This window comes from Klebsiella sp. 7-CIP_Kleb. (assembly GCF_050378655.1).
GTDB lineage: Bacteria > Pseudomonadota > Gammaproteobacteria > Enterobacterales > Enterobacteriaceae > Klebsiella > Klebsiella quasipneumoniae.
Genome location: NZ_JBNRLJ010000007.1, coordinates 1 through 114,036, shown reverse-complemented (window position 1 = coordinate 114,036; position 114,036 = coordinate 1). Strand labels below are relative to the sequence as shown.

101 protein-coding genes, 1 rRNA gene, 1 pseudogene and 1 riboswitch (1 of these 104 only partly in view) are annotated in these 114,036 nt (G+C 57.8%); of the genes and pseudogenes, 48 read left to right on the top strand and 55 right to left on the bottom strand.

Annotated features, from left to right (window positions below):
• From yjdN to phnP, 11 genes are all read left to right on the top strand, one after another.
• Positions 1-345, top strand: the 3' portion of a protein-coding gene (yjdN, locus tag ACQUTI_RS20950; RefSeq protein ID WP_004206380.1) for a VOC family metalloprotein YjdN. Its footprint begins 90 nt before the window's first position; 345 of the gene's 435 nt are visible here — the last part of the coding sequence; the start codon falls outside the window, past its left edge; the stop codon is at positions 343-345.
• A gap of 155 nt (positions 346-500) precedes the next feature.
• Complete coding sequence (gene phnF, locus ACQUTI_RS20945; protein ID WP_004206378.1) at positions 501-1,226, top strand: phosphonate metabolism transcriptional regulator PhnF; 726 nt, start codon at positions 501-503, stop codon at positions 1,224-1,226.
• Positions 1,227-1,679 carry a phosphonate C-P lyase system protein PhnG gene (gene phnG / locus ACQUTI_RS20940; RefSeq protein ID WP_004206376.1) on the top strand — a complete coding sequence of 151 codons (453 nt, stop codon included), beginning with the start codon at positions 1,227-1,229 and terminating at the stop codon, positions 1,677-1,679.
• On the top strand, positions 1,676-2,260 hold the full coding sequence (gene phnH / locus ACQUTI_RS20935) for a phosphonate C-P lyase system protein PhnH (protein WP_004206375.1): 585 nt from the start codon (positions 1,676-1,678) through the stop codon (positions 2,258-2,260). Before phnG ends, phnH begins: the two co-directional genes overlap by 4 nt.
• Entirely contained in the window at positions 2,261-3,325 is a 1,065-nt protein-coding gene (locus ACQUTI_RS20930) for a carbon-phosphorus lyase complex subunit PhnI (protein ID WP_017900090.1), read from the top strand. It begins immediately after the preceding gene.
• The gene (locus ACQUTI_RS20925) at positions 3,318-4,166 is read left to right on the top strand and encodes an alpha-D-ribose 1-methylphosphonate 5-phosphate C-P-lyase PhnJ (RefSeq protein WP_002885202.1); all 849 of its coding nucleotides are present in this window, start codon (positions 3,318-3,320) and stop codon (positions 4,164-4,166) included. Before ACQUTI_RS20930 ends, ACQUTI_RS20925 begins: the two co-directional genes overlap by 8 nt.
• Entirely contained in the window at positions 4,163-4,921 is a 759-nt protein-coding gene (phnK, locus tag ACQUTI_RS20920) for a phosphonate C-P lyase system protein PhnK (RefSeq protein ID WP_004206373.1), read from the top strand. Before ACQUTI_RS20925 ends, phnK begins: the two co-directional genes overlap by 4 nt.
• A 107-nt stretch (positions 4,922-5,028) precedes the next feature.
• Entirely contained in the window at positions 5,029-5,709 is a 681-nt protein-coding gene (gene phnL, locus ACQUTI_RS20915; RefSeq protein WP_004206372.1) for a phosphonate C-P lyase system protein PhnL, read from the top strand.
• Entirely contained in the window at positions 5,706-6,842 is a 1,137-nt protein-coding gene (phnM, locus tag ACQUTI_RS20910; protein ID WP_004206370.1) for an alpha-D-ribose 1-methylphosphonate 5-triphosphate diphosphatase, read from the top strand. The genes phnL and phnM overlap by 4 nt, the downstream gene beginning before the upstream one ends.
• Complete coding sequence (gene phnN / locus ACQUTI_RS20905; protein ID WP_004206368.1) at positions 6,842-7,405, top strand: ribose 1,5-bisphosphokinase; 564 nt, start codon at positions 6,842-6,844, stop codon at positions 7,403-7,405. Before phnM ends, phnN begins: the two co-directional genes overlap by 1 nt.
• A 15-nt stretch (positions 7,406-7,420) precedes the next feature.
• Positions 7,421-8,179 (top strand): phosphonate metabolism protein PhnP, encoded by a 759-nt coding sequence (phnP, locus tag ACQUTI_RS20900; RefSeq protein WP_048294028.1) that lies wholly within the window; start codon positions 7,421-7,423, stop codon positions 8,177-8,179.
• 22 nt (positions 8,180-8,201) lie between these two features.
• Here phnP and yjdP read toward each other — a convergent pair whose 3' ends face one another.
• Positions 8,202-8,555 (bottom strand): DDRRRQL repeat protein YjdP, encoded by a 354-nt coding sequence (yjdP, locus tag ACQUTI_RS20895; protein WP_004206366.1) that lies wholly within the window; start codon positions 8,553-8,555, stop codon positions 8,202-8,204.
• 70 nt (positions 8,556-8,625) lie between these two features.
• Positions 8,626-10,911 (bottom strand): ATP-binding protein, encoded by a 2,286-nt coding sequence (locus tag ACQUTI_RS20890; protein ID WP_032456861.1) that lies wholly within the window; start codon positions 10,909-10,911, stop codon positions 8,626-8,628.
• A gap of 179 nt (positions 10,912-11,090) precedes the next feature.
• On the opposite strand from ACQUTI_RS20890, the gene ACQUTI_RS20885 reads away from it, so the two are divergent.
• From ACQUTI_RS20885 to ACQUTI_RS20870, 4 genes are all read left to right on the top strand, one after another.
• Positions 11,091-12,611 carry a sugar ABC transporter ATP-binding protein gene (locus ACQUTI_RS20885; RefSeq protein WP_064151103.1) on the top strand — a complete coding sequence of 507 codons (1,521 nt, stop codon included), beginning with the start codon at positions 11,091-11,093 and terminating at the stop codon, positions 12,609-12,611.
• Entirely contained in the window at positions 12,608-13,606 is a 999-nt protein-coding gene (locus ACQUTI_RS20880) for an ABC transporter permease subunit (protein ID WP_004206363.1), read from the top strand. The genes ACQUTI_RS20885 and ACQUTI_RS20880 overlap by 4 nt, the downstream gene beginning before the upstream one ends.
• A gap of 30 nt (positions 13,607-13,636) precedes the next feature.
• Positions 13,637-14,578 carry an ABC transporter substrate-binding protein gene (locus ACQUTI_RS20875; protein WP_004206362.1) on the top strand — a complete coding sequence of 314 codons (942 nt, stop codon included), beginning with the start codon at positions 13,637-13,639 and terminating at the stop codon, positions 14,576-14,578.
• A gap of 74 nt (positions 14,579-14,652) precedes the next feature.
• Positions 14,653-15,660 (top strand): carbohydrate kinase family protein, encoded by a 1,008-nt coding sequence (locus tag ACQUTI_RS20870; protein ID WP_017900095.1) that lies wholly within the window; start codon positions 14,653-14,655, stop codon positions 15,658-15,660.
• A 50-nt stretch (positions 15,661-15,710) separates the two neighbouring features.
• Here the strand turns inward: ACQUTI_RS20870 and ACQUTI_RS20865 are convergent, their stop codons facing one another.
• A complete protein-coding gene (locus ACQUTI_RS20865) occupies positions 15,711-16,439 on the bottom strand; it encodes a response regulator transcription factor (RefSeq protein ID WP_218802542.1) in 729 nt (242 codons plus the stop codon).
• Between the two features lie 272 nt (positions 16,440-16,711).
• On the opposite strand from ACQUTI_RS20865, the gene fdhF reads away from it, so the two are divergent.
• Together fdhF and ACQUTI_RS20855 are read left to right on the top strand one after the other, a co-directional pair.
• Complete coding sequence (gene fdhF, locus ACQUTI_RS20860; protein ID WP_077598907.1) at positions 16,712-18,859, top strand: formate dehydrogenase subunit alpha; 2,148 nt, start codon at positions 16,712-16,714, stop codon at positions 18,857-18,859.
• Positions 18,860-19,063: 204 nt separating this feature from the next.
• Positions 19,064-19,750 carry a tetratricopeptide repeat protein gene (locus ACQUTI_RS20855; RefSeq protein WP_004206356.1) on the top strand — a complete coding sequence of 229 codons (687 nt, stop codon included), beginning with the start codon at positions 19,064-19,066 and terminating at the stop codon, positions 19,748-19,750.
• Positions 19,751-19,784: 34 nt separating this feature from the next.
• Here the strand turns inward: ACQUTI_RS20855 and gltP are convergent, their stop codons facing one another.
• On the bottom strand, positions 19,785-21,098 hold the full coding sequence (gene gltP, locus ACQUTI_RS20850; RefSeq protein ID WP_004206354.1) for a glutamate/aspartate:proton symporter GltP: 1,314 nt from the start codon (positions 21,096-21,098) through the stop codon (positions 19,785-19,787).
• A 111-nt stretch (positions 21,099-21,209) separates the two neighbouring features.
• A pseudogene (locus ACQUTI_RS20845) lies at positions 21,210-21,410 on the bottom strand (hypothetical protein).
• Positions 21,411-21,510: 100 nt separating this feature from the next.
• On the opposite strand from ACQUTI_RS20845, the gene acs reads away from it, so the two are divergent.
• The 3 genes from acs to actP all read left to right on the top strand — a co-directional run bounded on the left by acs (position 21,511) and on the right by actP (position 25,617).
• Positions 21,511-23,469, top strand: a complete 1,959-nt coding sequence (gene acs / locus ACQUTI_RS20840; protein ID WP_004206352.1) for an acetate--CoA ligase — start codon at positions 21,511-21,513, stop codon at positions 23,467-23,469.
• A 184-nt stretch (positions 23,470-23,653) separates the two neighbouring features.
• Positions 23,654-23,965, top strand: coding sequence for a DUF485 domain-containing protein (locus ACQUTI_RS20835; RefSeq protein WP_004206350.1), 312 nt, complete (start codon positions 23,654-23,656; stop codon positions 23,963-23,965).
• Complete coding sequence (actP, locus tag ACQUTI_RS20830) at positions 23,965-25,617, top strand: cation/acetate symporter ActP (RefSeq protein WP_064178494.1); 1,653 nt, start codon at positions 23,965-23,967, stop codon at positions 25,615-25,617. The genes ACQUTI_RS20835 and actP overlap by 1 nt, the downstream gene beginning before the upstream one ends.
• 47 nt (positions 25,618-25,664) lie before the next feature.
• Here actP and ACQUTI_RS20825 read toward each other — a convergent pair whose 3' ends face one another.
• The 7 genes from ACQUTI_RS20825 to ACQUTI_RS20795 all read right to left on the bottom strand — a co-directional run bounded on the left by ACQUTI_RS20825 (position 25,665) and on the right by ACQUTI_RS20795 (position 32,810).
• Entirely contained in the window at positions 25,665-26,762 is a 1,098-nt protein-coding gene (locus tag ACQUTI_RS20825) for a type 1 fimbrial protein (RefSeq protein ID WP_428923358.1), read from the bottom strand.
• Positions 26,763-26,781: 19 nt separating this feature from the next.
• Positions 26,782-27,330 carry a fimbrial protein gene (locus ACQUTI_RS20820; RefSeq protein ID WP_004151734.1) on the bottom strand — a complete coding sequence of 183 codons (549 nt, stop codon included), beginning with the start codon at positions 27,328-27,330 and terminating at the stop codon, positions 26,782-26,784.
• A 35-nt stretch (positions 27,331-27,365) separates the two neighbouring features.
• Positions 27,366-29,945, bottom strand: coding sequence for a fimbria/pilus outer membrane usher protein (locus ACQUTI_RS20815; protein ID WP_428923357.1), 2,580 nt, complete (start codon positions 29,943-29,945; stop codon positions 27,366-27,368).
• Positions 29,899-30,588: a fimbrial assembly chaperone gene (locus tag ACQUTI_RS20810; RefSeq protein ID WP_004186536.1), complete on the bottom strand. Its 690-nt coding sequence runs from the start codon at positions 30,586-30,588 to the stop codon at positions 29,899-29,901. The genes ACQUTI_RS20815 and ACQUTI_RS20810 overlap by 47 nt, the downstream gene beginning before the upstream one ends.
• Positions 30,589-30,648: 60 nt before the next feature.
• A complete protein-coding gene (locus tag ACQUTI_RS20805) occupies positions 30,649-31,206 on the bottom strand; it encodes a fimbrial protein (RefSeq protein WP_254465645.1) in 558 nt (185 codons plus the stop codon).
• 510 nt (positions 31,207-31,716) lie between these two features.
• Positions 31,717-32,406, bottom strand: a complete 690-nt coding sequence (locus tag ACQUTI_RS20800; protein ID WP_064178437.1) for an LrgB family protein — start codon at positions 32,404-32,406, stop codon at positions 31,717-31,719.
• Positions 32,403-32,810 (bottom strand): CidA/LrgA family protein, encoded by a 408-nt coding sequence (locus tag ACQUTI_RS20795; RefSeq protein WP_032456851.1) that lies wholly within the window; start codon positions 32,808-32,810, stop codon positions 32,403-32,405. The genes ACQUTI_RS20800 and ACQUTI_RS20795 overlap by 4 nt, the downstream gene beginning before the upstream one ends.
• A 105-nt stretch (positions 32,811-32,915) precedes the next feature.
• Between ACQUTI_RS20795 and ACQUTI_RS20790 the strand changes: the two genes are divergently transcribed.
• Positions 32,916-33,797: a LysR family transcriptional regulator gene (locus ACQUTI_RS20790; RefSeq protein WP_017900105.1), complete on the top strand. Its 882-nt coding sequence runs from the start codon at positions 32,916-32,918 to the stop codon at positions 33,795-33,797.
• Positions 33,798-33,958: 161 nt separating this feature from the next.
• On the opposite strand, the gene ACQUTI_RS20785 is transcribed toward ACQUTI_RS20790, so the two are convergent.
• The 4 genes from ACQUTI_RS20785 to soxR form a co-directional block, all read right to left on the bottom strand.
• Positions 33,959-35,605 (bottom strand): Na+/H+ antiporter, encoded by a 1,647-nt coding sequence (locus ACQUTI_RS20785; RefSeq protein ID WP_004206334.1) that lies wholly within the window; start codon positions 35,603-35,605, stop codon positions 33,959-33,961.
• Between the two features lie 147 nt (positions 35,606-35,752).
• On the bottom strand, positions 35,753-37,102 hold the full coding sequence (locus ACQUTI_RS20780) for an NCS2 family permease (protein WP_122542255.1): 1,350 nt from the start codon (positions 37,100-37,102) through the stop codon (positions 35,753-35,755).
• A 390-nt stretch (positions 37,103-37,492) separates the two neighbouring features.
• On the bottom strand, positions 37,493-38,161 hold the full coding sequence (locus ACQUTI_RS20775; protein WP_017900107.1) for a glutathione S-transferase family protein: 669 nt from the start codon (positions 38,159-38,161) through the stop codon (positions 37,493-37,495).
• A gap of 259 nt (positions 38,162-38,420) precedes the next feature.
• Positions 38,421-38,879 carry a redox-sensitive transcriptional activator SoxR gene (gene soxR / locus ACQUTI_RS20770; protein ID WP_004109476.1) on the bottom strand — a complete coding sequence of 153 codons (459 nt, stop codon included), beginning with the start codon at positions 38,877-38,879 and terminating at the stop codon, positions 38,421-38,423.
• 84 nt (positions 38,880-38,963) lie between these two features.
• Here soxR and soxS point away from each other — a divergent pair, with 84 nt between their 5' ends.
• Complete coding sequence (soxS, locus tag ACQUTI_RS20765; RefSeq protein ID WP_023291646.1) at positions 38,964-39,293, top strand: superoxide response transcriptional regulator SoxS; 330 nt, start codon at positions 38,964-38,966, stop codon at positions 39,291-39,293.
• Here the strand turns inward: soxS and ACQUTI_RS20760 are convergent.
• The gene (locus ACQUTI_RS20760) at positions 39,278-40,882 is read right to left on the bottom strand and encodes an EAL domain-containing protein (RefSeq protein ID WP_109938622.1); all 1,605 of its coding nucleotides are present in this window, start codon (positions 40,880-40,882) and stop codon (positions 39,278-39,280) included. The genes soxS and ACQUTI_RS20760 overlap by 16 nt on opposite strands.
• Before the next feature lie 509 nt (positions 40,883-41,391).
• On the opposite strand from ACQUTI_RS20760, the gene ACQUTI_RS20755 reads away from it, so the two are divergent.
• On the top strand, positions 41,392-41,673 hold the full coding sequence (locus ACQUTI_RS20755; protein ID WP_002885064.1) for a YjcB family protein: 282 nt from the start codon (positions 41,392-41,394) through the stop codon (positions 41,671-41,673).
• 46 nt (positions 41,674-41,719) lie between these two features.
• Here the strand turns inward: ACQUTI_RS20755 and ACQUTI_RS20750 are convergent, their stop codons facing one another.
• The 4 genes from ACQUTI_RS20750 to ACQUTI_RS20735 are packed head-to-tail and all read right to left on the bottom strand — an operon-like array spanning position 41,720 to position 45,668.
• A complete protein-coding gene (locus ACQUTI_RS20750) occupies positions 41,720-42,577 on the bottom strand; it encodes an ABC transporter permease (protein WP_065697383.1) in 858 nt (285 codons plus the stop codon).
• Positions 42,577-43,407 (bottom strand): ABC transporter permease, encoded by an 831-nt coding sequence (locus ACQUTI_RS20745; protein ID WP_065697384.1) that lies wholly within the window; start codon positions 43,405-43,407, stop codon positions 42,577-42,579. The genes ACQUTI_RS20750 and ACQUTI_RS20745 overlap by 1 nt, the downstream gene beginning before the upstream one ends.
• Positions 43,408-43,467: 60 nt before the next feature.
• Complete coding sequence (locus ACQUTI_RS20740; protein ID WP_043519229.1) at positions 43,468-44,607, bottom strand: extracellular solute-binding protein; 1,140 nt, start codon at positions 44,605-44,607, stop codon at positions 43,468-43,470.
• Between the two features lie 29 nt (positions 44,608-44,636).
• Positions 44,637-45,668 (bottom strand): ABC transporter ATP-binding protein, encoded by a 1,032-nt coding sequence (locus ACQUTI_RS20735; RefSeq protein ID WP_004206321.1) that lies wholly within the window; start codon positions 45,666-45,668, stop codon positions 44,637-44,639.
• Positions 45,669-45,830: 162 nt separating this feature from the next.
• On the opposite strand from ACQUTI_RS20735, the gene ACQUTI_RS20730 reads away from it, so the two are divergent.
• The 3 genes from ACQUTI_RS20730 to ACQUTI_RS20720 are packed head-to-tail and all read left to right on the top strand — an operon-like array spanning position 45,831 to position 48,389.
• Positions 45,831-46,601, top strand: a complete 771-nt coding sequence (locus ACQUTI_RS20730) for an MBL fold metallo-hydrolase (protein ID WP_004206319.1) — start codon at positions 45,831-45,833, stop codon at positions 46,599-46,601.
• On the top strand, positions 46,598-47,617 hold the full coding sequence (locus ACQUTI_RS20725; RefSeq protein WP_043519228.1) for a LacI family DNA-binding transcriptional regulator: 1,020 nt from the start codon (positions 46,598-46,600) through the stop codon (positions 47,615-47,617). The genes ACQUTI_RS20730 and ACQUTI_RS20725 overlap by 4 nt, the downstream gene beginning before the upstream one ends.
• A gap of 10 nt (positions 47,618-47,627) precedes the next feature.
• Positions 47,628-48,389, top strand: coding sequence for an inositol monophosphatase family protein (locus ACQUTI_RS20720; RefSeq protein WP_049004460.1), 762 nt, complete (start codon positions 47,628-47,630; stop codon positions 48,387-48,389).
• A gap of 38 nt (positions 48,390-48,427) precedes the next feature.
• Here the strand turns inward: ACQUTI_RS20720 and iraM are convergent, their stop codons facing one another.
• Positions 48,428-48,781: an anti-adapter protein IraM gene (iraM, locus tag ACQUTI_RS20715; protein ID WP_004206315.1), complete on the bottom strand. Its 354-nt coding sequence runs from the start codon at positions 48,779-48,781 to the stop codon at positions 48,428-48,430.
• Between the two features lie 550 nt (positions 48,782-49,331).
• Positions 49,332-51,755, bottom strand: coding sequence for an outer membrane protein assembly factor BamA (gene bamA, locus ACQUTI_RS20710; protein ID WP_053810873.1), 2,424 nt, complete (start codon positions 51,753-51,755; stop codon positions 49,332-49,334).
• Positions 51,756-52,379: 624 nt separating this feature from the next.
• Between bamA and ACQUTI_RS20705 the strand changes: the two genes are divergently transcribed.
• The gene (locus ACQUTI_RS20705) at positions 52,380-54,140 is read left to right on the top strand and encodes a tannase/feruloyl esterase family alpha/beta hydrolase (RefSeq protein WP_017900111.1); all 1,761 of its coding nucleotides are present in this window, start codon (positions 52,380-52,382) and stop codon (positions 54,138-54,140) included.
• A 33-nt stretch (positions 54,141-54,173) separates the two neighbouring features.
• Complete coding sequence (locus ACQUTI_RS20700) at positions 54,174-54,542, top strand: helix-turn-helix transcriptional regulator (protein WP_094311165.1); 369 nt, start codon at positions 54,174-54,176, stop codon at positions 54,540-54,542.
• A gap of 264 nt (positions 54,543-54,806) precedes the next feature.
• Here the strand turns inward: ACQUTI_RS20700 and ACQUTI_RS20695 are convergent, their stop codons facing one another.
• The gene (locus ACQUTI_RS20695) at positions 54,807-57,065 is read right to left on the bottom strand and encodes a TonB-dependent siderophore receptor (RefSeq protein WP_254465647.1); all 2,259 of its coding nucleotides are present in this window, start codon (positions 57,063-57,065) and stop codon (positions 54,807-54,809) included.
• Positions 57,066-57,653: 588 nt separating this feature from the next.
• On the opposite strand from ACQUTI_RS20695, the gene ACQUTI_RS20690 reads away from it, so the two are divergent.
• Complete coding sequence (locus tag ACQUTI_RS20690; RefSeq protein WP_053810875.1) at positions 57,654-59,234, top strand: lytic transglycosylase F; 1,581 nt, start codon at positions 57,654-57,656, stop codon at positions 59,232-59,234.
• A 121-nt stretch (positions 59,235-59,355) separates the two neighbouring features.
• Here the strand turns inward: ACQUTI_RS20690 and ssb1 are convergent, their stop codons facing one another.
• Positions 59,356-59,880, bottom strand: a complete 525-nt coding sequence (gene ssb1, locus ACQUTI_RS20685) for a single-stranded DNA-binding protein SSB1 (RefSeq protein ID WP_004151744.1) — start codon at positions 59,878-59,880, stop codon at positions 59,356-59,358.
• Between the two features lie 251 nt (positions 59,881-60,131).
• Between ssb1 and uvrA the strand changes: the two genes are divergently transcribed.
• Positions 60,132-62,957 (top strand): excinuclease ABC subunit UvrA, encoded by a 2,826-nt coding sequence (gene uvrA, locus ACQUTI_RS20680; protein WP_023291635.1) that lies wholly within the window; start codon positions 60,132-60,134, stop codon positions 62,955-62,957.
• Here uvrA and ACQUTI_RS20675 read toward each other — a convergent pair whose 3' ends face one another.
• The 6 genes from ACQUTI_RS20675 to dnaB all read right to left on the bottom strand — a co-directional run bounded on the left by ACQUTI_RS20675 (position 62,958) and on the right by dnaB (position 68,668).
• Positions 62,958-63,314 carry an MmcQ/YjbR family DNA-binding protein gene (locus ACQUTI_RS20675; protein ID WP_004206305.1) on the bottom strand — a complete coding sequence of 119 codons (357 nt, stop codon included), beginning with the start codon at positions 63,312-63,314 and terminating at the stop codon, positions 62,958-62,960. It abuts the gene before it with no gap.
• 3 nt (positions 63,315-63,317) lie between these two features.
• Positions 63,318-63,734 carry a secondary thiamine-phosphate synthase enzyme YjbQ gene (locus tag ACQUTI_RS20670; protein WP_004206303.1) on the bottom strand — a complete coding sequence of 139 codons (417 nt, stop codon included), beginning with the start codon at positions 63,732-63,734 and terminating at the stop codon, positions 63,318-63,320.
• A gap of 131 nt (positions 63,735-63,865) precedes the next feature.
• Entirely contained in the window at positions 63,866-64,579 is a 714-nt protein-coding gene (gene aphA, locus ACQUTI_RS20665) for an acid phosphatase AphA (protein WP_004206302.1), read from the bottom strand.
• 191 nt (positions 64,580-64,770) lie between these two features.
• Entirely contained in the window at positions 64,771-65,964 is a 1,194-nt protein-coding gene (gene tyrB / locus ACQUTI_RS20660) for an aromatic amino acid transaminase (protein ID WP_043519217.1), read from the bottom strand.
• A gap of 177 nt (positions 65,965-66,141) precedes the next feature.
• Positions 66,142-67,221: an alanine racemase gene (alr, locus tag ACQUTI_RS20655; protein WP_428923356.1), complete on the bottom strand. Its 1,080-nt coding sequence runs from the start codon at positions 67,219-67,221 to the stop codon at positions 66,142-66,144.
• A 31-nt stretch (positions 67,222-67,252) separates the two neighbouring features.
• Positions 67,253-68,668 (bottom strand): replicative DNA helicase, encoded by a 1,416-nt coding sequence (gene dnaB / locus ACQUTI_RS20650; protein ID WP_002884942.1) that lies wholly within the window; start codon positions 68,666-68,668, stop codon positions 67,253-67,255.
• 169 nt (positions 68,669-68,837) lie between these two features.
• Between dnaB and ACQUTI_RS20645 the strand changes: the two genes are divergently transcribed.
• Positions 68,838-69,821: a quinone oxidoreductase gene (locus ACQUTI_RS20645; protein ID WP_004177848.1), complete on the top strand. Its 984-nt coding sequence runs from the start codon at positions 68,838-68,840 to the stop codon at positions 69,819-69,821.
• A gap of 188 nt (positions 69,822-70,009) precedes the next feature.
• Here the strand turns inward: ACQUTI_RS20645 and pspG are convergent, their stop codons facing one another.
• The 3 genes from pspG to ACQUTI_RS20630 form a co-directional block, all read right to left on the bottom strand.
• On the bottom strand, positions 70,010-70,252 hold the full coding sequence (gene pspG / locus ACQUTI_RS20640) for an envelope stress response protein PspG (RefSeq protein ID WP_049093098.1): 243 nt from the start codon (positions 70,250-70,252) through the stop codon (positions 70,010-70,012).
• Between the two features lie 140 nt (positions 70,253-70,392).
• Positions 70,393-71,391: a tRNA dihydrouridine(20/20a) synthase DusA gene (dusA, locus tag ACQUTI_RS20635; RefSeq protein ID WP_428923355.1), complete on the bottom strand. Its 999-nt coding sequence runs from the start codon at positions 71,389-71,391 to the stop codon at positions 70,393-70,395.
• Between the two features lie 100 nt (positions 71,392-71,491).
• Complete coding sequence (locus ACQUTI_RS20630; RefSeq protein WP_004206295.1) at positions 71,492-71,980, bottom strand: cupin domain-containing protein; 489 nt, start codon at positions 71,978-71,980, stop codon at positions 71,492-71,494.
• Positions 71,981-72,228: 248 nt separating this feature from the next.
• On the opposite strand from ACQUTI_RS20630, the gene zur reads away from it, so the two are divergent.
• The gene (zur, locus tag ACQUTI_RS20625; protein WP_004206294.1) at positions 72,229-72,744 is read left to right on the top strand and encodes a zinc uptake transcriptional repressor Zur; all 516 of its coding nucleotides are present in this window, start codon (positions 72,229-72,231) and stop codon (positions 72,742-72,744) included.
• 95 nt (positions 72,745-72,839) lie between these two features.
• Here the strand turns inward: zur and ACQUTI_RS20620 are convergent, their stop codons facing one another.
• The 4 genes from ACQUTI_RS20620 to ACQUTI_RS20605 form a co-directional block, all read right to left on the bottom strand.
• Positions 72,840-73,049 (bottom strand): CsbD family protein, encoded by a 210-nt coding sequence (locus ACQUTI_RS20620; RefSeq protein WP_004206293.1) that lies wholly within the window; start codon positions 73,047-73,049, stop codon positions 72,840-72,842.
• Between the two features lie 235 nt (positions 73,050-73,284).
• Positions 73,285-74,601, bottom strand: a complete 1,317-nt coding sequence (gene dinF / locus ACQUTI_RS20615; RefSeq protein WP_254465650.1) for an MATE family efflux transporter DinF — start codon at positions 74,599-74,601, stop codon at positions 73,285-73,287.
• Between the two features lie 69 nt (positions 74,602-74,670).
• Positions 74,671-75,279: a transcriptional repressor LexA gene (gene lexA, locus ACQUTI_RS20610; protein WP_004206291.1), complete on the bottom strand. Its 609-nt coding sequence runs from the start codon at positions 75,277-75,279 to the stop codon at positions 74,671-74,673.
• 122 nt (positions 75,280-75,401) lie between these two features.
• Positions 75,402-75,770: a diacylglycerol kinase gene (locus tag ACQUTI_RS20605; RefSeq protein ID WP_004206290.1), complete on the bottom strand. Its 369-nt coding sequence runs from the start codon at positions 75,768-75,770 to the stop codon at positions 75,402-75,404.
• A 129-nt stretch (positions 75,771-75,899) separates the two neighbouring features.
• Here ACQUTI_RS20605 and plsB point away from each other — a divergent pair, with 129 nt between their 5' ends.
• Positions 75,900-78,323 carry a glycerol-3-phosphate 1-O-acyltransferase PlsB gene (plsB, locus tag ACQUTI_RS20600; RefSeq protein ID WP_004206289.1) on the top strand — a complete coding sequence of 808 codons (2,424 nt, stop codon included), beginning with the start codon at positions 75,900-75,902 and terminating at the stop codon, positions 78,321-78,323.
• A 58-nt stretch (positions 78,324-78,381) separates the two neighbouring features.
• Here plsB and ubiA read toward each other — a convergent pair whose 3' ends face one another.
• From ubiA to malK, 5 genes are all read right to left on the bottom strand, one after another.
• Positions 78,382-79,248, bottom strand: a complete 867-nt coding sequence (gene ubiA / locus ACQUTI_RS20595) for a 4-hydroxybenzoate octaprenyltransferase (protein WP_002884808.1) — start codon at positions 79,246-79,248, stop codon at positions 78,382-78,384.
• 12 nt (positions 79,249-79,260) lie between these two features.
• Positions 79,261-79,758 (bottom strand): chorismate lyase, encoded by a 498-nt coding sequence (gene ubiC / locus ACQUTI_RS20590; RefSeq protein ID WP_017900123.1) that lies wholly within the window; start codon positions 79,756-79,758, stop codon positions 79,261-79,263.
• Between the two features lie 187 nt (positions 79,759-79,945).
• Positions 79,946-80,875: a maltose operon protein MalM gene (malM, locus tag ACQUTI_RS20585; protein ID WP_004206287.1), complete on the bottom strand. Its 930-nt coding sequence runs from the start codon at positions 80,873-80,875 to the stop codon at positions 79,946-79,948.
• Between the two features lie 114 nt (positions 80,876-80,989).
• Positions 80,990-82,279, bottom strand: a complete 1,290-nt coding sequence (locus tag ACQUTI_RS20580) for a maltoporin (protein WP_002884747.1) — start codon at positions 82,277-82,279, stop codon at positions 80,990-80,992.
• Between the two features lie 85 nt (positions 82,280-82,364).
• On the bottom strand, positions 82,365-83,474 hold the full coding sequence (gene malK, locus ACQUTI_RS20575; RefSeq protein WP_002884743.1) for a maltose/maltodextrin ABC transporter ATP-binding protein MalK: 1,110 nt from the start codon (positions 83,472-83,474) through the stop codon (positions 82,365-82,367).
• Between the two features lie 370 nt (positions 83,475-83,844).
• Between malK and malE the strand changes: the two genes are divergently transcribed.
• From malE to malG, 3 genes are all read left to right on the top strand, one after another.
• Complete coding sequence (malE, locus tag ACQUTI_RS20570) at positions 83,845-85,035, top strand: maltose/maltodextrin ABC transporter substrate-binding protein MalE (RefSeq protein ID WP_004206285.1); 1,191 nt, start codon at positions 83,845-83,847, stop codon at positions 85,033-85,035.
• A gap of 117 nt (positions 85,036-85,152) precedes the next feature.
• Positions 85,153-86,697, top strand: a complete 1,545-nt coding sequence (malF, locus tag ACQUTI_RS20565) for a maltose ABC transporter permease MalF (protein WP_017900124.1) — start codon at positions 85,153-85,155, stop codon at positions 86,695-86,697.
• A 156-nt stretch (positions 86,698-86,853) separates the two neighbouring features.
• A complete protein-coding gene (gene malG, locus ACQUTI_RS20560) occupies positions 86,854-87,744 on the top strand; it encodes a maltose ABC transporter permease MalG (protein ID WP_002884725.1) in 891 nt (296 codons plus the stop codon).
• 191 nt (positions 87,745-87,935) lie between these two features.
• Here malG and psiE read toward each other — a convergent pair whose 3' ends face one another.
• Positions 87,936-88,346 carry a phosphate-starvation-inducible protein PsiE gene (gene psiE / locus ACQUTI_RS20555; RefSeq protein ID WP_004206282.1) on the bottom strand — a complete coding sequence of 137 codons (411 nt, stop codon included), beginning with the start codon at positions 88,344-88,346 and terminating at the stop codon, positions 87,936-87,938.
• Positions 88,347-88,716: 370 nt separating this feature from the next.
• Between psiE and ACQUTI_RS20550 the strand changes: the two genes are divergently transcribed.
• The 6 genes from ACQUTI_RS20550 (at position 88,717) to ACQUTI_RS20525 (ending at position 92,592) form a co-directional block, all read left to right on the top strand.
• Positions 88,717-89,994 carry a serine dehydratase subunit alpha family protein gene (locus tag ACQUTI_RS20550; RefSeq protein WP_100098483.1) on the top strand — a complete coding sequence of 426 codons (1,278 nt, stop codon included), beginning with the start codon at positions 88,717-88,719 and terminating at the stop codon, positions 89,992-89,994.
• 62 nt (positions 89,995-90,056) lie between these two features.
• On the top strand, positions 90,057-90,797 hold the full coding sequence (locus tag ACQUTI_RS20545) for an AzlC family ABC transporter permease (RefSeq protein ID WP_004206277.1): 741 nt from the start codon (positions 90,057-90,059) through the stop codon (positions 90,795-90,797).
• Complete coding sequence (locus tag ACQUTI_RS20540; RefSeq protein WP_004206276.1) at positions 90,790-91,110, top strand: AzlD domain-containing protein; 321 nt, start codon at positions 90,790-90,792, stop codon at positions 91,108-91,110. Before ACQUTI_RS20545 ends, ACQUTI_RS20540 begins: the two co-directional genes overlap by 8 nt.
• A 19-nt stretch (positions 91,111-91,129) precedes the next feature.
• The gene (locus tag ACQUTI_RS20535) at positions 91,130-91,510 is read left to right on the top strand and encodes a RidA family protein (protein WP_043519204.1); all 381 of its coding nucleotides are present in this window, start codon (positions 91,130-91,132) and stop codon (positions 91,508-91,510) included.
• Between the two features lie 108 nt (positions 91,511-91,618).
• Positions 91,619-92,128 carry a GNAT family N-acetyltransferase gene (locus ACQUTI_RS20530; RefSeq protein ID WP_407265105.1) on the top strand — a complete coding sequence of 170 codons (510 nt, stop codon included), beginning with the start codon at positions 91,619-91,621 and terminating at the stop codon, positions 92,126-92,128.
• An 8-nt stretch (positions 92,129-92,136) separates the two neighbouring features.
• Positions 92,137-92,592, top strand: a complete 456-nt coding sequence (locus tag ACQUTI_RS20525) for an acyltransferase (RefSeq protein ID WP_062913530.1) — start codon at positions 92,137-92,139, stop codon at positions 92,590-92,592.
• Positions 92,593-92,640: 48 nt separating this feature from the next.
• On the opposite strand, the gene pgi is transcribed toward ACQUTI_RS20525, so the two are convergent.
• Complete coding sequence (pgi, locus tag ACQUTI_RS20520; protein WP_004206271.1) at positions 92,641-94,290, bottom strand: glucose-6-phosphate isomerase; 1,650 nt, start codon at positions 94,288-94,290, stop codon at positions 92,641-92,643.
• A 348-nt stretch (positions 94,291-94,638) separates the two neighbouring features.
• Positions 94,639-94,874, top strand: a riboswitch (Lysine riboswitch).
• 179 nt (positions 94,875-95,053) lie between these two features.
• Between pgi and lysC the strand changes: the two genes are divergently transcribed.
• Positions 95,054-96,403, top strand: a complete 1,350-nt coding sequence (gene lysC, locus ACQUTI_RS20515; RefSeq protein WP_017900129.1) for a lysine-sensitive aspartokinase 3 — start codon at positions 95,054-95,056, stop codon at positions 96,401-96,403.
• 138 nt (positions 96,404-96,541) lie between these two features.
• Positions 96,542-97,471 (top strand): ketopantoate/pantoate/pantothenate transporter PanS, encoded by a 930-nt coding sequence (gene panS / locus ACQUTI_RS20510; protein ID WP_017900130.1) that lies wholly within the window; start codon positions 96,542-96,544, stop codon positions 97,469-97,471.
• A gap of 36 nt (positions 97,472-97,507) precedes the next feature.
• Here panS and ACQUTI_RS20505 read toward each other — a convergent pair whose 3' ends face one another.
• Together ACQUTI_RS20505 and ACQUTI_RS20500 are read right to left on the bottom strand one after the other, a co-directional pair.
• The gene (locus ACQUTI_RS20505) at positions 97,508-97,846 is read right to left on the bottom strand and encodes a helix-turn-helix domain-containing protein (protein WP_004206819.1); all 339 of its coding nucleotides are present in this window, start codon (positions 97,844-97,846) and stop codon (positions 97,508-97,510) included.
• Positions 97,843-98,199 carry a type II toxin-antitoxin system RelE/ParE family toxin gene (locus ACQUTI_RS20500; RefSeq protein WP_004206820.1) on the bottom strand — a complete coding sequence of 119 codons (357 nt, stop codon included), beginning with the start codon at positions 98,197-98,199 and terminating at the stop codon, positions 97,843-97,845. Before ACQUTI_RS20500 ends, ACQUTI_RS20505 begins: the two co-directional genes overlap by 4 nt.
• Positions 98,200-98,399: 200 nt before the next feature.
• On the opposite strand from ACQUTI_RS20500, the gene ACQUTI_RS20495 reads away from it, so the two are divergent.
• On the top strand, positions 98,400-98,672 hold the full coding sequence (locus tag ACQUTI_RS20495; RefSeq protein ID WP_004177859.1) for a DUF3811 domain-containing protein: 273 nt from the start codon (positions 98,400-98,402) through the stop codon (positions 98,670-98,672).
• On the opposite strand, the gene rluF is transcribed toward ACQUTI_RS20495, so the two are convergent.
• Positions 98,669-99,544 carry a 23S rRNA pseudouridine(2604) synthase RluF gene (gene rluF / locus ACQUTI_RS20490; RefSeq protein WP_017900131.1) on the bottom strand — a complete coding sequence of 292 codons (876 nt, stop codon included), beginning with the start codon at positions 99,542-99,544 and terminating at the stop codon, positions 98,669-98,671. The two genes, ACQUTI_RS20495 and rluF, sit on opposite strands and share 4 nt — an antisense overlap.
• Positions 99,545-99,742: 198 nt before the next feature.
• Here rluF and pepE point away from each other — a divergent pair, with 198 nt between their 5' ends.
• A complete protein-coding gene (gene pepE / locus ACQUTI_RS20485; protein ID WP_004206823.1) occupies positions 99,743-100,432 on the top strand; it encodes a dipeptidase PepE in 690 nt (229 codons plus the stop codon).
• A 112-nt stretch (positions 100,433-100,544) separates the two neighbouring features.
• Here the strand turns inward: pepE and ACQUTI_RS20480 are convergent, their stop codons facing one another.
• Both ACQUTI_RS20480 and metH read right to left on the bottom strand, forming a co-directional pair.
• Entirely contained in the window at positions 100,545-102,176 is a 1,632-nt protein-coding gene (locus ACQUTI_RS20480) for a Na/Pi cotransporter family protein (RefSeq protein ID WP_023319475.1), read from the bottom strand.
• Between the two features lie 129 nt (positions 102,177-102,305).
• Positions 102,306-105,989 (bottom strand): methionine synthase, encoded by a 3,684-nt coding sequence (gene metH / locus ACQUTI_RS20475; RefSeq protein ID WP_117263614.1) that lies wholly within the window; start codon positions 105,987-105,989, stop codon positions 102,306-102,308.
• A gap of 194 nt (positions 105,990-106,183) precedes the next feature.
• Here metH and iclR point away from each other — a divergent pair, with 194 nt between their 5' ends.
• Positions 106,184-107,014: a glyoxylate bypass operon transcriptional repressor IclR gene (iclR, locus tag ACQUTI_RS20470; RefSeq protein ID WP_004206826.1), complete on the top strand. Its 831-nt coding sequence runs from the start codon at positions 106,184-106,186 to the stop codon at positions 107,012-107,014.
• 52 nt (positions 107,015-107,066) lie between these two features.
• Here iclR and aceK read toward each other — a convergent pair whose 3' ends face one another.
• The 4 genes from aceK to metA form a co-directional block, all read right to left on the bottom strand.
• Positions 107,067-108,851: a bifunctional isocitrate dehydrogenase kinase/phosphatase gene (aceK, locus tag ACQUTI_RS20465; protein WP_004206827.1), complete on the bottom strand. Its 1,785-nt coding sequence runs from the start codon at positions 108,849-108,851 to the stop codon at positions 107,067-107,069.
• A 103-nt stretch (positions 108,852-108,954) separates the two neighbouring features.
• Positions 108,955-110,259 (bottom strand): isocitrate lyase, encoded by a 1,305-nt coding sequence (gene aceA / locus ACQUTI_RS20460; RefSeq protein WP_004206828.1) that lies wholly within the window; start codon positions 110,257-110,259, stop codon positions 108,955-108,957.
• Between the two features lie 79 nt (positions 110,260-110,338).
• Positions 110,339-111,940 carry a malate synthase A gene (gene aceB / locus ACQUTI_RS20455; RefSeq protein ID WP_032456808.1) on the bottom strand — a complete coding sequence of 534 codons (1,602 nt, stop codon included), beginning with the start codon at positions 111,938-111,940 and terminating at the stop codon, positions 110,339-110,341.
• 260 nt (positions 111,941-112,200) lie between these two features.
• Positions 112,201-113,130, bottom strand: a complete 930-nt coding sequence (metA, locus tag ACQUTI_RS20450; protein ID WP_004206830.1) for a homoserine O-acetyltransferase MetA — start codon at positions 113,128-113,130, stop codon at positions 112,201-112,203.
• A gap of 156 nt (positions 113,131-113,286) precedes the next feature.
• Here metA and ACQUTI_RS20445 point away from each other — a divergent pair, with 156 nt between their 5' ends.
• Positions 113,287-113,742, top strand: coding sequence for an acetyltransferase (locus ACQUTI_RS20445; RefSeq protein ID WP_004206832.1), 456 nt, complete (start codon positions 113,287-113,289; stop codon positions 113,740-113,742).
• A 190-nt stretch (positions 113,743-113,932) separates the two neighbouring features.
• Here ACQUTI_RS20445 and rrf read toward each other — a convergent pair.
• Positions 113,933-114,036, bottom strand: a 5S ribosomal RNA gene (rrf, locus tag ACQUTI_RS20440); the annotation flags it as partial.

Sequence of the window (114,036 nt, the reverse complement as noted above, 5' to 3'; positions counted from 1 at the left end):
AAAATGACCTTTGGCGAAATGCCGCCTTCGGCGCAGGAAGCCTCTGACGGCTGCCCGTCTGGCCAGAAGATGGCGAATGACGCCATCGCCCACGCCAGCCTGCGCATCGGCAACGGCGAGCTGATGCTAAGCGACAGCGCCTTCGGGCCCGATGTACACTACGCCGGCTTCACCCTCGTCCTCGATCCCAGGGATGTCGCTGAAGGTCAGCGCTGGTTCGAAGCGCTGGCGGTCGGCGGACGCATTGAGATGGCCTGGCAGGAAACCTTCTGGGCCCACGGCTTCGGCAAAGTCGTGGATCGCTTTGGCGTTCCCTGGATGATCAACGTGGTCAAACAAGGCTGACCCCGCCAGGGCGGCCTGGCCGCCCTGTCATCCGTCTGGCATTAACTCTTCATCCTTTAGTCATCATCACTTAACCGAACTGCAACATAAACCGGTCAGGATCGGCTCACAACGCGAGGAAGCTCCTCGCCTATGCTGTGTGAGGCTTGATGACCATGCACCTGTCCAGACATCCGACCAGTTATCCCACGCGCTATCAGGAAATCGCCGCCCGGCTTGAGCAGGAGTTGCGCCACCACTATCGCTGCGGTGACTATCTGCCCGCCGAGCAGCAGCTGGCGACGCGCTTCGACGTTAACCGCCACACCCTGCGCCGGGCGATCGACCAGCTGGTTGAGCGCGGCTGGGTACAACGCCGTCAGGGCGTGGGCGTGCTGGTGCTGATGCGGCCGATCGATTACCCGCTCAACGCCCAGGCGCGTTTCAGCCAAAACCTGCTGGAACAAGGCAGCGATCCCACCAGCGAAAAACTGCTGTCGGTACTGCGCCCCGCCAGCGCGCACGTTGCCGAAGCCTTTGGTATTAGCGAGGGCGAGAACGTCATTCATCTGCGCACCCTGCGCCGGGTCAATGGCGTCGCCCTGTGCCTGATTGACCACTACTTCGCCGACCTGCGCTTCTGGCCGGTGTTACAGACCTTCAGCCACGGCTCGCTGCACGACCTGCTGCGCGATCGGCTTGACGTCGAACTGACCCGGGTGCGCACCAAAATCAGCGCCCGTCGCGCACAGGCGAAAGAGAGCAAACTGCTGGAGATCCCCAATATGGCGCCGCTGCTCTGCGTCCGCACCCTCAACAGCCGCCAGGGCGAGCAGGCCGCCACCGAATACTCCGTCAGCCTCACCCGCGCCGACATGATTGAATTCACCATGGAGCACTGAATGCACTTCGATACCGCCACCCGCCAGCGCTGGATGTCCGTGCTGGCCCACAGTGAACCGCAAGATCTTCTGGCGCGCATGCACTCCCTGCAGCTGGCGCCGGAGTATGAACTGATCCGCACTCCCGAGACTGGCCTGGTGCAGCTTCAGGCCCGGATGGGCGGTATCGGCGACCGTTTCTTCGCCGGCGACGCCACGCTCACCCGCGCCGCGGTACGTCTGGCCGACGGAACGCTCGGCTACAGCTGGATCTTAGGCCGCGACCGCCCGCACGCCGAACGCTGCGCGGCCATCGACGCCCTGCTGCAGTCACCCCGCCATTTTCACAATTTAATGGAAACCCTGATAACCCCGCTGGAAGCGCTACGCAGCGCGCGCATTGAAGCCCGACGCGCCGAAGTCAACGCCAGCCGGGTCGACTTCTTTACCCTGGTTCGCGGAGATAACGCATGACCTTACAACCCGCTTTTTCCCTGGCTGTGCAGGATGCCCAACACAGTTTTCGTCGCCTGCTGAAAGCGATGAGCGAGCCGGGGGTGATTGTCTCCCTGCAGCAGTTACAGCACGGCTGGCAGCCGCTGAACGTCGCTTCCACCAGCCTGCTATTGACCCTTGCCGATCACGAAACGCCGGTCTGGCTCGCCAGCGCTCTGCATAACGATCTGGTGGGACAGAATCTGCGCTTTCATACCGGCGCGCCGCTGGTGGACCAGCCGCAGCAGGCGGTCTTTGCCGTCGCCAATGACGGCATCAGCGCCGAGCAGCTCAACGTCCTCTCCGCTGGCACCGTCACCGCCCCGGAGACCGGCGTCACGCTGATCGTTCAGCTCGCCAGCCTTAGCGGCGGACGCATGCTGCGCCTGACCGGGGCGGGCATTGCCGAAGAGCGAATGATCGCCCCTCAGCTGCCGGACTGCATCATTGACGAACTGACGGAGCGCCCACACCCGTTCCCGCTGGGCATTGATCTGATCCTCACCTGCGGCGAGCGCCTGCTGGCGATCCCGCGCACCACTCACGTGGAGGTTTGCTAAATGTACGTTGCCGTCAAGGGCGGCGAGAAGGCGATCCGCGCCGCTCACGCCTTACAGGAACAGAAACGACGGGGCGATGGACGGCTTCCCGAACTGAGCGTTGACCAGATAGGCGAACAGCTCAATCTGGCGGTGGACCGGGTGATGACCGAGGGCGGCATCGCCGACCGCGAACTGGCGGCGCTGGCGCTCAAACAGGCCAGCGGCGATAACGTCGAAGCGATCTTCCTGCTGCGCGCCTACCGCACCACCCTGCCGCGGCTGGCGGTTAGCGAACCGATCGACACCGCCAAAATGCGTCTCGAACGCCGCATCTCGGCAGTGTACAAAGATATCCCCGGCGGCCAGCTGCTGGGCCCCACTTACGACTACACCCACCGCCTGCTCGATTTTACCCTGCTGGCAAACGGCGAAGCGCCTTCTGTGCAGCAAGCCGAGTGCGACACGCAGCCGACGCCGCACGTCTTTAGCCTGCTCACGCAGCAGGGTCTGGCGAAGGCCGAGGAAGATCGCGGCACACCGCCCGACGATATCACCCGCACCCCGCCGGTCTACCCCTGCTCACGTTCTTCGCGCCTGCAGCAGCTAATGCGCGGCGATGAAGGCTACCTGCTGGCGCTGGCCTATTCGACTCAGCGCGGCTATGGCCGCAACCATCCGTTTGCCGGCGAGATCCGCAGCGGCTACGTGCAGGTGGAGATTGTCCCGGAAGAGCTGGGCTTTAGCGTCAATATTGGCGAGCTGCTGCTCACCGAATGCGAAATGGTCAACGGCTTCGTCGCCCCGCAGGATGAGCCGCCGCACTTCACCCGCGGCTACGGTCTGACCTTCGGCATGAGCGAGCGCAAAGCGATGGCCATGGCCCTCGTCGACCGCGCCCTGCAGGCGGCGGACTATGACGAAGAGATTGCCGGTCCCGCCCAGGATGAAGAGTTTGTGCTGGCCCACGCCGATAACGTTGAAGCCGCCGGCTTCGTCTCGCATCTGAAGCTGCCGCACTATGTCGATTTCCAGGCCGAACTGGCGCTGCTGAAACGCCTGCAACGGGAGAACGAACGTGGCTAACCCACTGACTGGCTATAACTTTGCTTATCTCGACGAGCAAACCAAGCGCATGATCCGCCGGGCTATTCTCAAAGCGGTAGCCATTCCCGGCTACCAGGTGCCGTTCGGCGGTCGCGAAATGCCGATGCCCTACGGCTGGGGCACTGGCGGCATCCAGTTGACCGCCAGCGTCATCGGCGAGAACGACGTGCTGAAGGTGATTGACCAGGGCGCCGATGACACCACCAACGCGGTGTCGATTCGTCAGTTCTTTAAGCGTGTTACCGGCGTCGCCACCACCGAGCGTACCGAAGACGCCACCCTGATCCAGACCCGCCATCGCATCCCGGAGACGCCGCTGGTGGAGGATCAGATCCTGATCTACCAGGTGCCGATCCCGGAGCCGCTGCGCTTTATCGAGCCGCGTGAAACCGAAACCCGCACCATGCACGCCCTGGAAGAGTACGGCGTGATGCAGGTGAAACTGTATGAAGATATTGCCCGCTTCGGCCATATCGCCACCACCTACGCCTACCCGGTGAAGGTCAATGGCCGCTACGTGATGGATCCCTCGCCGATCCCGAAATTCGATAACCCGAAAATGCATATGATGCCGGCGCTGCAGCTGTTCGGCGCCGGGCGCGAAAAGCGGATCTACGCCGTGCCGCCCTATACCCCGGTGGAGAGTCTCGATTTCGACGACCACCCATTTACCGTCCAGGAGTGGGATGAACCCTGCGCCATCTGCGGCTCGCGCCACAGCTACCTCGACGAAGTGGTGCTGGATGACAGCGGCCAGCGGATGTTTGTCTGCTCCGATACCGACTATTGCCGCCAGCAGAGCGAGGGGCAGAAAAAATGAACCAGCCATTACTTGCTGTGAATAACCTGACCCATCTCTACGCCCCGGATAAAGGTTTTCGCGATGTCTCCTTCGAGCTGTGGCCGGGAGAAGTGCTCGGCATCGTCGGCGAGTCCGGCTCCGGTAAAACCACCCTGCTGAAGGCAATCTCCGCCCGCCTGACGCCGCAGCGGGGCGAGGTGCTGTACCAGCAGCGCTCGCTGTACGCCATGAGCGAAGCCGAACGCCGCCGCCTGCTGCGCACCGAATGGGGGGTGGTGCATCAGCACCCAATGGACGGTCTGCGTCGCCAGGTCTCCGCCGGGGGCAACATCGGCGAACGGCTGATGGCCACCGGCGCCCGCCACTACGGCAACATTCGCGCCACCGCTGAAAAGTGGCTGCAGGAGGTGGAGATCCCGCCCTCGCGCATCGACGACCTGCCCACCACCTTCTCCGGCGGCATGCAGCAGCGTCTGCAGATTGCCCGCAATCTGGTCACCCAGCCGAAGCTGGTGTTTATGGATGAACCCACCGGCGGGCTGGATGTGTCCGTGCAGGCGCGGCTGCTTGATCTGCTGCGTGGCCTGGCGGTGGAGCTGAATCTGGCGGTAGTGATTGTTACCCACGATCTCGGCGTCGCCCGCCTGCTGGCGAACCGACTGCTGGTAATGAAGCAGGGCCAGGTGGTGGAAAGTGGCTTAACCGACCGGGTGCTCGACGATCCGCACCATCCTTATACCCAGCTGCTGGTGTCGTCGGTGTTGCAGAATTAATGCTGTTTTGCCGGGTGGCGGCTGCGCCTTACCCGGCCCACAGGTGCGTTATTCGTAGGCCGGGTAAGCGAAGCGCCACCCGGCAACCCAACCTCGTGAGAGCTAACATGATCCGCGTTGAAAACGTCCATAAAACCTTTGTTCTGCACCAGCAGCACGGCGTGCGTCTGCCGGTGCTGGCCGACGCCTCGCTGACCGTTAACGCCGGGGAGTGCGTGGTGCTCCACGGTCACTCCGGCAGCGGCAAATCGACCCTGCTGCGTTCGCTGTACGCCAACTATCTGCCGGACAGCGGCCATATTCATATCCGCCACGGCGACGAATGGGTGGACCTGGTCACCGCCACGCCGCGCAAGGTGCTGGAAGTGCGCAAAACCACCATCGGCTGGGTCAGCCAGTTTCTACGGGTGATCCCGCGTATTTCGGCGCTGGAGGTGGTGATGCAGCCGCTGCTCGATCTCGGGACGCCGCGTGAAGCGAGCGCCGCCAAAGCCGCCCAGCTGCTGACCCGCCTCAACGTTCCGCAACGTCTGTGGCACCTTGCGCCGTCGACCTTTTCCGGCGGCGAACAGCAACGGGTCAATATCGCCCGCGGTTTTGCGGTCGACTATCCGATCCTGCTCCTCGATGAACCCACCGCCTCACTGGATGGCAAAAACAGTGCTGCCGTGGTCGACCTGATCCACGATGCCAAAGCGCGCGGCGCGGCCATCGTCGGGATTTTCCATGACGAAGGGGTACGCCGTCAGGTCGCCGACCGGCTGCACCCCATGGGAATAACAGCATGATTATCAATAACGTAAAACTGGTTCTCGACGATGACGTGGTCCACGGTTCGCTGGAAGTCCAGGACGGTCGCATTCTCGCCTTCGCTGAAAGCCAGAGCCGGCTGCCGCAGGCGCTGGATGGGGAAGGCGGCTGGCTGCTGCCGGGCCTTATCGAGCTGCATACCGATAACCTCGACAAGTTCTTTACCCCGCGGCCGAAGGTAGACTGGCCGGCCCACTCGGCGATGAGCAGCCACGACGCAATGATGGTCGCCAGCGGCATCACCACCGTGCTGGACGCCGTGGCGATTGGCGACGTGCGCGATGGCGGCGATCGTCTTGAGAATCTGGAGAAGATGGTCAATGCGGTGGAAGAGACGCAAAAGCGCGGTCTTAACCGCGCAGAGCACCGTCTGCACCTGCGCTGCGAGCTGCCGCATCACACCACGCTGCCGCTGTTTGAAAAGCTGATCGACCGCGAGTCGGTGAGCATGGTCTCTCTGATGGACCACTCGCCCGGCCAGCGTCAGTACGCCGATCGCAGCAAGTACCGCGATTACTATCAGGGAAAATATCATCTGACGCATGACGAAATGGACCGTTTTGAAGCCGAGCAGATGGCTCTGGCCGCCACCTGGTCGCAGCCCAATCGCCAGACCATCGCCGCCATGTGCCGCGCCCGCCGTATCGCCCTCGCCAGCCACGACGACGCCACCGAGGCGCATGTGGCTGAATCCCACCAGCTGGGTAGCGTCATCGCCGAGTTTCCCACCACCCTGGCCGCGGCGCAGGCTTCACGTCAGCACGGGATGCACGTCCTGATGGGGGCGCCGAATATCGTGCGCGGCGGTTCCCACTCCGGCAACGTCGCCGCCCACCTGCTGGCGAACCACGGTTTGCTCGACATTCTCTCTTCCGACTACTATCCCGCCAGCCTGCTGGATGCCGCATTCCGCATCGCCGACGCCGAGGATAACGCCTTCACCCTGGCGCAGGCGATCCGTCTGGTCAGCAAACATCCGGCGCAGGCGCTGGGCCTTGACGATCGCGGCGTCATCGCCGAGGGGAAACGCGCCGACCTGGTGCTGGCGCACCGTCGCGGCGAGCATGTCCACATCGACCATGTCTGGCGCCAGGGAAGGAGGGTCTTTTAATGCCGGGAAAACTGATCTGGCTGGTGGGCCCCTCCGGCTCCGGGAAAGACAGCCTGCTGGCGGCGCTGCGCCAGCGCGAGCACCCGCAGCTGCTGGTGGCGCATCGTTACATTACCCGGCCCTTTAACGCCGGTAACGAAAACCATATCGCCCTCAGCGAACATGAATTTTTTACCCGCGCCGAGCAGCATCTCTTTGCCCTCAGCTGGCACGCCAACCATACTTACTATGGCATTGGCGTGGAGATCGACCTGTGGCTGCACGCCGGCTTCGACGTGGTGGCCAATGGCTCCCGCGCCCATCTGGCGCTGGCGCGGGAACGCTACGGCGAGGTGCTGGTGCCGATCTGTCTCGCCGTCTCGCCGCCGGTGCTGCGCCAGCGGCTGGAGCAGCGCGGCCGGGAAAATGCGGTGGATATCGCCCAGCGTCTGGACCGCGCCGCGCGCTATAAGCCGGACGATTGCCTGACGCTGAATAACGACGGCAGTCTCCGACAATCGGTCGATGAATTTTTCCGCCTGCTGCGCAGCCACGCGGTGCGCGAAGCGGATCCGCTGGTATAAACCAAAGGTGACACGATGAGCCTGACCCTCCGCTTAACCGGCACCGGCGGCGCTCAGCTGGTGCCGGCCTTTGGCTGCGATTGCGCGGCCTGCCGCCGCGCCCGCCGCGAGGAAAGCCATCGCCGACGCCCCTGTAGCGGGGTGGTGACGTTCAACAGCGCAGTGACGCTGCTGGACGCCGGCAGACCGGATCTGATGGAACATCATCCCGGCGGCAGCTTTCAGCAGGTGCTGCTAACCCACTATCACCTGGATCATGTGCAGGGGCTGTTTCCGCTGCGCTGGGGCGTGGGCGCGCCGATCCCGGTCTACGGCCCGCCGGACGACGCCGGCTGCGACGATCTGCTCAAGCACCCCGGCCTGCTCGACTTCAGCCATACCGTCACGCCGTTTGTGGTGTTTGAGCTGCAGGGCCTGCGGGTAACGCCCCTGCCGCTCAACCATTCGAAGCTCACCTTCGGTTATCTGCTGGAGTCGGCCCACAGTCGGGTAGCCTGGCTCTCGGATACCGCCGGGCTGCCGGACAAGACGCTGAAGTTTTTACTCAGCAACCGCCCGCAGGCGATGATCATCGACTGCAGCCATGAGCCGCGGGCGCAGACCCCGCGTAACCATAACGATTTCAATACCGTTCGCGCCCTTAACCAGGCGATAGGCTGTCCGCGGGTGATCCTCACCCATATCAGCCATCAGTTTGACGTCTGGATGATGGATAACCCGCTACCGGAAGGTTTCGAAGCGGGTTATGACGGGATGGAAATCGTGCTGGATTAGGCGTCGGTCTGCTGCGGGGCGATCAATAGTCATCGTCCAGACGACGCTGATCGCTTTCTAACTGGCGGCGATCGCGATCGAGCTGGCGCTGGCGTTCATCCAGCTGACGGCGGCGATCGTCCAGCTGGCGTTGCCGATCGTCATGCTGACGCTGGCTGTCACGGCTCTGCTGGCGACTTCCCTGATAGCGCCCGTCATCATACCGGCCATCGTCATCGTATCTGTCGTCGTCATCAGAGCGACTGCTACCCGGGTTATAGGCGTCGTTAATGGCTTGCTGAATATTGCCGATCGCGTCATCGATAATATCGGCGCGGGCGGCCAGGCTGGTCAGCGACAGAGTGCAAAAGAGCAGTGCGATTGCGTAACGTTTCATCGGGGCCAATCTCATCAGAGTCCTGCCGCTACCTTAATCATCGGCATGCCGCCCGGGTAGCGGAGGAATCTCAAATCCTCGCGTACGCTGCACTCAGCGCCTGCGCCAGCTGAGCGCGGGTGAAGGGCTTACGCAGCCACTCCACCTCCGGCAGGGCCGGGTTCTGCGCCGGGCGCAAATCCTGACCGCTGATCAGCAGCACCGGCAGCGCCGGAAAGCGGCGGCGCGCGGTATGGATCACATCGGCGCCGCTCAGCCCGCCGGGCAGCATCAGATCGCTAATCAACAGGGCAATATCCGGCGAGGCCTCCAGCAGCTGCAGCGCCTCTTCCCCGCTGGCGGTTTCCAGCGTCAGCCAGCCCAGCTGATGCAGCTGTTCGCACAGCGTCTGGCGAACATCCTCTTCATCTTCCAGCACCAGCGCCAGCCGTTCTCCCGCCGGGATTGGTTCGTCTTCCACCGGCACCGCCGCCTTCTCTACCTCGGTCATCGCCCGCGGCAGCTGCAGCCGCACCGTCGTCCCCTGCCCCGGCGCGCTCTCCAGCGCCACCCGGCCGCCCGACTGGCGCACAAAGCCATACACCATCGACAGCCCCAGGCCGCTGCCGCTGCCGGTGGCTTTAGTGGTAAAGAAGGGTTCAAACACCCGGGCTTTCACCGCCTGCGACATGCCGCAGCCGTGATCGATCACCTCCAGAGCCACCATATCCTGCCGCTGGCCGCTGCTGCGGGTGACCCGCTGATTCCAGGTACGAATTTTAATGACGCCCGCGCGCCCGGCCATGGCGTCGCGGGCGTTCATCACCAGGTTAATCAGGGCGTTTTCCAGCTGGCCGACGTCTATCCATGCCGGCCACGCCGGCGACTGCGCCTCAATCTCCAGGCTCAAGGTCGCCGGCAGGGAGTGACGCATTAGCTCGCTGAGGTTCTCCAGCAACGGCGCCATCGCCACCGCCTGGGGATGCAGCGCCTGCTTACGCGAAAAGGCCAGCAGCCGCTGGGTCAGAAGCGCCCCGCGTTCCGCCGCCTTCAGCGCCCTGGTGAGGCGTGGCGCATCCTGCGCATTCGGCTCCACCAGCTCAAGGCTGCCGATGATCACCGCGAGCAGGTTGTTAAAATCATGCGCCAGGCCTCCGGTCAGTTGGCCGACGGCCTTCATCTTCTGGCTGTGCAACAGCGCCTCCTCCAGCTCCTGACGCTTAATCCTATCGATCTCCATCTGGGTGGTCTTCTCTTTCAGCAGCCGGGTGGTGTGCTCCAGCGACGCCGTATTGCGCGCGAAAACGTTAAAGGCGCGCGCCAGTTCGCCCAGCTCGTCGCGCCGCTGCAGGGCCGGCACCGAGACGTTCGGCTCTCCCTGAGCCAGCCGCGACATCGCCCGCGAGATAGCGGTCAGGTTAGAGCCCAGGTTACGGTAGATGTACCACCCGGCGCAGCCGGTGATCGCCAGCGCCAGCAGCGCGGAAAGCAGAATAAACATGCTGATGGAGCGCAGCTCCCGATGGCTCTGCGCCGCCCGCTGTTCGGAGGCTTCCGCCACCCGGGTCACGTACTGATTGATGTCGTCGTTAAGCAGCGCGACCAGCGCTTTGATGTGGTACATGTACCAGCTGATCGTCAGGTCGCTCTCCTCCAGCTGGGCCGACAGCGGGGCCAGCTTCGCCAGCTCCCGGGTGACGTCGGGGAGAACAAACGCCAGCGCGGGATCGGCGCTTTGAGCCGGCAGGTCGCCGCGCAGCTGGTCGAGCTGCAGAACGATCGACCGCGGCGTGACGGTATGGATCGCGGCGGCGATCAGCCGGTCCATCTCGGCTAGCCGACGAGGATCGATCGCCCGGTCCCCGCCGCGATCGTTAAGATCGGCGAGATGGCGCAGGTTGCTCTGATTCTGGTAAAGCGAACTCAGCAGCGCATTGCGCTGCAGATGACGACGCTGGCCGCGCTCCAGCATCTCCGCCACGCTCCGCTGCAGCGCGTTGCTGCGGCGAATAATACTGGCCACCAGCGCCTCCTCCTGCTGCGCCAGCGGAGCCGCTGCCAGCTGAGCCAGCGAGTGCTTCAGCGCCTGCTGCGTCGCCAGCAGCCGTTCCGCTTCGCTTTTATACTCCAGCGCGCCCACCACCTGCGACAGGCGCACCGCGGCCGTGGCGACATTCGCCGTGTCCCGCGCCAGATCCATACTGCCGCGCATATCGTTGAGGGTCTGGCGCTGCACCTGCTCCTGCAGCTGGCTGGCGTGGTGAAAGCCGAACACCGCCACGCCGCTCACCAGCAGGGTGACGACCACCATCAGCAGATTAAAGGAGAGCAGGCGGCCACGGGCGCTGGTGAAAAACGGGTGTCGGCGAGCGGTCATAGCAACTCCGGTGAAGGAACGGTCGGCATATAGGCGTGACGGTGCAGAAAATGACGCCGCGTAACTGTGATCGCGGTTAACTATTTATCACTATGACAAATATGAATGGATTCTGACATCCTGCATTTATTTTCCGGTGGTGGACTGCTGCTATTGTTCTCGCAGACAGGAGCGCCGTGATGACCGCCACCCCGGTACTGGAAATGCGCCATATCGCCAAAGCTTTTGGCAAATTCTACGCGCTAAAGGGCGTCGACCTGACGGTCTGGCCCGGCGAGATCCACGCCCTGATGGGGGAGAACGGCGCCGGAAAAAGCACGCTGATGAAGATCCTCGCCGGCGCCTATACCGCCACCAGCGGCGAGATCCTGATCGACGGAAAACCGCAAACGATCCGCGGCCCCAAGGACGCGCTGGCCGCCGGGATCACGTTGATCTACCAGGAGATGCAGCTGGCGCCGAACCTGACCGTCGCGGAAAACATTTTCCTCGGCAGCGAGCTGGCACGTGGTGGCCTGGTGCAGCGCAAAGCCATGCTCAGCCAGGCGCAGGCGGTGATCGACCGTCTCGGCGCCCAGTTCAGGGCCAGCGACCGGGTGATGACCCTGACCATCGCCGAGCAGCAGCAAGTGGAGATCGCCCGCGCCCTGCACCGTCAAAGCCGCATTCTGGTGATGGATGAACCCACCGCCGCCCTCTCCTCGCGGGAAACCCAGCGCCTGTTCGACCTCATCCTGCGCCTGCGCGATGAGGGGATGGCGATTATCTATATCAGCCACCGCATGGCGGAAGTGTATGAGCTCTCCGACCGGGTCAGCGTCCTGCGCGACGGGCAGTATGTCGGCAGCCTGGTGCGCGACAAGCTCAACGCACCGGAGCTGGTGCGCATGATGGTCGGCCGTCCGCTCAGCGATCTGTTCAATAAAGAGCGCGATATTCCCCGCGGCCAGCCGCGCCTGCGGGTCGAGGATCTGACCGATGGCGGTAAGGTTAAGCCCAGCAGCCTGGTGGTGCATGCCGGCGAAATCGTCGGCCTCGCCGGGCTGGTCGGCGCCGGACGCTCCGAACTGGCGCAGCTGATCTTTGGCGTGCGCAAAGCCACCGGCGGGATGATCGAGATCGACGGCGAGCCGGTGGTGATCCACTCGCCGCGCGAAGCCATCGACCATGGCATCGGCTTTCTGACCGAAAACCGCAAAGAGCAGGGCCTGTTTCTCGAACTGGCGGCCCAGGAAAACATCACCATGGCGACGCTGGAGCGCGACGCGACCTGGGGAATGCTCAACCGCCGGAAGGCGCAAACCATCTCCGATGATGCCATCCAGCTGCTGAACATCCGCGTACCGCACGCCCAGGTGCGCGCCGGCGGGCTGTCCGGCGGCAACCAGCAGAAATTATTGATTTCACGCTGGGTGGCGATTGGCCCGCGCATTCTGATCCTTGATGAACCCACCCGCGGCGTCGACGTCGGCGCGAAAAGCGAGATTTACCGCATCATGAACGACATGGCGCGCCAGGGCGTCGCCATTCTGATGATCTCCAGCGAACTGCCCGAAGTGGTGGGCATGAGCGACCGGGTCTATGTGATGCGCGAAGGGACTATCGCCGGCGAGCTGCAGTCCGGCGATATCAGCCAGGAACAGATCATGACGCTGGCCACCGGCGTGAACGATTCTCACCTTAAGGCAGGGCAACTATGAGCATACCGAAAGAGACCTCCGCGCCGGTCGCGAAATCCGCTTCGGCGAAAAAAATGCTGATGGGCGACCTGATGCAGACCGTCGGCATTCTGCCGATCCTCATCCTGATCGTCGCCGTCTTCGGCTTTATCGCCCCCAACTTCTTCACGGAAAGCAATCTGCTGAATATCACCCGCCAGGCCTCGATCAACATTGTGCTGGCGGCGGGAATGACCTTCATCATCCTCACCGGCGGCATTGACCTTTCCGTCGGCTCCATTCTCGGCACCACCGCGGTGGCGGCAATGGTGGTCTCGCTGATCCCGGAGCTGGCGTTGCTGTCGATTCCGGCGGCGCTGATGCTCGGCCTGCTGCTCGGCCTGTTCAACGGCGCGCTGGTGGCCTTCGCCGGGCTACCGCCGTTTATTGTCACTCTCGGCACCTATACGGCGCTGCGCGGCGCCGCCTATCTGCTGGCCGACGGCACCACGGTGATCAACTCCGATATCAGCTTCGAGTGGATCGGCAATGACTACCTCGGCCCGGTGCCGTGGCTGGTGGTCATCGCCCTGGCGGTTATCGCGGTGTGCTGGTTTATCCTGCGCCGAACCACCCTTGGGGTGCATATCTACGCGGTGGGCGGCAACATGCAGGCGGCGCGGCTGACCGGCATTAAAGTCTGGCTGGTGCTGTTGTTTGTCTATGGCATGAGCGGCCTGCTCTCCGGCCTTGGCGGAGTGATGAGCGCCTCCCGGCTGTACAGCGCCAACGGTAACCTCGGGGTCGGCTACGAGCTGGACGCCATCGCCGCGGTCATTCTTGGCGGCACCAGCTTCGTCGGCGGGATCGGCACCATCACCGGTACGCTGGTGGGGGCGCTGATTATCGCCACCCTCAATAACGGTATGACCCTGATGGGGGTCTCCTACTTCTGGCAACTGGTGATCAAAGGGGCGGTGATCATCATTGCGGTGCTGATCGACAAATACCGTACCCGACATCATCAAAGTGCATAACAACACCATCTTACCTGCGAGGAAAAGCGAATGCGTTTAAAACCGATAGTCACCGCGCTGTGTGCTGGCGCGCTGCTGGCCGCCTCCCCTTTTGCGTCGGCCAAAGAGCTGAAAGCGATTGGCGTGACGGTGGGCGACCTTGCCAACCCGTTCTTTGTGCAGATCACCAAGGGCGCGGAGCTGGAGGCCCGCAAGCTGGCGGGGGATAACGTCAAAGTGACGCTGGTCTCCAGCGGCTACGATCTGGGCCAGCAGGTGGCGCAGATCGATAACTTTATCGCCGCCAAAGTCGATATGATTATCCTCAACGCCGCCGATTCGAAAGGCATTGGCCCGGCGGTGAAACGGGCCAAAGAGGCCGGGATCGTGGTGGTGGCGGTTGACGTTGCCGCCGAAGGGGCCGACGCCACCATCACCTCCGATAACACCCAGGCGGGCGAGCTGGCCTGTAAATACATTAGCGATCGTCTGAACAACAAAGGCAACGTGGTGATCATCAACGGGCCGCCGGTCTCCGCCGTACAAAACCGCGTCGAAGGCTGCGAAACGGAGTTCAAAAAACACCCGGATATAAAAATTCTGTCCTCCAACCAGAACGCCAAAGGCAGCCGGGAAGGCGGACTGGAGGTGATGACCTCCTTGCTGGCGGCCAATCCGAAGATTGACGGCGTGTTCGCGATCAACGATCCGACAGCGATTGGCGCCGATCTGGCAGCGAAACAGGCGCAGCGCAGCGAGTTCTTCATCGTCGGCGTCGACGGCAGCCCGGACGGCGAAGAGGCACTGAAGCGTAAGAACTCCTTGTTTGTCGCAACGCCGGCGCAGGATCCCCAGGTGATGGCGGCGAAGGCGGTGGAAATTGGCTACAACATCCTGCAGGGCAAACCGGCCCCAACCGCGCCGGTGCTGATCCCGGTGACCATGATCGACAAAAACAACGTCAGCTCTTACAAAGGCTGGACCGTGAAATAAGCGCAACCGGGCGCACGATCGTTCCGCCGATTGTGCGCTACGCTTAACAAGTATGACGGCGCGGAGTAGCGATCATGGAACGTAAAGGCATTATTGCCGCAGGCAACATGCTGGTCGATCATGTCCACCAGATCAGACAGTGGCCGGAGCGCGGCTGGCTGGTGGAGATTATGCATAGCGAACGCGCCACCGGCGGCGCGCCGCTGAACGTCCTGCTGACCCTGGCCAAAATGCACGCCGGCCTGCCGCTGCAGGCGGTCGGCCTGATTGGCGAGGATAACGATGGCGACTACATTACCGCCATGCTCGATCAGTACCATATCAATCGCCAGCTCGTGCAGCGCACCAGCTCTGCCCCCACCTCGATGACTCAGGTGATGACCGACGCTGACGGTCAGCGTACCTTTTTTCACTCCCCCGGCGCCAACCGCCTGCTTGACCTTCCGGCCTTTGAGCCGCTGGATGCGCCGCTGAAAATTTTCCATCTCGGCTATCTGCTGCTGCTTGAGAGTCTCGATCGCCCCGACGAAGTGTACGGCACCCGCAGCGCGCGACTGCTGGCGCAGATGCGCGAGCGAGGCTATGAGGTTTCCCTCGATCTGGTGTCGCGCAAGGGCGACCCGCGCTACCGCCCGCTGGTCCTGCCGGCGCTGGCGCATCTTGACTACCTGACCATCAATGAACTGGAAGCCAGCGAGTTTAGCGGGCTGGAGATTCGGCTACCCAACGGCGAGCCGCACGTCGCCAATATCGCCAGCGCCGCCAGCGCATTGCTTGACGCCGGCGTGCGCCAACGGGTGGTGATCCACTGCCCGGAGGGGGCATGGGGCGTCTCACGTACCGAAGCCGGGCGCTGGGTACCGTCATGGCGGCTGCCGCCGGAGGAGATTGTCGGCAGCGTCGGCGCCGGGGATGCCTTCTGCGCCGGCCTGCTGTACGGCAGCCACGAACGCTGGCCGTTAACCGACAGTCTGCAGCTGGCCCACGCCTGCGCCCGCGCCAGCCTGCAGGCTGCCAATGCGATCGACGGCGCCAAAACGCTCACTGAGCTACAGACGTTTATTCAGTTGCAAAATAATTAGAAGGGTTGACTCCCCCAGCAATGGCCAGGCCGGTTAGACAGCTTCCCGCCCTATGCCGCCTTCTCGCTGTGGGTCACGTCGGCGGAAAAGACATAGCCCAGGCCGCGCAGCGTTTTAATCAGCGTCGGCTGATGCGGGTTCAGCTCGATTTTGCGCCGCAGGCGCATGATCAGCACATCGATGGTGCGGTCGAACACCTCGGCGCTTTCGGTATGGGTCAGCGCCAGCAACTGTTCGCGGTTCAGTACCCGGCGGGCGTTCTGCGCCAGCGCCAGCAGCAAACCGTATTCTCCCTGGGTCAGCGGGATCGCCTGCTGCTGCGGGTTATACAGCTCACAGCGGGTGGTATCCAGCCGCCAGCCGTTGAACGTCAGGCCGGCGGCGACGCCCAGCGCCTCGCTGGCCAGCGCCCCGCTGCGCCGCAGCACCGCCTTCACCCGGGCGACCACCACCCGCGAACTGAACGGTTTGGCGATGTAATCATCGGCGCCCATCTCCAGGCCCACCACCACATCGGACTCACTGCCCAGGCCGGAGAGCATCACCACCGGCAGCTCCGGCCGGGTGCGCTGCAGCTGCTGAAGCACCTGCAGGCCATTGGTATCCGGCAGGATCATATCCAGCAAAACCAGCGCGATGTCCGCCCGCTGCGCCACCGTCGCCAGCGCGTCGCCGCCGGTCTGGCAGACCAGCACCTCAAACGCGTGCGCGCCGAGCACATCTCTGAGCAGCTCGCCCATCGCTATGTCGTCATCGACCACTAAAATGACCGGTTTCATCTTTGCCTCTGCCCGCGGGGAGTTAGTGTCAGTCTGATCGATTCTGCAAGGCTGCGCCGACAAATTCCTCTCCCGGTGACATTTTTTCAAGCGCCGTCACATCTCCAGGGTATCGACACGTCAAATCTGTCGACAGGCTGTTTTTCGTCAGCATTTCGCCCAAAAAAGCCGCGTATCATCAAGGAATACCCACAATGAAAATATGGCATAGAAGATGCATAGTGACGGCGCGATAGCGCAAACGCGCCCATTGAATAACTGGAGCAAGACCGATGAAAAAAGTCGTCACGGTTTGCCCGTATTGCGCATCAGGTTGCAAAATCAATCTGGTGGTCGATAACGGCAAAATCGTTCGGGCTGAAGCGGCGCAGGGGAAAACCAACCAGGGAACCCTGTGCCTGAAAGGCTATTATGGCTGGGACTTTATTAACGATACCCAGATCCTGACGCCGCGCCTGAAAACCCCCATGATCCGTCGTCAACGCGGCGGCAAGCTGGAAGCTGTCTCCTGGGATGAGGCGCTGGATTACGTCGCCACTCGCCTCAGCGCCATTAAAGCCAAATATGGCCCGGATGCGATCCAAACCACCGGCTCCTCCCGCGGCACCGGTAATGAAACCAACTATGTGATGCAAAAATTCGCGCGCGCCGTTATTGGTACCAATAACGTCGACTGCTGCGCTCGCGTCTGACACGGCCCTTCGGTTGCAGGTCTGCACCAGTCGGTCGGTAACGGCGCCATGAGTAATGCCATCACAGAGATTGATAACACCGATCTGGTGTTTATCTTCGGCTACAACCCGGCGGATTCCCACCCTATCGTGGCGAATCACGTCATTAACGCTAAACGCAACGGGGCGAAAATTATCGTCTGCGACCCGCGCAAAATTGAAACCGCGCGCATCGCCGATATGCACATTGCGCTGAAGAACGGCTCGAATATCGCGCTGCTCAACGCGATTGGCCACGTGATTATTGAAGAGGATCTGTACGATAAATCCTTCGTCGCCAGCCGTTCCGAAGGCTTCGAGGAGTATCGCAAAATCGTTGAAGGCTACACGCCGGAGTCGGTGGAGGAGATCACCGGGGTCAGCGCCCAGGAGATCCGCGCCTGCGCCCGGATGTACGCCAGCGCCAAATCCGCCGCCATTCTGTGGGGCATGGGCGTTACCCAGTTCTACCAGGGCGTGGAGACCGTGCGTTCCCTGACCAGCCTGGCGATCCTCACCGGCAACCTCGGCAAACCGAGCGTCGGCGTCAACCCGGTGCGTGGCCAGAACAACGTCCAGGGCGCCTGCGATATGGGTGCGCTGCCGGATACCTATCCAGGCTACCAGTACGTTAAGTTCCCGGAAAACCGCGAGAAGTTCGCCAAAGCCTGGGGCGTCGACAGCCTGCCGGCGCATACCGGCTATCGCATCAGCGAGCTGCCGCACCGCGCGGCGCACGGTGAAGTGCGGGCGGCGTACATTATGGGTGAAGATCCGCTGCAGACCGATGCTGAACTGTCAGCGGTGCGCAAAGCGTTCGACGATCTGGAACTGGTGATCGTCCAGGACATTTTCATGACCAAAACCGCCTCCGCGGCCGACGTCATCCTGCCGTCCACGTCGTGGGGCGAGCACGAAGGCGTGTACACCGCAGCGGACCGCGGCTTCCAGCGCTTCTTTAAAGCCGTGGAGCCGAAGTGGGATCTGAAAACCGACTGGCAGATCATCAGCGAAATCGCTACCCGGATGGGTTATCCGATGCACTACAACAACACCCAGGAGATCTGGGACGAGTTGCGGCATTTGTGCCCGGACTTCTACGGCGCCACCTACGAGAAAATGGGTGAGCTCGGCTATGTGATGTGGCCGTGCCGCGATGAGTCCGACGCCGATCAGGGGACGTCGTATCTGTTTAAAGAGAAGTTCGATACCCCGAACGGGCTGGCGCAGTTCTTCACCTGCGACTGGGTCGCGCCGATCGATAAGCTCACCGACGAGTACCCGATGGTGCTGTCGACGGTGCGCGAAGTCGGCCACTACTCGTGCCGTTCAATGACCGGTAACTGCGCGGCGCTGGCGGCGCTGGCGGATGAGCCTGGCTATGCGCAAATCAACACCGCCGACGCCGAACGGTTAGGCATTGAGGATGAAGCGCTGGTGTGGGTGAATTCGCGCAAGGGTCGGATCATCACCCGCGCGCAGGTCAGCGACCGGCCGAACAAAGGGGCGGTGTATATGACCTACCAGTGGTGGATTGGCGCCTGTAACGAGCTGGTGTCGGAGAACCTGAGCCCAATAACCAAAACGCCGGAGTACAAGTACTGCGCGGTCAACGTTGAGCGGATTGCCGATCAGCGCGCGGCGGAACAGTACGTGATCGACGAGTACAACAAGCTGAAATCCCGCCTGCGCGAAAGCGCGATGGGTTAAGGTTCGACGGCCATACCCGATATCCGGGAACCCTCCCCGGTGGCGCTTACGCTTACCGGGGCTACCAACCGAATACCGAACCGTAGCCCGGATAAGGCGCTACGCGCCGCTATCCGGGTATTCACCCCGCTAATTCCCGCCATTTTCTTCTTTTTCGCCTCCCTTTATACTGCGCGCTATGTTCCTTGCTGATAATAAATACAAATGAAATACCTCTTTTTATTTTTACTGGTTTTCACCAGCGGCGCAGCGGTGGCCACCGAACCCGGCAGTCAGTATCAACAGCAGGCGGAAGCCGGCGATCGTCGCGCGCAATATTACCTTGCGGATACCTGGGTCAGCTCCGGCGATTATCAGAAAGCCGAATTCTGGGCCCAGAAAGCAGCGGCGCAAGGCGATGGTGACGCGCTGGCCCTGCTGGCGCAGCTCAAAATTCGCAATCCGCAGCAGGCGGACTATCCGCAGGCCCGCCAGCTGGCGGAAAAAGCCGTTAAGGCCGGCAGTAAATCCGGGGAAATCGTCCTCGCGCGGGTGCTGGTGAACCGTCAGGCCGGTCCCACCGACGTGGCGCACGCCATCACGCTCCTGCAGGATGCCGCCCAGGACAGCGAAAGCGATGCGGCGGTAGACGCCCAGATGCTGCTCGGGCTGATCTACGCCAGCGGTGTGCACGGCCCGGAAGATGATGTGAAAGCGAGCGAATACTTCAAAGGCAGCTCAGCGCTCTCGCGGACCGGCTATGCCGAATACTGGGCCGGGATGATGTTCCAGCAGGGGGAGAAAGGCTTTATCGAACCGAATAAGCAGAAGGCGCTGCACTGGCTGAACGTTAGCTGTCTTGAGGGATTTGATACCGGCTGCGAAGAGTTTGACAGGATCAGTAAAGGATAAGAAAAAGCCCGGCACTCGCGCCGGGCTTTGTGTTTTATTGGGCGGTTTTATCAAACTTGCCCAGCACTTCGCGTTCATACGCCAGCGCTTTTTTACGGTCGAACTTATGCTCCCACTTGGCGATAACCAGCACCGCCAGCGCATTGCCCACCACGTTCAGCGCGGTACGCGCCATGTCGAGGATACGGTCAACGCCGGCGATAAAGGCGAGACCTTCCAGCGGGATCCCGACACTGCCCAGGGTGGCCAGCAGCACGACAAAGGAGACGCCCGGCACGCCAGCGATCCCCTTCGAGGTCACCATCAGGGTCAGCACCAGGGTGATCTCCTGCCAGATGGAGAGGTCGATGCCGTAGAGCTGGGCGATAAAGATCGCCGCAATGCTCTGATACAGCGTTGAGCCATCGAGGTTAAAGGAGTAGCCGGTCGGCACCACGAAGCTGGTGATCGACGCCGGCGCGCCATAGGCTTCCATTTTCTCGATAATTCGCGGCAGCACACTCTCGGAGCTGGCGGTGGAGTAAGCCAGAATCAGCTCATCTTTTAGGATGCGGATCAGGATCCAGATGCTCAGGCCGCACAGGCGGGCGACAATCCCCAGCACCACCAGCGCGAAAAACAGGATCGCGAAGTAAACCAGCAGCACCAGCTTGGCCAACGGCCACAGCGAGGCGAACCCGAAGGTGGCGACGGTCACTGAAATCAGGGCGAACACCCCGATCGGCGCATAGCGCATCACCATATGGGTGACTTTGAACATGGTTTCGGAGATGGAGCGGAAGACCGTCACCAGCGGTTCACGGTGCGTCGCCGGCAGCGAGGAGAGCCCCAGACCAAACAGCACCGAGAAGAAAATAATCGGCAGCATATCGCCTTTCGCCATCGACGCCACGATGTTGGTTGGCACCAGCGACAGGATGGTGCCCATCAGGCCATGCGCATGGCTCTGCACCTCAGCGGTGGTATTCTGGTATTTCGAAATATCAACCGCCGCCAGCTGCGACATATCAATGCCCGTTCCCGGCTGAAAGACGTTGGCCAGGGTGATACCCAGCACGATCGCCACCGTGGTGATCACTTCGAAATAGATAATCGTTTTGGCGCCGATCCGGCCTAACTGTTTGGCATCGCCCACGCCGGCAATCCCGACCACCAGGGTCGAAATAACAATCGGGACCACGATCATTTTAATCAGATGGATAAAGATATCGCCCGCCGGTGTCAGCAAATTGCTAATCAACCAATCGCGACTTTCGGCGTGGTAATGCAGATAACTGCCCAGAAGGATACCCAGCACCAGGGCTAGCAAAATTTGCCAGGCCAGACTGACTTTTTTTGTTTTCTTCACTACTGACTTCCTCAATGAAAGGCACCATTCCTTTTCGTCATGGTACCCACTGCAGGGGGTATGAATTGTGTTGCGTTGCTTTGTGGGGTTATTTAACGCGCAATATCAGTATCATTTGCACGGTATGCTGCGCAAGCCTTTAAGAACAGGGCTTTCCTCTGCTTTTCTGCATAAAGCAGCGAATTTCCCCCAGTTACCTTGCATAAGTATTTGTAATAAAAAATATTTCACACCATCCATTTCTATAAATTCATTAGCGTAATTATTTCACTTCAAAGTTTCATTTGACGAAATTTCACTCAGTTGAATCATTGCGTGATCTGCCCCCCAATTAACAAACAAAGCTGTCAAAACCCCTACTCTTAACGTTTGTTTGACATATATTTAACAAGTTCAAAGGAGAAAAAAAGCCATGAGCCAAATACACAAACACCCTATTCCCGCTAACATTGCGGAACGTTGCCTGATTAACCCGGATCAGTACAAGGCGCAGTATCAACAATCCATAACCGACCCTGATACATTCTGGGGCGAGCAGGGGAAAATCCTTGACTGGATGCGCCCCTACACCCGCGTGAAGAATACCTCCTTCGCGCCAGGTAACATTTCCATCAAATGGTATGAAGACGGCACCCTGAACCTCGCCGCCAACTGCCTCGACCGCCACCTCGCCGAGCGCGGCGATCAAACCGCCATCATCTGGGAAGGCGACGACGCCAGCCAGAGCAAGCACATCACCTACCGTGAACTGCATGCGGACGTGTGCCGCTTCGCCAATGTGCTGCTCGGCCTCGGGATTAAAAAAGGCGACGTGGTCGCCATCTATATGCCGATGGTGCCGGAAGCCGCGGTGGCGATGCTGGCCTGCGCCCGCATCGGCGCCATCCACTCGGTGATTTTCGGTGGCTTCTCGCCGGAGGCAGTGGCCGGACGCATTATCGACTCCAGCTCGCGCCTGGTGATCACCGCGGATGAAGGGCTGCGCGCCGGTCGCGCCATCCCGCTGAAGAAAAACGTCGATGACGCGCTGAAAAACCCGAACGTAAACAGCATTGAACACGTCGTGGTCCTGAAACGTACCGGCGGTAAAATCGACTGGCAGGAAGGCCGCGATCTGTGGTGGAGCGATCTGATGGCGAACGCCAGCGCCGAACACCGCCCCGTCGAGATGAACGCCGAAGATCCGCTGTTCATCCTCTATACCTCTGGCTCCACCGGTAAACCGAAAGGGGTGTTGCACACCACCGGCGGCTATCTGGTCTACGCGGCCACCACCTTTAAATACGTTTTCGATTACCACCCGGGCGATATTTACTGGTGCACCGCCGATGTCGGCTGGGTCACCGGCCACAGCTATCTGCTGTACGGCCCGCTGGCCTGCGGCGCCACCACTCTGATGTTCGAAGGGGTGCCGAACTGGCCAACCCCGGCGCGTATGTGCCAGGTCGTCGATAAGCATAAGGTCAGCATTCTGTATACCGCTCCGACGGCGATCCGTGCCCTGATGGCGGAAGGCGACAAGGCTATCGAAGGCACAGACCGCTCCTCGCTGCGCATTCTCGGCTCGGTCGGCGAACCCATTAACCCGGAAGCCTGGGAGTGGTACTGGAAGAAGATCGGTAACGAGAAGTGCCCGGTGATGGACACCTGGTGGCAGACCGAAACCGGCGGCTTTATGATCACCCCGCTGCCGGGGGCGATTGAGCTGAAGGCTGGCTCCGCTACCCGCCCGTTCTTCGGCGTTCAGCCGGTGCTGGTGGATAACGAAGGGCTGCCGCTGGATGGCGCCACCGAGGGCAATCTTGCCATCGCCGACTCCTGGCCCGGCCAGGCGCGTACCCTGTTCGGGGATCATGAGCGCTTTGAGCAAACCTACTTCTCCACCTTCAAAAATATGTACTTTAGCGGCGACGGCGCGCGCCGAGATGAAGATGGCTATTACTGGATCACCGGCCGCGTGGATGACGTACTGAACGTCTCCGGCCACCGTCTGGGTACTGCCGAGATCGAATCGGCGCTGGTGTCGCACCCGAAAATCGCCGAAGCGGCAGTGGTCGGTATTCCGCACAACATCAAGGGCCAGGCTATCTACGCCTACGTGACGCTCAATCACGGTGAAGAACCGACGCCGGAGCTGTATGCGGAAGTACGTAACTGGGTGCGTAAAGAGATTGGCCCGCTGGCGACGCCGGATGTTCTGCACTGGACCGATTCGTTGCCAAAAACCCGCTCGGGCAAAATCATGCGCCGCATTCTGCGCAAGATCGCCGCGGGCGACACCAGCAACCTCGGCGATACCTCGACTCTCGCCGATCCTGGCGTAGTGGAAAAACTGCTCGAAGAGAAGCAGGCCATTACCATGCCTTCTTAAGTAAGGACCGATTCCCTACACCCTCTCCCCCACCGGGGAGAGGATAAAAATAAGTCCCTCCCCCAGGATTTCACTCGCAGGAACGCCGTCAGCGAACCGTATCCCGGCCTTTAACGCCGGAGGGGTTGCTGTCGCCAGCGTCCGCTGCGTGGATGACGAAAGGGAGACCTCTGGAGACGCTAAGATGAATGAACAACTTTGTCAGCGGATAGAAAATAGTGCGCATTTCAGGGAGCTGGTAGCATCACGGCAACGGTTTGCCGCCATTCTGTCAGTGATTATGTTAGTGATCTATGTGGGCTTTATTCTGCTTATCGCCTTCGCGCCAGGCTGGCTCGGCACGCCGCTGCACGCCGGGACCAGCGTCACCCGCGGGATCCCGCTGGGCATCGGGGTGATCGTCATTTCGTTTGTTCTCACCGGTATTTATGTCTGGCGGGCCAACGGTGAATTTGACCGTTTGACCAAGAGCGTTCTCAACGAGGTAAAAGCATGATCAAGAGAGTCCTGACGGCGCTCGCCGCCACGCTGCTGCCCCTCGGCGTTCAGGCCGCAGACGCCATTACCGGCGCGGTACAGCGCCAGCCGACCAACTGGCAAGCGATTGTCATGTTCCTGATTTTCGTCGCCCTGACCCTGTACATCACTTACTGGGCGTCAAAACGGGTGCGTTCGCGCAGCGATTACTACACCGCCGGCGGCAATATCACCGGTTTCCAGAACGGGCTGGCGATTGCCGGCGACTTTATGTCGGCAGCGTCGTTCCTTGGTATCTCCGCGCTGGTGTATACCTCCGGTTACGACGGTCTGATCTACTCGCTGGGCTTCCTTGTCGGCTGGCCGATTATCCTGTTTCTGATTGCCGAACGTCTGCGCAACCTTGGCCGCTACACCTTTGCCGACGTGGCGTCCTATCGTCTCAAACAGGGACCGATCCGCACCCTCTCCGCCTGCGGCTCGCTGGTGGTGGTGGCCCTCTATCTGATCGCCCAAATGGTTGGCGCCGGCAAGCTGATCCAGCTGCTGTTCGGCCTTAACTATCACGTTGCGGTGGTGCTGGTGGGCGTCCTGATGGTGCTCTATGTCCTGTTCGGCGGCATGCTGGCGACCACCTGGGTGCAGATTATCAAAGCGGTTCTGCTGCTGTTCGGCGCCAGCTTTATGGCCTTTATGGTGATGAAGCACGTCGGCTTCAGCTTCAATAATCTGTTTACCGAAGCGATGGCCGTCCACCCGAAAGGCGCGGCGATTATGAGCCCAGGCGGGCTGGTGAAAGATCCAATATCCGCGCTCTCCCTTGGCCTCGGTCTGATGTTTGGTACCGCCGGCCTGCCGCATATCCTGATGCGTTTCTTTACCGTGAGCGACGCCAAAGAAGCGCGTAAAAGCGTGTTCTACGCCACCGGTTTTATGGGCTACTTCTATATTCTGACCTTTATCATCGGCTTCGGCGCCATCATGCTGGTCGGCGCGAACCCAGTGTTCAAAGACGCGGCCGGGCAGCTTATCGGCGGCAATAATATGGCGGCGGTGCATCTGGCGGATGCGGTGGGCGGCAACCTGTTCCTCGGCTTTATCTCCGCGGTCGCCTTCGCCACTATTCTGGCGGTGGTCGCTGGCTTGACGCTGGCGGGCGCCTCGGCGGTGTCGCACGACCTGTACGCCAACGTCTTCCGTAAAGGGGCGACCGAGCGTCAGGAGCTGAAGGTCTCCAAAATTACGGTGCTGATCCTCGGCGTGGTGGCCATTCTGCTGGGCATCCTGTTCGAAAATCAGAATATCGCTTTCATGGTCGGCCTGGCGTTCTCTATTGCCGCCAGCTGTAACTTCCCGATTATCCTGCTGTCGATGTACTGGTCGAAGCTGACCACCCGCGGGGCGATGATCGGCGGCTGGCTGGGTCTGCTGACGGCGGTGATTCTGATGATCCTCGGCCCGACCATTTGGGTGCAGATCCTCGGTCATGAGAAAGCGCTGTTCCCGTATGAATACCCAGCGCTGTTCTCCATTGCCATCGCGTTCATTGGCATCTGGGTCTTCTCCGCCACCGATAACTCACCGGAAGGGATGCGCGAGCGCGAGCAGTTCCGCGCCCAGTTTATCCGTTCACAAACCGGGATCGGTATCGAACGCGGCCAGGCGCATTAATTGTCCTCTCCCTTCCCCGGCATCGTTCGGGGAAGGGATTCTCCCCCTCAGTTATAAGTAAAGGTGATCACCCCGGTGGCGTTGGCTGTCCCCGCGGTCACCGCGCTCCCCGTCCTGTAATAGTTAGTGGATAAGGCGAGCGTCTGCATGGCCGCTGCGCCTCCGGGGCTGTCGGGGTTGGTGAAATAGCTGTAGCTGGCATCCGCGCCGCTGTTGGTCACCGTCGCGCGGCTCGAAGTATAGAGGCTGATATCGGTATTTAACGGCAGTGCTTTGCCATTCAAATTTAACTGCACTCCCACGCCAGTGGCGGCATTCTGTTCCGCCGTGAGGGCCATCACCGTATTGTCAGGGTTATCCCCGCTTGCAGAAGCAGCCGCCACACGCATCGAAACGTTAGTTCCCGGCTCGCAGGAGAGGCTCAGAGACTGCCGCGCGCTACCCACCTTCGTCGCGGTATTAAACTCACTGGCATTGATGCTGCCCATGGAAAAACTGAGATTATTGCTACCGACAATACACCCCATCGGGATTAGCTGGATGCTGGTGGTGCCGCTGATGTGCAGTTGTGAAATAGCGATGGTCCCCTTTTTATCCTTGGCCGATACCGTGGCCACCGGGTCGCTGAACGATAATTGACTCTTGCTGGCGATGGCGCCGCCGGTGGCCACCAGCTGCAGCTGATACGCTGGGGTATAATGAGTCGACGCGAAAGAGTCGTAAAGACCTGTCGGCTTTCCGAGGTAATAATTCACATCACCAATATAATGCACCTGCGAGTCGGGGCTGAAATCATCGGTGTCATCGCCATATTCACCGCTGATATTGAGCCACACCTTGACGCGGATACCGATCCCCTGCACCGAGGTGGCATAGATATTATCCCCTATCAGTGCCCCGGCATTGTTCGAGGACCAGGCAAAAACCGCGTAGGTGCTCCCCTCACAGTTAAGCAATTCCGTTTGCGAGCGCGTAATCTTCCCCGAGTCATACAGTACCGTCCCTGCGGTATAGCTCCCGGCATTGACCAGGATCTTTTCCGGCAGGTTGGTCATCGAGACATCGCCATAGTTGGTTCCCGTGCAGGCCGCCCAGCTATAGACGGGACACAGTGCCAATATGAGCAATAAGATCAGTTTTTTCATACCCATCCCTGTCGAAACGTTATTTGTAGGCCACATCGAACGTGGCGGTAAACCCGACCATCCCGGACCTTACCTGGCCATAAGGCGAAAACATACGTGCCACCATATTAAAGGTATGGATATCCGCATCGTCCCCAAAGGTATAGAGATACTGGTCGCCGGGGCCAAGGGGCTGCTGGTCGGCCATGCTCTGCAGCTGCAAACCGACGCCGCTGGCACCGTTGCTGCCAGTCTGGAAGTTTTTATAGATTGAAGCGTGGGTGCTATCGAAGCTGGTGCCGCTAAACGCGATGGTCACCGCCGACGCATCGGCGGAACAGCTGGAAAAGACCAGCTTAACCGGCACGCTGGCGCCGCTCGCCCCGGCATGTCCGGAGAACGTCTGCGAGGAGACGGTGCCTAAATCGATACTGTTCGACGGCTCCACGGCCACCTCACAGGAAGGCGCTTCGATGGTGCCCGTGACGTTAAAATTGACCGTGCTGCTGCCCTCATAAGCCAGCGCCGGAAGGGAGAGCAGCAAAATGGCCACCAGGAGGCCCCTTGTGCTGCCGTCTCGCATATTCATATCAGCCCCTCTTCCATGTTGAAAACCTGCATCCATTACCGACATTCGGCCTGATAGAACAGAATATCGTCGCCAAGGGCCATGCCGGAGAAGTCATAATGAACGGTGCACTGCTCACTGCTTTTCTCCCCCCAGCGCGCTAACAGCTGGCCTTTTTTCTGCAGCCCCGTTAGATACACCTGCCCCTCATCGCCAACGATATTGCTGCGCGACGCGCTACCGTGATCATTATCGAGGGTCACCAGCGCGCCGAAAGGCACCACGCCATTGCGGGTACGCAGGGTGAGCATCGCCTTATAGCCAATTCGCGTGTCGTACTTCACTTTGACGATCGCATTGCGCGTCGGAACCACCGTTCTGGCGACGTTATCCACTTCAGCGCCAGGTATTTCCTGTTCATCCAGCGCCAGGCTGTTACGATGGTACGGACGGACGTAAGGCACCACCGCATATCCGGCGGCATCCGTCGTCACGTTTGTCTGACCGCGCACTGTCACATCGCTGACGCCAGGCGTTTCGACCAGCGCAGAACTCTCGCCCAGAAAGCGTGATAGCGTGAGTCCGCCCGCATGGGCGACCATGCCCCCGCGCAGCGAATAGTTGTAGTGATTGCTGTAGCGGTCGTAGCCATAGCCGCCAGCTACATCCCCTTTCGAGCCCTGGTAGTTGACGCTGAGGTTGCCGGAGGTGCTTTTATCCTGCGTGTTGTACCCTTCCAGTACGCTCCAGTTCAGGGAACGATCCTCAAACGCCGAGCCGTTGAGCCCCACGCTGTGCGTGGTATCGTTATGTCGACCATGGTTCATGGTGTAATTTGCCGAGAGCGTCTCGCCAAGCGGAATACTTAACGTCAGGGAGATGACGGTATCGCTGGCCGGCCGGTTATTGTCGCTGTCATCGATGCTTTGCACATTGCGGTTATAGGAATAGTTAATAAAGTAGGAGGCCTTGCCAATCGACCCGCTATAGCCCACGCCCACCGATTCCATACGCGAACTGTCCCAGTAGGTCTCATTGACCAACGAAAGCGAGAGCGAACCATAGCCAAACAGCGTCTGCGACAACGATGCGTCAAACCGGCCTTTCGTTCTGCCGCTCTGCGTACAGCAGTCGCGCTGTGTGGAAGAGTTATCGACAAAGTCCTGAAACGAATAATATCCCGAGGTGGAGTAGCGATAACCGGCCACGGAAAAGCTGGTGCCCGTCTGCAGAAAGCTTTTACTGAAGCGGACGCGATACGATTGCCCTTGCTCTTTACTGGTTGACGAGGCCGTATCGCTGGTTTTCACGTCGGCCCACGACTGAGAGCCATCAAACGACAGCGCACCGATAGTACCGAGGTTAAAGCCAGCGCCTAACAACAGGTTGGTGTATTTATCTTCCGCCTGCTGGAAACCAGTATAAAAAGTGATGTTGCTGGTGGCGCCATAGGCCAGGGAAGACTGAATAAAGTTATATTCTTTATCGTCGGAGCTACCCGATCGCGTCCTGCCGCTGCTCAGCGCATAGTCCAGCTGGCCCTCACGTTGCAGGATCGCCAGCGACGCGAAAGGCACCACAAAGTTTTGCTCGCTGCCGTCAGACTCTTTAATGTTGACGTACAGGTCGCCGGCGCTGCCGGTGGCGTACAGATCGTTAATTTCAAAGGCGCCGGGAGCGACGGTGGTTTTATAAATGCTGTAACCATTCTGATAAACCGAGACCTCCGCGGTGGTGCGCGCGATCCCTCGAATCGTCGGCGCAAAGCCATGCAGGCTATCCGGCAGCATCTCTTTGTCCGAACTGAGTTGCAGACCGGTAAAACTCAAACTGTCGAAAATGCCGGAAGAGGTATACGTATTACCGACCACCAGCTGGCTGCGTAGGGTGTGAATATCGCGGGCAAGATAGGAGTAAACCGACTCCCAGCGGCTGTTGTTATCGCTGTGGCTATAGGTGCTGTAGTTGCGCAGGCGCCATGGTCCCAGATTCAGCCCTGGCTGCAGGCTGACGAACTGACTGTCGATAGTGGCGCCGTTATGCCGCGGCGCATTACGCTGCCCGGTGACGCTATAGTTGAGAAGACCGGCATTGATCCCCTGTTGCCACTGGCTCTCGGGAATATAGTCTCTGGGGCGATTCAGCATGGCGGCCTGCGGCACGGTAAAATCAATCCGCTGCTGGGCAAGAGATACCGAGAACGTCATCCCGGGGATCGCCGACAGCTGGGCGCAGGTTTCCCCTGCCTCGAACAACTGCGGATAGGCGGTGGTATTAATCAACCATGAATTCAGATACTCCGCGGACAGGCAGGGAGAAGCAGTCGCGCCTGCGTCATGGCTAATTTCCTGAAAAGTCAGCGAGTCTGAACTGACGTACTTATCGTTGATGTAAACATCCAGGTGATAGGTGCCCGGCGGTATGCCATCTTGCGAAAAATAGGATAGATCAACCGAAGCCGCAGGACTCTCGGCGACTTCGAGTAAATTTGGGTTGAAATATTCGCCGGCCTCCGCGCGAGAGGGCAGAGTACTTAGGCACAGAATAATAGCGACGCAGATACTTTTAGTTGAAAATAGCAGCTCAACGCTACTGAATGATAGCGGTATATTTCTTCCCTGACATACCATAATCATTAATCACGCTCCATGTGATCTCTTTTTTTCCTGTCGCCGACAGGCTACTCTTCACGGGTATTTTTAAAGTGGAAAACGGGGCAGCAAACCATGCGCCAGAAATATTTTTACCGTTAAGGCTAACCTGTGAGAAATTCATATACAGCGGTGAGTTATTTTTTACCGTCACCGACGTCCCCTCTTTCCCCCACTGTAATTTTTCAGCGTACGCTTCCGGTGTATTACCTTTTAACGCAGCGGGTCGATAAATCAATTTTATTTTCGAATTAATCGCAAACTGTACGACATTCTTATCAGGTACATACTCTGTTGCCGGGATCCCTTTAATATTGAGCCAAAACATCGACTCGCGATCGTCGGGTAATTTCTTTCCTGATCGAACTACGCGGACAAATCCTTTCTCCCCGGCTTTGAGACGAAACAGCGGCGGCGTAATAATAAATGCGTCTTTGGCGGGTGAGGCTGCATCAACCACCGAGAGCCAGGACTGAACGATATTGCTGTTCTGATCTTTATTTTCAACCGTTATTACAGCGTTATTTTTCGTACCATCAAAAACCAGACGCGTACCGCCAACGACCACGCTGGCCTGCGCGAAGGAAGAAGACAGCAATAAACCGATCGCAAAAAAAGGATATCTCATATGTTTAATTTAAGGGGAATAGCAGGCGATTCCCCTTTCTCCATTCAACAAGAAGCCGAATTAATGATAGGTCACGTTATAAGTCACGGTTGTCTGAACGGTACCTTTCGTCGGATCGGCATCACCCGATTTCACCATTTTAACGGTGAACGGAATGGTTGCTGCACCCGAAGAGATATCAACATCAGAACCCTCTTCGTTATTCTTCATCACATTGCCCGCTTCGTCGAAAAGGGCCACAGCGACGCCGGTTGCCGGCTCATCAGTTGCCTGGTTTTTAAAATAATCGCTGTTCGCGGTATCGGAAACACCGCCAAAAGTGACGCGGGCGATACTGTTGCCACCTTCTTCCGCGGTCGGGCAATCAGCTAACCTAAAGGAGAAGTTCTTGGCAGCGCCGAAGGTATACGCTTTCAGATCCGCCACTGAGGTGGTGCCCATATCAATAGCCGTTACACCGCCATCAATGGTCGCCGTACAGGTGGTATCGGAAACAATACCATTAAAGGTAATGGTGTTATCAGCCTGCGCAACGGTAGACAGCGCGCTGCAGGCAGAGAAAATCAGGGCACCCGCCAGAAATTTTTTACTCATCTTCATATTTATTCCCATATCCATTATAAACGACAATCAGTCCGTCAATTGCTTTATGCAGCGATATTAGAGAATGAAATTCAAGCAGCGCGGCGTCATGCATGTATTTACATGACATATGGTTTATGACAATTAATATTATTCATAAATAAACGACCAGCATTTGAATCCATTCAATAATACAAGCTCGCGTAAAAATAATAACTAGCATGAGGTAAGAACTCAATTATTAATGTAAAAATTGATTTTTTGCGACATAACATCGCAACGCATGAGTGGCCATACTCAAAACCATAAAAATCAAATAGTTATAAAGTTATAAAATTCGCAAAGATAATTGGATATTTATATAATATTTACCCCATAATTAAATACGGGCATGCAGAGAAACATTTAGTTACAAAGTCAGTGCTGATATAAGAATTGGCTTAATCTTTTATGATGAACCGTTAAATACATCAATAACAAAAACAGGGAATAGCCGATAGCTATTCCTCTCCTCAATATTTATTAACATTCACTCTGGCGATAATGTTAAAACAGCAGCCAGCGGACGACCGGCGCAGCCAGCACCACCACTACGCCTGACAGCATCATCACCAGGCTGGCCACCACGCCCTCCTGCTGGCCCAGCTCATACGAGCGCGCCGTTCCCGCACCATGGGAAGCCGCGCCGAACCCGGCTCCTTTCGCCATCCCCTCCCGGATAGCAAGACGTAAGAACAGCATATCTCCCACCGCCATGCCAAACACGCCGGTGATCACCACAAACAGCGCCACCAGATCGGGTTGACCGCCGAGCGGTTTCGCCGCCGCCAGGGCAAAAGGCGTGGTCACCGAACGCACCGCCAGGCTACGCTGTATTTCGTCAGACAACATCAATCCGCGCGCCAGCCACACGGAACTGGTCACCGCTACCACCACCGCCGTCACCACCCCTGCGCTGAGAGACATCCAGTGGCGTTTAATCACCGCGACATTTTCATAGACCGGGACGGCAAAAGCGATGGTCGCCGGGCCCAGCAGCCAGAGCAGCCAGTGGGTCTCCCCCATATAGCTCTGATAGGAGATGTGGCCTACCACCAGAATCAGCACCAGCAGGATCGGCGTGAACACCAGCGGCATCAGCGGCAGTTTATGAAAACGGCGATACAGTTTTTTGTTGGCATAATAAAGGCCCAGGGTCGCCAGCAGACACAGGATACTCAGCACGACATCGCTCATTTATTTATCCTGCTCACTTCGTAACGATAGACCTTGTCAACGACCCAGGCGGTGGCGCCCAGCACCATCAGCGTGCTTAACGCAATCACCAGAAAAATCCGCCAGCCGTCGACCATCAGCAGTTGAGCATAATTGACCACCGCCACCACCGCCGGGACAAAAAACAGCAGCATTTCCGCCAGCAACCAGCGGGCGCCGGCGCGAACCCAGTTCAGGGGGATCACCCGGCAGACGATCAGCAGCAGGAGCATCACCATGCCGACCAGGTTGGCCGGCAGCGGCACCTGCCAGGTGTTCACCAGATATTGCGCGAAGATAAATAACCCGACGTAGAGAAGTACCTGCACCGGGATCTGAAGACGTTGCGCCACGACGGGGACAACGCGAGCTGGCGCGAAGGCCATGAGCGATATTCCTGGAAAAAAGAAGTCAGGGGTGCAGTATAGAGAGCCGCCGACGCGGACAGAAATGAATTAAAATCATCGCAGGTATAGTCTCAGGGAATAATTATGGATATCCGAACGCTGCGCTATTTTGTTGAAGTGGTTCGTCAGCAGAGTTTTACTCGCGCGGCGGAAAAGCTGTTCGTCACGCAGCCCACCATCAGCAAGATGCTCAAAAATCTCGAAGATGAACTGAACTGCACGCTGTTGATCCGCGACGGCCGCAAACTGCTGCTTACCGATACCGGGCGCGTGGTTTTTGAACGCGGCCAGGCGATCCTCGGCGAGTTCAGCCAGCTGGAGTCAGAGCTGAGCGATATCAATCACCTGCATAAGGGGGTGCTGCGTCTTGGCATTCCGCCGATGGTCGGGATGCTGATGGCGGAGCCGATCAGCCGTTTCCGCCAGCGCTACCCGGGCGTCGAGCTGAAAATCGCCGAGTTTGGCGGCCTGACGGTCCAGCAGGCGGTCAGCAATGGTGAACTTGATATGGCGATGACCGCCCTGCCGATCGAAGAGGGTAGCAGCCTCACCACCCTGCCGTTGTTCAACCACCCACTGTGCGTCCTGACGCCCAGGACCGCGGCGTGGGAAGGCAAAACGTCGCTCTCGCCGGCGGAGCTGGCGGCGCATCCGCTGGTTATCTACAACGAGGAATTTGCCCTCAGCCAGCAGCTGATGCGCCTGTTTAGCGAGCACGACGTGAAGCCGCGGATCGCCGTGCGCAGCGGCCAGTGGGATTTTCTCGCCGCCATGGTGCAGGCCGGCATTGGCGTGGCGATCCTGCCGGAGCCGATTTGCCAGCGTCTCGACCCGCAGAACTTTTGCTGGATCCCATTGCAAAGCGAGCTGCGCTGGGAGCTGGGGATGATTTGGCGGGAAGGGGTGTATATGTCGCGCAGCGCTGAAGCCTGGCTGGCGTGCAGTAAAGCGTTCTGGCTGGAATAATTCCCTGGTGACAACGCGTTTCGGAGAGGAATGGGTAGCCCGGGTCAGACGCTTGCGCCGCTGCCCGGGTTTCCCCGGTCGCGCTAACGCTTACCGGGGCTACACATTTACTGCGGTCTCGCCGGTAGCCCGAATGAATGTCGCGCTATCCGGATGACAGGTTATTGATCTTCGATTAACAGCGCTTCCAGCAGGTCGAGGTCGTGCAGCAGCTTCTGCAGCGTCTCGTTACTGATCTGCCGGGTGGCGCGCAGATGGTACAGCTCACCGCGCTCAGAGCGCAGCGCCGCCAGGCGGAAGCGCCGCTCCAGGCTCTCTTCGAGCATCGAGGTTTCCACATCGTTACGACCATCGGCGCGGCGGCGCAGGTTACCGATCACCCGCGAACTGACTTCGGTCAGCAGCTGGTTATCGATATTCTCTTTGGTATCCGCCGCCAGCCGCTCTTCCATCTTCTGGATCGCCACAATCGCCACGTCCGCCGTCGCCGCGCGCGCCAGACGCTCCTCTTTCCGCTGCTGCACATTATCGCTCGATTCAATGTGACGCAGCAGGATCGGCAGCGCAATCACCCCAACGAACAACGAGAACAGGATCACCCCGGCGGCGAGGAAAATCAGCTCATAGCGCGCCGGAAAGACATTCCCGTCCGGCAGCAACAGCGGAATAGAGAGCACACCGGCGAGGGTAATCGCCCCGCGCACCCCGGCAACGGAGGAGATCAGCAGCTCGCGCGTGGTCCAGGAGCCAAACTCCATCGGTTTCTTCTTCAGGAAGCGCTGGCTAAGCTTACGCATCGACCACAGCCAGCCAAAACGCACCAGCATCAGCGCGGCATAGATCAGGATGATGTCGGTAAACAGCATCCAGGTCTCGACGTTGGGGTCGGCTTCCGCCGCCACCAGCGAGCTGGAGAGGATATCCGGCAGCTGCAGGCCCAACAGCAGAAACACCATGCCGTTAAAGACAAACTCCAGCATCGCCCAGGTGCTGTTGGCGCGCAGGCGCATCGCCAGCGGCGCGGTACGCATCACGCCGGAACGGGTGATGGTCATCCCTGCCGCCACCGCCGCCAGAATGCCGGAGACGCCGATATGTTCGGCAATCAGATAGGAGGCAAACGGCAGCAGGAACAGCAGGACGATCTGCGTGGCGGGCTCGTCACCGCCCCAGCGGCTGAGGAAGCGCATCGAGCGGCCATACGACCAGCTCACCACAAACCCGGCCAGCACGCCGCCAATCGCCACCTTCAGAAACTCAACGGTGGCGCCGCCGACGGTAAAGACCATGGTGCCCATCGCCACCGCGACGGCAAACTTGAGCGAGACCAGGCCGGAGGCGTCGTTCATTAGCGCCTCACCCTGCAGAATACCCATGATTTTTTTCGGTATCCGCCCTTCCCCGACGATACCCGAGAGCGCCACGGCGTCGGTCGGCGACAGTACGGCCGCCAGCGCGAACGCCGGGATAAGCGGAATGCCCGGCACAATCCAGTAGATCAGAAAGCCGATGCCGACCACCGTCACGACCACCAGCGCCAGCGCCAGGCCAAGGATCTCGCGCCCGTGCTCAATGAATTCGCGGGTCGGCGTTTTCCAGCCGTCGGCGAACAGCAGCGGCGGGATAAACAGGACCAGAAACAGCTCTGGATCAAATTCAACGTGCAAACCAAAGGTCGGCCACGCCAGAAGCGCGCCAATGGCGATTTGCATCAGTGGGAGTGGAACCTGAAAGGGCAGTACGCGCGTCACTACCCCGGAGAGTGAGACCACAAGGGTCATGATGAGGATGGTAAAGAATATTTCCATGTGTTCCCTGTTTGCTGCGTTTTCTTTTATACCTGTGAGGCGTCTTGCCTGTGAATCATACGCTACCCAGATTAACGCAAATGGAAACAGGATGTGGCTTAAAAATAAAACGGGCGGCCTGAGCCGCCCGAGAGGAGCACAAAGGGTTTAAATCGCCCACCCGCCGGCGTAGAAGACCACCAGCGCCACCGCGATAATCACCGTGCCGAGGTTCAGCTTACGCCACTCGCCGGAGACCAGGCGGCCGATCACCAGGGTCGCGAAACCGATCATAATGCCGGTCACGATGTTACAGGTCAGCACGATAAACACCGCGGTGATCAGGCCGGCCATCGCGTCGACGAAGTCGTTGAAATCGATTTTCGCCACGTTGCTCAGCATCAGCAGGCCGACGTACATCAGCGCCGGTGCCGTCGCGTAAGGTGGTACCAGATACGAGAGCGGAGAGAGGAACAGGATCAGCAGGAACAGGACACCGACCGTCACCGCGGTCAGCCCGGTTTTACCGCCGGCCGCGGTACCCGCCGCCGATTCGATATACACCGCCGCTGGCGCCGCCCCGACTAAACCGGAGAAGACGCTGCTCAGGGAGTCGGTGGTCAGCGCTTTACCGCCGTTAATGATCTGTCCGTCTTTGTCCAGCAGGTTTGCCTGGCCGGCCACCGCGCGGATAGTACCGGTGGCGTCAAAGACCGCCGTCATCACCAGCGCCAGCACGCTGGGCAGCACGACCGGGTTCAGCGCGCCGATGATGTCGAGGCTGCCGATCAGCGAGTTGCCTTTATCATCGCTCAGGGATGGCATGGCGAAAATCCCGGAGAAATGGACGTTCGGATCGAAAATCAGGCCGACAATCGACACGCCGATAATGGTCAGCAGAATACCGCCTGGTACCTTCATTTTTTCCAGACCGATGATCACCGCGAGGCCAATCAGCGACATCACCACCGGGAAGCTGGCAAATTTGCCCAGCGCCACCGGCAGACCATCCAGCGGGTTTTTGATCACCAGACCAACGCCGTTGGCAGCGATCAGCAGCAGAAACAGGCCAATCCCGATCCCGGTACCGTGGGCCACACCCTGCGGCAGGTTGCGCAAGATCCAGCTGCGGATGCCGGTTGCCGAAATCACCGTAAACAGGACACCCATCAGGAATACCGCGCCGAGGGCCACCGGAATACTAATGTGCTGCCCCAGCACCAGGCTGAAGGCGGTGAAGGCGGTCAACGAGATAGCGCAGCCGATGGCCATCGGCAGGTTTGCCCATAATCCCATCGCCAGCGAGCCAACGCCCGCCACCAGACAGGTAGAAACAAACACCGCGGCCGGCGGGAAGCCCGCTTTTCCGAGCATGCCCGGCACCACGATGACGGAGTACACCATTGCCAGAAAGGTAGTAAGACCTGCAACAATCTCCTGACGCACGGTGCTACCGCGCGCCGAAATTTTAAACCAGGCGTCTAATGAACCGCCGGTACGCGCTGAAGGCGTAGACATAGAAAACTTCCCCTGAAAATTTTTATTGTTCGTTGGTATGCGTGGTGGACCCTCCACTGCCAGTTAAACGCGATCTCCTTGTACCGAATCGCAGCGCCAGGGGGGCTGCAAAAAAGCAAACGTTTAACTCCACGCATACACTACGGTGTGTCAACCTTGTCTCCTCCCCCTGGATAGCAGATAAAAGAGGGAGCAAAACAGAAAGGCAAACGATTATCCGGCCTTTAGATAACCCTTTTCAACCGATGTTTATCGTATTTCGCTAAATTTCGCTTATGACGAACAGAAAATAACCAGCTGATGCGCAAACGTTATCGTCCATGCGCAATCCGCTAACAATTTTTTAGTCAGTTGCTTTCATTTAGCCGCGTCATCGGATCCGCTGATACCTCAGGCGCCGGGTAAGGTGAAGGGGCCGCCGCGCTCGATGGCCCGCTGCCAGGCCGGGCGCTGCTCCACCCGCTGTCGCCAGGCCTCGATATGGCGAAGATCATCCATGCCGCCGCGGGACAACAGCGCCATCACCGGGAAGCTCATCTGGATATCGGCCATGCTCAGCTGCTCGCCGGCAAACCATGGCCGCGTGGCCAGATGGTTGTCAATGAACCGCGCATGGGTGGCCAGTTGGGGATCGAGCCACGCTTTCTGGATACCTTTGCCCAGCAGCGAGCCCAGCGAGCGGACGCCAAAGGGCACCGGAGGTCTGCCGAGGCTGGCGAACACCAGCTTCATTAACAGCAGCGGCATCAGCGAACCTTCGGCATAGTGCAGCCAGAAGCGGTACTGCAGTTTGTCATCTGTGCCCTGCGGCTTCAGCAGCCCATCGCTGTCCCAGCTCTCCTGCAAATACTCAAGGATCGCTCCGGACTCCGCCAGCACATAGCCGTTGTCTTCCAGCACGGGCGATTTACCCAGCGGGTGGATTTTCTTCAATGCCGCTGGCGCCAGCATCGACTTTTCCCGCTGATAGCGGACTATCTGATAAGGCAGCTGTAGCTCCTCCAGCGCCCACAGTACGCGTTGCGATCGTGACTGATTAAGATGGTGTACCGTCAGCATGGGCCTCTCCCGTCGTTTGTTCAAATTAACTATAGGAACAGGCGCTGATTGCCGGGAAAATTTCGGCAAAATAGTGAGGAAAAAACGGCGGCAGATGCCATAGTTAAAGTGTCGACGCAAACCGGAACCTCCATCAACAGATTGCGCAATACTGAGGGACGTCGACGTCGGGGGAAACCCTCTCGTGAACCAACGAGATAATGCGAAAGACCAAGACCGGAAAACAACTAAAGCGCCCAGTTGTGGCGCTTTAGTTTTTTTAATCCTCCTCCAGCAGCCGGGCGCCGGTCCCCTCTTCCCCCAGCTTATCGCCCGGGTTACGTAGCGGGCAGTCGCGCCGCGATAAACAGCCGCAGCCGATGCAGCCGTCGAGTTGGTCGCGCAGCGCCGTCAGGGTGTGGATACGCCGGTCAAGCTCCTCGCGCCACTGTGATGACAGCATTTTCCACTCTTTTGCGCTGAGATTGTGCCCTTCTGGCAGCACGCCAAACGCGTCGCCGATGGTGGCCAGCGGGATGCCGATACGTTGCGCAATTTTGATAATCGCCACCGCGCGCAGGACATCGCGCCGGTAGCGCCGCTGATTGCCGGCATTCCGCTGGCTGTGGATCAGCCCTTTACTCTCATAAAAATGGAGGGCCGAGACCGCCACGCCGGTTCGTTTTGCCACTTCCCCGGGCGTCAGCAGCATTTTGATGCGGGGTGATTTCTTTTCCATAAAGCGCTTTACCTCAAGTTAACTTGAGGAATTATACTCGCCCGCAGACAAAACGACGAATCGAGAATTGAGAGAGGCCGCTTTATGTCCCATCAGGATATTATTCAAACACTGATTGAATGGATTGATGAACATATCGATCAACCACTTAACATTGATGTAGTCGCCAGAAAGTCAGGATACTCGAAGTGGTACCTGCAGCGGATGTTCCGCACCGTGATGCATCAGACGCTGGGGGATTATATTCGTCAGCGCCGCCTGCTGCTGGCGGCGGAGGCGTTGCGAACCACCCAGCGGCCGATCTTTGATATCGCTATGGATCTGGGCTATGTCTCGCAGCAAACCTTCTCGCGGGTATTCCGCCGGGAGTTTGACCGCACCCCCAGCGACTACCGCCATCAGATCTCCGCGTGACGCGGCGGCTGAGGCACGTTCACGGGCGCGGGCGCATTGGCTAACCACTGCATAAATTCCCGCGCCGGCATCGCTTTCGCAAACAGCCAGCCCTGGCAATACTGCACGCCGCGCTTGTAGAGCCAGCTTACCTGCTCCGGCGTCTCCACGCCTTCCGCGATAGTCTTTAAACGCAACCCGCGCGCCATCTCGATGATGTGTTCGGCAATCAGGTGGCTGGTGTTGTTGGTGGTCAGCGTATCAACGAAGGTTTTATCGATTTTAAGGATATCGACGTTCAGGGCGTGCAGATTATGCAGATTCGAATAGCCGGTACCGAAATCATCGATGGCAATTTCATAGCCCGCTTCGCGGAACGCCTGAATCACCGGCGTGGTCTTCGGTACGTCGATAAACCCCCGCTCGGTTACTTCGATTTTGATCTGCCCGATACAGACCGCATAGCTGCGCGCTTTCTCACTGATCTGTGAAATCAGCCGCGCCGAGTGGAAGTCCGACGCAGAGAGATTGATCGCCACGTACAGCTGCGGATGGCTGGCAAGAAACTCGCCCATTTCGTAAAACAGCTCATCCACCACGTAGTCCGTCACCTGGGCAATCATGCCTTCATTTTCCGCCAGCGGTATAAACTCCGCCGGGTTCATCACCGGGCCGTCAAACCCTGGCCAGCGCAGCAGCGCTTCCGCCCCGACGCAGCGGTTATTTTTAATATCGATAATCGGCTGGTAGTGCAGGCGCAGCTGGCGGCAGCTCAGAGCCCGCTGCAGCATATTGCGCGGCGAGTGATACTGCCGGCGGGTGCGCGACCACACCAGCACCAGTAAAATACTGCAAATGATCCCCAGCGGCAGCGTCAGGCTGGCCTGGTCACAAAAGTTGTGATAATAGCTGGCCCGCGAGGTGGACATAATGACGGCGATCGGCCGGATAGCGGAGCGGGCTATCGTATACACCCGGCCATTCTGATTAAAAAAGGTATCGCCTTCGCGAATCAACGCATGAAGTTCCGCGGGCTCGACATTGTTACTGACCGAGAAAAAGAGGTTGGTTTTGGTATCAAATACGCCATAGGCTAAATCGCGATCGCTGGCGATTACCGAGCTGTACGAGAAGGGATTGACCACCACCACATAGGGCCCCTTCTGCATATAATTCATGGCAAAGCCCGGATAAAACGGCGTGTCCCGGTAATAGTAAATCGCGACATCCGGCTTTTTGGTGTAATTGGCCGCCGGCATCCGCCAGCCGGTTTGCTGATGAACGGACGTTGAACAGATAAAGCGCTGGCCGTTAGCGTAGATCAGATCTTCCACATACAGCAGGCCACGAACGATATGCAATAAATAACGCTGATGGTCCGCTGAGCATAGCTCCCCGCGATAATGGCTGGCTTTCGCCCGGGCCTGATCCGCCTCGCGGATGACCATTTCCGTTTTTTGCAGCGCCAGCTGCGAAAATGAGTGTAATTGATCAATGGTTTCGGCTTTCGCCCGCAGCTGGGCAAACCACAATGCCAGTACCACTGGCAATAAAATAACCAAACCCGTTCCGATGAGCCTTAGCGCCTTATGCGGCGCACTGTCACCCATTTACGCTTACATCCATGCGATATGCCTTAATTAAGGTAGACCAAACACGTTAGCAATCGCGACTGCGATAGACATCAGCAGATTTTCTGCCAGCCCTCACGGGCGTCAGCTTTACCCCTGATGGTGAAGAATAATACTTATTTATCAGGTATTCGGAAGATATTCCGCCAAGATTAAGAATAGACGCGTATCTGACTCGGTTTCTCCGTGTAATAAACAAGAACAGGTAATAAAACCCGCAGAATAATAATCATTAGCAAGGCAATGAAAATAAGATCAGCGGGGGTTGCTCACTAATATCCACACAAATAACATTGCTATTAAACGCAGCGAAAGCTCATTTTTTGACTGGTGAAGAAAGCGCCAAGTGTGATATAGTTCACACAAGTTGATGAAACAGAAATGGCGTTTCATCACTCTCTAGTACGCCAGTTGAGACCAGAGCGCTATGCCATCGTCAGTCGCGCCAGGTCGTCCATGGCTCCCCGACTTTCTTTGAGGATAGGTTAATGGCTTCCATTACTACCAGTGTCGTGTTGTTGCGCTGGCCCCTGGTGAGCGCAGTACTCATGTTTCTCGCCAGCTCACTGAATATTCAGCTTCGCAAAAGCGATTACGCCGGTCTGGCGGTGATCTGCAGCTGCCTCGGCCTTGCCGCCGCCTGCTGGTTCGCCACCGGTTTGCTCGGCATCACCCTGCTCGATATTGCCAAAATCTGGGGCAATATCAAAGATGTGATGATTGAAGTCATGAGTCAGACGCCGCCAGAATGGCCAATGATGATGACCTGAGGTTAAAAAGCTTCCCGACGGGAAGCTTTTTCGTTTTCTGCAGCTCTTATTTCCCCAATTTCGCCATCATCTCCGGACGCATAAATTTATGGATCACCACCATAAAGAGCAGCGATGGCACCAGCAAAATCAGCGCGGTAATCGACGAGACCTGATAGTTACCCGACATGCTGGCGTTATAGAGCAGCAGCGGCAGCGTAGTGATATCCGGCGCCCCGACGAAGAAGGTGCCGGTAAACTCATCCAACGACTCCAGAAAAACAAAGATGCAGGCGGCAACGATCCCTGGCGCCGCCTGCGGCAGCACGATGTGCCAGAAGGTATACACCGGTCCGGCGCCCAGGTTACGCGATGCCCGCGCCAGCAGCGGGTCGATGGCTGAAAACGCGGCCACACAGATCCACACCGAGTACATCAGACCATGGACGCTATGCACCAGCACCACCCCCGCGATAGTTCCGTTCAAGCCCCACTGGTAAAACAGACGAGCAATATTCATGTATACCGTCAGGTTGGGAAAGGCCTGCGGGAGGAGAAACAGCAGCATAAACAGCACCCGCAGCGGCATTTTCCGCCGGGAAAGCGCATAGCCGGCGGGAACGGAAATCAGCAAACAGACCCCCACCGACAGCAGGGCGATCAGTATGCTGGTTAACAGCGAGCTGGAGACATCGCTGTACGGATTGAAAACCTGATACCAGTACTTCAGGCCCCACTGGCTGGGCAGCGAATGGGGAAAATACCAGCTTTCCGCTACGGTCCAGATCAACAGGTTCAGAAGCGGGCCAAACATCGCCAGCAGCATAAACAGCAGCAGCAGGGTCTGCAGCACCGGGCTGGCGTTCACTTTACGGCGTCCTCTTACCCACCATGACGGAGAGGAAACAAGGTTCAGCGCTTTCATCATTCACCGCCTTTTTGCTGCAGGCTATGGCGCAGGTAAAACCACGACAGCGCGCCGCAGATCGCCAGCGACACCACGCCAAGCGCATTCGCCACCGCGTAATCACCATAGGAATTGACGCGAAACGCCATATCCACGGTCAGCATCGTCGGCGTCCCCACGCCGATCATCAGCGGTACCGACAGCACCGACATCATGGTTACCGTCGACAGCACCAGCGCCACGCCGATGGTCGGCAGGACCTGCGGCAGCATAATATCGAACAGCAGCCGCGGCCGGGAGGCGCCAAGGTTACGTGCGGCGAGGATCTGCGACGGCTCCAGCGCCACCATCGCTCCGCAGATCAACAGCGTAGCAAAGGCCAGCTGCTTCCAGACAAAGGTAATGACAATTCCCTTCCATCCCAGCCAGGAGAGGGTCTCCAGCGGCCTGACCAGATCGGCCGCCACCAGCGCATTGTTCATCAGGCCATTTTTGGCGAGAAAAGTGCGCATCATCTGAGCGACGACGATAAAAGGAATAAACAGCGGCAGGCGATACAAAAAACCCAGCAGGCGTACAACGGGCCGGCAAGGCGACAGCGCAATCACTGCCGACAGGGTAATGGCGATCAGCGCTAACAACGCCACCGAGATCAGCACGATAAGCAGCGAAAAGAGCACATCGTTGGCGTAAAGCGCGTAGACCTTGCGAAAATGATCGAGGGTGAACGGCTGTCCCGGCGCGGTAAACGCCGAGACCAGCGAAAACCCCAGCGGATACAAAAACAAGATCGCGACCATCAGCGCGGCCGGGGCAACCAGCAGCAAATATTTTAATGAACTGGACATAAAGAACCTGGCGTTGGCACAAGCAAGCGCCCGGATCGGCGACCCGGGCTGGAAAAAGGGTTAATTGGCCACCTGGCTTTCGTAACCCTCTTTGATATCGTCAAAGTAGGGAGCGATCGGGAAGCTTTTGCCATACTTCGCCAACGCTTCTGGCGAGATTTCGGCAAACAGCTTTTGCCAGGTCGCTGCATCCAGCTTCGGCTTCACCTGCCCGGCGTCGATGCCCGGATACCAGTTGAACTGCTTAACGATCCCCTGCGCCTGCACTTCCGGGCTGGTGGCCAGCGCGATAAAGTCGCGCGCCAGCTGCGGATTCGCCGCTTTCGCCGGAATGACGTAATACATCGGCTGACCCGGCATGCCCGGGGCCAGTAAAGCGAGCTTAATCGATGGCGGCAGCTTGCCCTGATCTTTCCAGCTATAGAACATGTCGACCCATACCGGGCCCATGGCAATCTCTCCCCGACTTAGCATGTCGAGCGTTCCAGCGTTGCCCGGAGTGAAAGTGACATTTTTATTGAATGCCTTCAGTTTCTCATAGGCTTGCTGCCAGCCCTTTTCGACGCTTTTATCATAAGGCGCGGAGGAGAGGCGCTCGGCGTCGGTCCCGTAGGCGTAGATCCAGCCCACCACAAAGCTAACGCCGGACATGCCGTTCTTGATGCCGTTATAGCCAAAAGCCTGAGGATGTTTCTGCGTCCAGGCCACCAGCTCGTCATACGACGCCGGTGGCGTATTGACGAGATCGCTGTTCCACGCGATAGCGGTCTGGCTTAAGAACATCGGCATGACGTATCCGTCGACGTTAACGCCCAGCGCCTGGGTGACGCTCGGCGAGCTCACCATGCCGCCGGTCTGAATATCCTGGCGATATTTTTGCAGCAATCCCTTTTCCACCTGCTCCCCGCCCGCCTTCTGATGCACCACGGCGACGTCGATATCCCATTGCTGCGCGCCGCTCTCCTGCTGGGCGCTCAGCTTCTCGCTAATTTTATTCGACCCGGCGTCGCCTGGGCCGGTACCGATCACCCGCACCTTGACGCCGGGATGAGCGGCTTCAAATTTTGGCCCCAGCCAGGTTTTCACGTAATCCACCATATTCTGATCGCCCGCGGTGGCGACGTTAAGAAAGGTGTCGGCCTGGGCGCTAACGCTCAGGCAGAGGGTCGTTAAGATCGCTGCTTTCGTCTTAGTAAACATGGATTGTCCCCAGAATGAACACGCTGATATCACTGTGATAGTGGTAAAGGAAAAATATGGAGGGCCGGCATGGGCACATGGAGCCTGACGCGGCTTTTCGTCGGCCAGCACTGAGCGGAGTCGGCCTGCAGCAGGCGGTCATGGCAGCGCACGCTGTGGCGATACAGATTGCCCAGAAACGCGCTCTGCTCCACCATCCCCTCCAGGGCGAGCCCCTCCTGCGGCGCGGGCTGCGTTAATTCAGCGAGCGTGGCATCGGCGCTGCGAAAATAAATGACTTTTTCACCCTGCTGAGCAGCCGATAAACCGGATATTGCGGCAGCGGATATTTCATCAGAGGTTATTTTATTATCGGCGCCCATAAAATCAGCGACGAAGGGTGTCGCGGGTCGCTGATATATTTGTTCCGGCGTGCCGGTTTGCTCAATTCGCCCCTGGTTTAATACCGCAATTCGGTCCGCCATCACTAATGCCTCCTGCTGATCGTGGGTGACAATTAATGACGTAAAGCCGAGTTTCTTTTGCAGAGATTTAATTTCATGGCGCACATTGAGCCGCACTTTGGCATCCAGATTAGATAACGGCTCATCCAGCACCAGCACCTGAGGCTCTATCGCCAGCGCCCTCGCCAGTGCCACCCGCTGCCGCTGGCCGCCCGAGAGTTCGGTCACCTTCACGTCAGCCAGCCCGTCGAGATTGACGATCCGTAGCAGCTCCGCCACTCGCCGTGTGATATCCGCCCCGCGCCATTTGCGCAGCTTCAGGCCATAGCCAATATTGCGCGCCACCGTCAGGTGCGGCCACAGGGCGTAGCTTTGAAACACCATGGTGATATTGCGCTGCTCCGGCGCCTGATGGGTGATCGATCGGCTGGCGATGGCGATCTCCCCGCTTTCCACCGGAATAAAACCGCAGAGGGCATTCAGCAGGGTGGTTTTTCCACATCCCGAAGGGCCGAGCAGGGCGATCATCTCCCCCTGCTCGACCGCCAGATCGATATTATGTAAAACCACTTTATCGCCATAACTAATTTTAAGGCCAGAGATCTTTAAATAACTCATATTCGCTACCTGAAAGCGCTGTTGCGGGCATTTTTTATTGGTATGAACACGTGTTCATTTAGCTGTAAAAAAAATGCAACGTTGACTCGACATGATGTGAGCCTACTTTGTCGGGTATTTATGACAATTTAATTAAGCGGCAAAAATTTTTGGCGAGGGTAAATGAAAATAGATGTGCTTGGCTGCGGGAGCGCCTTTTCCTGCACGCAAAATACTTCCGCGTTGCGGGTAATCGACGCGGACAACAAACAGTGGTTAATCGACTGCGGCCCCACCGTTCCCCGCGCGCTCTGGCAGCGCGGCGGCGGGGTCAACGATATCGACGCGATCTACTTCACCCACGTTCATCCGGACCACTGCACCGGTCTGACGGCGCTGCTGAATTACTGGAAAAGCGGCTCCCGCCAGAAGCCGTTGATTATCTACTGCCAGCCGGCGCAGCAGCCGGTGCTCAAGCAGCTGGCCGCGCTGGCGAACTGGCCGCAGGCGGAGCTTGGCTTCACCCTCGACTGGCAAGCGTGTCGCGACGCCTGGACGTGGCAGGACTGGCAGATCCGCACTGCCCCCACCCAGCATGAGCTGAGTAATCGCGCCATCCGTATCACCATTGCCGGGCAGACACTGTTTTACAGCGGCGATGGCCGGCCGACCGCCGACTCGATGGCCCTGATGGCCGGCGCCGGGCTGGCGTTTCAGGAGTGTGCCTCGGTGGCGGCTCTGGACGATGACGCCTCTCATGGCGATTTCCCCTCTTGCCTGATGCTGTTCAGAACGCTGCAGCTCCCGGCGCTGGGGCTCTATCACTGCGAGGACGCTTCCCTGCCGGCGCTGAAGCAGGCCTGCCAGCCGTGGCCGGGTTTATTCGTTTCCCGGGATGGGCTCGCCTTAACGTTGCCGCGTCCCACGTTTAACGACGAGGCGCATATCCTATGAGCCCTGCACCCCGTAAACCCAGCGTCACTGCCCAGGACGTTGCCCGGCGAGCGGGCGTCTCCCGGGCGGTGGTGTCCCGGGCGTTGAGCAGCAACGGCAGCATCTCTCCCGATGCCCGGGCGCGGGTGTTGCGCGCCGCCGAAGAGCTGGGGTATCAGGTTAATTTCCTCGCCCAGGGGCTGAACCGCCAGCGCAGCCACTTAATCGGCGTGATCGTCTCGCGCATCAGCGATCCTTTTCGCAGCGCCCTGCTTGATGCCCTGCTCAACGAGATCCAACGCCAGGGCTTTCAGGCGCTGGTGAGCGAGATCCATAGCGAGCAGGATCTGGCGCACACCCTGCGCCGTTTCGCTCAGTTTCGCGTCTCCGGAGTTATCGTTACCTCCGGCCAGCCGCCGGAAGCGCTGGTGAACGAGTGCGTTCACCAGCATATTCCGGTGGTGGGCATTAACCGTCAACCGACGATCCCCGGGGTGGATTATGTCTGCTCTGATAACGCCGCTGGCGCCGAGCTGGCCGCCGACCAGCTGTTGCGCAGCGGCTGTCGGCGCTTCGGCTGGCTCAATACTCACCCTTCCACCTGGGCCGGACGCATGCGCGGGGAAGCGTTCAGCCGGGCGCTACAGACGCGCGGAGTGAACATCGAACGCGACCTGGCGCACCTCGCCTGTCCGGAAGAGGGCTACGTCGGCGGTGAGCAGGCCGCGGCGCTCGCTGGCGAGGTGCCTGAGGGGATCTTTTGCGCCAATGCCCAGCTTGCCTGTGGCTTTCTCGATGGAATGCGCCAGCGCGGCAAACAGGCGCCTGAGGATTACCAGCTGATTGGTTTTGATAACACGCCGCCGACCGCGCAATATAGCTACCAGCTCACCACCCTACATCAGGATGTGGCGGCGATTTCCCGCCAGGCGCTTACCCGGCTGCAGGAGCGCGCCGCCGACCCTTTACAACCTTCACGCACCACCTGGGTGGAGGTGACGTTAATTCACCGGCGCACGTCGCCCTTTGTTATCTGAGAGCAGGACTATGACGGAAGCACAACGAGAATCATTATGCGACTTGATTCGCCAGGCTGGCGCCCACGCCCAGGCGCTGCGCGATGCGGGATTACAGGTCGATAAAAAATCGCGCCAGGACTTTGTGTCGCAGGCGGATCTCGCGGTAGAACAACAGATTAAAGGCTGGCTGCAGGCCCATTTTCCCCAGGAGGGTTTCCTCGGCGAGGAGAGCGGTTTTGCTGGCGATGAACAGACCGTCTGGGTGCTCGACCCTGTCGATGGCACCACCAACTTTATCCTCGGTATGGATTACTGGTGTATCTCGCTGGCGCGAGTATGCCAGGGCGAGCTGACGCTTGGCATTATCTACGCTCCCGATCGCGATGAGTTTTTCTTCGCCGGCCGCGGCGAAGGCGCGTATCTCAACGACCAGCGTCTGACGCTACGCGAACCGGATCCGGATGCGGTGGTGGTGGGTATGGGCCGTTCCAGCCGCGCCCCGGCCAGCGACTACGCCCAGGCCATCGCGACCCTGCTCGACGCCGGCCTGGAATATCGCCGCTTCGGCGCGGGGGCCCTGATGCTGGCGCATGTCGCCGCCGGCCAGCTCCATGCCTATTATGAAGCGCATATGAACAGCTGGGACGCGCTGGCAGGCATGCTGTTGATTGAGGAGGCGGGGGGAAAGTGCAATGCGTTTCTCGCCAATGAGGGTCTGCGGCGAGGCAACCTCGTGCTGGCGGGCTGCGCAAGCGTCCAGCCGCGGCTGGCGGCCCTGCTGGCGAAATAACGCCACGCCGCCGGCGGCTGGCCGGCGGCGTGGACTGACTACCGCCAGGGTTCGCTGCGGGGAATATTATTCGGACAGCGCTTAATTGCGCAAAAGGACTGGTAAAAACAGGAGTCAGACCGCTCGCCGCCGGCATGGTATGGGCAAGATGGCCGCTCACGTAATTTTTCCCATTGCGCCTCATCGTACACCGTAATATTGTAGATTTTTAATGAATGATACTGGTCATTAATTAAAACTCTCGAGGAATAGAGCTTCATCGACTCGCCGGGCAGCAGGATCACATCGGCCTCGTACCACATGATAAATTTTAAGAAACGCAGACTGGATATTGCCGAGAAGGCGATGCCGGATTGCGGGCAGATCAGAGTATTAAGAATAGTCCATTTCATATTCCTTCCTTATACAGATGCTACAAATTGTTACCGTATATAGTGATAGCATTCATTATTATAAACCGCAAGCGTCCCTGACAATTATGTGACTTAAGACAATTCCTAACAACACAACCCATTATTAGTAACGTTTCATTTTCCTCTCGAAATTTATGATTAGGCCCGATAAAAAACAGCCAAATTAACCTTAAAAAAGAAAATATAATAAAAAATAAGATAATATAAACTTAATTGACAATACGTCTTAGTCCCTCTGGATGAGGCCTCAGTCATTGGTATTAGATGATGCAGCACTGAGCATTACCCGCGGTTGGCAAGAAAAGAGGACCGTAGCAGGCAGCTATTTATTGCGCGGTTACCTCGTCGTACGTCACCAGCTCCGCGAGGCCCTCAGACCGCGCTCGGGTAAATGTCGCGGGTGTCCCGCCAGATCGCATTCCTTAGCGCTAATATCGACATAGCGATTGAGCATATTCTGCTCAATCGCTATGTCGGAAGACAGTCCACAGAATATTGCCACGCCGGTCTAACAAGCCCCGCTGAGGCCCTACCAGGTTTTGCCGATATTAAACTGAAACTGTTCTGCTTTATCACCATCGTACTTTTTAAACGGCTCTGCCCAGGAGAAGACCAGTGGACCAAGGGGAGACATCCACTGCACGGCAATCCCCGCGGAGAGACGAATATGACTCGGATCGCCGTAGTCAGGGATACCTGCCGCCAGCGTCTGCGCGGTGTTGTGCCAGGAGGTGCTCCAGACCGTCCCCGCGTCAACAAACAGCGAGGTTCGCAGACTATCGGCGTATTTGTCATTCACAAAGGGGGTTGGAATGATAAATTCGCTGTTCAGCACCGCCATGGCATTCCCGCCGACCGCATCAGACGAGGCGTCCAGCGGGCAGGCGCTATAGCTGCTTTCGCTACCATTGCAGCGGTAATAAGCCGCTTTAGGCCCAATGGTGTTAGAAGAGAAGCCGCGCACCGACGACGAACCGCCAGCGTAAAAGTTATCGTAGAACGGCACACTTTTGCCGTCTAACCCGCCAGCATAGCCTGCGCGCAGGCGTTCCATCCAGACCCAGCGCTTGTTTTCGCTCAGCGGCAGATACTGGGCGGTGTCAAAAGAGAGTTTGTAGTAGCTATTATCCGAACCAGGGAGCGTCACTTTACCGCTCAGGCTGCTCTTGTTTCCCGCACGCGGGAAGAAGCCGCGATCGAGATCGTTGTAGCCCCATCCAAGACTCACAAAATAATCGTTGGCGCTATATTTTGCGCCACTGTCGCCATCTTTCGTCACCACGCTGGGCTCGATTCCCCGAGAGCTGAGGTAGCGCCAGGTCGTCAGCTCCGGATCCATATTGGTCAGGCGATTATGGACATAATCCAGCCCCAGGTTCAGGGAGTTATTTTCGCTAATGGGAAACCCTAGCGTACTGCCTAAGCCATAGCTCTGCTGGTTATAGCTCCCGGCATCCGCATCGGAAGCATCATAGCTGTTATAAAAAATCTTTCCGCCCAGGCTAATGCCATCGACGGTAAACCACGGATTCGTCGCCCCCAGTTCAAGATAAGACTGATAGCTGTTGCGCGTCCCGTTGAAGCTAACGCTGTTGCCCGTTCCCAGCCAGTTATCCTGCGTCACGCCAAGCTGATAGCTCACGCCGCTATCCGTACCAAATCCCAGGCCCACGTTGAATGAGCCGGTGTTGCGCTCCTTCACCTTGTAGACCACATCGACCTGATCCGCCGTTCCATTGACCGGAACGATCTGCTGTTCAACGTTCTCAAAAAAACCCGTTCGATCAAGACGTACTTTCCCTTGCTCGACTTTTTCGTTGTTGAGCCACGCCCCTTCCATTTGGCGCATTTCACGACGTAACACCGCGTCCCGGGAGGTGTCGTTACCGGAAAAGCGGATCTGGCGTACCGAGTAGCGGCGGCCGGCGTTGACCTGAATATGCAGCGTCACACGATGATGCGCGTCATCGATTTCCGGCGTGGTCGTCACCTGCGGCCAGGCATAACCATACTTACCAAAACGCTTTTTGATCTCATTTTCAACCGTGGTGACTTGCGCCCCGCTATACCATGCCCCCGCCAGCGGCTGGGCAAGGGCCTCGATCTCCGGTCCATGCTGCGCCAGGTCGCCTGTCACCTGAGTTCGGTCGACCCGATAACGTTCGCCTTCATTGAGGGTGATGGTGATATACAGGGATTTTTTATCTGGCGTCATACTGACCTGCGTGGACTGGATCGCAAAGCGCGCATAGCCGCGATCGAGATAAAAACTGCGCAGCGTTTCCAGATCGGCTTCCAGCTTCTGTTTCTGATATTTTTTATCCGCTACCACATTCCACCACGGCACATTATCGCGTAGCTGAAGCTGGTCCAGGAGCGTCTCTTCCCGAAACGCCTGATTACCGATAATGTTTATTTGTGCGATTTTCGCCGATACGCCTTCCTGAAAGACGAACGTTAAGTCAACGCGATTACGCGGTAACGGTGTCACCACAGCGTGAACCTGCGCGCTGTATTTCCCCGCGCTGTAATAGAAATCCTGCAACCCCTTTTCTATTTCGCTAAGCGAATTTCGATCCAGTGCGCTACCTGCTGAAATACCTGTCGCGGTGAGATTTTCCTTTAACGCATCATCCTTCACCGACTTATTCCCGGAAAAACTGATGCTGGCAATAGTGGGCCTCTCCTTAACCTGCACCACCAGCGTTTTCCCATCGCGCAGGATCTGCACATTCTCGAAATTGCCGCTCGCATACAGCGCGCGCACTGCCTCGCTGACTTCCTCTGCCGTCACCGCTTCTCCCGCGTGCAACGGCATACTTAATAGCGCCGCCCCGACGGTCACGCGCTGCAGCCCTTCAAAACGGATATCATCAACTTGATATGAGGTTGCGGCGTACAGCGTTAAAGGGGTAATCAATAATCCGCTGATGATATGAGTCTTTTTTAACATGAATGTGTCGTCTACGAGATAATGAGCAATAGCAGTTATCTGCTGGCGTTGAGCTTATTTGTTCAGGATGCGTATCTAAGATATGCGACAGAAATAACCTGAGCGAGGCGCAGAATTACATGCAATTATGGCGACAAAATGGAGAAAAAAAGGATGTTAAATCATGTTTAAAAATATATTTAATGATGGAACTTTTCCTGAACGCCGTGGTTCTAATGGCCAACACCAGAGCTATATTTAGATTTACCTGAACGGTCTTTATTGAAAAAGCCCCCTTTCTTGCTAATGGAAAGGGGGAAGGATCTCGTTAGGAATGTTGTTCACTGGAATCACCAGGAACAGGCACAATCATATTCTTAAAGCCAGCAGATATAATGAAGAGAAATTGAATAAATTATGCAATCGACATCACAACATTTTATCTTGTATTCACCACCAGACGCCGATGGCGAACATCTCCATATTTTCCTCAAAATAGCAGAATACAGTAGGGACGCCTTATCAAGGCATCAAGGAAAGTCTATCGTTATCTACAATAGCCAAGCAGTGGCGCCTCGCCAGGGAAGGTGAGGCATAGGCTTCACCATCCTGCCGCCTCCCATCATCAATCACAGGGAATCGCGTATGACACGCTTACTTAAAACGATGTTACCTATCATTCTCTGCACCCTCGTTGGGTTATCGTTCGCTTCACCCACGCAGGCGGCCTCCAGTCTGCCGATTGTTCTCCCCGCGCTAACATGCGATGCGCTAAGCGCTACCGACTTCAGCGCCGCCGTTGGCGCAAAGGTCACGATCAACCACACTGAAATGCAGACCTCCGCGCAGGGAAGCTGGTGCAAGGTGAGCGCCACTATCGCCCCCCAGATTGGCGTGCAGATTGCCCTGCCGACCCAGCGCTGGAGTCAACGTTTCTTGCAGGTCGGCTGCGGCGGACTGTGCGGGAGTATTAACCTGAGTCTGTCGAATGCCAGCGGCTGCCTGCCGGCAATGAACGGCGAGTTTGTGGTGGCAGCAACCGATATGGGGCACCATGGCAGTATGATGGATGCGTCATGGGCAGAAGATCCGCAAAAGCGCATCGATTTTGCCTGGCGCGCCAACCACCTGACCGCAGTGCTGGCCAAAGCGGTGATGCAGACGCTTTACCGCCAGCCGCCAAAGTACGCGTACTTTATGGGCTGCTCAGACGGCGGTCGCGAAGCATTGATGGAAGCGCAGCGCTTTCCGCAGGATTTTGACGGTATCAGCGCTGGCGCGCCAGCGGCCTTTTTCCAGTTTCAGAACTCCTTCTTCCACGGCTGGAATGTGGCCGCCAATCAGCGTCCGGACGGTACCGCTATCTTGTTGAAAGATCGCTTACCTTTGATTCACCAGGCCATACTGGCTCACTGTCCGACGCTTTCCGGCGTGCAGGACGGCATCCTGCAAAACCCCTATGCCTGTCAGTTCTCTGAGACTTGGCTCCCCCGCTGTCCTGCCAACGCTCAGGACCGTTCCGCCTGCCTGACACAGGAAGAGATTGAGGTAGTGAAAAAGCTCTACCGCGGCGCTTACGACAGCCACGGCGCCCAGTTCGTCGCTGGCGGTCTTCCGCTGGGCTCCGAGCTACGCTGGCCGGTGCCGGAGACGCCGACCGGCCACTCAATGTCGGAAATGATGGTACTACCGGCTCTGCAATCCGTGCTCCTGCCGGGAGGAAAACAGAAGATCCAATCGATGCGGGATTTCCCACTTAATCAGCAGAATTTTGACGCCGTCGCTCAACTGGCACCGCTCTATAATGCGGCAAATACCAATCTTCATGCCTATCAGCAGCGCGGCGGCAAGCTTATCCTCTGGCACGGTCTGGCCGATGACTCCGTCAGCCCAGCCTTTTCTATCGCCTATTACCGCGGCGTAGAAGCAGAGATGGGCCATGCCGCAACGGATTCCTTCCTGCGGTTATTCCTGCTGCCTGGGGTAGCACATTGCGGTAATGGCGAAGGTTACGATCAAATTGATCTCCTTACCCCGCTGATGCGCTGGACCGAGGAAGGCATCGCGCCGCAGGAGATTATGGCCGGCAAACGGGCGCCAGCCGCCGCCAGGCTGCCGCCGATGACAGAAAAACCAGATGCCCAAACGCAGTTTCACGGCGTGCAGAAAGTCAGTCAGCCTTACGCTGACGCCGCTCCAGCCGTTATCGCAACGCGTCCGGTGTATCCCTTCCCGGCCATTGCCCGTTATAACGGGCACGGCAACGTGAATGACGGCGAAAATTATCATGCAGAGCAATCAACCGCGTTTGGTCATCTGCAGGTGGCAAAACCCGCCAGCGACTTTATTGGCCCTGATAACCAAAAAAATTATCAGGTTCGCCACGGCGAGCTCACCGTTCAATAAATCAAGGGCTCCTCATTGAGGAGCCCTTCGTTTTTGGGATTGGCCTCAATCATGCATAGCAAAACGCTCCAGCAATCGGTATTAAGCGACCTGCTCTTGTGGATCGATAATAATCTGGATAAGAAACTGACCGTCGACGATCTGAGCGATATCTCTGGTTATTCCTCCTGGCATTTGTTTCGGCTCTTCCGTCATTATTTTGATCGATCGCCGATGGAATATATCCGCCAGCAGCGCATGTCGCTCTGTCGCCGTTTATTGCTGACGACGCCTGGTTACCGTATTGTCGATATTTGTATTATGGTTGGTTATGACGATCTCAGTGCGTTTAATCGTACCTTCAAAAAATATCATGCGCTCACACCCACTCAATATCGTCATCAGGTCACCCGGCAAAAATAAGGAAGGTCCCCCTCCTCCGCATCGCTGCGGTTGGGAATGGAAGGGGGACAGGGGGTATTGCAGAAGGGAAATAGCAGGGTGCTATTATCGAGCCCGATCGGGATCAACGACCTTGCGCGACGGAAATCAGTATAAAAGGATATTTTGAGCTAATAATGTAGAGGGCGTGAAGATTTTGTCACCATTTATAATTGTCTCCACCGCTCTCATCTGAAATAAAAAAACCGGGCCGCGCTGCACCCGGTTTCATTCTCACCAGCACCATCAGAAGTGAGTATTTACGCTCACAAAGAAGGTCCGCCCCGATTCGTTATAGGTCTCGGCACCCGCGCCATACAGATAAGCTCCCGTCGTCGCGTTGCCGGTCGTTTGCGCATTCCCTGCCCGATAGTGGCGGATATCAAACAGGTTATCTATCCCGCTGGTGAAGCTCAGGTTTTTGTTCACATCCCAGGTCGCACTGAGACCGACAATACTGTATGGGCTGACTTCGTTTAATTCGCTGCCGCTGACCGCCTCGCCCTTATAATTAAAGCGTTTTGGTTTCTGTCGGCCATACCAGGTAAAGGTGCTCTGCAGAGAGAGATCTTCACGGACCTGCCAGCTCAAAGTCGAGTTCAGGGTAAACTGCGGGATCACTGACAGTCGGTCGCCTGTCGTCTTATTCTTGCTCTGCAGCATCCATGTCAGGTTATTGCTCCAGTTAACCGTCTCCCCCATCGGAAGATTCAACGTTCCTTCCAGGCCTTCCACTAACGCCTTTGGTACGTTTTCCCACTGATAGATATTGGTGGTGCCGTTGCTGGCAGTGCCCACCGCCGCGTACCCTGACTCAATCTTGTTGTGATAGTCGTTACGGAACCAGGTGATTCCCGCCTGATAGCCCTCATGCTTATACTCAAGACCAATCTCTTTATTAACGCTGGTCTCCGCTTTCAGGTCGCTATTCCCCATCAGATAGCAGGCGGAACTACTGGCGTAACAGCCTTGACCGTTGCTGTAGAGAATATAGTTCGGGTTCAACTGGTAGAGGTTAGGCGCCTTGTAAGCGCGGGCAATGCCCAGCTTCAGCGTCCAGTCGTCCGTCAGCTCCTGGGACAGGTTCAGTGAGGGGCTCCAGTTATTGCCGACGATGCTGTGGTGGTCGAAGCGCAGAGCGGGTGTCAGCATGGTGCTGTCCGTTAGCGCCATATTATCTTCGGTAAACAGCGAGAAGATCTCGGCGCTGGAGTACGGGCTACGACCGGTAGCCGATACGCCATCGATAGTTCCGTAAGAGAGCGCCTGGGTTGTCGATACGCCATCTTTCATCCGCTGCTGATTCCATTCTGTCCCCAGCGTCAGATTCTGATCGACCCCCAGCGTAAACGGAATATTCACTTCGCTATGTAGCAGAACATCGGCCAGATCGATATCTGAAAACTCGCTACTGGAGAAGATCCCTTCCGTCCCCCCCGCCAGCCCTTCATTCATTCGCGAGTTGCGGGTGTGTTCGTACTGGGCATAGCTGTTGCTGGTCACGCCATTATCCCAGCCGCCGGTCCATGTCACGCCATAAGTTTGCCGGTAGAGACGGTTAGTCTCTTTCCCGTACATACTCTTCACCAGCGTACTGGTATTGGTGTTTTGTGTGTCGCCGGCATAGAGGTTGCCCTGTCGGCTGTAGCCGGCCTCAAACTCCAGGGCCTGCATCGGGGCGAACTCCCAGCGCAGCTTACTGTGAATATCTTTGTTCACCACCCCTTCACGTCCGGCGGGATAAGAGCCCGCGTAGGAGCCTGTACGCTCGGCTTCATGACCGGCGTTAATGTCCTGAGCATCGGCCTGGGTTTTACTCAAATTACCCCAGAGATTGAAGCTGACACTGTCTGACAGCGGACCATTGAGGCTAAAGTTGGTACGTTTCGTCGACCCTTCTTTACGATGCTGCGGAGCATTCATATAGGTATTCCACGACCCATGCCATTCAGGCGTGGTCGGTTTGGTCACGATGTTGACGACCCCGCCCATCGCGCCATTACCATAGCGCGCCGCCGCCGGGCCGCGGATCACATCGATATGATCGATCATCTCTGCCGGCACCCAGTTGGTATCGCCACGGGAATCACGATCGCCGCGCCAGCCATACCGCACCGAGTTACGGCTGGTGACCGGTTTTCCATCGACCAGCACCAGAGTGTTCTCTGGTCCCATCCCACGGATATCAATTTGCCGGTTGTTGCCTCGCTGACCGCTGGTGGAGTTACCGGTCAGATTGACTCCGGGTTGCGTGCGAATTAACTCCGACACATCGCGGACGGGGGGATGTTTGCGAATCTCGTCCGCAGTAATGGTCGACACGCCCGGCGCCTGCAGGTTCTGCCTGGCGGCAGTCACCACCATCGTTTCCTCGTGATTTTCAGCAGTGGGGGTGCTCTCGTCAGACGTCGATGGTTCGATAACGCTCTCTGTCGCCTGCAGCGGCACGCTACAGGCAAACAGAGGAATGGCGATCCCCAGCGGGAAGAGAGACGTGTATTTCATAGAATATGCCCTGTTTTCTGTTGCTGTCGGGCATAACGCCTTCCCCAATTGAAAAAACAATGGGATAAAATACTTGCCTCAGCGCCTCGCCAGATTTTGGCGCAGGCCAGCGCCTTCCCGGCATTAATGGGAATAAGAAGACAGCGTGAGGCATAATAAAATTAAGTGCCCTGTTTCATCATTAGAGAAAAAGCGCTGCGCGCTATTCTTTGATAGCGTAATCCAGACAGCGTGTCATTAGAGTAATGTGCCGTGTTACGGTAATAAAAATGAGATTCATTATCAAGATGATAATAATCAATATCAGAGAAAAATAAAATAACATCTACCAATCAGCTGGTTACCAAAAAACAAATGGAAGAGAATAAAGTAAAAATAAAATCATCACTTTCTATTCATCATTAAAAAAACATATTTTTATCACATTATCTCCATAGTTAAATTAAAGACAAAAGCACATTAATAGTAAGTAATACTATTTGCGAAAGACTCTTTGTCGGTATCGTTACACCTTTTCCCCCATGTCATACCCAGCTAACGGCGGCCGTTCTGCTAAAATAAACACATCCCCCTGCGGAGTGCTCCTCCATGAACGCCAACTCGCTATCACGCCTGTTTATCGCCTGGCTTACCTGCCTCGCGACGCTGTTATTCGCCCCTTTTCTGCTGGCGGCGGAGGCGGAAATCGCGCCGCCGGTGGCAACCGAAGACAATACGCTGTCGATCCATATCGACGACATGCTGCAGCCGTGGAAAGGCGATCTGCCCGGCATGCTCGATCGGCGCACCATCCGGGTATTAACCACCTACAGCAAGACCTTCTTTTTTATTGATAAAGGCACCCAGCGCGGGGCAACGCACGACATTTTTATCGCGCTGGAAAACGATCTGAATAAACAGCTGGCGAAAGATAAAAAGCTAAAACAGCGCCACCTGAAGCTGCACATCGTTTTTGTGCCGGTCAGTCGGGATAATCTCTTTACCGCGCTTAATGAAGGTAAAGGGGATATCGCCGCCGCCAACCTGACTATCACGCCCTCGCGGGAAGCCCAGGTCGATTTCGCCCAACCGCTCTACAGCAACGTGAAAGAATTACTGATCTCCGGCCCGGCATCGCCGAAGGTCGACAGTCTGGAGCAGCTCTCCGGTCAAACGGTCTTTGTTCGCCGCTCCTCCAGCTATTACGAAAGTCTGCAAGCGCTGAACGCCCGATTTGCCAGCGAGTCACGACCGCCGGTTACCCTGGAAGCGGCGCCGGAAGCGCTGGAGGATGAAGATCTGCTGGAAATGCTCAACGCCGGGCTGGTGCCGTTGATCGTCGTCGATCAGCATAAAGCGGTTTTCTGGAAACAGGTATTTCCGAAAATCCAGGTCCATGACAACGTGGTGCTGCGCGACGGCGGCAACATTGCGTGGGCGGTACGCCAGGACAGCCCACAGCTGCTGGCGCTGCTGAACAACTTCGTGAAAAAGAATCGTCAGGGCACCACGCTGGGTAATACCCTGCTGCTGCGTTACCTGAAAAATGCCCAATATGTTAAAAATGCCGCAGCGAGTAAGGAACGGCGCAAGTTCCTCGCCATGGTGGACGTCTTCCGTAAATATGGCGATCGCTATGATGTCGACTGGCTGCTGATGGCGGCCCAGGGATACCAGGAGTCGCGGCTGAACCAGTCGGTTCGAAGCCACGTTGGCGCCGTCGGGGTGATGCAGGTGATGCCCCGCACCGGAAAAGAGCTGAAGGTGGGCGATATTAAACAGCTGGATCCCAATATTCATGCTGGCGTGAAATATATGCGCTGGATGATAGATCGTTACTATGCTGATGAGCCCATGACCCGGCTGGATAAAGCGCTATTTGCCTTTGCCTCCTACAACGCCGGTCCGGCGCGTATCGCCCGCCTGCGCACCATGACCAAACAGCGCGGGTTTGATCCAAACGTCTGGTTCGGTAACGTCGAAAATCTGGCGGCAGAAAAAATCGGCGCGGAAACGGTGACCTACGTCAGCAATATCTATAAGTATTACATCGCCTATCGGCTGATCGTCGATGACATGGCCCGCAAACAGAAAGCGACGGCGGCGCCGCGGCAGGAGCCGGTGGCGCCGCCAGCCAAACCGCAGCCCAGCGTGGCGATGCCCGCGACCGCTCAGGTGCCCGCGGCCTGAAGCGCTTGCGGCCAGCGGTCAAAACCACTTCTGAGGCGGTGGTGAAATAATCATAAAAAAAGCCCCGGCGAAACCGGGGCTTTCTGTGTTAACTACGTGGATATTGCGTTTAAGGCAGGCCTTAGAACGGGATATCGTCGTCGAAGTCCATCGGCGGTTCGTTGGAAGGCGCTGCCGGAGCCTGCTGCTGCGGACGGGACTGCGCGCCGCCGCTGAACTGGTTGCCGCCCTGCGGCTGCTGAGGCTGACCCCAACCGCCCTGCTGCTGTCCGCCGCCTGCCGGTGCGCCGCCGCCCTGACGGCCGCCCAGCATCTGCATGGTGCCGCCAACGTTTACCACCACTTCAGTGGTGTATTTATCCTGACCGGATTGATCGGTCCACTTGCGGGTACGCAGTTGGCCTTCAATGTACACCTGAGAGCCTTTACGCAGATACTCACCAGCGACTTCAGCCAGTTTGCCGAACAGCACAACGCGGTGCCATTCAGTCTGCTCTTTCATTTCGCCGGTCTGCTTGTCACGCCAGGATTCGGAAGTTGCCAGCGTGAAGTTGGCGACTGCGCCGCCACTTGGCATGTAGCGTACTTCCGGGTCCTGCCCCAGATTACCGACGAGAATCACCTTGTTTACGCCTCTGCTGGCCATGTTCGTGTCTCCTGAATACGTTTCTTAATAGTGTAAACGCGCGAGTGTACCATTTCCACGTAGCATTTTAATAGCTGCGAGGCTGATTCCAGAGATAGTACCCGGCTACGACATTGTTGCACACTCGACCTGAATTTGCATTCCGATACTGTATATTCATTCAGGTTAAATTGTGTCATAATTAGCCGTTTCTGCCGTTTGTCCTTCAAGCAAACCAGGCAATCCGTGTATCTACCTACCGGGAAAGGTGAATGGATAAGATCGAAGTTCGGGGCGCCCGCACCCATAATCTCAAAAACATCAACCTCGTTATCCCGCGCGACAAACTCATTGTCGTCACCGGGCTTTCCGGGTCTGGCAAATCTTCACTGGCTTTCGACACCCTGTATGCCGAAGGCCAGCGTCGCTACGTCGAATCGCTCTCCGCCTATGCGCGACAGTTCCTGTCGCTGATGGAGAAGCCGGACGTCGACCATATCGAAGGGCTGTCGCCGGCGATTTCCATCGAACAGAAATCAACCTCTCACAACCCCCGCTCGACGGTGGGTACGATTACCGAAATTCACGACTACCTGCGTCTGCTGTACGCCCGCGTCGGCGAGCCGCGCTGTCCGGACCACGACGTGCCGCTGGCGGCGCAGACCGTCAGCCAGATGGTCGATAACGTCCTCGCCCAGCCGGAAGGCCTGCGTCTGATGCTGCTCGCGCCCATTATTAAAGAGCGTAAAGGCGAGCACACCAAAACGCTGGAAAACCTCGCCAGCCAGGGCTATATCCGCGCACGGATCGACGGCGAAGTCTGCGATCTCTCGGATCCGCCGAAGCTGGAGCTGCAGAAGAAGCACACCATCGAGGTGGTCATCGACCGCTTCAAGGTGCGCGACGATCTGGCGCAACGTCTGGCCGAGTCGTTTGAAACCGCGCTGGAGCTCTCCGGCGGGACCGCCATCGTGGCCAATATGGATGATGAGAAAGCGGAAGAGCTGCTGTTTTCCGCCAACTTCGCCTGCCCGATCTGCGGCTACAGCATGCGCGAGCTGGAGCCGCGCCTGTTCTCCTTCAACAACCCGGCGGGCGCCTGCCCGACCTGCGACGGTCTCGGCGTGCAGCAATATTTCGACCCCGATCGCGTGGTGCAAAATCCGGAGCTGTCGCTGGCGGGCGGCGCCATCCGCGGCTGGGATCGGCGTAACTTCTACTACTTCCAGATGCTGAAGTCGCTGGCGGAGCACTATAAGTTTGACGTTGAAGCGCCGTGGGGCACCCTCAGCGCCAGCGTGCAGAAAGTGGTCCTGTACGGTTCCGGTAAAGAGAATATTGAATTCAAATACATGAACGACCGCGGCGACACCTCGGTGCGCCGCCATCCGTTCGAAGGCGTGCTGCATAATATGGAGCGCCGCTACAAAGAGACGGAATCCAGCGCGGTACGCGAAGAGCTGGCGAAGTTCATCAGCAATCGCCCGTGCGCCAGCTGCGACGGTACGCGTCTGCGCCGCGAGGCGCGCCATGTGTTTGTGGAAAACACCCCGTTGCCGACCATTTCCGATATGAGCATCGGCCACGCGATGGACTTCTTCAACAATCTGAAGCTCTCCGGCCAGCGGGCGAAAATCGCCGAAAAAGTGCTGAAAGAGATTGGCGATCGCCTGAAGTTCCTCGTCAACGTCGGCCTCAACTACCTGACGCTCTCCCGCTCGGCGGAAACGCTCTCCGGCGGCGAGGCCCAGCGTATCCGACTGGCGAGCCAGATTGGCGCCGGACTGGTTGGCGTGATGTACGTCCTGGATGAGCCCTCCATCGGCCTGCACCAGCGCGATAACGAGCGCCTGCTCGGGACCCTGATCCACCTGCGTAATTTAGGCAACACGGTGATCGTCGTTGAGCATGACGAAGACGCCATTCGCGCCGCCGACCATGTGATCGATATCGGCCCCGGGGCCGGGGTCCACGGCGGCCAGGTGGTGGCGGAAGGGCCGCTGGAGGCCATTATGGCGGTACCGGAATCCCTGACCGGCCAGTTCATGAGCGGTAAGCGCAAAATTGAAGTGCCGAAGCAGCGCGTGCCCGCCGATCCGGAGAAAGTCCTCAAGCTAACCGGCGCGCGCGGCAACAACCTGAAAGACGTGACGCTGACCCTGCCGGTGGGCCTGTTTACCTGCATCACCGGCGTCTCCGGCTCGGGTAAATCCACGCTGATCAACGACACCCTGTTCCCCATTGCCCAGCGTCAGCTTAACGGCGCGACCATCGCCGAACCGGCGCCGTATCGCGATATTCAGGGGCTGGAGCACTTCGATAAAGTCATCGATATCGACCAGAGCCCGATCGGCCGCACGCCGCGCTCCAACCCCGCGACCTATACCGGGGTGTTTACGCCGGTGCGCGAGCTGTTCGCCGGGGTGCCGGAATCACGTTCCCGCGGCTATACGCCGGGCCGTTTCAGTTTTAACGTCCGCGGCGGTCGCTGCGAAGCCTGCCAGGGCGACGGGGTGATCAAGGTCGAAATGCACTTCCTGCCGGATATCTACGTACCGTGCGACCAGTGCAAAGGTAAGCGCTATAACCGCGAAACGCTGGAGATTAAGTACAAAGGCAAAACCATCCACGAAGTGCTGGATATGACTATCGAAGAAGCGCGCGAGTTCTTTGATGCCGTACCGGCGCTGGCGCGTAAACTGCAAACCCTGATGGACGTGGGTCTGACCTATATCCGTCTCGGCCAGTCGGCGACGACCCTGTCCGGCGGCGAGGCGCAGCGCGTCAAGCTGGCGCGCGAGCTGTCCAAGCGCGGTACCGGCCAGACGCTGTATATCCTCGATGAGCCGACCACCGGTCTGCACTTCGCCGATATCCAGCAGCTGCTGGAAGTGCTGCACCAGCTGCGCGATCAGGGCAATACCATCGTGGTGATTGAGCACAATCTCGACGTGATAAAAACGGCCGACTGGATTGTCGATCTCGGCCCGGAAGGCGGCAGCGGCGGCGGCGAAATTCTGGTTTCCGGTACCCCTGAAACCGTCGCCGAGTGCGAAGCCTCGCACACCGCGCGCTTCCTGAAGCCGATGCTAAAATAATTAGCGAGAAAGCTGCTGCCGGACCGGCTCCGGCAGCATTTTCACCGCCTGCTGATAAGACGCATCGACCAGGTAGTAGATTTGCGAATCCGGCAGCGAGCCATCCAGAAAGACGGTGCTCCAGTGTGCTTTATTGAGATGCTGGCTGGGCCGGACGTCGCGATGCTGCTGCCGTAGCAGCTCCGCCAGCTCCGGGCTCGCCTTCAGCGCAACCGCCGGCCGCTGGTCTTCGACCTCCTTCACCATGGCAAACAGCACGTCCGAGACCTTAATCTGCGTGGCTTTCCAGTCGCTGTGGACGCTCTGCTCTGCTCCCGGCTTCGCCATGCAGTACTGCAATAACTCCGAAATTGTCATCTTTTATTCCCCCATGAGCGTCGCAACGATGTGCCGCGAACCGCCGTGTATCCGATGCTCCCCCAGCCAGATGCCCTGCCAGGTCCCCAGCCTGACGCGTCCGTCCTCAACCGGCAGCATCAGCGACACGCCAAGCATCGATGATTTGATGTGCGACGGCATATCGTCAGGGCCTTCATAATCATGTTCGTACGGCGCATTGTCCGGCACGGCGTTAAGAAAATACTGCTCCATGTCATACCGGACGGTGGGATCGCAGTTTTCGTTGAGCGTCAGGGAAGCGGAAGTATGCTGGAGCAGGAGGTGTAGCAGGCCGACCTTCACCCCGGACAGCCCGCGGATCTGGCCGAGGATTTCGTCGGTGACCAGATGAAAACCACGGGATTTAGGCCCAAGCGTCAGGGTTTGCTGATACCACATCATCGACTCCTTTTTGCGAATGAATCCCTCTAAGTGTGCAGCAATACGTGAAAAGGTAAAACCTTCCACCCCGGATTTTGCATAAAAAAACGGCAGCGTCACCGCTGCCGTTTATCACGTTCTGACGCCTGTCAGTATTCGGAATTGACGATCACTTCTTCGCCCAGCGCGCCGGCCATCGGCAGCGGCTTATAGGAGGAGTTGGCGGCACGCAGCACGCGGATCCCGCGGGCGCCCGCCTCGCGGGCGGCGGTAATATCGTTATCCGAGTCGCCATAGAAAACCTTTATCTGCTTCGTCTGCAGCCACTGGGTCTTGGTATTCTGACCCGGCTTATCGCCAGCGAAAATCACCGGGTTCATATTGGCGGCGGGGATAAGAAAATCATCCTGCAGGGTTTTAGAAACGGTTTCTGTTTTGGTCTGGCTGCGGCCGGTGACGAACCAGATGCTGTCGCCACGCTTCACATGCATGGCAATCAGCTGGCGCGCCACCTCTTTTGGCATGCTGAATTCGTCCCAGCCGTTGTTCATTTTTTCCCAGAACTGCGGGTTTTTCAGGTAATCCTCACTGCCGGGAGAGAAGGTTTTTTGCCCGCGCCAGAAACCAGGACTGGAGAAGAGAACGGTGTCATCGATATCAAAGCCGACGGCCATCGGCGGACGCCCCAGCAGGCTGTTCTCAATTTGCGCCACCGAAACCCAGTGGATCGGCGCCTGCTCGGCCAACTGGGCCACGTTGGTGCCGACCCACAGCGGCTGTGGCGTGGAGGCGCGCGCGACTACGGCGCTGTTCAGCGTGAACAGGAGAGAAGCCGCCGCAAGGGCGAGAGTAAGTTTGCGCATATTTATCCCTAAATCTATCAATCATTATTGTTTTCAATAATGTGCATGCTTAGTAACGCCCCGACCTTACCCGCAGGCGACAGGGATGAAAAGCCTTTTTCGCGTAGATGTCATAGAAAAAGAGGATGATCACAATCAGAGGGGGTTGCCCCTGCCCGTTGACCGGCAGAGACAACCTGCTGGAGAGCGGCTTACATTACCGCGGCAAAGGCTTTCGCGACCTGCTGAACATTACGTGAGTTTAACCCCGCCACGCACATGCGTCCGCTGGCAATCAGGTAGACGCCAAACTCGTCGCGCAGGCGATCCACCTGCGCCGCACTGAAGCCGGTGTAGCTGAACATCCCGCGCTGCTTGAGCAGGTAATCCACATCGCTGCCCGGGGCAACCTGCTGCAGCGCGTCGACCAGCGCCTGACGCATAGTCAGGATATGCGCGCGCATGGCGTCCACTTCCGCCTGCCAAGTGGATTTCAGCCCGGCATCGTTCAGCACCGTCGCCACCACCTGCGCGCCAAAGCTCGGCGGGCTGGAGTAGTTGCGGCGCACGGTGGCCTTCAGTTGGCCAAGCACGCGGCCTGCGGTTTCACTGTCTTCACAGACCACCGACAGGCCGCCGACGCGCTCCCCGTACAGGGAGAAAATTTTGGAGAACGAGTTGCTGACCAGCATCGGCATCCCGGCGCTGGCGATGGCGCGAATGGCGTAGGCATCCTCTTCCAGCCCTGCGCCAAAGCCCTGGTAGGCGATGTCGAGGAACGGGATCAGCTGACGCGCTTTCAGGATCTCCACCACACGATCCCACTGTTCCGGCGTCAGGTCGGCGCCGGTCGGGTTGTGGCAGCAGGGGTGCAGCAGCACAATGTCGCGCGCCGGCAGCGTTTGCAGCGTCGCCAGCAGCGCTTCAAAGCGCACGCCGTTGGTGGCTTTATCAAACCATGGGTAAGTACTTACTTCGAAGCCAGCCCCTTCAAATATGGCAATGTGGTTTTCCCAGGTCGGGTCGCTGACCCAGACATGAGACTCAGGAAAGTAGCGTTTGAGGAAATCGGCCCCGACCTTCAGCGCGCCCGAACCGCCGACCGTCTGAATGGAGGCGATGCGGTTTTGCTTAAGCGCGCTATGCTCCGCGCCAAACAGCAGCGGCGCAATTGCCTGGCGGTAGCCGCTCAGCCCTTCCATCGGCAGATACAGCGAGGCGCCGTGCGGCTCGGCGTTCAGGCGCGCTTCCGCTTCCGCCACCGCCTGCAGCTGCGGGATAATGCCGTCATCGTTGTAATACAGCCCGATACTCAGGTTGACTTTGTCGCTTCGCGGGTCTTCTTTGAAGCGTTCCATCAGAGAAAGAATAGGGTCGCCGGCGTAGGCGTCAACTTTTTGAAACACGCGATGTATCTCCAGGTTTACATGGGGCAGGTTCTTACACAATAAACCGGATATGACGGCAGGTCGAGAGGATGTTGAGGGGAAAGTGACCGCGCAGCGGTATAAACCGCTTTTTTGTCCGCGGCTATACCGATAGCGTACCGGATAAGCGTCTGAGCTATCCGGTACGAACAAGGCTTAGTCGAAGTATTTCATGGCGACGCGGGAGGTCAGTCGCGTAATAAGTTCGTAAGCACTCACTTTCGTGATCTCGGCGATGCGCTCTACCGGGAGTCCCTCTCCCCACAGTACCACCGCGTCGCCGGCTTTATCCTGGGCCTGCGGGCCGAGGTCAACGCAGATCATATCCATCGCCACCCGGCCGACAATCGGCACTTCGCGGCCATTGACCAGCACCGGGGTGCCCGACGGCGCGGCGCGCGGATAACCGTCGCCATAGCCCATCGCGACCACGCCGAGACGCGTGTCGCGTTCGCTGATCCAGGTGCCGCCGTAGCCGACGGACTCCCCTGCTTTATGCTCGCGCACGGCAATCAGGCTGGACGTCAGGGTCATCACCGGCTGACAGCCAAAATCTTTCCCGGTGGAGCGATCGTCCAGCGGCGACACGCCATACAGGATAATGCCCGGACGCACCCAGTCAAAATGCGACTGCGGCCACAGCAGGATACCGCCCGAGGCGGCGATAGAGCGCAATCCCGGCTTGCCTTTGGTAAAGGTGGTGAAGATATCCAGCTGGCGTTCGGTGGCGCCGCAGGTCGGCTCATCGGCGCGGGCGAAGTGGCTCACCACGTTAACCGGCTGGCGGACGTTTTTGCACTGGCTCAGACGCTGATAAAACGCCTCGGCTTCCTCCGGGCGCACCCCTAAGCGATGCATGCCGGTATCCAGCTTCATCCACACGGTCACCGGCTCGGGGAGGTCGGCTTGCTCCAGCGCCGCCAGCTGTTCGGGGCTATGCACCGCGGTATGCAGACGCTGAGCGGCGATCACCGCCAGGTCTTCCGCCGCAAAAAAGCCTTCCAGCAGGAGGATCGGCTGCGCGATCCCCCCCGCTCGCAGGCGCAGCGCCTCTTCCAGGCGGGCGACGCCAAAAGCGTCGGCGTCGGTCAGCGTTCGCGCGGTCTCAAGAAGACCGTGTCCGTAGGCGTTCGCTTTCACCACCGCAACCAGTTTGCTGGCAGGCGCCAGTTCACGCAGACGTTGCAGGTTGTGTCGCAGAGCGCGGCGGTTGATAACTACAGTTGCCGCTTGCATTTGAATTCCTTAATAAAAGAAGGAGGAAGGGTTACTCATCATCATACTGAGGACCGGCATAATTATCGAAACGCGACCACTGACCGTTGAAGGTCAGTCGCACGGTGCCGATCGGGCCGTTACGTTGTTTACCAATGATAATTTCCGCGATGCCCTTAAGATCGCTGTTCTCGTGATAGACCTCATCACGGTAAATGAACATGATTAAGTCGGCATCCTGTTCGATAGAGCCGGACTCACGCAGGTCGGAGTTGACCGGACGTTTATCGGCACGTTGTTCCAGTGAGCGGTTCAGCTGCGACAGCGCCACCACCGGCACCTGTAGCTCTTTGGCCAGCGCCTTCAGCGAGCGGGAGATTTCGGCGATCTCCAGGGTACGGTTGTCAGAGAGCGACGGCACGCGCATCAGCTGCAGGTAGTCGATCATAATCAGCCCGATGCCGCCATGCTCGCGGGCGATACGCCGCGCGCGGGAACGCACTTCCGTCGGCGTCAGGCCGGAGGAGTCATCGATATAGATGTTACGTTTTTCCAGCAGAATGCCCATGGTGCCGGAGATCCGCGCCCAGTCTTCATCGTCCAGCTGACCGGTACGAATGCGGGTCTGATCGACGCGCGACAGCGAGGCCAGAGAACGCATCATGATCTGCTCGGAGGGCATCTCGAGACTGAAGATGAGTACCGGTTTGTCCTGCAGCATCGCTGCGTTTTCCACGAGGTTCATCGCGAAGGTCGTTTTACCCATCGACGGACGGGCGGCGACGATAATCAGATCCGACGGCTGCAGGCCGGCGGTCTTTTTGTTGAGGTCGTCGTAGCCGGTGTTGACCCCGGTAACGCCGTCATGCGGCTGCTGGAAAAGCTGTTCGATACGGGCGACGGTGGCGTCGAGGACATCGGCGATGTTTTTCGGCCCTTCGTCTTTATTGGCCCGACTTTCAGCGATTTTAAAGACGCGGGACTCGGCGAGATCGAGCAGATCTTCGCTGGTTCGCCCCTGCGGGTCGAAGCCGGCCTCGGCGATCTCATTGGCCACCGAGATCATCTCGCGCACGACCGCGCGTTCGCGCACGATGTCGGCATAGGCGCTGATGTTCGCCGCGCTGGGGGTATTTTTGGACAGTTCCGCCAGATAGGCAAAGCCGCCGACGCTGTCCAGCTGTCCCTGACGCTCCAGCGACTCCGCAAGGGTGATCAGGTCAATCGGGCTGCCCGACTCCTGCAGGCGCGCCATCTCGGTAAAAATATGACGATGCGGACGGGTATAAAAGTCGTCGGCAACGACGCGTTCGGCAACGTCGTCCCAGCGCTCGTTATCCAGCATTAAACCGCCCAACACCGACTGCTCCGCTTCAATCGAGTGCGGCGGGACTTTCAGCCCGGCGAGCTGCGGATCGCGTTCGCGGGTTTCTGTCTGTGGTTTGTTGAAGGGTTTATTTCCTGCCATAGCCTAACATTTCACCGATACGGAAAAGAGCGTGACAGTATAGCGAGAAAGCCATTGCCGCTAAAGAACCCATTAAGCATGGCTGGCCTGAGGCGGGTAAGAAAATCCGTCGCTGCCGCCGCAGGCTGTTAAGCTTACTGGATAATCTCAGAACAACACAGGAGCGAACATGGCAACACGCATCGAATTTTCAAAACACGGGGGGCCGGAGGTGCTTCAGGCGGTTGAGTTTACCCCTCGCGATCCTGCGGAGCATGAAATTCAGGTCGAAAACAAAGCTATCGGCATCAATTATATCGACACCTATGTTCGCAGCGGCCTCTATCCGCCGCCGTCGCTGCCGAGCGGTCTGGGCACCGAGGCGGCCGGCATCGTCAGTAAAGTCGGCCATGGGGTGACGCACATTAAGGCAGGCGATCGGGTGGTGTACGCCCAGTCGGCGCTCGGCGCCTACAGCACGGTGCACAATGTGCTGGCCGATAAAGCGGCGGTCTTGCCGGACGCCATCTCTTTCGAACAGGCCGCCGCGTCGTTCCTCAAAGGATTAACGGTCTGGTATCTGTTGCGTAAAACTTACGAAATTAAGCCTGATGAGATGTTCCTGTTTCATGCCGCCGCCGGCGGCGTGGGGCTGATTGCCTGTCAGTGGGCGAAAGCGCTGGGGGCGAAACTTATCGGCACCGTCGGCAGCGCGCAGAAGGCGCAGCGCGCCAAAGCGGCGGGCGCCTGGCAGGTGATTAACTATCGCGAAGAACCTATCGCGGAGCGGCTCAAAGCGCTCACCGACGGTAAGAAAGTCGCCGTAGTCTATGACTCGGTAGGGAAAGATACCTGGGAAGCCTCTCTGGACTGTCTGCAGCGCCGCGGCCTGATGGTCAGCTTTGGCAACTCCTCCGGCCCGGTGACCGGCGTTAATCTGGGGATCCTGAATCAGAAAGGTTCTCTGTACGTCACCCGCCCATCGCTGCAGGGCTATATCACCAACCGGGAAGAGCTGGCTGAAGCCTGCAGTGAGCTGTTTTCGCTGATCGCCAGTGGAGTAATCAAAGTGGACGTGCCCGAGAGTCAGACCTATCCGCTGACCGAAGCGCGACGGGCGCATGAAGTTCTGGAGAGCCGGGTGACACAGGGGTCGAGTCTGCTGCTGCCGTAAGCGGTCAAAAGGACAAAAGGACAAAAGTTTAGGGCTTCCACCTGGGAAGCCCTTACTTTTTTTAGTTCGGCTGTATGTAGGGTACAGCGCGATGAATTCGTTAACGCGCTAATAGTGACAGATTTGCGTAGCGATGCCTACGCGGTTCTGTGCAAAATTGTTCAGGTTGTGACACACCCCTCAATACCTTAGTAACGCCAACGGTTATTGTCGCGAAAAGCGTTTCCGTCCGGGGTTTTCAGCGCCCGAATAACCCACACCACCACCACCGCCAACAGCAGCCACGGCAGCAATTTGATCATTAAAGCAAACAAACCGCCGACGAACATCAGCGCCGTAGCCACCACGATGGCGGCGATAATCCCCAACAGCGATACGCCGGTGACCAGCAGCATGACAAAAAATCCGATGACAAATAACATTTCCAGCATGGCTCTCTCCCCACAGTCATTAATATGTCGCTCTGTAGGTATTACAAAAAACATGCCAACAATAACAAACTGAATTTAAAAGAAAACGCCCCGCAATAGTGTGCGAGGCGTGGTCAATTTCACCAGGTTTTGGTGAGAAACTAACGCTTATCGGCCACCAGCTTTAGGGCCTGCTCCAGCACCGCAATGTCGGCGTCGGGTTTATGCGCATTTTCGCTCAGGTAGCGACGCCACTGGCGGGCGCCTGGGATACCCTGAAACAGTCCCAGCATATGACGGGTGATATGGCCCAGATAGGTGCCCTTGCTGAGCTCGCGCTCAATATACGGGTACATGGCCCGCACGACGGCCACCGGATCGGCATCCGCGCCGGCGACGCCGAAAATCTCCCGGTCGACCGAAGCCAGAATACCCGGATTCTGATAGGCCTCACGCCCGACCATCACCCCATCCATATGCTCAAGCTGCATTCTGGCTTCATCCAGCGATTTGATACCGCCGTTAATCGCCATCGTCAGGTGGGGGAAGTCACGCTTCAGCTGCCAGACGCGGGGGTAATCCAGCGGCGGGATCTCGCGGTTCTCTTTCGGGCTCAGACCGGAGAGCCAGGCTTTGCGGGCGTGAATAATAAACATCTCACATTCGCCCTTGCCGGAGACCGTCTCAATGAAATCACAGAGGAATTCATAGCTATCCTGGTCGTCGATGCCGATACGGGTCTTCACCGTGACCGGGATCGACACCACATCGCGCATCGCTTTGATACAGTCGGCCACCAGCGGCGCGTTACCCATCAGGCAGGCGCCAAACATCCCGTTCTGCACGCGATCGGAGGGGCAGCCGACGTTGAGATTGATCTCGTCATAGCCGCGCGCCTCGGCCAGCTTCGCGCACTGCGCCAGGGCCTGCGGGTCGCTGCCGCCGAGCTGCAGAGCGACCGGGTGCTCTTCTTCGCTATACGCCAGGTAGTCGCCTTTGCCATGAATAATCGCCCCGGTGGTCACCATTTCGGTATACAGCAGCGTATGCCGCGACAGCAGCCGCAGGAAGTAGCGGCAATGTCGGTCAGTCCAGTCGAGCATCGGCGCGATGGAGAAGCGATGAGCAGGGAAAACAGGTGACGTTGATTCAGGCATCATGGCGAATAAATAAGCATCCGGGTAAAAAGGGGCGCTACTATAGCATAAAGATAAACCACAGGCGCGTAGTGCGCCGCGCTTCGCCCCTTCCCGGTGTCGATTACTTTATCCGCGGTTTGCCGTCATGTGGGCCAAAGAACTGCGGCGGATGGTCAACCCAGCGATCCTGGCGCGTCGCGGCATAGCCAGGATTGAGCGGGTAGTAAATTCGGTTGTACTTTTTGTTGGCCTCACCCACCACCAACAGACGAACCTCCTGCTCGGTGTTATTGAGAAAAGTGTGGCAGATGCCGGTACCAGCGGGAAAACCCACGCTGTCCCCCGGCTCCAGTTTCCAGAGATAGCCGTTTATCCACACTTCCGGATAGCCCTCCAGCACATAGATGAACTCTTCCTCATCGCTCTCCGCGTGCGGGTAAGAGGTGCGCCGCCCGGGCGGCAGTCTCTCGTGGTGGATCCCCAACCGATTGAGGCGTAAACCGCGCCCCAGCGGCGCGCCAATGGAAAAACGCTCCGGGCTGTCGGGATAAGTGGCATCGTCGGGCCCTTCCAGTTCGCGCCAGTGGCGAATGCAATCAGGTCGTTTCATCGTTTTCTCCCGAAAATGAGACACTTCAGATATAGCATACCTGGGTCAGGCGTGTTGCGATTAAATCGGGCATGACGGTTTTAGCGGCCGGCTAAGGCGCAGCCTCCACGAGCGTCAGCGGCCAGCACCCGGAACTGGCGCAGGCACCGACAACCTGAAGTATGACCCGCATCACCCGTCGGGTCTCGGCGTTTTCCGCGGAACGTGATAAAGTAACAGATTCAATTTCACGCAACCTGAGGATGCTCATGGATAAGACCCCTTCGCAAGAGATGTTAGCGCATGCTGAAAAGCTGTGTGCGCAACGCGGCGTACGCCTGACCCCACAGCGTCTGGAAGTGTTGCGCCTGATGAGCCTGCAGCAAGGGGCAATCAGCGCCTACGACCTGCTGGATCTGCTGCGCGAGAAAGAGCCGCAGGCGAAGCCGCCGACGGTCTACCGCGCGCTGGAGTTCTTACTCGAGCAGGGTTTTGTCCACAAGGTGGAATCGACCAACAGCTATGTGCTGTGTCATCTCTTTGACCAGCCGACCCACAGCTCGGCCATGTTTATCTGCGACCGCTGCGGCGTGGTGAAGGAAGAGGCGGCTGAAGGGGTGGAAGATATCATGCATACGCTGGCGGCCAGAATGGGCTTCGCCCTGCGCCACAATGTGATTGAAGCTCACGGCCTCTGCGCGAGCTGCGTGGAAGTAGAAGCCTGCAGCACGCCGGGACACTGCCACCACGATCATACTATTCAGCTCAAAAAGAAAGCCCGCTGAGCGGCAGCCGCAGCGGGAAAAAGGGTTAACGGCGCGTCCCTGCGCCATTCAGACAGGCACTAACACAAATGCTTCTTTCTTCGGATCAAGGAACGCTACCAGCGATAGTCGTTCTTATGCTCCCAGTCTGAGACTTCTTTCTCAGCCTGATCTTTCGCATAGCCGTAACGCTCCTGAATTTTGCCGACCAACTGGTCGCGCTTCCCTTCGATTACGGTCATATCATCATCGGTAAGTTTGCCCCACTGTTCCTTGGCTTTACCTTTCAACTGTTTCCAGTTACCGCCGATTTCGTCTTTATTCATGATAACGTCCTCATCATTCGGTGGGTTTACAGCCCGTTTTGTGCCGGACATGGTATTAACTATAGATGAGAATGCTGGCGCCGATTCGTTATTCGGAATTTTTAACCACCATACCGATGGATAAGGCTGAGGAGATTTCCCCGGCTTGCGCTACGCTGAGCCGGGCTACTGAGTTGCCCCGGTAAGCGGTGCGCAACCGCGGGAATTCATGGATAGCCGTTATGAACGGCAATAACTAGCTAAACCAGGTGCCGCATCGCCAGTGGCGGCGCCAGATCAGCGCCAGCGACAGGCCGCGCAGGGCGAGAAACACGGCCAGCGCCAGCCACAGGCCGTGATTGCCGAGCACCGGGACCGTAAGCAGCGTCACGGCGAAGCCGGCCGCGGCGACCGCCATGCTGTTCCGCATCTCCGCGCCGCGCGTCGCGCCGATAAACATGCCGTCCAGCAGATAGCACCAGACCCCGACCACCGGCAGGATCGTCTGCCAGATCAGATAGCGATCGGCCAGTTGCTGCAGGGAAGGCAGCGAGGTTAACAGCGCGATGATGTGCCCCCCCGCCAGGCTGTAAACCAGGGCAAACGCCAGCGCCACCATACCGGACTGCCGGCAGGCCGCCCGCCACACCTCCAGCAGCTGGCTGCCGTCGCGCGCGCCGTAGGCCTGGCCGGAGTGGGCCTCCACGGCATAGGCAAAGCCATCCAGCGCGTAGGCGGTAAAAGTCAGCATGGTCATCAGTACGGCGTTGACCGCCACGATATCGCTGCCCAGCCGGGCGCCGAAGACGGTCAGCGCGCCAAAGCACAGCTGCAGCAGCAGGGAGCGCAGCATGATGTCGCGATTCAACGCCAGCAGACGGCGCATGTCTCCGCGCCAGGCGTTTTTCAGCATCGCCAGCGACACGCCGCGCAGCGTTAGCACCCGCTTCGCCATCATCAGGCCGATAATCAGGGTCGCGTACTCCGCGGTGACCGTGGCCAGCGCCGCCCCCTGGACGTTCATCCGCAGGCCCATCACCAGCCACAGGTCGAGCACAATATTCAACAGATTACCGACCACCAGCAAAATCACCGGCGCCCGGGCGTACTGGACCCCCAGCAGCCAGCCGAGCAGCACCAGGTTGGCCAGCGAGGCGGGCGCGCTGAGCCAGCGGATTTCGAGAAACCGTCTCGCCTGCTCGAGAACCGCCTCGCTGCCGCCGACGATATGCAGGGCGAGGTTAATCAGCGGCAGGCGAAACAGGATAATCAACACCCCGGCGCCCAGCGCCAGGACCAGCGGCTGCACCAGCGCCCGCGCCAGTCGCAGCGGATCTTTGGCCCCCCAGGCCTGAGCGGTCAGCCCGGTGGTGCTCATGCGCAGAAACAGCAGCAGCATAAACAGGAAACTGGTGGCCGTTGCTCCGACCGCGACGCCGCCGAGGTATACCGGGCTGTCAAGGTGGCCGATCACTGCGGTATCCACCAGCCCCAGCAGCGGGACGGTGATATTGGAGAAAATCATGGGGAGTGCAAGGCGCCACAGCGCTTTATCGGCAGCGTTGAGCAGCATGTTCAGGGACCTGATTGAGGACAAACGTCGCAGCGTCATGCATCAGATGACGCTGCGCAGGGGCAGGCGTTACAGCCATTCTCCATTACGGATCACGCCAACGGCCAGACCCTCAATGGTAAAACTCTGCTGACGCAGATCGACAACGATAGGGGTAAACTCGCTGTTTTCTGGCAGCAGTTCGACGACGTTGCCCTGCTTTTTCAGGCGCTTGACCGTCACTTCATCGTCAATGCGCGCTACCACCACCTGACCATTGCGCACATCCTGGGTTTTGTGGACCGCCAGCAGATCGCCATCCAGAATACCGATGTCTTTCATCGACATCCCGCTGACGCGCAGCAGAAAATCGGCGTTGGGCTTGAACATCGACGGGTCGACCTGATAGTGGCCTTCAATATGCTGCTGCGCCAGCAGCGGCTCACCGGCGGCGACGCGGCCGATCAGCGGCAGGCCATGCTCTTCTTCCGTCAGCAGGCGGATACCGCGCGAGGCGCCGGAGACGATCTCGATTGCGCCTTTACGCGCCAGCGCTTTCAGGTGTTCTTCCGCCGCGTTTGGGGAACGGAACCCCAAGCGCTGAGCAATCTCCGCACGCGTCGGCGGCATGCCCGTCTGGCTGATATGATCCCGAATGAGATCAAACACCTCTTGCTGCCTGGTCGTTAACGCTTTCATTCCGCCCCCTGGGTGTATATACAGTTATGCTGTGAGTATATACAGCTAACGGTGATTTTGGAACCACATGGCACACAAAAATCGGCAGATTGTTTATATTTTGCGAGGGTTAGCGAAGAACGTTAGTGATAATGGCTCCACAGCAGCGTTCCCCAGGTGATCAGCGCGATGATAATCGCCAGCAGGACCGCCGCCGACCCCATGTCTTTGGCGCGCCCTGAAAGCTCATGATAATCCGAGCCAATACGGTCCACGACCGCCTCAATCGCGCTGTTGAGAATTTCGACTATCATCACTAGCAGGACCGAGCCAATCAGCAATACGCGGGTGATGGCGTCGACGTCCAGCCAGCAGGCTATCGCGACGGCCACAATGGCGGCGACGCCTTCCTGACGAAACGCGGCCTCGTTGATCCACGCCGCGCGAAATCCTTTCCAGGAGTAACCTGCCGCCTTAATGATTCGGGTTAACCCGGTGGTATTATTGGCCATCACAAAACCTTTTTTATGTAAATGACGTCGATGAGTGTACGCGTTTGCCGCGCGGTAACGGAAATTTTGCCCGCTTTCTGTTATTCTTGCCGCGCATTTGCATGATTAACCAGAGGCTTCACATCGTTTATGTCCGGCTGGCAACGAATTTACTATAAATTACTGAATTTACCATTACGGGTGCTGGTAAAAAGCAAGTCTATTCCGGCAGAGCCTGCTCAGGAATTAGGACTCGATACCTCGCGTCCGGTCATGTACGTCCTGCCCTATAACTCCAAGGCGGACCTGCTGACGCTGCGCGCCCAATGCCTGGCGCATGATTTACCTGACCCGCTAGAACCGCTGGAAATCGACGGCGCCCTGCTGCCGCGCTACGTATTCATCCACGGCGGGCCGCGCGTATTCACCTATTACACGCCAAAAGAAGAGTCCATCAAGCTGTTCCACGACTACCTCGATCTGCACCGCAACCATCCGGATCTCGATGTGCAAATGGTGCCGGTGTCGGTGATGTTCGGCCGCTCGCCGGGTCGTGAGAAAGGGGAAGTCAATCCGCCGCTGCGGATGCTTAACGGCATTCAGAAATTTTTCGCCGTCTCCTGGCTCGGCCGCGACAGCTTCGTGCGCTTCTCGCCTTCCGTATCGCTGCGTCGCATGGCCGATGAGCACGGTACTGATAAGATCATCGCCCAGAAACTGGCTCGCGTCGCGCGGATGCATTTTGCCCGCCAGCGCCTGGCCGCCGTCGGCCCGCGTCTGCCGGCCCGCCAGGATCTGTTTAACAAGCTGCTGGCGTCGAAGGCCATTGCCCGTGCGGTGGAAGACGAAGCGCGCAGCAAGAAAATTTCCCACGAGAAGGCCCAGCAGAACGCGATTGCACTGATGGAAGAGATTGCCGCGAACTTCTCTTACGAGATGATCCGCCTGACCGACCGCATTCTCGGCTTCACCTGGAACCGCCTGTATCAGGGCATCAACGTGCATAACGCCGAGCGCGTACGCCAGCTGGCGCACGACGGCCATGAGATTGTCTATGTCCCCTGCCACCGCAGCCACATGGACTATCTGCTGCTCTCTTACGTCCTGTATCACCAGGGGCTGGTGCCACCGCACATCGCGGCGGGTATCAACCTTAACTTCTGGCCGGCCGGGCCAATCTTCCGCCGCCTCGGCGCGTTCTTTATTCGCCGCACCTTTAAGGGCAACAAGCTCTACTCCACGGTGTTCCGCGAGTACCTTGGTGAACTGTTCAGCCGCGGCTATTCCGTGGAGTATTTCGTCGAAGGCGGCCGCTCCCGTACCGGCCGTCTGCTCGATCCGAAGACCGGTACGCTGTCGATGACCATCCAGGCGATGCTGCGCGGCGGCACCCGGCCGATCACTCTGGTGCCGATCTATATCGGCTACGAGCACGTGATGGAGGTGGGGACCTATGCCAAAGAGCTGCGCGGCGCCACCAAAGAGAAAGAGAGTCTGCCGCAGATGCTGCGCGGCTTAAGCAAGCTGCGCAACCTTGGCCAGGGCTACGTTAACTTCGGCGAACCGCTGCCGCTGATGACCTACCTGAACCACCATGTGCCAGAGTGGCGGGAAGCAATTGACCCAATCGAAGCGGTCCGCCCCTCCTGGCTGACGCCGACGGTGAATAACATCGCCGCTGACCTGATGGTACGCATCAACAACGCCGGCGCGGCCAACGCCATGAACCTGTGCTGTACGGCGCTGCTGGCCTCCCGCCAGCGTTCGCTGACCCGTGAGCAGCTCACCCAGCAGCTGGAGTGTTACCTCGCGCTGCTGCGCAATGTGCCCTATTCGCCGGATGCCACCGCGCCGTCCGCTTCGGCCAGCGAGCTCATCGATCATGCACTGCAGATGAATAAGTTCGAAGTTGAAAAGGACACCATTGGCGACATCATCATTCTGCCGCGCGAGCAGGCGGTGCTGATGACCTACTATCGCAACAACATCGCCCATATGCTGGTGATGCCGTCGCTGTTAGCCGCCCTGGTGACTCAGCATCGTCATCTCAGCCGCGCCGAAGTGCTGCGCCATGTGGAAACGCTCTACCCGTTCCTCAAAGCCGAGCTGTTCCTGCGCTGGGAGAAAGCGGAGCTGGCCGGAGTAATGGATGCGCTGATTGCCGAGATGCTGCGTCAGGAGCTGATCGTCATCGATGGCGATGTGATGAGCCTTAACCCGTCGCACTCTCGCTCCCTGCAGCTGTTGGCCGCAGGCGCCCGCGAGACGCTGCAGCGCTACGCCATCACCTTCTGGCTGCTGAGCGCTAACCCGTCGATCAACCGCAGCTCGCTGGAGAAAGAGAGCCGTACCGTGGCGCAGCGCCTGTCGGTGCTGCATGGCATCAACGCGCCGGAGTTCTTCGACAAAGCAGTGTTCAGTACCCTGGTGTTGACCCTGCGCGATGAAGGCTATATCAGCGATACGGGCGATGCCGAGCCGGAAGAGACCCTGAAGGTCTACCGGATGCTGGCGGATTTGATTACGTCGGATGTACGTCTGACGATCGAAAGCGTCACGCAGGACGACGCGTAACGCGGCGTTTGCCGTCCTCACCGCCCCCCGGTAAACCGGGGGGATGGGGACAGGGGTTTTACAGGTAGCTCATCGCCAGGCCGAGGAACAGCACCAGCCCGACGTAGTTGTTGTTCATAAACGCTTTAAAGCAGTTATCGCGGTCGCGATTGAAGATAAGCTTCTGCTGCCAGCCAAACAGACCCGCCGCCACGAACAGCGACCAGTAGTATTCCCAGCCCAGCCCATTCAGCCAGCCCACCGCGCCCATCAGCGCCAGCACGGCCACCTGCAGGATACCGATAATCAGACGATCGTTTTCGCCGAACAGGATCGCCGTCGATTTAATGCCGATCTTGACGTCGTCATCGCGATCCACCATCGCATACTGGGTATCGTAGGCCACCGCCCACAGAATGTTGGCGAGGAACATCAGCCAGCAGCTCAGCGGCAGCGATTCACTGACGGCCGAGAAGGCCATCGGGATCGACCAGCCAAAGGCCGCCCCCAGCACCACCTGCGGCAGATGGGTGTAGCGCTTCATAAACGGATAGACCCACGCCAGCGCCAGCGCCGCCACCGACAGCAAAATCGTCATGGTGTTGAGGGTAAGCACCAGCAGGAAGGAGAGCAGCACCAGAACGATAAACAGCGTTCGCGCCTCTTTCTCGGTGACGTCGCCGCTCGGCAGCGGACGGCGGGCGGTACGCTTTACGTGACCATCAAATTTTCGATCGGCATAGTCATTCACCACGCAGCCGGCGGCGCGCATCAGCCAGACGCCGGCGACAAACACCGCCAGGATCCACAGCGGCGGGACGCCCGGCGAGGCCACCCATAGCGCCCACAGCGTCGGCCACAGCAGCAGCAAGGCGCCGATCGGTTTGTCAGTGCGCATCAGGCGATGAAACGCCAACAGCTTATTCTGCGACAGACTCCACTCCATTTTTTCTTCCTCTTAGTACAACGGCGACGCAGGCAAAAACAGCTCGGTCAGCAGCAGGGGTTTGCCGCTCAGCCGCAGGCGGGAACGACGCCCCCACAGCGCTGCATCGCGACCAATTTCAATAAAATCGCGGGTTAACGTCGACGACGTGAACAGGTATCGCCCCAGCGGGGTCTGCCCGAGCTGCTGTAGCGCCAGCTCCGGCCCACACAACGTCGACTCCGGCACCACCGTGCGCCCGGCCAGCCAGGGCTCACCGTCGGCATTGAGTATAATCTCCCGCAGCCAGTAGCGCGGCTCGTCGGGCAACAGCGCCGCTTCGTCAGCCAGCGCCTCACGCCCGATATACCCTTCGTTAACCAGGGTGACGGTGACCTGCTTTCCTTGTTGCTCAAAACGCTGGGTCATTGAGTCCTCCAGCAGCAGCCAGTCACTCAGAGGCGGCGCCAGGGGCGGCATAACGGCAAAATAGCGCAGCGCACGCAGTCGCGTAAGCGCAGGATGGGACATGCCTGATTCTCCGGTACATAACGTGCAAGCATTGTATCGCAGAATAGGCGGTTGGTGGCGGGCAAACGTCAATATACGATCATTCACGCAACAGCCATGCAACAGACCGCCGCGCGTGCAAAAAAAGGTGCATCCCGGAGGATGCACCTAAAGGCTGTGCCTAAACATCAGCATTGTGGGGAGACGATTACCCCTTGCCTTTTACACTGCTGATAAAGGTGGAACGAGCGGATTTCGAGCCGAGGCGCTCAGCTTCGTTCATCAATTTCAGGGCTTTGTCGATGTCACCTTGTTTCACCGCCTGCTTAATACCGTTATTGAAGTAGGTTTCGGTATCGCTGAGCATCGGTTCGCTTTTAGCGGCCGGCGCCGTAGCGGCTGCGGCGGCTGGCGCGGCTACCGGCGCCGCGGTGTTACCGACGGTGACCGGGCCCGGGCCGGAGGAGCCGAACAGCGGCCCCACCAGCACGCTGGAGGTGCTGTTGGTTTTCACTTTCAGCTTCAGCACGCCATCGGTGGTATGTTTGGCAATGGGATCCGGAATGTCCGGCGCCGCATTGCCTGCGCCTTTGGCATAGGCTTTCGCCGGATCCAGCAGGGTGGTGGTCTGCTGGAGATCTTTTTCAGTGGTAAATACCAGCACATAGAGCTTCTGCTGGCCCAGCGCCGGGGTCAGGCGCATCACGCCGCCCAGGCGATCGGCAGTCATCACGCCCGGCTGCTGATAGGTGAAGTAGTTGCTGGGGAAGAACGCCGCTGGCGTCATGTTCTGGTCGAGAATCAGCACGTTCGGCGCAAAAATCTGCTTATGTTTGTTCAGCTCGCTGTCGAGGGTCAGGGTCAGCTCACCGATATTGGCCGGCACGCTCCAGGCGGCGACCGGTCCGACGATCCCCGGTACATCCAGGCGTTGACCGCCGGTGGTTAAATCTACGCTCTGCGTCTTCGATTGATCGGCAGGCGTCCAGATCAGCTGCTGCAGCGCACTGGCTGGAATAGACGGCGCGGCGCTGGTGTTCTGGGGTACAAAGTTAACATCGGCAAGGCTCATCCCCGGCACGCATGCCAACATCCCTGCGGATAAACACAGAGCGACGAGAGTTTTCTTCATTTTCATTCTTCTCACCTTGGATAGCATCGGTTTAGCGGTAGCCAGGCAATAGCGCGCTAACCCTGAATAGTCAGGAGGGGCCGATGCCCCTCCCAGGTTACACCCGTCCTGCGGACGGTATTACCACCACACTTCCATCTGGGCACCGAAGGTAACTTCGCTGTCGTCACCGCGGCTGGAGGTGAAAGCGCCGCTTCCGCTGCTGTCTTTCGTCTGCAGACCGGAGGTGTTGCTGTAGCCCCAGTTTTCATCCCACTTCGCGTAGGTTGCGAAGATACGGATAGCCGGACGAGACCAGACGCTGTTCCCTGCCTGCCATTGCTGAGCCAGAGTAATTTTGTACTGGTTGTTGTTTTCGCTGGTACGCTGGGATTTCACGTTGTCGTAACCGATTTCCAGCTGGGTGCTCATGATCGGCGTCCATTTGTACATCGGACGAACACCCACGGTGTACCAGGTGGAGCCGTTTTTGCTGTCCAGATCCACGTCCTGGTACATCGCAACGTACATCAGGCCCCAGTCATCGTTGAAGTCCATCGCGCCGTGATCCAGAACGCGGATCATGCTGCCGTTGTTATCGATGCTGGTCCCTTGAGAGTGGCCGCTGTTCCAGGAGGTCATTGCGTCAGTGGCGTACTGAACGACAAACTTGTTGAAGCCGCCCCAGATGGACTGAGTATGTTCACCGGTCCACATCCAGCCGTCTTTCGACGCGCCGTCTTCCAGACGGTAGTCATCCTGCGGGTTAGCACGGCCGTAATCGACGCCTAACTCCAGCACGCCGCCCGGGTTGGTTTCCAGGCCCGCCAGACGGATGTCAAAGACGTCGTTGGCAGTTTTCGCAGCATATTTTTTGGTGTCATCGCTGGAGAAAGTATAAGAGCCGCCGCTTTCTGAGTTACGAGTAGCGGCCAGAGAGAGCTTACCGAAGCCAAGGTCAACGTTTTCCAGACCTGCACCCGGGCCGGAGATATCCCAGTAGTAGAAGTCGATCATGTGAACGTCATGACGCTGATAGAAGCGTTTACCCGCCCACAGCGTGGAGCCCGGCAGCCAGTCGATCAGGTTTTTACCCTGGATGTTGGCTTCACGGAACGCCGGAGAGGTGCTTTCCCAGTCATCTTCCTGATTCACGGAATAGGCAACGTTAGTATCGAAATAAAAACTCTTATCCCCTTCCTTCCACAGCTCCTGGCCCAGCTTCAGTTCCGCATAGGTTTCACATTCGTTACCAAGACGGTATTTACTTTGAGCGCCGGTCGCTTTGAAGCACTGTTGCTCGCCGCCGCTGCCGGTCCAGCCAATGCCGGAACGCGCGTAGCCATGGAAATCGACAGCCAGCGCCTGAGCAGACATAACGCCTGCCGCGACGGCGACCGCCAGTGGAAGTTTGCGCAGAGTAATCATCATTCTATCTCCTGAGATCATTGCTTTTCTTTGCACGCTTCGCCGGTGTACCGCCAGCCGGGTTCGCGCCTTTTTTTAATGGGAAGCCTTACACGCCCGGCTCTTTATGCAGCCGACGACAAGCGGTGCCATCCTCACGGAATAAATGGCAACGTTCTGGCGGCAAACCGATGGCGAATGTGGCTCCCTCTTCTACCAACACCACGTCGTTCTGGCGGTAAACCAGGTTCTGACGGATGGCGGGGATCTGGATATGAATTTGCGTTTCGTGACCTAACTGCTCGACGACCTGAACCTCACCTTCGAGGGTCACATCGGCGATATCGCTGGGCAGTAAATGCTCCGGGCGGATACCTAAGGACATGTTGGCGCCCGCCTGAACGTTGGCGCTGTCCACCGGCAGCCAGATTTGCTGACGGTTCGGCAGTTCAACCTGCACCTGATCGATAGCCGTCGCGGTGACTTTAACCGGCAGGAAGTTCATCTTCGGTGAACCGATAAAGCCGGCGACGAAGCGGTCAGCCGGATAGTGATAGAGTTCCAGCGGTTTCCCGACCTGCGCCACCCGGCCAGCGTCGAGGACCACGATCTTGTCCGCGAGGGTCATCGCTTCCACCTGATCGTGGGTGACATAGATCATGGTGCGGCCCAGTCGCTTATGCAGACGGGAGATTTCGATACGCATCTGGACGCGCAGGGCGGCATCGAGGTTGGAAAGCGGCTCATCCAGCAGGAAGACGCTCGGCTCAGCCACCAGGGTACGACCAATCGCCACGCGCTGGCGCTGACCGCCGGAGAGGGCTTTCGGTTTACGCTCCAGCAGATGGGCCAGCTGCAGCACTTCCGCAACCTGGGTCACCCGCTGGTTAATCAGATCTTTTTTCGCGCCGGCCAGCTTCAGGCCAAACGACATATTTTCCGCAACGGAAAGGTGGGGATAGAGCGCATAAGACTGGAATACCATCCCAACGCCGCGTTCTGCCGGTGGGATCTCGTTCATGCGGGTGTCCCCGATAAACAGGTCCCCGCTGGTAATAGTTTCTAACCCGGCAATCATACGCAGCAGGGTAGATTTGCCGCAGCCCGATGGCCCGACAAACACGACGAATTCCCCTTCGTGGATATCGAGATTGATATCTTTCGATACCACCACGTCACCCCAGGCTTTCGTTACATTTCGCAGCTGTACGCTCGCCATGCCCTTCTCCCTTCGTTACAACCTGTCACTAACAGTCACATTCAAGATGGGTCGACTATGCGGCATTCATTAGCCGGGCAAATCCTCCACCCCCCGGCTTTTTTATGGGGGAGGAGATGGGAGGATGAGAGATTGGCTCTCGCCGCGGGGGATGGCGGGCGGCGCGTGATTTCGTGATGGAGGCGACAAAATTGGGCGCTTTTTTCTGTGCTCCAGGACGCAATACGGCCGTTTTTGCAATGGAGATCACACAACCAGCGGGTGGGGCGTAGACCTGGGGAGGATGGAAAGGGGTTGTTAAAAAAGGAAACTCATCATCGTTAAGCCACCGAAGTGTATCCACGAGTACAACACCAAAAAGGACGGGTATATGAAAATCAAAACTGGCGCTCGCATCCTCGCGCTGTCGGCACTGACCACGATGATGTTTTCCGCCTCTGCCCTCGCGAAAATTGAAGAAGGTAAGCTGGTTATCTGGATTAACGGCGACAAAGGCTACAACGGCCTCGCTGAAGTGGGTAAAAAGTTTGAAAAAGACACCGGCATTAAAGTTTCCGTAGAACACCCGGACAAGCTGGAAGAGAAATTCCCGCAGGTTGCGGCGACCGGCGACGGCCCGGACATCATCTTCTGGGCGCATGACCGTTTCGGCGGCTACGCGCAGTCCGGCCTGCTGGCGGAAATCACCCCGGACAAAGCGTTCCAGGACAAACTCTATCCGTTCACCTGGGATGCCGTTCGCTATAACGGCAAACTGATCGCCTACCCGATCGCGGTGGAAGCGCTGTCCCTGATTTACAACAAAGACCTGGTGCCGAACCCGCCGAAGACCTGGGAAGAGATCCCGGCGCTGGATAAAGAACTGAAAGCGAAAGGTAAGAGCGCGCTGATGTTCAACCTGCAGGAACCGTACTTCACCTGGCCGCTGATCGCTGCCGACGGCGGATACGCGTTCAAGTTTGAAAACGGCAAGTACGATGTGAAAGACGTCGGCGTGGACAGCGCAGGCGCGAAAGCGGGCCTGACCTTCCTGGTTGACCTGATCAAGAACAAGCACATGAATGCCGATACCGATTACTCCATCGCGGAAGCGGCCTTCAACAAAGGTGAAACCGCGATGACCATCAACGGTCCGTGGGCGTGGTCTAACATCGATAAGAGCAAGGTTAACTACGGCGTGACCCTGCTGCCGACCTTTAAAGGCAAACCATCGAAACCGTTCGTTGGCGTGCTGAGCGCGGGGATCAACGCCGCCAGCCCGAATAAAGAGCTGGCGAAAGAGTTCCTCGAAAACTACCTGATGACCGATCAGGGTCTGGAATCGGTTAACAACGACAAACCGCTGGGTGCCGTGGCGCTGAAATCCTTCCAGGAAAAACTGGAAAAAGATCCGCGCATCGCCGCCACCATGGCGAACGCCCAGAAAGGCGAAATCATGCCTAACATCCCACAGATGTCTGCCTTCTGGTATGCCGTTCGTACCGCGGTTATCAACGCCGCCAGCGGTCGTCAGACTGTCGATGCTGCGCTGAAGGATGCCCAGAGCCGTATCACCAAGTAAGAAAACGGCGGGTGGCGCTTGCGCTTACCCGCCCTACCACTACGGCTCGGACCGTAGGTCAGGTAAGCGAAGCGCCACCTGACAAATAAGCTTTCACCGCTGTAGAGGATGATCCCCATGGATGCCGTTAAAAAGAAACACTGGTGGCAAAGTCCGCAACTCACATGGTCTGTGATTGGCTTACTGTGCCTGCTGGTGGGTTACCTTGTTGTTTTGATGTACGCCCAGGGGGAGTACCTGTTCGCCATCATGACGCTGATTTTAAGCTCAGTTGGCCTGTATATTTTCGCTAACCGCAAGGCTTATGCCTGGCGCTATGTCTATCCCGGCCTCGCCGGCATGGGCCTGTTTGTCCTGTTTCCGCTGATCTGTACTATCGCTATCGCGTTCACCAACTACAGCAGCACCAACCAGCTGACCTTTGAGCGCGCGCAGCAGGTGCTGATGGATCGCTCCTTCCAGGCCGGCAAAGCCTATAACTTCACGCTGATCCCGGCAGGCGACGAGTGGAAGCTGGCCCTGACCGACGGTGAGAGCGGTAAAAACTACCTTTCCGACGCCTTTAAATTCGGCGGCGAGCAGAAGCTGGCGTTAAAAGAAACCGACGCCCTGCCGGAAGGCGAGCGCGCCAACCTGCGCGTCATTACCCAGAACCGCACCGCGCTGAACCAGCTGACCGCCGTGCTGCCTGACGACAGCAAAGTGATCATGAGCTCGCTGCGCCAGTTCTCCGGCACCCAACCGCTGTATACGCTTGGCGAAAACGGCGTGCTGACCAACAATCAAACCCACGTCAAATACCGCCCGAACAACGACGTTGGTTTCTACCAGGCCATCAACGCCGACGGTAGCTGGGGCACAGAAAAGCTGAGCCCGGGCTACACCGTGACTATCGGCTGGGACAACTTTACCCGCGTCTTCCACGATGAAGGCATCCAGAAACCGTTCTTCGCGATCTTCGTCTGGACGGTGGTGTTCTCGGTGCTGACCGTGGTGCTGACCGTCGCGGTGGGGATGATCCTTGCCTGCTTGGTGCAGTGGGAAGCACTGAAAGGCAAAGCGATTTACCGCGTCCTGCTGATTCTGCCGTATGCCGTACCGTCATTTATTTCGATTCTGATTTTCAAAGGTCTGTTCAACCAGAGCTTTGGTGAAATCAACATGATGCTCAGCACGCTGTTCGGCATTAAGCCGGCGTGGTTTAGCGACCCGACCACCGCGCGCACCATGATCATCATCGTCAACACCTGGCTGGGCTACCCGTACATGATGATCCTGTGCATGGGGCTGCTGAAGGCGATTCCGGACGATCTGTACGAAGCGTCGGCAATGGATGGCGCCGGCCCGTTCCAGAACTTCTTTAAAATTACCTTCCCGCTGCTGATTAAGCCGCTGACGCCGCTGATGATCGCCAGCTTCGCCTTTAACTTTAACAACTTCGTCCTGATTCAACTGTTGACCAACGGTGGTCCGGACCGTCTCGGCACCACCACCCCGGCCGGTTATACCGACCTGCTGGTGAGCTACACCTACCGTATCGCCTTTGAAGGCGGCGGCGGTCAGGACTTCGGCCTGGCGGCGGCTATCGCAACGCTTATCTTCCTGCTGGTTGGCGCGTTAGCGATTGTGAACCTGAAAGCCACACGCATGAAGTTTGATTAATTGGAATAACCAGGCGTTATTGGCGCGGGCAGTTTGGACTCGGCCAGCGCGGAAGAACCGGAGCGTACACGTAGTACGTGAGGATTCTGAGCACTGCCCGAGTTCAAAATGGCAAGCAAAATAGCCTGGTGCGAAGTCAAGGGGAGTAAGATTACAATGGCTATGGTCCAACCCAAATCGCAGAAGCTACGTTTATTTACCACGCATCTCCTGCTACTGATTTTTATCGCCGCGATTATGTTTCCGCTGCTGATGGTTATCGCCATCTCGCTGCGCGAGGGTAACTTCGCCACCGGCAGCCTGATCCCGGATACCATCTCCTGGGAGCACTGGCGTCTGGCGTTAGGCTTCAGCGTCGAACACGCGGATGGCCGCGTCACGCCGCCGCCGTTCCCGGTCCTGCTGTGGCTGTGGAACTCGATTAAGGTCGCCGGGATCACCGCGATCGGTATCGTCGCCCTCTCCACCACCTGCGCCTACGCTTTTGCCCGTATGCGCTTCCCGGGGAAAGCGACCCTGCTGAAAGGGATGTTGATTTTCCAGATGTTCCCGGCGGTGCTGTCGCTGGTGGCGCTGTACGCGTTGTTTGACCGCCTGGGCCAGTACATCCCGTTCGTCGGCCTCAACACCCACGGCGGCGTGATCTTTGCCTACATGGGCGGTATCGCCCTGCACGTCTGGACCATCAAAGGCTACTTCGAAACCATCGATGGCTCGCTGGAAGAAGCGGCTGCGCTGGATGGCGCGACCCCATGGCAGGCGTTCCGCCTCGTACTGCTGCCGCTGTCGGTGCCGATTCTGGCGGTGGTCTTTATTCTGTCGTTCATCGCGGCTATCACCGAAGTGCCGGTCGCCTCGCTGCTGCTGCGCGATGTGAACAGCTATACCCTGGCGGTAGGTATGCAACAGTATCTCAACCCGCAGAACTATCTGTGGGGCGACTTTGCCGCCGCGGCGGTACTCTCCGCCATCCCGATTACGGTCGTGTTCCTGCTGGCGCAGCGCTGGCTGGTGAACGGCCTGACGGCAGGCGGGGTGAAAGGTTAAGTTTTTTGTAACACCGGCCCCAAATTTCAGAGGAGGGCCGACGGTCTAGCCGCAATACACGACCCCAACCGGGTATTGTCGCCGTCGCCCTCAGCTGAAAAAGTAAGGCCAATGCCACTGCTATCCTCAACTGGACCCTACATAAATTCTATTTGTGACTGTTGGTCAGCGGCCCTGGAGGCCGCTTTTTTTTATTCGCGTTTCAGGCGATTAGAGTTACACAGCCAGAGCGTAATCACCAGAATCAGGATCGCGGCGGAATAAATAAGTACCGCCATCGGCGACTCATGGTCGATGATGATCAGACGCACAATCGCGGTGATGCCGATATAGACAAAATAGCGCAGCGGGAAATGGAACCCCGACTGAAAATACTTGACGATCAGCGCGATAAACTCGAAGTAGAGAAAGTAGACCACCAGACCTTCCACCAGCCGGTACTTACTGGTCGGCTCCGGGGTAAAGAGGACATCGGCCAGATGCAGCGTCTCTTTACCGAGGAAGACGATCAGTATAATCCCCAGGCACAGCAGCCCAAGATTCAAAACCGTTTGCATCGCAGTGGCGATAAAATTCACCAGTGGGCGATAAACCGACGACATATTCACACCTCATAATCAGTCCTTATTGCGTCCGGTATAGCGCAAAAGTGTGATCCAGATCTACAGTTACCCCTCACCGCGTGGGCTTTAATTTTTTTCGCCCTCAGGGCAGGATTTCGGCAAAAGAGAAAAATGCTCTCCTTAACGGCGTGTGATCGACATAACTGATTCCCATGATTTGCATAAAAATTTGCTTATACAACCATTGTTAATCAATAGCTTAATTTACATACAAGCCTGCATGTTTAGATATGGCTAAAAATAAAATTTTTCTCCAGACCTTAATAAATAAAGGGTTATTTGAGAAAGTTTTTTTCTGCCGATTCCCTTAGCATATTTCCTCATCATCTTACGTCCAGGAATCATAATAATGTCTGACCAAACATCCTCTCTTTTTATTCGCTGGCTACAGCGAGAAGTCGTACCAGCATTAGGTTGTACTGAACCCGTTGCTATTTCATTTACCACCGCTTACGCCGCGAAACATTTAGCGATACCCTGCGAAAAAATTAGCGGTTTTATTTCTGCCAACCTGTATAAAAACGCCACGGGCGTCACGATTCCCGGCACGACAGTGAATGGCGTCGCGCTGGCCGCCGCCATCGGCGCCTTTGGCGGCGATGCCGATAAGGGATTACAGACCCTGGCAGGCATTACTTCACAGCATGTGGAACAGGCACAAGCGCTGGTGGACGCCGGCCACGTTAATATTGACGTCCAGGACACGCCTGACTTTATTCATCTCGATCTCACCCTCAGCGCCGGTGACCAGACCTGTCGCGTCGTGGTAAAAGGCACGCATACCAATGTGGTCGAGTTATATATTAATGGCGAACAGCAGCCATTACACGCCGGGGAAAATAGCGCCACAGCGCAGGCCGAACTGCCAACTTTCTCTCTCCAGGAAGCGTATGACTTTATTATCTCCACCCCGGTTGAGAATATTACGTTTATTCTGGAAGCCGCCCGCCTCAATAGCGCACTGGCTGCAGAAGGAAAATCGAAAAAGTATGGGTTGAATATTAACGGAACATTCTCTGAAGCCGTTAAAAATGGTTTGTTAAGCAATGACTTAATGAGTGAGGTCATTATCAACACCGTCGCGGCTTCCGATGCGCGTATGGGCGGCGCCCCGGTGGTGGCTATGTCGAACTTCGGCTCTGGCAACCAGGGGATCGCGGCGACCATGCCGGTGGTAACCGTCGCCGAGCATCTGAATGCCGATGAAGAGACGCTCGCTCGCGCGCTGGCGCTCTCACATCTGACGGCCATTTCCATCCATTCGCGCTATACCCGCCTGTCCGCACTGTGCGCGGCCTCCACCGCCGCCATGGGCGCCGCCGCCGGTATGGCATGGCTTTTTACCCGCAATATCGAAACCATCAACACCGCCATCATCAATATGATTAGCGATGTTACCGGCATGATTTGTGATGGCGCCTCCAACAGCTGCGCGATGAAGGTGTCCTCGGTGGTCTCCAGCGCCTTTAAATCTGTATTGATGGCGATGCAAAACCGCTGCGCCAGCGCCAACGACGGCATTGTCTGCGCCGACGTCGAACAGTCGATTAATAACCTGTGCCGCCTCGTGATTAAGCCTATGGCGCAAACTGATAAAGAGATCATTCGCATTATGGTCAGCAAATAAGACCAGCCCTTTTGTACCCTACGCAATAATGATTTATTGCCTGCACCAACAGGTATTTTACGATGAATAAAAAAGTCATATTACGCGGCGCCAGCGCCATTATGCCCCTGTGCATCGGGGACTTTCCTTTCTCGTTCATTGTTGGCGCGTTAAGCGTCAGCGCCGGAATGAGCGTCTGGCAAAGTACCGCGTGGTCGGCGATTGTGATTGCCGGCTCGGCGCAGATGCTGGCACTGAATATGTTAAAAACCGGCGCCACGCTCGGCGTGATTATTTTCACCACATTAATTATTAATCTTCGCCACGTGCTGTATAGCGCCTCTATTTCCGGTACCGTGCGCGAAGCCTCATTCTTTAAAAAATGCTTTATGTCCTATGCGCTCACCGACGAGGTGTATGCCACCACCGTTAAAGAGATGGAAGGAAATAAAAAGGAAAAATATCTGTTTTATGGCTCGGCGATGATCACCTTCTGGGCGATTTGGGTGCTGGCCGATTTTCTTGGCGCGTTGGTCGGCGCCTCGTTTCCCCACATTGAAAAATACGGTCTCGATTTCGCCATGGTCGCCGCCTTTATCGCCATCGTGGTGCCACAAATTAAAAGCCAGGCCTGCACCGTCGCCGCGGTAGTGGCCGCCGTTTCCGGCGTGCTGTTAGTGGTCCTGCCCTACTCGCTGGGTATCGTCGTCGCCTCCGTGCTCGGCGTCCTCGCCGGCCTGTGCGTCGACCTGGCGGAAGAGCGCAAGCAGAGGGCAACAACCGAATCCGATATGCCGTTAGTGGAGGCGCTGGAAAATGAGTAATAGCTACTTTATCGCCCTGACGCTGGGCATGGCCGCGGTCACTTTTCTTATTCGTTTCTCGTTTATCGGCCTGGCCGGCAAGATCCAGATGTCTGAGCGGGTGACCAAAACATTGCGCTTCGTGCCGGTCACCGTCCTGCCGGCCATCATCACCATTCAGATCCTGAGCGTGAATTCCAGCATGGAGTTCGACTTAAAAAACCCGAAGGTGATCGCCGCTATTATCTGTACGCTCGCCAGCTTCCGTTTGGGTCTGGTGTGGGTGGTGGTCAGCGGCGTCGGCTCACTGGTGCTGTTGAATTATTTTCTGTAACTGTTTGAAGGGTAACCCCATGATTATTACTACCGCTGACGCGCCCGCCGCGATTGGTCCGTACGTTCAGGGTGTCAATCTCGGCGCGATGACCATCACCTCCGGCCAGCTGCCCATTAATCCGCAGGACGGCACCATGCCCGACGACATTGCCGAACAGGCGCGCCAGTCGCTGGAGAACGTGAAAGCCATCGTCGAAGCCGCCGGCCTCAGCGTTGGTCAGATCGTCAAAACCACGGTGTTTGTGAAAGACCTGGCGGATTTTGCCGCCATCAATGCCGCCTACGAGGCCTTCTTTACCGAACATCAGGCGGCCTTTCCGGCGCGCTCCTGCGTGGAAGTGGCCAGGTTACCGAAAGACGCTGGCGTCGAAATCGAAGCGATCGCTTTCGCCCGTTAACCCTCCGGCTGGAGGAAGAACCTCCAGCCCCTTCCCCACCGATTTTTGTCGTTCCACGTTGTTCATATTACAGGCACTATAGCCACTGAATGACCCGAGGAACGCAGCATGTTGACTATCCGAAAGGCATTACCCGACGACGCGCCACAACTGAGCGCGATGGGTTATGCCAGTTACCAGCACCACTTCGCCCATCTCTGGCGCAATGCCGATGAATTGGCGTTATTTCTTAAGCAAGAATATGCCGAAGATGCGCTACATCGGAGTCTTACCGATGCCAACCATCATTGGCTCATCGCCGAAGCCGCTTCCCCCGTTGGTTTCGCTAAATATAGCTATCAACAGCGAATGGTTGACGACGGCACGACGGGTACGCTGCTGCATAAGCTCTACATGATGCCGGGGAAGACTGGCCACCGCTACGGCGAGCAGATTTTTCACGCCGTCGAGACGCGAGCAAAAACGGCCGGTGAAAGCTGGCTGTGGCTGGAAGTACTCGCCGCGAATCCCGCCGCGCGCCGTTTTTACGAACGCCAGGGGATGCAGCACATCAGAGACGCAACTTTTCATTCCGCCAGCCAGCAAAGCACCTTACATATTCTGGCCAAACCGCTATGAGAGGAACTATGCCTGAGCTTCGTGACACCGGCGTACGTAACGTCGTTTGTGGTGAAAATGTCGTTATTTACCAGCCCGCCAACCTGTATAACTGCACGCTGGGCGATAACGTCTTCGTCGGGCCGTTCGTTGAGATCCAGGGGAATACCCGCATCGGCGCGGAGAGTAAAATCCAGTCTCATACCTTTATCTGCGAGTACGTCACCATTGGTCGGCGCTGTTTTATCGGTCACGGGGTGATGTTCGCCAACGATCTGTTTCGCGACGGCAAACCAAACGCCGACCGCGCCAGTTGGGGGCGGATTGAGATTGGCGACGACGTGTCGATCGGTAGCGGCGCCACGATTCTGGCCGTCAGTATCTGCGACGGCGTGGTGATTGGCGCGGGCAGCGTGGTGACGAAGTCCATCACCGAGAAAGGCGTGTGGGCGGGGAATCCAGCCCGCCTGCTGCGACGGCTGTAAAAAAAATGCCGACCATAAGGTCGGCATTCCGTCTTAGCTGCGCAAGCGTTATGCGCGCCAGGCTTTATAACGGTTAATCAGACCGTTAGTGGAGCTGTCGTGGCTGCTGACTTCGCTGCCGTCTTTCAGCTCCGGCAGGATGCGGTTAGCCAGCTGTTTGCCCAGCTCAACGCCCCACTGGTCGAAAGTGAAGATGTTGAGGATCGCGCCCTGGGTGAAGATTTTGTGCTCGTACAGAGCAATCAGCGCCCCGAGGCTGAACGGGGTGATCTCACGCAGCAGGATGGAGTTAGTCGGGCGGTTGCCTTCGAACACTTTGAACGGCACCACGTGCTCCAGGGTCGCCGGATCTTTACCCTGATCGCGATATTCCTGCTCCACCACCTCACGGGATTTACCGAAGGCCAGGGCTTCGGTCTGGGCGAAGAAGTTGGACAGCAGCTTCGGATGATGATCGGAGAGCGGGTTGTGGGTGATAGCCGGGGCGATGAAATCGCACGGTACCATTTTGGTGCCCTGATGGATCAGCTGGTAGAACGCGTGCTGACCGTTGGTGCCCGGCTCGCCCCAGATGATCGGACCCGTCTGGTAGTCCACGGCGTGGCCATTACGGTCAACATACTTACCATTGGACTCCATGTTGCCCTGCTGGAAGTAGGCGGCAAAACGGTGCATGTACTGGTCGTACGGCAGAATCGCTTCGGTTTCTGCCCCGAAGAAGTTGTTGTACCAGATACCGATCAGCGCCAGCAGTACCGGCAGGTTTTTCTCCGCCGGGGTGGTGGAGAAGTGTTTATCCATCGCATGCGCGCCGGACAGCAGCTCAACGAAGTTGTCGAAGCCCACGGAGAGAATGATGGACAGGCCAATCGCCGACCACAGGGAGTAACGGCCGCCAACCCAGTCCCAGAATTCGAACATGTTGGCGGTGTCGATGCCGAACTCGCCAACCGCTTTCGCGTTGGTGGAGAGCGCCGCGAAGTGTTTAGCCACGTGCTTGTCGTCGCCCGCGGTCGCCAGGAACCAGTCGCGCGCGCTGTGGGCGTTGGTCATGGTCTCCTGGGTGGTGAAGGTTTTGGACGCGACCAGGAACAGGGTGGTTTCCGGATTGACGCTCTTCAGCACTTCGGCAATGTGGGTGCCATCGACGTTGGAGACAAAGTGCATGTTGAGGTGGTTTTTATACGGACGCAGCGCTTCGGTGACCATGAACGGACCGAGGTCGGAGCCGCCGATACCAATGTTGACCACGTCGGTGATCGGTTTGCCGGTGTAGCCTTTCCAGCTACCGGAGATAATCGCTTCAGAGAAGGTTTTCATCTTCTCCAGCACAGCGTTCACTTCCGGCATCACATCTTTGCCATCAACCACAATCGGCGTGTTGCTGCGGTTGCGCAGCGCGACGTGGAGTACCGCGCGATCTTCGGTGCGGTTGATCTTTTCACCGGAGAACATCGACTTGATGGCGCCCGCCAGGTCGGTCTCTTTCGCCAGATCCTGTAGTTTAGCCAGCGTCTCTTCGGTGATGCGGTTTTTGGAGAAGTCCACCAGCATCAGATCGTCAAACGTCGCGGAAAACTTAGAAAAACGGTCGCTATCTTTGGCGAACAGCTCGCTGATAGTGACATCTTTCATTTCGTCGAAGTGTTTCTGTAATGCCTGCCAGGCAGAGGTCTGCGTTGGGTTGATGTTTTTCATTAGCAATACTCTTCTGATTTGAGATTGTGACTTCGGTCGATTGTAGCGCCGGTGACGGAAAATTGTGATGATTTTTGTGACTTGTCCCTGACGCCGGTCAGGAATCGGGTCAATACGGAGTAAAAAGCCCCATTAGTATAGCTATCATAAGGCTTTTTTCTGTTAGCCGCAGGGGCATGAAAAATCCGCATAACCGCAGCGTTGACATAGCTGGCGTTAAGCCTTTATATATCCGCAGTGCTTACGTATTGTAAGTATCTATTGCTCGCGCATTTCACGCTACAGCGAAAGGGTATTCGCGGGGGATATAATGTCCTTATTCCCCCGGCCAGGTGAAAGACGTCGGTAATTGCCAGAAGAGGTGCGTTGCCCAGGTAACCGTATTGGAGGAACCAGTCCGGCGAAAATACGTGAGGGGGAGCAACGCCGAGGTGAAAGAGCGTCTGGTTACGCTCCTCACCGGCCACAGGGGCTGAATCCCCTGGGTTGTCACCAGAAACGTTCGCAGTCGGGCGTTTCATACCCGAACACTTCAGCGCCCAGAGCGGTGAGTCGGGTCTACAAGGTGGAGCACTTCTGGGTGACATCGTAGTTGTTTATCATTCTGCGCCACCCTGTTTATCGCTCTTCCCTTGTGCCATGGCTGAATAATTTGGCCTGGCTTATTAAGACATTTTGTTGCGATCCGGCGGCATCCAGCCCCTGCCAGGATCGGTGTTCAGGAATCGTTTTAATAAGTCAGGCCCCCTGACACGAGGTTGTTATGACAGATTTAGTCGTCGCCAAATTTGGCGGCACCAGCGTTGCTGATTTTGACGCGATGAACCGCAGCATTGATGTGGCGCTGCTTGATGCCAATACCCGTATTGTTGTGCTCTCCGCCTCTGCCGGCGTGACCAACATTCTGGTGGCCTTAGCGGAAGGGCTGGAACCCACCGAACGTTTTTCCCAGCTGGACGCTCTGCGCCAGATCCAGTTCAATATTCTGGAGCGTTTGCGCTATCCCAACGTGATCCGCGAAGAGATTGAGCGCCTGCTGGAAAATATCACCACGCTGGCGGAAGCCGCCGCGCTCGCCTCCTCTAGCGCGCTGACTGACGAACTGGTCAGCCATGGCGAACTGATGTCCACCCTGCTGTTTGTGGAGATTCTGCGTGAACGCGGAATTCAGGCGCAATGGTTTGACGCCCGTAAAGTGCTGCGCACTAACGATCGCTTTGGCCGCGCCGAACCGGATATCGCCGCTGTCGCCGAACTGACCCAGCAGCAGCTGACGCCGCGTCTCGCGGAAGGCCTGGTGGTGACGCAGGGCTTTATCGGCAGCGAAGCGAAGGGCCGCACCACCACCCTCGGCCGCGGCGGCAGCGATTATACCGCCGCTCTGCTCGGCGAAGCGCTGAATGCCACCCGCGTCGATATCTGGACCGATGTGCCCGGGATCTATACGACCGACCCGCGCGTCGCACCAGCGGCGAAACGCATCGACGTCATCGCCTTTGAAGAGGCGGCGGAAATGGCCACCTTCGGCGCTAAAGTGCTGCACCCGGCGACCCTGCTGCCTGCCGTGCGCAGCGATATCCCGGTATTTGTCGGATCCAGTAAAGAACCTAAAGCGGGCGGTACGCTGGTGTGTAAAACCACCGAGAACCCGCCGCTGTTCCGTGCGCTGGCGCTGCGTCGCCGCCAGACGCTGCTGACGCTACACAGCCTGAATATGCTGCACTCCCGCGGCTTCCTCGCCGAAGTGTTCGGTATTCTGGCGCGCCATAACATCTCCGTCGATTTGATCACCACCTCCGAAGTGAGCGTGGCCCTGACCATGGACACCACTGGCTCAACCTCTGCGGGCGATACCCTGCTGACCCAGGCGCTGCTGACCGAGCTCTCCTCGCTGTGTCGCGTGGAAGTGGAAGAAGACCTGGCGCTGGTTGCCCTGATCGGCAACGAGCTGTCGAAAGCCTGCGGCGTCGGCAAAGAGGTGTTTGGCGTCCTTGATCCGTTTAACATCCGCATGATCTGCTATGGCGCATCCAGCCACAACCTCTGCTTCCTGGTCCCTGGCGCCGATGCGGAGAAGGTGGTGCAGACGTTGCATCATAATTTGTTTGAATAAAATTCCTTAGCACGATAAACAATACCTATAGCCGGGCTCGAACCCGGCTTTTTTATAACAACATCAACACAACCAGCTGACCAGCTCGCCGCCCTACCGGTTCGGCGCGGCCGGTTTGCGTATCGCAAGGAACACAACATGCTCGCAACTCTGACGCGGCTGTTCCCGTTATGGGCACTGCTGCTCTCCGTTCTGGCCTATTACACCCCCACCACTTTCACCCCGATCGGCCCGTGGGTTACCACCCTGCTGATGCTGATTATGTTCGGTATGGGGGTACATCTAAAGCTGGCGGATTTCAAACGCGTCCTGTCGCGTCCGGCGCCGGTCGCTGCAGGGATATTTCTGCACTATCTGGTGATGCCGCTCGCCGCCTGGCTGCTGGCGCTGCTGTTTCATATGCCGCCGGAGCTCTCCGCCGGGATGGTGCTGGTGGGCAGCGTCGCCAGCGGGACGGCCTCCAACGTGATGATCTTTCTGGCCAAAGGGGATGTGGCGCTGTCGGTGACTATCTCCTCGGTCTCCACCCTGGTCGGCGTCATCGCGACGCCGCTGCTGACCCGTCTGTACGTCGACGCGCACATTCAGGTCGACGTCATGGGGATGTTGCTGAGCATTCTGCAGATTGTGGTCATTCCCATCGCCCTGGGGCTGATTGTCCATCATCTGCTGCCGAAGGTGGTGAAAGCGGTGGAACCGTTCCTCCCCGCTTTCTCGATGGTGTGCATTCTGGCGATCATCAGCGCGGTGGTGGCGGGTTCCGCGGCCCATATCGCGTCCGTTGGCCTGGTGGTGATTATCGCGGTGATCCTGCATAACACCATTGGCCTGCTCGGCGGCTACTGGGGCGGACGTCTGTTTGGTTTTGATGAATCCACCTGCCGTACGCTGGCGATCGAGGTAGGGATGCAGAACTCCGGCCTGGCGGCCGCGCTGGGTAAAATTTACTTCGGCCCGCTGGCGGCGCTGCCGGGAGCCCTATTCTCCGTCTGGCATAACCTGTCCGGTTCGCTGCTGGCCGGATACTGGTCAGGGAAGCCCATCGCCAAAAAAGCCAGCAAGCGCTGAGCGTGACACGTCCGGGCGCAGGCCCGGGCGTGTGCGTTATCCAATCTGCAAACGTACTGGTTTACCTAACTTCATTAACATCATGACTAACGCATCCAGGGTAAACTTACTGGTTTTCTGATTGACCACATCTGAAATGCGTGGGCGCGAAATGCTCAACTTCGCGGCAGCATCGGCCTGCTTCAATTGATGTTCATCTATCCACTCAGCGATTTCCTGCATTAACTGTCGTTTAAGCGCCATCAACTGCTCAACTTCTTTTTCCGCTTGTCCGCGAAGCTGCTCTGCGTCAGCATCATCAAAGCCCAGTTCACTGAATATATTGCTCTCTTCAGAGGTCACATGACGGATACCATCCACACTCTTACGATTCATTTATGACTCCTGTGTTCCTGCTGTATAACCCGCAAACGGCTTCTGACAATCTGTTTTTCGTGTTCGGCGGTCCGTCGCGTCTTTTTGTTAAAACAGTGCAGGACATATATCGCCTCTGCAAAACGGGCCAGATAAATTACCCGATATGCACCGGAAAAGTGGCGCAGGCGGATTTCTTCAACCCCCCGCCCCAGTTGAGGCATTGCTTTCCAGTCCGCAGCCTCTAAACCCGACTGTAAACGATAAAGCTGGAATCCGGCATCTCTGCGGACGTCCTCAGGAAACTGGCGCAGATCGTCAAAGGAAGAGCCCATCCAGACGATACGCCTTAATCTCGGTTGCTGATTGAGCATACCACATCCTTGTATAAAATTTTATACACCACTCGCCCGATATTTATCGTCGATAACAGGTTGACCGTGCCGTTACCCTAAGCCAGTTCACCTCACGGGTCACGAACGAGGGAAATATTCTGCGAGGCGCTTTCCGGATGCGTTCTATTTTGCGCTGATTACCGTACACTGGGTGCTCTGGTCTGACTGAGGGCACCACCATGGCACTCCCCCGAATTACACAAAAAGAGATGACCGAGCGCGAACAGCGCGAATTGAAAACGCTGCTTGACCGCGCGCGCATTGCGCACGGCCGCCCGCTGAGCAATGCGGAAACGAACAGCGTGAAAAAGGAATATATCGATAAGCTGATGGCGCAGCGCGAAGCGGAAGCGAAGAAAGCCCGCCAGGTGAAAAAACAGCAGGCTTATAAGACGGATAAGGAAGCAACCTTTTCCTGGTCGGCGAATACGCCGACCCGCGGCAGGCGTTAGCGCCCTTTCTTTTTACGTCCCGGCTGGGTGAAACGTTTGCCGTTGCCAGCCGGGCGGCCTTTATCGTTGCTATTTTCCACCTTCACCACCGGGCGCTTGATCCCGGGGGTCGCCGCTTTGGCCTTCGGCTTCGCTTTCGGCTTCGCTTCGGAAGAGGAGTTTTCAATCAGCTTGAACAGGTCGATCAGCTCGTCATCGGTCAGATCGCGCCACTCACCCAACGGGATCCCCGTCAGGCTGACGTTCATGATCCGCGTACGCTCAAGCTTCGTCACTTCATAGCCAAAGTGCTCGCACATGCGACGGATCTGGCGGTTTAACCCCTGCACAAGGGTGATGCGGAAAACGAACGGCGCTTCTTTCTTTACCTTACATTTTTTGGTCACGGTCCCGAGAATCGGTACCCCCGCGCCCATGCCGCGAATGAACTCATCGGTCACCGGCTTATCGACCGTAACCAGATACTCTTTTTCATGGTCGTTGCCGGCACGCAGGATCTTATTCACCAGGTCGCCATGATTGGTGAGGAAAATCAGCCCCTGGGAGTCTTTATCCAGACGGCCGATAGGGAAGATACGCTTGCTGTGGTTGACGAAATCGACAATGTTGTCGCGCTCGCCGTCTTCTGTGGTGCTCACAATGCCGACCGGCTTATTCAGCGCAATCAGCACCAGATCATCCGCTTCGCGCGGCTCAATCAACCGTCCGTTAACTTTGACTAGGTCGCCAGGCTTCACCTGATCGCCAATCGTGGCGCGCTTGCCATTGATAAAGACGTTGCCTTGTTCAATAAAGCGGTCCGCTTCGCGACGCGAGCAGATGCCGCTTTCACTGATGTATTTGTTTAATCGGGTTGATGAGTCGGGCAGCATAGATTCTCCTGTAAAAGCGAAATATACCCTACCTTGTGGGCGAGAAAAAACCTGGATTGTATGATTCATTATCCAGAAGCTTCGTCGGGCTTGTGAACAGCATTCCGCTTACCTACATCATGCGCCATATCAGCGCGCCGGTATGGGGGCGATGCTAGAATTTCTGCTTCAATAATATTTTTAAAACAGGAAGAAAAGATGGAACTGCTGTTACTCAGTAACTCCACGCTGCCGGGGAAAGCCTGGCTGGAACATGCCCTGCCGCTGATTGCCGGTCAGGTCAAAGGGCGCCGTAAGGCGGTATTCATCCCCTTCGCTGGCGTGACGCAATCCTGGGATGATTACACGGCCAAAGTGGCTGCGGTTATGGCGCCCATGGCGGTCAGCGTAACCGGTATCCACAGCGTCGACGACCCTATCGCCGCCATTGAAAGCACCGAGATGGTGATCGTTGGCGGCGGGAACACCTTCCAGCTGTTGAAAGCGTGCCGCAGTCGCGGTCTGTTGGCGCCGATTGTCGATGTCGTCAAACGCGGGGCGCTGTATATCGGCTGGAGCGCAGGTTCAAACCTCGCCTGCCCGACCATTCGCACCACCAACGATATGCCGATTGTCGATCCGCAGGGATTTGATGCGCTGGGGCTGTTCCCGCTACAGATTAACCCGCACTTCACCAACGCGTTGCCGACCGGGCATCAGGGCGAAACCCGCGAACAGCGTATCCGCGAACTGCTGGTCGTGGCGCCGGAATTAACGGTGATTGGTTTGCCGGAAGGAAACTGGATCCAGGTCACCGATGGTCACGCGACGCTCGGTGGCCCGAACCCGACGCTGTTGTTCAAAGCGGGGGAAGAAGCGATAACCCTGCCTGCGGGCCACCGCTTCTGAGGCTGGGTGGCTAACGTTTCCCGGATAGCGGCGCATTGCGCCTTATCCGGGCTGCCTCAACGGGACGTCCAAACGCAAAACCCCGGTTAGCACAGCGTCGCCGGGGAATGGCTCAGTAGTCATCCCGTTCGTCGTCTTCATCCGGTTGCTCCATCACGCTGTAAGCCACCGAGCAGAACAGGCTGTTCAGGCGCTTCATATCCCCCAGCAGCGCCAGATGCAACGTACTGGTTTCGATACTCTGCACGTTCTGCTGATGCAGACGGTCAACGTGCGCATGCGAGTAGCGGCGGTTAAGAATGCGGAACCGGTGTTTGCTGCGCCGCAGGCGACGAGCGCTCGGCACATCGCTGGAGAAGAAGACCGACATCGCCAGCTGCAGATTGCTGAGCAGCAGATCGTACAGGGCGTCCAGCTCCTTTAACCCTTCCACCGAGAAGGCGCGACGCGCCGCCAGCGATTTATCGGCGATCTCGCTGCCCATCCGCTCGACGATATCGGAGGCCTGCTCGAGGTTTAACGACATCTCAATAATTTCCGCCCAGCGCCGGGACTCTTCTTCCGCCAGCTCATCCTTTGGCATTCGCGCCAGATAGAGCTTAATGGCGGTGTAGAGGACGTTGATATCGTCCGCCATGCGGCGCAGTTCTTTCTCCTGACGCGGTTCGCCATGCATCACCTTATGCAGGCTCTCCATCATTTGCTCCATCGCGTCGCCAATGCGCAGCGTCTCGCGTGCGGCGTTGGCTAGCGCCAGCGCCGGGGTGTCCAGCGCCGACGGGTCAAGATGCTTGGGTTTGAGATGGTTATCCAGCTCGGGTTCATCGCGGATCATGCGCTGGCACAGCTTCGCCATCGGTCCGGCAAAGGGCACCATCGCGATGCAGCGCAGCAGGTTATAAAAGACGTGAAAGTAGATAACCAGCTCAGACTCCGCCAACGGCAGCTTGTGCATCGCCGCGGCCAGCGGATGGACGAACGGCAGAATGATCAGGCTCCCCACCAGCTTAAACAGCAGGCTGCCCAGCGCCACCCGGCGCGCCGCCGCGTTCGCCGCGCTGTTGTTGAGCATCGCCAACAGCCCCGATCCCAGGTTGGCGCCAATCACCAGGCACAGCGCCACCGGGAAAGAGATCGCTCCCGCCGCGGTCAGCGTCGCGGTCAGCAGCACCGCCGCCAGGCTGGAGTAGCTAATGATCGCGAATACAGCGCCAATCAAGGCATCCAGCATGATATCCCCGGTCAGCGAGGCAAAAATCACCTGCACGCCGTTGGCCTGGGTAATGGGGTGGACGGCCTGCACAATCAGCTCCAGGGCCAACAGGATCAGCCCAAGGCCGATCCCCACTCGCCCCAGCTGCCCGGCGCGGGTCTGCTTGCGGCCGAGGAAGAAAATCACCCCGATAAATATCAACAACGGCGACAGCCACGACAGGTCGAAGGTCAGTACCCTCGCCATCAGCGCCGTCCCGACGTCGGCGCCCAGCACCATCACCAGCGCCGGCGTGAGGCCCACTAAATCCTGGGCGACAAACGAGGTCACCAGCATGGTGGTGGCATTGCTGCTTTGTACCAGCGCAGTCACGCCAAGACCCGCGCAGAAGGCGAGCGGCTTTTTCTCTACGCTGCTACTGAGAACGGTACGTAGGCGAGCGCCATAGACGCGCATCACCCCGGTACGCACGATATGCGTGCCCCACACCAGCAGAGCGACCGCGGACAACAGGTGTAGCAGAGTTAACACGGAATCAGCTTCTCCTTATCGTTATAGGTGTTCCGACGTTCTGGAACCTATCTCAGTATAAGGGGTTAACCTCAATAAAGAGACAAGGCGCTCACAGAGCGCCTTGTTAGTTGTAAGGAAAGATGACGACTAGTCCGCATCATAGCCCAGATTAGGGGCTAACCAGCGCTCGACTTCCGCCGGGGTCATCCCTTTACGCCGCGCGTAGTCTTCGACCTGGTCGCGCTGGATCTGCGCCACGGCGAAGTACTTGCTGTCCGGATGGCTGAAATACCAGCCGGAAACCGATGCCCCCGGCCACATGGCGAACGATTCGGTAAGCTTCATGCCGGTATGGGCTTCGACGTCCAGCAACTGCCAGATGGTGCCTTTTTCAGTGTGCTCCGGACAGGCCGGATACCCCGGCGCCGGACGGATCCCTTGGTAATTCTCGCGAATAAGTTCCTCATTGCTGAGGTTCTCATTGGCCGCATACCCCCAGTAGACCTTGCGCACTTTCTCGTGCAGATACTCGGCGAAGGCTTCCGCCAGACGATCGGCGATGGCCTTGATCATGATCTTGTTATAGTCGTCATGCTGCGCTTCATAGGCCTCCGCCAGCGCGTCCTCTTCCAGGCCGCCGGTGACGGCGAAGGCGCCAATGTAGTCCGCTTTGCCGCTCAGCTTCGGCGCCACAAAGTCGGCGAGGCAGTAGTTGGCGAAGCCGACCTTCTCCGTCTGCTGGCGCAGGTGATGGCTCACCGTCAGCACGTGGGTGCGGGTTTCATCGCGATAGATTTCAATATCGTCGTCCACCCGGTTGGCCGGGAACAGGCCCACCACGCCGCGCGGGTTGAGGGTTTTCTCTGCGCTCAGTTTATCCAGCAGCTCGTTAGCGTCTTTGAACAGGCGCTGCGCCTCTTCCCCTACCACTTCATCTTCCAGAATGCGCGGATATTTACCCGCCAGCGACCAGGTCATAAAGAACGGCGTCCAGTCGATGTAATTGCGTAGCGTCTCGATACTGGCTTCCACCTCCTGAATCCCCAGGCGATGGGCCACCGGCGGCGTATAGCTCTCCCAGTCAAAGGCCAGATCGTTTTCCCGTGCGGCCGCCAGGGTCACCGGCGGGGTGCGCGGTTTTTTACGCCCATGCTGGATACGCACGGTTTCATACTCTTTGCGCGTGCGGGCGACAAACTCATCGCGCTGCGTATCCGAGAGCAGCGCAGCCACCACCCCGACGGTGCGCGAGGCGTTCTGTACGTAAACGGTCGGGCCGCTGTAGTTCTGCTCGATTTTCACCGCCGTATGCGCTTTCGAGGTGGTTGCGCCGCCAATAAGCAGCGGGATGGTAAAGCCCTGACGCTCCATCTCTTTCGCCACGTTAACCATCTCGTCGAGCGACGGGGTGATCAGCCCGGAAAGGCCGATGAGATCCGCGTTCACCTCTTTGGCGGTTTTGAGAATTTTATCCGCCGGGACCATCACGCCAAGATCGATGATTTCGTAGTTATTACACTGCAGCACCACGCCGACGATGTTTTTGCCGATGTCATGAACGTCGCCTTTTACCGTGGCAATCACCATTTTGCCGTTACTGGAGCCCTGTTCTTTACTGGCTTCGATAAACGGCTCAAGGTAGGCCACCGCCTGTTTCATGACGCGAGCGGATTTCACCACCTGCGGCAGGAACATTTTGCCTTCGCCGAACAGATCGCCGACCACGTTCATGCCGTCCATCAGCGGCCCTTCGATCACCTCAATCGGGCGGGCAGCCTGCTGACGCGCTTCTTCGGTGTCCTGTTCGATAAATTCGGTAATGCCCTTCACCAGCGAATATTCGAGGCGTTTTTTCACCTCCCAGCTGCGCCACTCCGCCTGCTGGGCATTGGCGCCGTCGTCAACTTTACTGCCGCGATATTTTTCCGCCAGTTCGAGCAATCTTTCGGTGCTGTCATCGCGGCGGTTGAGGATCACGTCCTCCACCGCGTCGCGCAGCTCGCCCGGCAGGTCATCATAGATGGCCAGCTGACCGGCATTGACGATCCCCATATCCATGCCGTTGCGGATCGCATAGTAGAGGAATACGGCGTGGATCGCCTCACGAACCGGGTCATTGCCGCGGAAAGAGAAGGAGACGTTGGAGACCCCGCCGGAGATCAGCGCATGCGGCAGCTCGCGTTTGATGTCTTCGCAGGCGCCGATAAAGTCCTGGGCATAGTTATTGTGTTCTTCGATACCGGTCGCCACCGCAAAGATATTCGGGTCAAAGATAATATCTTCTGGCGGGAAGCCGACCTCTTCGGTGAGGATTTTGTAGGCGCGACGGCAAATCTCAATTTTACGTTCGCGGGTATCAGCCTGGCCCACTTCGTCAAAGGCCATCACCACTACCGCAGCGCCGTAGCGGCGAACCAGTTTCGCATGGTGGATAAAGGGTTCGACGCCCTCTTTCATCGAAATCGAGTTAACGATGCCTTTGCCCTGAATGCATTTCAGGCCTTTCTCAATAACTTCCCACTTGGAGGAGTCGATCATGATCGGCACGCGGGCAATGTCCGGCTCGCCGGCAATCAGGTTGAGGAAGCGCACCATCGCCGCTTCTGCGTCGAGCATCCCCTCGTCCATGTTGATATCGATAATCTGCGCGCCGCTTTCCACCTGCTGACGCGCGACGTCCAGCGCTTCGCTGTACTTCTCTTCTTTGATTAAGCGTTTAAATTTCGCCGAGCCGGTAACGTTGGTACGTTCGCCGACGTTAACGAACAGGCTGTCATCGCCGATATTGAGCGGCTCAAGGCCGGCGAGGCGGCAGGCCACCGCGATTTCCGGCAGCTGGCGCGGCGGCAGGCCCGCTACCGCCCGGCTCATGGCGGCGATATGCTCCGGGGTCGTACCGCAGCAGCCGCCGACGATATTAAGGAAACCGGCTTCCGCCCATTCGCGGATCTGCGCCGCCATGGTATCGGCATCCAGATCGTATTCGCCGAAGGCGTTGGGCAGGCCGGCGTTCGGGTGCGCGGTGACGTAGCATTCAGCGATGCGCGAGAGCTCCTGGACGTACTGGCGCAGTTCGTCCGGCCCGAGGGCGCAGTTCAGACCAAACGATAAGGCTTCGGCGTGGCGCAGCGAGTTATAGAAAGCTTCGGTGGTCTGCCCGGAAAGCGTGCGGCCGGAGGCATCGGTAATGGTGCCGGAGATCATCAGCGGCAGGTCAACGCCCAGCGCCTCCATCTCCTCTTTTACCGCATAGATGGCCGCTTTGGCATTCAGGGTATCAAATACCGTTTCAATCAGGATCAGATCCACGCCACCTTCCACCAGCGCCCGGGTGGATTCGCGATAGGCGGCCACCAGCTGGTCAAAGGTAATATTACGGAACGCCGGATCGTTCACATCAGGCGAAATGGAGGCGGTGCGGTTAGTTGGGCCAAGCACGCCCGCGACGTAGCGCGGTTTTTCCGGCGTGCGGGCCGTCCAGGCGTCGGCGCTGGCGCGGGCCAGCTTCGCCGCCGCAAAGTTGATCTCTGCCGACAGGGATTCCATCTGGTAATCCGCCATCGCGATGGTTGTCGAGTTAAAGGTGTTGGTCTCAATGATATCCGCGCCGGCCTCGAAGTAGGCGTCGTGGATCTCGCGGATCACCTCGGGCTTGCTGAGCACCAGCAGGTCGTTGTTGCCTTTCAGGTCGCACGGCCAGTCAGCAAAGCGCTCACCGCGAAAGTCCTGCTCACTCAGACGATAGCCCTGGATCATGGTGCCCATGCCCCCATCCAGAACCAGAATACGTTCTTTTAACTGCTGATGCAGTTGCTCAACTTTGCTGCTCACACTTGCTCCCGACAACGCTCAACTCAGGCCAAATAGCCAACAAACCATACTGGCATAAACCACCGGAGCGGAAAAGACAACAACGGGCAATATGAGACATGTTCAGCTTCACTCCTCCGATGAGTCCGGTAGTGATTGCATTATCACCAAATAAAACGAAAATTATTTCCACGATACAGAAAAAGGAGTCCGCGATGGCCACTACCCCCGTTCCCGCGAAACGCGGCAGAAAACCCGCGGCTGCCACCGCCCAGCAGGCTGGCGGTCAGGTTCAGTCGCTGACCCGCGGCCTGAAATTGCTCGAATGGATTGCCGAATCCCACAGCAGCGTCGCGCTGACCGAGCTGGCGCAGCAGGCGGGTCTGCCTAACTCAACCACTCACCGCCTGCTGACCACCATGCAGCAGCTGGGTTTCGTCCGCCAGGTCGGCGAGCTGGGCCACTGGGCCGTCGGCGCGCATGCCTTCGTGGTCGGCAGCAGCTTTCTGCAAAGCCGCAATCTGCTGGCGATTGTCCACCCGATCCTGCGCCAGCTGATGGAAGATTCCGGTGAAACGGTGAATCTGGCAGTGCTTGACCAGAGCGACCACCAGGCGATCATTATCGACCAGGTGCAGTGCACCCAGCTGATGCGGATGTCGGCGCCGATCGGCGGAAAACTGCCGATGCACGCCTCCGGCGCCGGGAAGGCGTTCCTCTCGCAGCTGAGCGAAGAGCAGGTTACCAGCCTCCTGCACCGTAAAGGGCTACATGCCTATACGCATGCCACGCTGGTCTCGCCGCTGCATCTGAAGGAAGATTTAGCGCAGACCCGCAAGCGGGGCTACTCGTTCGATGACGAGGAGCACGCGCTCGGCCTGCGCTGCGTCGCCGCCTGCATTTATGATGAACACCGCGAACCGTTCGCGGCAATCTCCATCTCCGGCCCCATCTCACGCATGACCGATGACCGGGTGACCGAGCTGGGCGCGCTGGTCATTAAGGCCGCGAAAGAGGTCACGCTGGCATACGGCGGGGTTAAATAAAAAAAAATGCCCCACCGGGGCATTTTAAGTAGGCCTGATAAGCGTAGCGCCATCAGGCAGATCGGCGCACCTTGCCGGATGGCGGCGTAAACGCCTTATCCGGCCTACTGTCAGCGCCATAGCGTACGCTAAAACGCTGCTTGCGCCGGTAGGCGTAGACATCTTCCACATGGCCGTTTTTAATCCGCGTCTGCAGTTCGCGCCAGTAGTCGGCGCGCAGCAGGTCGGCATGCATCTCCTCAAACAGCGGCCCAATGCGCGGGTCGGCACACAGCCAGTGGCGGAACTCCTCCGGGAACACATCCCCCGGCGAGACGCTGTACCACGGCTCGCTGGCCAGCTCATCCTCGGGATAGCGCGGCGGTGGGATCTGGCGAAAATTCACTTCCGTCATATAGCAGATTTCGTCATAGTCGTAGAACACCACCCGGCCGTGGCGGGTGACGCCGAAGTTTTTAAACAGCATATCGCCGGGAAAGATGTTGGCGGCGGCCAGCTGGCGGATAGCATTCCCATACTCTTCTACCGCATCGCGTAGCGCCTGGCCGTTAACCTGCTCCAGCCACAGGTTGAGCGGCACCATTCGCCGTTCAATATACAGATGACTGATGACAATCCGGTCGCCGAGGTCGGTCAGTTTGTTCCCCGCCTCCGCCTGCAGCAGCGCCAGCAGCGCCGGCGCGATTTGTCGTTTCTCCAGCACGAAATTTTCAAACTCCTGCGTGTCCGCCATCCGCCCGACGCGGTCATGCTCCTTTACCAGCTGATAGCAGGCGCGCACGTGGGCGGCGGTCATCTCTTTCTGCGGCGCGAAGCGGTCTTTGATCACCTTAAACACCCGGTCAAACCCCGGCAGGGTAAACACCAGCATCACCATCCCGCGAATGCCCGGCGCCTCAATAAACTGCTCATCGCAGCGAGCGATGTAGTGCAGATATTCACGATAGCTTTCGGTTTTGGCGTGCTTCTGGCAGCCAATCGCCATATACAGCTCGGCCGTGGTTTTCCCCGGCAGGATCTCGCGCAGCCATTCCACCAGGGCGCCGGGCAGTGGCGCATAAACCATAAAATAGGAACGCGCGAAGCCAAACACGATACTCGCTTCGGCATGGGTGGTCAGGCAGGTATCGACAAACAGCTCGCCCTCGTCGCTGCGATGGATCGGCAGCAAAAAGGGCAGCGTGGTCATCGGCATCACCAGTTTGCCCACCAGCCAGGCGGCTTTATTACGATAGAACAGCTCATTGGCGACCTGCAGATGACAGGTGGCGAGCAGTTCCTCCCCCAGCGCCTCCTGCAGACTGGCAATGATATAGCCGATATCCCGCGCTTTATTTTGCCACGGCAGCCGCAGCGGCAGATCGGACAGCACTTTACCCAGCAGGTGCGGCCAGCCGCGATCGGCAAAAAAATCTTTCGCCAGCGGTCGCGGAAGGGTGCGAAAAGGACGCTCGGGCTGCGAGCTGAAAATAAAGAGCCGCTCGGGGGTCAGCGAGCGGTGGTCAAACAGGCGGCAGTAGACCGAATTGAAAAAGCTCTCGGCAATTTCAAAACGAGGGTAATCCGGCAGCAAACGGGTGTAGTGGGCTTTCACCCGCAGCAAAAAGTCGGCATCCGTGCTCTTTCCCTCCGTGATGCAGCGCAGCTGCTCCACCACCAGACCCACATGGTGGTCATAGAGGTGGATCCGCTGTTTCATCGCCTGCTGCACCGCATGCCAGTCGGCCTGTTCAAAGCGCTGCTGCGCGCCGGAAGTCACTTCGAGAAAACGCCCATACTGAGCGTCAAATCCCTGCAATATCGTTTGGGCAATCAGTAATTCCAGACCACGCGTCATCGAACTCCCCCATCCGGCACCACGTCTAGGCCGAATGGCGCGCTCGCTTATCCGGCCTGGATCCCTTCACTGGCCCGGTTAGCGTCGTGCCACCGGGCATGGCTCAAAACTGATCTTCTTCGGTCGAGCCGGTCAGCGCCGTCACCGACGAGGCGCCGCCCTGGATAATGGTGGTGACCTTGTCGAAGTAGCCGGTACCCACCTCCTGCTGATGCGAGACGAAGGTATAGCCTTCCGGCCCGGCGGCGAATTCCGGCTGCTGCACTTTTTCAACATAATGGCGCATCCCCTCACCCTGAGCGTAAGCATGGGCGAGGTCGAACATGTTGAACCACATGCTGTGGATCCCGGCGAGGGTAATAAACTGGTACTTGTATCCCATGTCCGACAGCTGCTGCTGGAAGCTGGCGATGGTTTTATCATCGAGATTTTTCTTCCAGTTAAACGACGGCGAGCAGTTATAGGCCAGCAGTTTGCCTGGGAAACGCGCATGAATGGCTTCAGCAAAGCGACGCGCCTGCTCAAGATCCGGTTTCGACGTTTCACACCACACCAGGTCCGCATACGGCGCATAGGCCAGCCCGCGGCTGATCGCCTGCTCGATCCCGGCATGGGTGCGGAAGAACCCTTCGCTGGTGCGATCCCCGGTAATAAACTCACGATCGTACGGATCGCAGTCTGAGGTAATTAAATCGGCAGCGTCAGCATCGGTACGGGCGATCACCAGCGTCGGGACCCCCATCACGTCAGCCGCCAGACGCGCCGCCACCAGTTTCTGTATCGCTTCCTGGGTCGGGACCAGCACTTTACCGCCCATATGACCGCACTTCTTCACCGACGCCAGCTGATCTTCGAAGTGAACAGCCGCTGCACCGGCTTCAATCATCGATTTCATCAGCTCGAAGGCATTAAGGACGCCGCCAAAACCGGCTTCCGCATCCGCCACGATCGGCAGGAAATAGTCGATAAAGCGCGGATCGTTCGGCTCAATCCCGGCTGACCACTGGATCTGATCGGCGCGGCGGAAGGTATTGTTGATCCGATCCACCACCGCCGGTACCGAGTTGGCCGGGTACAGCGATTGATCCGGGTACATGCTGGACGCCAGGTTAGCATCCGCCGCCACCTGCCAGCCGGAGAGATAAATGGCTTCGATGCCGGCCTTCGCCTGCTGCAAGGCCTGGCCGCCGGTCAGCGCGCCAAGGCTGTTGATGTACCCTTTCTTTGCTTCACCGTGCAGCAGACGCCACATTTTCGCCGCGCCAAGCTGCGCCAGCGTGCATTCCGGGTTCACCGAGCCGCGTAATTTCACCACCTCTTCCGCGCTGTACGGGCGGGTAATCCCTTCCCAGCGCGGGTTCGTCCACTCTTTGTTTAATTCTTCGATTTGTTGGGTACGGGTTTTCATGTGCAGATGCTCCATATAATTTCCTGGCTCTCCAGGCGCATTGGTGAAGGACTAAATGGCGAACCACACCATCTGGCGATTAGGCCAGCAGGCGGTAGCCCGGTAATGTCAGAAAATCAATCAGTTCATCAGAGGTGGTGATCTGCTCCATCAGCCGCGCCGCATCGTCAAAGCGGCCATGGCTGAAGCGGTGCTCTCCCAGCTCTTCCTGAATCACCATCAGCTCTTCCGCCAGCCACTGGCGGAACAGCGCTTTTGTGACCGGCGTGCCGTCGTTCAGGGTTTTCTGATGATGGATCCACTGCCAGATAGAGGTGCGCGAGATCTCAGCTGTCGCGGCGTCTTCCATCAGGCCATAAATCGGTACGCAGCCGTTGCCGGAGATCCAGGCTTCGATGTACTGCACCGCCACGCGAATGTTGGCGCGCATCCCGGCTTCCGTGCGCTCGCCCTCGCAGGGGGCCAGCAGCTGTTCGGCGGTAATGGGCGCGTCCTCGCTACGGGTCACCGAGAGCTGATTCGGCTTGTCGCCGAGCACGCGGTTAAACACCGCCATGGCGGTATCCGCCAGCCCAGGATGGGCGATCCAGGTGCCATCGTGACCGTTGTTCGCCTCCAGCTCTTTGTCGGCGGTGACTTTATTCAGCACCTGACGGTTACGCTCGACATCTTTGCTCGGGATAAAGGCCGCCATCCCGCCCATCGCAAACGCCCCGCGTTTGTGGCAGGTCTTAATCAACAACCGTGAGTAGGCGCTAAGGAAGGGTTTATCCATCGTCACCACCTGGCGGTCCGGCAGTACGCGGTCCGGATGGTTTTTCAGCGTCTTGATATAGCTGAAGATATAATCCCAGCGGCCGCAATTCAGGCCGACAATATGGTCGCGAAGCGCATGCAGGATCTCATCCATCTGGAACACCGCCGGCAGTGTTTCAATCAGCAGCGTGGCCTTGATGGTGCCGCGCGGCAAATCAAAGCGATCTTCAGTAAAGCTGAAGACATCGTTCCACCATGCCGCCTCTTGCCAGGCCTGGGTTTTTGGCAGATAGAAGTAGGGACCACTTCCTTTCGCCAGCAGCGCCTGGTAGTTATGAAAGAAATAGAGCGCAAAATCGAAAAGACTGCCGGGGATGGCCTCATTACGCCAGGTCACATGCTTTTCCGGCAGGTGCAGACCGCGCACACGGCATACCAGCACAGCGGGATTGGGCTGCAGTTGATAGATTTTGCCAGCCTCATTGGTGTAGCTGATGGTCCCGTTCACGGCATCGCGTAGGTTGATTTGACCATCAATGACTTTACGCCAGTCAGGCGCCAGCGAATCCTCAAAGTCCGCCATAAAGACTTTTACGTTAGCGTTCAACGCGTTAATGACCATCTTGCGCTCGACGGGGCCGGTAATTTCAACGCGGCGATCCTGTAAATCCGCCGGGATACCACGAATGGTCCAGTCGCTATTTCTAATGGAAGCAGTTTCCGAAATAAAATCCGGCAGCTGTCCATCGTCAATAGCCTGCTGCTGCTGCAGACGCGCGGCCAGCAGTTTATTGCGCGCCGGCGTAAAGCGGCTCACCAGTTCCGTCAGAAATTCTACCGCCTCAGGCGTTAAGATCTGCTTCTCCTGCTCGCCATAGGGCTGACTAAAGGCCAGTTCATCGGTGATTGTCGCCTGCTGCGTCATTGTGCTGCTCCTCTTGGTTGATCCGCTGGAAGCGAGCGAAAGATCGTTGTGCAGTTTTCGCTCAGCACAATTAAGACTACTCAATTAATTTTCAAAATCAAAAACAATTTCCATTTTAATTTTAAAATGACATTAACATATTGATAACAATGGAATTAAAGTTATCATCAGCTGTGAGGTGAATTTCGGAAATAAAAAAGGCACCCGAAGGTGCCAGAGGCAAAGTGCTGAAACGCTTTAGGATCGTTTCGTGCGGAGTATTACTCCAGCGTTGGATTCATATGCCGCAGATCGTATGGTGTAATTTGGTAGACGTAATAGTTCAGCCAGTTAGCGAACAGCAGATTACCGTGGCTGCGCCAGGTAGCGCGCGGTTTGTTCTGCGGGTCGTTTTGCGGAAAATAGTTGTGGGGAACCTCAGGGTTCAAACCGGCTTCCACATCGCGGAAATATTCACTTGCCAGGGTATTGGCATCGTACTCGGGGTGGCCGGTGACAAAGGCGATACGCTTATCTTTACTGGCGAACAGATACGCATCGCCCTCTTCTGTCTCCGCGAGGATCTCGAGATCGGTATAGTCACGGATAAGCCCTGCCGGAAAGTCAGCATAGCGTGAGTGTGGGGCGAGGAAAGAGTCGTCGAAACCGCGGGTCAGTAAGGCGTGTGGGTGTAGAATATGGTGTTCATAGACGCCAGAAATCTTTTCGGCACGGGTTTGCTTGGGAATGCCGTACAGAATATTCAGCGCGGCCTGCACCGCCCAACAGACGAACAGCGTCGAAGTGACGTGATCCTTGGCCCACTCCAGCACCTGTTTGATCTGCGGCCAGTAAGCGACATCATTAAATTCAACCAGGCCTAAAGGAGCGCCGGTGACGATCAAGCCGTCAAAGTTCTGATCGCAGATCTCATCGAAATTGCAGTAAAAGTTATTCAGATGCTCCGCCGGCGTATTACGTGACTCACGTGCATCGATGCGTAATAACTGGATGTCCACCTGCAGCGGAGAGTTCGACAGCAAACGCAGGAACTGATTCTCCGTCTCGATTTTCTTCGGCATCAGGTTGAGGATTAACACCTTCAGGGGGCGGATTTCCTGAGTTGTTGCACGCGTTGTCGTCATTACAAAGACGTTTTCATTGCGCAAGAAATTGACGGCTGGTAGCTCGTCCTGCACCCGAATTGGCATAACTCTATTACCTCATAGCATACGTATAAACGTTTAGACATCCAGATAGCTGAAGATAACCAGGAATCGGGTGAATGTCGAGTCTGCATGTTCACGGTGAGAAAATTTCACGGCGCGCATTGAGTTAGAATATAAGAATGAAGAAAAGGAGAAAATATGGTTATTAGCATCCGCCGTTCCCGGCCTGATGAAGGGGATAAACTGATTGCGATCTGGTGTCGGTCGGTCGACGCCACCCACGACTTTCTGTCAAAAGCGTATCGAAAGGAGCTGGAGGAGATGGTACGCGCATTTTTACCGGAGGCTCCGCTGTGGGTGGCGGTTAACACGGAGGACCAGCCGATCGCCTTTATGCTACTGACCGGAGATCATATGGATGCGCTGTTCGTCGATCCAGATGTCCGCGGCTGCGGTGTGGGGAGATTGCTGATTGAGCATGCGCTGTCGTTAACGCCGAAGCTGACGACAAACGTAAATGAGCAGAATGAACAAGCGGTCGGGTTTTATCAGAGAATGGGTTTTAGGGTGACAGGGCGGTCTGAAACGGACGATCTGGGGCAACCGTATCCGTTATTGAATTTGATACATGAGCAGCAGGCTGAAGCAGACTAAGATTGACGTCGCAACTGCTAACCCTTAGACAGGAGCCTCTCCGGAGACGGTGCTGCGCACCTTGTCCGGGCTACGGATCGTGTAGCCCCGGTAAGCGCAGCGCCACCGGGGAGGCATGCCAGCATTCTCGCCGGATGACACAAACGCAAAAAAGCTCAGCCTTCCGACTGAGCTTTCTGCTTTATTTGATGCCTGGCAGTTCCCTACTCTCACATGGGGAGACCCCACACTACCATCGGCGCTACGGCGTTTCACTTCTGAGTTCGGCATGGGGTCAGGTGGGACCACCGCGCT

What these genes read in the sequence shown, in the direction of transcription:
- phnF (WP_004206378.1), top strand. Translation starts at nt 501, where the DNA reads ATGCACCTGTCCAGACATCCGACCAGTTATCCCACGCGCTATCAGGAA.
- phnG (WP_004206376.1), top strand. Translation starts at nt 1,227, where the DNA reads ATGCACTTCGATACCGCCACCCGCCAGCGCTGGATGTCCGTGCTGGCC.
- phnH (WP_004206375.1), top strand. Translation starts at nt 1,676, where the DNA reads ATGACCTTACAACCCGCTTTTTCCCTGGCTGTGCAGGATGCCCAACAC.
- ACQUTI_RS20930 (WP_017900090.1), top strand. Translation starts at nt 2,261, where the DNA reads ATGTACGTTGCCGTCAAGGGCGGCGAGAAGGCGATCCGCGCCGCTCAC.
- phnK (WP_004206373.1), top strand. Translation starts at nt 4,163, where the DNA reads ATGAACCAGCCATTACTTGCTGTGAATAACCTGACCCATCTCTACGCC.
- phnL (WP_004206372.1), top strand. Translation starts at nt 5,029, where the DNA reads ATGATCCGCGTTGAAAACGTCCATAAAACCTTTGTTCTGCACCAGCAG.
- phnM (WP_004206370.1), top strand. Translation starts at nt 5,706, where the DNA reads ATGATTATCAATAACGTAAAACTGGTTCTCGACGATGACGTGGTCCAC.
- phnN (WP_004206368.1), top strand. Translation starts at nt 6,842, where the DNA reads ATGCCGGGAAAACTGATCTGGCTGGTGGGCCCCTCCGGCTCCGGGAAA.
- phnP (WP_048294028.1), top strand. Translation starts at nt 7,421, where the DNA reads ATGAGCCTGACCCTCCGCTTAACCGGCACCGGCGGCGCTCAGCTGGTG.
- yjdP (WP_004206366.1), bottom strand. Translation starts at nt 8,555, where the DNA reads ATGAAACGTTACGCAATCGCACTGCTCTTTTGCACTCTGTCGCTGACC.
- ACQUTI_RS20890 (WP_032456861.1), bottom strand. Translation starts at nt 10,911, where the DNA reads ATGACCGCTCGCCGACACCCGTTTTTCACCAGCGCCCGTGGCCGCCTG.
- ACQUTI_RS20885 (WP_064151103.1), top strand. Translation starts at nt 11,091, where the DNA reads ATGACCGCCACCCCGGTACTGGAAATGCGCCATATCGCCAAAGCTTTT.
- ACQUTI_RS20880 (WP_004206363.1), top strand. Translation starts at nt 12,608, where the DNA reads ATGAGCATACCGAAAGAGACCTCCGCGCCGGTCGCGAAATCCGCTTCG.
- ACQUTI_RS20875 (WP_004206362.1), top strand. Translation starts at nt 13,637, where the DNA reads ATGCGTTTAAAACCGATAGTCACCGCGCTGTGTGCTGGCGCGCTGCTG.
- ACQUTI_RS20870 (WP_017900095.1), top strand. Translation starts at nt 14,653, where the DNA reads ATGGAACGTAAAGGCATTATTGCCGCAGGCAACATGCTGGTCGATCAT.
- ACQUTI_RS20865 (WP_218802542.1), bottom strand. Translation starts at nt 16,439, where the DNA reads ATGAAACCGGTCATTTTAGTGGTCGATGACGACATAGCGATGGGCGAG.
- ACQUTI_RS20855 (WP_004206356.1), top strand. Translation starts at nt 19,064, where the DNA reads ATGAAATACCTCTTTTTATTTTTACTGGTTTTCACCAGCGGCGCAGCG.
- acs (WP_004206352.1), top strand. Translation starts at nt 21,511, where the DNA reads ATGAGCCAAATACACAAACACCCTATTCCCGCTAACATTGCGGAACGT.
- ACQUTI_RS20835 (WP_004206350.1), top strand. Translation starts at nt 23,654, where the DNA reads ATGAATGAACAACTTTGTCAGCGGATAGAAAATAGTGCGCATTTCAGG.
- ACQUTI_RS20825 (WP_428923358.1), bottom strand. Translation starts at nt 26,762, where the DNA reads ATGAAAAAACTGATCTTATTGCTCATATTGGCACTGTGTCCCGTCTAT.
- ACQUTI_RS20820 (WP_004151734.1), bottom strand. Translation starts at nt 27,330, where the DNA reads ATGAATATGCGAGACGGCAGCACAAGGGGCCTCCTGGTGGCCATTTTG.
- ACQUTI_RS20815 (WP_428923357.1), bottom strand. Translation starts at nt 29,945, where the DNA reads ATGATTATGGTATGTCAGGGAAGAAATATACCGCTATCATTCAGTAGC.
- ACQUTI_RS20810 (WP_004186536.1), bottom strand. Translation starts at nt 30,588, where the DNA reads ATGAGATATCCTTTTTTTGCGATCGGTTTATTGCTGTCTTCTTCCTTC.
- ACQUTI_RS20805 (WP_254465645.1), bottom strand. Translation starts at nt 31,206, where the DNA reads ATGGATATGGGAATAAATATGAAGATGAGTAAAAAATTTCTGGCGGGT.
- ACQUTI_RS20800 (WP_064178437.1), bottom strand. Translation starts at nt 32,406, where the DNA reads ATGAGCGATGTCGTGCTGAGTATCCTGTGTCTGCTGGCGACCCTGGGC.
- ACQUTI_RS20795 (WP_032456851.1), bottom strand. Translation starts at nt 32,810, where the DNA reads ATGGCCTTCGCGCCAGCTCGCGTTGTCCCCGTCGTGGCGCAACGTCTT.
- ACQUTI_RS20790 (WP_017900105.1), top strand. Translation starts at nt 32,916, where the DNA reads ATGGATATCCGAACGCTGCGCTATTTTGTTGAAGTGGTTCGTCAGCAG.
- ACQUTI_RS20785 (WP_004206334.1), bottom strand. Translation starts at nt 35,605, where the DNA reads ATGGAAATATTCTTTACCATCCTCATCATGACCCTTGTGGTCTCACTC.
- ACQUTI_RS20780 (WP_122542255.1), bottom strand. Translation starts at nt 37,102, where the DNA reads ATGTCTACGCCTTCAGCGCGTACCGGCGGTTCATTAGACGCCTGGTTT.
- ACQUTI_RS20775 (WP_017900107.1), bottom strand. Translation starts at nt 38,161, where the DNA reads ATGCTGACGGTACACCATCTTAATCAGTCACGATCGCAACGCGTACTG.
- soxR (WP_004109476.1), bottom strand. Translation starts at nt 38,879, where the DNA reads ATGGAAAAGAAATCACCCCGCATCAAAATGCTGCTGACGCCCGGGGAA.
- soxS (WP_023291646.1), top strand. Translation starts at nt 38,964, where the DNA reads ATGTCCCATCAGGATATTATTCAAACACTGATTGAATGGATTGATGAA.
- ACQUTI_RS20760 (WP_109938622.1), bottom strand. Translation starts at nt 40,882, where the DNA reads ATGGGTGACAGTGCGCCGCATAAGGCGCTAAGGCTCATCGGAACGGGT.
- ACQUTI_RS20755 (WP_002885064.1), top strand. Translation starts at nt 41,392, where the DNA reads ATGGCTTCCATTACTACCAGTGTCGTGTTGTTGCGCTGGCCCCTGGTG.
- ACQUTI_RS20750 (WP_065697383.1), bottom strand. Translation starts at nt 42,577, where the DNA reads ATGAAAGCGCTGAACCTTGTTTCCTCTCCGTCATGGTGGGTAAGAGGA.
- ACQUTI_RS20745 (WP_065697384.1), bottom strand. Translation starts at nt 43,407, where the DNA reads ATGTCCAGTTCATTAAAATATTTGCTGCTGGTTGCCCCGGCCGCGCTG.
- ACQUTI_RS20740 (WP_043519229.1), bottom strand. Translation starts at nt 44,607, where the DNA reads ATGTTTACTAAGACGAAAGCAGCGATCTTAACGACCCTCTGCCTGAGC.
- ACQUTI_RS20735 (WP_004206321.1), bottom strand. Translation starts at nt 45,668, where the DNA reads ATGAGTTATTTAAAGATCTCTGGCCTTAAAATTAGTTATGGCGATAAA.
- ACQUTI_RS20730 (WP_004206319.1), top strand. Translation starts at nt 45,831, where the DNA reads ATGAAAATAGATGTGCTTGGCTGCGGGAGCGCCTTTTCCTGCACGCAA.
- ACQUTI_RS20725 (WP_043519228.1), top strand. Translation starts at nt 46,598, where the DNA reads ATGAGCCCTGCACCCCGTAAACCCAGCGTCACTGCCCAGGACGTTGCC.
- ACQUTI_RS20720 (WP_049004460.1), top strand. Translation starts at nt 47,628, where the DNA reads ATGACGGAAGCACAACGAGAATCATTATGCGACTTGATTCGCCAGGCT.
- iraM (WP_004206315.1), bottom strand. Translation starts at nt 48,781, where the DNA reads ATGAAATGGACTATTCTTAATACTCTGATCTGCCCGCAATCCGGCATC.
- bamA (WP_053810873.1), bottom strand. Translation starts at nt 51,755, where the DNA reads ATGTTAAAAAAGACTCATATCATCAGCGGATTATTGATTACCCCTTTA.
- ACQUTI_RS20705 (WP_017900111.1), top strand. Translation starts at nt 52,380, where the DNA reads ATGACACGCTTACTTAAAACGATGTTACCTATCATTCTCTGCACCCTC.
- ACQUTI_RS20695 (WP_254465647.1), bottom strand. Translation starts at nt 57,065, where the DNA reads ATGAAATACACGTCTCTCTTCCCGCTGGGGATCGCCATTCCTCTGTTT.
- ACQUTI_RS20690 (WP_053810875.1), top strand. Translation starts at nt 57,654, where the DNA reads ATGAACGCCAACTCGCTATCACGCCTGTTTATCGCCTGGCTTACCTGC.
- ssb1 (WP_004151744.1), bottom strand. Translation starts at nt 59,880, where the DNA reads ATGGCCAGCAGAGGCGTAAACAAGGTGATTCTCGTCGGTAATCTGGGG.
- uvrA (WP_023291635.1), top strand. Translation starts at nt 60,132, where the DNA reads ATGGATAAGATCGAAGTTCGGGGCGCCCGCACCCATAATCTCAAAAAC.
- ACQUTI_RS20675 (WP_004206305.1), bottom strand. Translation starts at nt 63,314, where the DNA reads ATGACAATTTCGGAGTTATTGCAGTACTGCATGGCGAAGCCGGGAGCA.
- ACQUTI_RS20670 (WP_004206303.1), bottom strand. Translation starts at nt 63,734, where the DNA reads ATGTGGTATCAGCAAACCCTGACGCTTGGGCCTAAATCCCGTGGTTTT.
- aphA (WP_004206302.1), bottom strand. Translation starts at nt 64,579, where the DNA reads ATGCGCAAACTTACTCTCGCCCTTGCGGCGGCTTCTCTCCTGTTCACG.
- alr (WP_428923356.1), bottom strand. Translation starts at nt 67,221, where the DNA reads ATGCAAGCGGCAACTGTAGTTATCAACCGCCGCGCTCTGCGACACAAC.
- dnaB (WP_002884942.1), bottom strand. Translation starts at nt 68,668, where the DNA reads ATGGCAGGAAATAAACCCTTCAACAAACCACAGACAGAAACCCGCGAA.
- ACQUTI_RS20645 (WP_004177848.1), top strand. Translation starts at nt 68,838, where the DNA reads ATGGCAACACGCATCGAATTTTCAAAACACGGGGGGCCGGAGGTGCTT.
- pspG (WP_049093098.1), bottom strand. Translation starts at nt 70,252, where the DNA reads ATGCTGGAAATGTTATTTGTCATCGGATTTTTTGTCATGCTGCTGGTC.
- dusA (WP_428923355.1), bottom strand. Translation starts at nt 71,391, where the DNA reads ATGATGCCTGAATCAACGTCACCTGTTTTCCCTGCTCATCGCTTCTCC.
- ACQUTI_RS20630 (WP_004206295.1), bottom strand. Translation starts at nt 71,980, where the DNA reads ATGAAACGACCTGATTGCATTCGCCACTGGCGCGAACTGGAAGGGCCC.
- zur (WP_004206294.1), top strand. Translation starts at nt 72,229, where the DNA reads ATGGATAAGACCCCTTCGCAAGAGATGTTAGCGCATGCTGAAAAGCTG.
- ACQUTI_RS20620 (WP_004206293.1), bottom strand. Translation starts at nt 73,049, where the DNA reads ATGAATAAAGACGAAATCGGCGGTAACTGGAAACAGTTGAAAGGTAAA.
- dinF (WP_254465650.1), bottom strand. Translation starts at nt 74,601, where the DNA reads ATGCTGCTCAACGCTGCCGATAAAGCGCTGTGGCGCCTTGCACTCCCC.
- lexA (WP_004206291.1), bottom strand. Translation starts at nt 75,279, where the DNA reads ATGAAAGCGTTAACGACCAGGCAGCAAGAGGTGTTTGATCTCATTCGG.
- ACQUTI_RS20605 (WP_004206290.1), bottom strand. Translation starts at nt 75,770, where the DNA reads ATGGCCAATAATACCACCGGGTTAACCCGAATCATTAAGGCGGCAGGT.
- plsB (WP_004206289.1), top strand. Translation starts at nt 75,900, where the DNA reads ATGTCCGGCTGGCAACGAATTTACTATAAATTACTGAATTTACCATTA.
- ubiA (WP_002884808.1), bottom strand. Translation starts at nt 79,248, where the DNA reads ATGGAGTGGAGTCTGTCGCAGAATAAGCTGTTGGCGTTTCATCGCCTG.
- ubiC (WP_017900123.1), bottom strand. Translation starts at nt 79,758, where the DNA reads ATGTCCCATCCTGCGCTTACGCGACTGCGTGCGCTGCGCTATTTTGCC.
- malM (WP_004206287.1), bottom strand. Translation starts at nt 80,875, where the DNA reads ATGAAAATGAAGAAAACTCTCGTCGCTCTGTGTTTATCCGCAGGGATG.
- ACQUTI_RS20580 (WP_002884747.1), bottom strand. Translation starts at nt 82,279, where the DNA reads ATGATGATTACTCTGCGCAAACTTCCACTGGCGGTCGCCGTCGCGGCA.
- malK (WP_002884743.1), bottom strand. Translation starts at nt 83,474, where the DNA reads ATGGCGAGCGTACAGCTGCGAAATGTAACGAAAGCCTGGGGTGACGTG.
- malE (WP_004206285.1), top strand. Translation starts at nt 83,845, where the DNA reads ATGAAAATCAAAACTGGCGCTCGCATCCTCGCGCTGTCGGCACTGACC.
- malF (WP_017900124.1), top strand. Translation starts at nt 85,153, where the DNA reads ATGGATGCCGTTAAAAAGAAACACTGGTGGCAAAGTCCGCAACTCACA.
- malG (WP_002884725.1), top strand. Translation starts at nt 86,854, where the DNA reads ATGGCTATGGTCCAACCCAAATCGCAGAAGCTACGTTTATTTACCACG.
- psiE (WP_004206282.1), bottom strand. Translation starts at nt 88,346, where the DNA reads ATGTCGTCGGTTTATCGCCCACTGGTGAATTTTATCGCCACTGCGATG.
- ACQUTI_RS20550 (WP_100098483.1), top strand. Translation starts at nt 88,717, where the DNA reads ATGTCTGACCAAACATCCTCTCTTTTTATTCGCTGGCTACAGCGAGAA.
- ACQUTI_RS20545 (WP_004206277.1), top strand. Translation starts at nt 90,057, where the DNA reads ATGAATAAAAAAGTCATATTACGCGGCGCCAGCGCCATTATGCCCCTG.
- ACQUTI_RS20540 (WP_004206276.1), top strand. Translation starts at nt 90,790, where the DNA reads ATGAGTAATAGCTACTTTATCGCCCTGACGCTGGGCATGGCCGCGGTC.
- ACQUTI_RS20535 (WP_043519204.1), top strand. Translation starts at nt 91,130, where the DNA reads ATGATTATTACTACCGCTGACGCGCCCGCCGCGATTGGTCCGTACGTT.
- ACQUTI_RS20530 (WP_407265105.1), top strand. Translation starts at nt 91,619, where the DNA reads ATGTTGACTATCCGAAAGGCATTACCCGACGACGCGCCACAACTGAGC.
- ACQUTI_RS20525 (WP_062913530.1), top strand. Translation starts at nt 92,137, where the DNA reads ATGCCTGAGCTTCGTGACACCGGCGTACGTAACGTCGTTTGTGGTGAA.
- pgi (WP_004206271.1), bottom strand. Translation starts at nt 94,290, where the DNA reads ATGAAAAACATCAACCCAACGCAGACCTCTGCCTGGCAGGCATTACAG.
- lysC (WP_017900129.1), top strand. Translation starts at nt 95,054, where the DNA reads ATGACAGATTTAGTCGTCGCCAAATTTGGCGGCACCAGCGTTGCTGAT.
- panS (WP_017900130.1), top strand. Translation starts at nt 96,542, where the DNA reads ATGCTCGCAACTCTGACGCGGCTGTTCCCGTTATGGGCACTGCTGCTC.
- ACQUTI_RS20505 (WP_004206819.1), bottom strand. Translation starts at nt 97,846, where the DNA reads ATGAATCGTAAGAGTGTGGATGGTATCCGTCATGTGACCTCTGAAGAG.
- ACQUTI_RS20500 (WP_004206820.1), bottom strand. Translation starts at nt 98,199, where the DNA reads ATGCTCAATCAGCAACCGAGATTAAGGCGTATCGTCTGGATGGGCTCT.
- ACQUTI_RS20495 (WP_004177859.1), top strand. Translation starts at nt 98,400, where the DNA reads ATGGCACTCCCCCGAATTACACAAAAAGAGATGACCGAGCGCGAACAG.
- rluF (WP_017900131.1), bottom strand. Translation starts at nt 99,544, where the DNA reads ATGCTGCCCGACTCATCAACCCGATTAAACAAATACATCAGTGAAAGC.
- pepE (WP_004206823.1), top strand. Translation starts at nt 99,743, where the DNA reads ATGGAACTGCTGTTACTCAGTAACTCCACGCTGCCGGGGAAAGCCTGG.
- iclR (WP_004206826.1), top strand. Translation starts at nt 106,184, where the DNA reads ATGGCCACTACCCCCGTTCCCGCGAAACGCGGCAGAAAACCCGCGGCT.
- aceK (WP_004206827.1), bottom strand. Translation starts at nt 108,851, where the DNA reads ATGACGCGTGGTCTGGAATTACTGATTGCCCAAACGATATTGCAGGGA.
- aceA (WP_004206828.1), bottom strand. Translation starts at nt 110,259, where the DNA reads ATGAAAACCCGTACCCAACAAATCGAAGAATTAAACAAAGAGTGGACG.
- aceB (WP_032456808.1), bottom strand. Translation starts at nt 111,940, where the DNA reads ATGACGCAGCAGGCGACAATCACCGATGAACTGGCCTTTAGTCAGCCC.
- metA (WP_004206830.1), bottom strand. Translation starts at nt 113,130, where the DNA reads ATGCCAATTCGGGTGCAGGACGAGCTACCAGCCGTCAATTTCTTGCGC.
- ACQUTI_RS20445 (WP_004206832.1), top strand. Translation starts at nt 113,287, where the DNA reads ATGGTTATTAGCATCCGCCGTTCCCGGCCTGATGAAGGGGATAAACTG.